The 115,343-nt window shown below is 44.3% G+C and carries 112 protein-coding genes, 1 tRNA gene and 1 pseudogene (2 of these 114 running past the window's edge); 79 read left to right on the top strand and 35 right to left on the bottom strand.

The features are described from left to right. Both feoB and ACQEXS_RS12200 read left to right on the top strand, forming a co-directional pair. Positions 1 to 1,140, top strand: partial view of a Fe(2+) transporter permease subunit FeoB gene (gene feoB, locus ACQEXS_RS12205; protein ID WP_427014002.1) — the 3' portion only. It extends 1,134 nt beyond the left edge of the window; the window shows 1,140 of its 2,274 coding nt (coding positions 1,135-2,274); its start codon lies off the left edge, out of view; its stop codon occupies positions 1,138 to 1,140. Continuing rightward, positions 1,137 to 1,367: a FeoC-like transcriptional regulator gene (locus ACQEXS_RS12200; RefSeq protein WP_427012109.1), complete on the top strand. Its 231-nt coding sequence runs from the start codon at positions 1,137 to 1,139 to the stop codon at positions 1,365 to 1,367. The genes feoB and ACQEXS_RS12200 overlap by 4 nt, the downstream gene beginning before the upstream one ends. 51 nt (positions 1,368 to 1,418) lie before the next feature. On the opposite strand, the gene ACQEXS_RS12195 is transcribed toward ACQEXS_RS12200, so the two are convergent. Beyond that, on the bottom strand, positions 1,419 to 1,847 hold the full coding sequence (locus ACQEXS_RS12195; RefSeq protein WP_367986907.1) for an HIT family protein: 429 nt from the start codon (positions 1,845 to 1,847) through the stop codon (positions 1,419 to 1,421). Positions 1,848 to 1,953: 106 nt separating this feature from the next. Beyond that, positions 1,954 to 3,687: an arginine--tRNA ligase gene (gene argS, locus ACQEXS_RS12190; protein WP_427012107.1), complete on the bottom strand. Its 1,734-nt coding sequence runs from the start codon at positions 3,685 to 3,687 to the stop codon at positions 1,954 to 1,956. A gap of 245 nt (positions 3,688 to 3,932) precedes the next feature. Between argS and ACQEXS_RS12185 the strand changes: the two genes are divergently transcribed. Beyond that, positions 3,933 to 4,529, top strand: coding sequence for a VOC family protein (locus ACQEXS_RS12185; RefSeq protein ID WP_427014001.1), 597 nt, complete (start codon positions 3,933 to 3,935; stop codon positions 4,527 to 4,529). A 4-nt stretch (positions 4,530 to 4,533) separates the two neighbouring features. Here the strand turns inward: ACQEXS_RS12185 and ACQEXS_RS12180 are convergent, their stop codons facing one another. Continuing rightward, complete coding sequence (locus tag ACQEXS_RS12180; RefSeq protein WP_427014000.1) at positions 4,534 to 7,308, bottom strand: insulinase family protein; 2,775 nt, start codon at positions 7,306 to 7,308, stop codon at positions 4,534 to 4,536. A 528-nt stretch (positions 7,309 to 7,836) separates the two neighbouring features. Between ACQEXS_RS12180 and sixA the strand changes: the two genes are divergently transcribed. From sixA to ACQEXS_RS12065, 23 genes are all read left to right on the top strand, one after another. Further along, entirely contained in the window at positions 7,837 to 8,301 is a 465-nt protein-coding gene (gene sixA / locus ACQEXS_RS12175; protein ID WP_367986903.1) for a phosphohistidine phosphatase SixA, read from the top strand. Between the two features lie 116 nt (positions 8,302 to 8,417). After that, the gene (flhA, locus tag ACQEXS_RS12170) at positions 8,418 to 10,511 is read left to right on the top strand and encodes a flagellar biosynthesis protein FlhA (protein ID WP_367986902.1); all 2,094 of its coding nucleotides are present in this window, start codon (positions 8,418 to 8,420) and stop codon (positions 10,509 to 10,511) included. 31 nt (positions 10,512 to 10,542) lie between these two features. Then, positions 10,543 to 12,030, top strand: coding sequence for a flagellar biosynthesis protein FlhF (gene flhF / locus ACQEXS_RS12165; RefSeq protein ID WP_427013999.1), 1,488 nt, complete (start codon positions 10,543 to 10,545; stop codon positions 12,028 to 12,030). A gap of 13 nt (positions 12,031 to 12,043) precedes the next feature. Then, positions 12,044 to 12,931: a MinD/ParA family protein gene (locus ACQEXS_RS12160; RefSeq protein ID WP_367986900.1), complete on the top strand. Its 888-nt coding sequence runs from the start codon at positions 12,044 to 12,046 to the stop codon at positions 12,929 to 12,931. Further along, the gene (locus tag ACQEXS_RS12155; RefSeq protein WP_367986899.1) at positions 12,924 to 13,658 is read left to right on the top strand and encodes an RNA polymerase sigma factor FliA; all 735 of its coding nucleotides are present in this window, start codon (positions 12,924 to 12,926) and stop codon (positions 13,656 to 13,658) included. The genes ACQEXS_RS12160 and ACQEXS_RS12155 overlap by 8 nt, the downstream gene beginning before the upstream one ends. A 43-nt stretch (positions 13,659 to 13,701) precedes the next feature. Beyond that, positions 13,702 to 14,070 carry a chemotaxis response regulator CheY gene (gene cheY, locus ACQEXS_RS12150; RefSeq protein ID WP_006879571.1) on the top strand — a complete coding sequence of 123 codons (369 nt, stop codon included), beginning with the start codon at positions 13,702 to 13,704 and terminating at the stop codon, positions 14,068 to 14,070. Between the two features lie 44 nt (positions 14,071 to 14,114). Beyond that, on the top strand, positions 14,115 to 14,834 hold the full coding sequence (locus ACQEXS_RS12145) for a protein phosphatase CheZ (protein ID WP_367986898.1): 720 nt from the start codon (positions 14,115 to 14,117) through the stop codon (positions 14,832 to 14,834). Between the two features lie 9 nt (positions 14,835 to 14,843). Further along, complete coding sequence (locus ACQEXS_RS12140) at positions 14,844 to 17,042, top strand: chemotaxis protein CheA (protein ID WP_427013998.1); 2,199 nt, start codon at positions 14,844 to 14,846, stop codon at positions 17,040 to 17,042. A 27-nt stretch (positions 17,043 to 17,069) separates the two neighbouring features. Continuing rightward, on the top strand, positions 17,070 to 18,191 hold the full coding sequence (locus tag ACQEXS_RS12135; RefSeq protein WP_427013997.1) for a protein-glutamate methylesterase/protein-glutamine glutaminase: 1,122 nt from the start codon (positions 17,070 to 17,072) through the stop codon (positions 18,189 to 18,191). 10 nt (positions 18,192 to 18,201) lie between these two features. Then, the gene (locus ACQEXS_RS12130) at positions 18,202 to 18,978 is read left to right on the top strand and encodes a ParA family protein (protein WP_427012101.1); all 777 of its coding nucleotides are present in this window, start codon (positions 18,202 to 18,204) and stop codon (positions 18,976 to 18,978) included. Continuing rightward, positions 18,971 to 19,993: a chemotaxis protein CheW gene (locus ACQEXS_RS12125; RefSeq protein ID WP_427013996.1), complete on the top strand. Its 1,023-nt coding sequence runs from the start codon at positions 18,971 to 18,973 to the stop codon at positions 19,991 to 19,993. The genes ACQEXS_RS12130 and ACQEXS_RS12125 overlap by 8 nt, the downstream gene beginning before the upstream one ends. Positions 19,994 to 20,030: 37 nt before the next feature. Continuing rightward, on the top strand, positions 20,031 to 20,525 hold the full coding sequence (locus tag ACQEXS_RS12120; RefSeq protein ID WP_367986893.1) for a chemotaxis protein CheW: 495 nt from the start codon (positions 20,031 to 20,033) through the stop codon (positions 20,523 to 20,525). Then, positions 20,525 to 21,022, top strand: a complete 498-nt coding sequence (locus ACQEXS_RS12115; RefSeq protein ID WP_427013995.1) for a DUF2802 domain-containing protein — start codon at positions 20,525 to 20,527, stop codon at positions 21,020 to 21,022. Before ACQEXS_RS12120 ends, ACQEXS_RS12115 begins: the two co-directional genes overlap by 1 nt. A 186-nt stretch (positions 21,023 to 21,208) precedes the next feature. Next, the gene (gene ccmA / locus ACQEXS_RS12110) at positions 21,209 to 21,829 is read left to right on the top strand and encodes a cytochrome c biogenesis heme-transporting ATPase CcmA (RefSeq protein WP_367986891.1); all 621 of its coding nucleotides are present in this window, start codon (positions 21,209 to 21,211) and stop codon (positions 21,827 to 21,829) included. A 2-nt stretch (positions 21,830 to 21,831) separates the two neighbouring features. Then, positions 21,832 to 22,500 carry a heme exporter protein CcmB gene (ccmB, locus tag ACQEXS_RS12105; RefSeq protein WP_367986890.1) on the top strand — a complete coding sequence of 223 codons (669 nt, stop codon included), beginning with the start codon at positions 21,832 to 21,834 and terminating at the stop codon, positions 22,498 to 22,500. 112 nt (positions 22,501 to 22,612) lie between these two features. After that, positions 22,613 to 23,356 (top strand): heme ABC transporter permease, encoded by a 744-nt coding sequence (locus ACQEXS_RS12100; RefSeq protein ID WP_367986889.1) that lies wholly within the window; start codon positions 22,613 to 22,615, stop codon positions 23,354 to 23,356. A 12-nt stretch (positions 23,357 to 23,368) separates the two neighbouring features. Further along, positions 23,369 to 23,575 carry a heme exporter protein CcmD gene (gene ccmD / locus ACQEXS_RS12095; RefSeq protein ID WP_367986888.1) on the top strand — a complete coding sequence of 69 codons (207 nt, stop codon included), beginning with the start codon at positions 23,369 to 23,371 and terminating at the stop codon, positions 23,573 to 23,575. Continuing rightward, the gene (gene ccmE, locus ACQEXS_RS12090; protein WP_367986887.1) at positions 23,572 to 24,057 is read left to right on the top strand and encodes a cytochrome c maturation protein CcmE; all 486 of its coding nucleotides are present in this window, start codon (positions 23,572 to 23,574) and stop codon (positions 24,055 to 24,057) included. Before ccmD ends, ccmE begins: the two co-directional genes overlap by 4 nt. Further along, positions 24,054 to 26,012: a heme lyase CcmF/NrfE family subunit gene (locus ACQEXS_RS12085; RefSeq protein ID WP_367986886.1), complete on the top strand. Its 1,959-nt coding sequence runs from the start codon at positions 24,054 to 24,056 to the stop codon at positions 26,010 to 26,012. Before ccmE ends, ACQEXS_RS12085 begins: the two co-directional genes overlap by 4 nt. Beyond that, the gene (locus tag ACQEXS_RS12080; protein ID WP_367986885.1) at positions 26,012 to 26,563 is read left to right on the top strand and encodes a DsbE family thiol:disulfide interchange protein; all 552 of its coding nucleotides are present in this window, start codon (positions 26,012 to 26,014) and stop codon (positions 26,561 to 26,563) included. Before ACQEXS_RS12085 ends, ACQEXS_RS12080 begins: the two co-directional genes overlap by 1 nt. Further along, on the top strand, positions 26,563 to 27,045 hold the full coding sequence (locus ACQEXS_RS12075; RefSeq protein WP_367986884.1) for a cytochrome c-type biogenesis protein: 483 nt from the start codon (positions 26,563 to 26,565) through the stop codon (positions 27,043 to 27,045). Before ACQEXS_RS12080 ends, ACQEXS_RS12075 begins: the two co-directional genes overlap by 1 nt. After that, complete coding sequence (gene ccmI / locus ACQEXS_RS12070) at positions 27,045 to 28,262, top strand: c-type cytochrome biogenesis protein CcmI (RefSeq protein ID WP_427013994.1); 1,218 nt, start codon at positions 27,045 to 27,047, stop codon at positions 28,260 to 28,262. Before ACQEXS_RS12075 ends, ccmI begins: the two co-directional genes overlap by 1 nt. A 68-nt stretch (positions 28,263 to 28,330) precedes the next feature. Next, positions 28,331 to 29,083 (top strand): MlaA family lipoprotein, encoded by a 753-nt coding sequence (locus ACQEXS_RS12065; protein ID WP_427009200.1) that lies wholly within the window; start codon positions 28,331 to 28,333, stop codon positions 29,081 to 29,083. 44 nt (positions 29,084 to 29,127) lie between these two features. On the opposite strand, the gene ACQEXS_RS12060 is transcribed toward ACQEXS_RS12065, so the two are convergent. The 4 genes from ACQEXS_RS12060 to ACQEXS_RS12045 all read right to left on the bottom strand — a co-directional run bounded on the left by ACQEXS_RS12060 (position 29,128) and on the right by ACQEXS_RS12045 (position 33,443). Beyond that, complete coding sequence (locus tag ACQEXS_RS12060; protein ID WP_427013993.1) at positions 29,128 to 30,399, bottom strand: outer membrane protein transport protein; 1,272 nt, start codon at positions 30,397 to 30,399, stop codon at positions 29,128 to 29,130. Positions 30,400 to 30,699: 300 nt separating this feature from the next. Then, positions 30,700 to 31,971: an outer membrane protein transport protein gene (locus ACQEXS_RS12055; RefSeq protein ID WP_427013992.1), complete on the bottom strand. Its 1,272-nt coding sequence runs from the start codon at positions 31,969 to 31,971 to the stop codon at positions 30,700 to 30,702. A 244-nt stretch (positions 31,972 to 32,215) separates the two neighbouring features. Further along, positions 32,216 to 32,944 carry a DUF3379 domain-containing protein gene (locus ACQEXS_RS12050; RefSeq protein ID WP_427013991.1) on the bottom strand — a complete coding sequence of 243 codons (729 nt, stop codon included), beginning with the start codon at positions 32,942 to 32,944 and terminating at the stop codon, positions 32,216 to 32,218. After that, a complete protein-coding gene (locus tag ACQEXS_RS12045) occupies positions 32,937 to 33,443 on the bottom strand; it encodes a sigma-70 family RNA polymerase sigma factor (RefSeq protein WP_367989191.1) in 507 nt (168 codons plus the stop codon). The genes ACQEXS_RS12050 and ACQEXS_RS12045 overlap by 8 nt, the downstream gene beginning before the upstream one ends. Before the next feature lie 643 nt (positions 33,444 to 34,086). Between ACQEXS_RS12045 and fadI the strand changes: the two genes are divergently transcribed. The 3 genes from fadI (at position 34,087) to ACQEXS_RS12030 (ending at position 38,201) form a co-directional block, all read left to right on the top strand. Further along, entirely contained in the window at positions 34,087 to 35,394 is a 1,308-nt protein-coding gene (gene fadI / locus ACQEXS_RS12040; RefSeq protein ID WP_427013990.1) for an acetyl-CoA C-acyltransferase FadI, read from the top strand. Beyond that, entirely contained in the window at positions 35,394 to 37,511 is a 2,118-nt protein-coding gene (fadJ, locus tag ACQEXS_RS12035) for a fatty acid oxidation complex subunit alpha FadJ (RefSeq protein ID WP_427013989.1), read from the top strand. The genes fadI and fadJ overlap by 1 nt, the downstream gene beginning before the upstream one ends. 141 nt (positions 37,512 to 37,652) lie before the next feature. After that, complete coding sequence (locus ACQEXS_RS12030; RefSeq protein ID WP_427009205.1) at positions 37,653 to 38,201, top strand: NAD(P)H nitroreductase; 549 nt, start codon at positions 37,653 to 37,655, stop codon at positions 38,199 to 38,201. 47 nt (positions 38,202 to 38,248) lie between these two features. Here ACQEXS_RS12030 and ACQEXS_RS12025 read toward each other — a convergent pair whose 3' ends face one another. Then, the gene (locus tag ACQEXS_RS12025; RefSeq protein ID WP_367986876.1) at positions 38,249 to 39,124 is read right to left on the bottom strand and encodes a LysR family transcriptional regulator; all 876 of its coding nucleotides are present in this window, start codon (positions 39,122 to 39,124) and stop codon (positions 38,249 to 38,251) included. A gap of 237 nt (positions 39,125 to 39,361) precedes the next feature. On the opposite strand from ACQEXS_RS12025, the pseudogene ACQEXS_RS12020 reads away from it, so the two are divergent. The 6 genes and pseudogenes from ACQEXS_RS12020 (at position 39,362) to recR (ending at position 45,068) form a co-directional block, all read left to right on the top strand. After that, positions 39,362 to 40,456: pseudogene (locus ACQEXS_RS12020) on the top strand (response regulator). 401 nt (positions 40,457 to 40,857) lie between these two features. Further along, entirely contained in the window at positions 40,858 to 41,223 is a 366-nt protein-coding gene (locus tag ACQEXS_RS12015; RefSeq protein WP_427014013.1) for a YbaN family protein, read from the top strand. 153 nt (positions 41,224 to 41,376) lie between these two features. Next, entirely contained in the window at positions 41,377 to 41,922 is a 546-nt protein-coding gene (apt, locus tag ACQEXS_RS12010; protein WP_367986874.1) for an adenine phosphoribosyltransferase, read from the top strand. 12 nt (positions 41,923 to 41,934) lie between these two features. Next, a complete protein-coding gene (gene dnaX / locus ACQEXS_RS12005) occupies positions 41,935 to 44,046 on the top strand; it encodes a DNA polymerase III subunit gamma/tau (RefSeq protein ID WP_427013988.1) in 2,112 nt (703 codons plus the stop codon). Positions 44,047 to 44,122: 76 nt separating this feature from the next. After that, positions 44,123 to 44,452, top strand: a complete 330-nt coding sequence (locus ACQEXS_RS12000; RefSeq protein ID WP_006959389.1) for a YbaB/EbfC family nucleoid-associated protein — start codon at positions 44,123 to 44,125, stop codon at positions 44,450 to 44,452. 16 nt (positions 44,453 to 44,468) lie between these two features. Continuing rightward, positions 44,469 to 45,068 carry a recombination mediator RecR gene (gene recR, locus ACQEXS_RS11995; RefSeq protein WP_427013987.1) on the top strand — a complete coding sequence of 200 codons (600 nt, stop codon included), beginning with the start codon at positions 44,469 to 44,471 and terminating at the stop codon, positions 45,066 to 45,068. A gap of 103 nt (positions 45,069 to 45,171) precedes the next feature. On the opposite strand, the gene ACQEXS_RS11990 is transcribed toward recR, so the two are convergent. The 3 genes from ACQEXS_RS11990 to ACQEXS_RS11980 form a co-directional block, all read right to left on the bottom strand. Continuing rightward, a complete protein-coding gene (locus ACQEXS_RS11990) occupies positions 45,172 to 46,164 on the bottom strand; it encodes a DUF2860 domain-containing protein (RefSeq protein ID WP_427013986.1) in 993 nt (330 codons plus the stop codon). Between the two features lie 273 nt (positions 46,165 to 46,437). Beyond that, complete coding sequence (aqpZ, locus tag ACQEXS_RS11985) at positions 46,438 to 47,133, bottom strand: aquaporin Z (RefSeq protein ID WP_427013985.1); 696 nt, start codon at positions 47,131 to 47,133, stop codon at positions 46,438 to 46,440. A gap of 135 nt (positions 47,134 to 47,268) precedes the next feature. Further along, positions 47,269 to 47,517 carry a YkgJ family cysteine cluster protein gene (locus ACQEXS_RS11980; RefSeq protein ID WP_367989189.1) on the bottom strand — a complete coding sequence of 83 codons (249 nt, stop codon included), beginning with the start codon at positions 47,515 to 47,517 and terminating at the stop codon, positions 47,269 to 47,271. Between the two features lie 409 nt (positions 47,518 to 47,926). On the opposite strand from ACQEXS_RS11980, the gene ACQEXS_RS11975 reads away from it, so the two are divergent. Further along, positions 47,927 to 48,367 (top strand): YcgN family cysteine cluster protein, encoded by a 441-nt coding sequence (locus ACQEXS_RS11975; RefSeq protein ID WP_427013984.1) that lies wholly within the window; start codon positions 47,927 to 47,929, stop codon positions 48,365 to 48,367. A gap of 46 nt (positions 48,368 to 48,413) precedes the next feature. Here the strand turns inward: ACQEXS_RS11975 and ACQEXS_RS11970 are convergent, their stop codons facing one another. From ACQEXS_RS11970 to rlmA, 9 genes are all read right to left on the bottom strand, one after another. Then, positions 48,414 to 48,704 (bottom strand): putative quinol monooxygenase, encoded by a 291-nt coding sequence (locus ACQEXS_RS11970; protein ID WP_427009235.1) that lies wholly within the window; start codon positions 48,702 to 48,704, stop codon positions 48,414 to 48,416. Between the two features lie 20 nt (positions 48,705 to 48,724). Beyond that, positions 48,725 to 49,120 carry a VOC family protein gene (locus ACQEXS_RS11965; RefSeq protein ID WP_427013983.1) on the bottom strand — a complete coding sequence of 132 codons (396 nt, stop codon included), beginning with the start codon at positions 49,118 to 49,120 and terminating at the stop codon, positions 48,725 to 48,727. An 86-nt stretch (positions 49,121 to 49,206) separates the two neighbouring features. Continuing rightward, entirely contained in the window at positions 49,207 to 49,506 is a 300-nt protein-coding gene (locus ACQEXS_RS11960) for a ribbon-helix-helix domain-containing protein (protein WP_367986860.1), read from the bottom strand. A 174-nt stretch (positions 49,507 to 49,680) separates the two neighbouring features. Next, positions 49,681 to 51,258 (bottom strand): alkaline phosphatase, encoded by a 1,578-nt coding sequence (locus ACQEXS_RS11955; protein WP_427013982.1) that lies wholly within the window; start codon positions 51,256 to 51,258, stop codon positions 49,681 to 49,683. Positions 51,259 to 51,413: 155 nt separating this feature from the next. Next, complete coding sequence (locus tag ACQEXS_RS11950) at positions 51,414 to 53,306, bottom strand: BCCT family transporter (RefSeq protein ID WP_427013981.1); 1,893 nt, start codon at positions 53,304 to 53,306, stop codon at positions 51,414 to 51,416. 141 nt (positions 53,307 to 53,447) lie between these two features. Further along, positions 53,448 to 53,804: a hypothetical protein gene (locus ACQEXS_RS11945; protein ID WP_427013980.1), complete on the bottom strand. Its 357-nt coding sequence runs from the start codon at positions 53,802 to 53,804 to the stop codon at positions 53,448 to 53,450. A gap of 147 nt (positions 53,805 to 53,951) precedes the next feature. After that, positions 53,952 to 54,899, bottom strand: coding sequence for a ChaN family lipoprotein (locus tag ACQEXS_RS11940; protein WP_427013979.1), 948 nt, complete (start codon positions 54,897 to 54,899; stop codon positions 53,952 to 53,954). 114 nt (positions 54,900 to 55,013) lie between these two features. Then, on the bottom strand, positions 55,014 to 55,700 hold the full coding sequence (locus tag ACQEXS_RS11935; RefSeq protein WP_427013978.1) for an MOSC domain-containing protein: 687 nt from the start codon (positions 55,698 to 55,700) through the stop codon (positions 55,014 to 55,016). A gap of 24 nt (positions 55,701 to 55,724) precedes the next feature. Continuing rightward, on the bottom strand, positions 55,725 to 56,543 hold the full coding sequence (gene rlmA, locus ACQEXS_RS11930) for a 23S rRNA (guanine(745)-N(1))-methyltransferase (protein ID WP_427013977.1): 819 nt from the start codon (positions 56,541 to 56,543) through the stop codon (positions 55,725 to 55,727). 471 nt (positions 56,544 to 57,014) lie between these two features. On the opposite strand from rlmA, the gene ACQEXS_RS11925 reads away from it, so the two are divergent. Further along, positions 57,015 to 58,472, top strand: coding sequence for a GGDEF domain-containing protein (locus ACQEXS_RS11925; RefSeq protein WP_427009241.1), 1,458 nt, complete (start codon positions 57,015 to 57,017; stop codon positions 58,470 to 58,472). 3 nt (positions 58,473 to 58,475) lie between these two features. Here the strand turns inward: ACQEXS_RS11925 and dusC are convergent, their stop codons facing one another. Together dusC and ACQEXS_RS11915 are read right to left on the bottom strand one after the other, a co-directional pair. After that, the gene (gene dusC / locus ACQEXS_RS11920; protein WP_427013976.1) at positions 58,476 to 59,435 is read right to left on the bottom strand and encodes a tRNA dihydrouridine(16) synthase DusC; all 960 of its coding nucleotides are present in this window, start codon (positions 59,433 to 59,435) and stop codon (positions 58,476 to 58,478) included. A gap of 41 nt (positions 59,436 to 59,476) precedes the next feature. Then, positions 59,477 to 60,052 carry a type II secretion system protein gene (locus ACQEXS_RS11915; RefSeq protein ID WP_427013975.1) on the bottom strand — a complete coding sequence of 192 codons (576 nt, stop codon included), beginning with the start codon at positions 60,050 to 60,052 and terminating at the stop codon, positions 59,477 to 59,479. A 152-nt stretch (positions 60,053 to 60,204) separates the two neighbouring features. Here ACQEXS_RS11915 and ACQEXS_RS11910 point away from each other — a divergent pair, with 152 nt between their 5' ends. The 4 genes from ACQEXS_RS11910 (at position 60,205) to serS (ending at position 64,249) form a co-directional block, all read left to right on the top strand. Then, on the top strand, positions 60,205 to 60,819 hold the full coding sequence (locus ACQEXS_RS11910; RefSeq protein WP_427009244.1) for an SEC-C metal-binding domain-containing protein: 615 nt from the start codon (positions 60,205 to 60,207) through the stop codon (positions 60,817 to 60,819). Positions 60,820 to 60,895: 76 nt separating this feature from the next. Next, positions 60,896 to 61,492, top strand: coding sequence for an outer membrane lipoprotein chaperone LolA (lolA, locus tag ACQEXS_RS11905; protein WP_427009245.1), 597 nt, complete (start codon positions 60,896 to 60,898; stop codon positions 61,490 to 61,492). A 6-nt stretch (positions 61,493 to 61,498) separates the two neighbouring features. Beyond that, the gene (locus tag ACQEXS_RS11900; protein ID WP_427013974.1) at positions 61,499 to 62,845 is read left to right on the top strand and encodes a replication-associated recombination protein A; all 1,347 of its coding nucleotides are present in this window, start codon (positions 61,499 to 61,501) and stop codon (positions 62,843 to 62,845) included. Positions 62,846 to 62,941: 96 nt separating this feature from the next. After that, a complete protein-coding gene (serS, locus tag ACQEXS_RS11895; RefSeq protein ID WP_427013973.1) occupies positions 62,942 to 64,249 on the top strand; it encodes a serine--tRNA ligase in 1,308 nt (435 codons plus the stop codon). 143 nt (positions 64,250 to 64,392) lie between these two features. Here serS and ACQEXS_RS11890 read toward each other — a convergent pair whose 3' ends face one another. Genes ACQEXS_RS11890 through ACQEXS_RS11880 form a run of 3 tightly spaced genes read right to left on the bottom strand, consistent with a single transcriptional unit; the run spans position 64,393 to position 66,745 of the window. Continuing rightward, the gene (locus ACQEXS_RS11890) at positions 64,393 to 65,034 is read right to left on the bottom strand and encodes a YdcF family protein (protein ID WP_427013972.1); all 642 of its coding nucleotides are present in this window, start codon (positions 65,032 to 65,034) and stop codon (positions 64,393 to 64,395) included. Positions 65,035 to 65,051: 17 nt separating this feature from the next. After that, complete coding sequence (locus ACQEXS_RS11885) at positions 65,052 to 65,870, bottom strand: NAD-dependent epimerase/dehydratase family protein (RefSeq protein ID WP_427013971.1); 819 nt, start codon at positions 65,868 to 65,870, stop codon at positions 65,052 to 65,054. Continuing rightward, positions 65,867 to 66,745, bottom strand: coding sequence for a LysR family transcriptional regulator (locus tag ACQEXS_RS11880; RefSeq protein ID WP_427013970.1), 879 nt, complete (start codon positions 66,743 to 66,745; stop codon positions 65,867 to 65,869). Before ACQEXS_RS11880 ends, ACQEXS_RS11885 begins: the two co-directional genes overlap by 4 nt. Before the next feature lie 86 nt (positions 66,746 to 66,831). On the opposite strand from ACQEXS_RS11880, the gene ACQEXS_RS11875 reads away from it, so the two are divergent. Then, complete coding sequence (locus ACQEXS_RS11875; protein ID WP_427009250.1) at positions 66,832 to 67,260, top strand: PACE efflux transporter; 429 nt, start codon at positions 66,832 to 66,834, stop codon at positions 67,258 to 67,260. A 42-nt stretch (positions 67,261 to 67,302) separates the two neighbouring features. Here the strand turns inward: ACQEXS_RS11875 and ACQEXS_RS11870 are convergent, their stop codons facing one another. Continuing rightward, positions 67,303 to 67,539, bottom strand: coding sequence for a TIGR02647 family protein (locus ACQEXS_RS11870; RefSeq protein WP_427009251.1), 237 nt, complete (start codon positions 67,537 to 67,539; stop codon positions 67,303 to 67,305). A gap of 427 nt (positions 67,540 to 67,966) precedes the next feature. Between ACQEXS_RS11870 and focA the strand changes: the two genes are divergently transcribed. Then, positions 67,967 to 68,809: a formate transporter FocA gene (gene focA / locus ACQEXS_RS11865; protein WP_367989187.1), complete on the top strand. Its 843-nt coding sequence runs from the start codon at positions 67,967 to 67,969 to the stop codon at positions 68,807 to 68,809. 227 nt (positions 68,810 to 69,036) lie between these two features. Here the strand turns inward: focA and ACQEXS_RS11860 are convergent, their stop codons facing one another. Beyond that, the gene (locus ACQEXS_RS11860; RefSeq protein ID WP_427013969.1) at positions 69,037 to 69,828 is read right to left on the bottom strand and encodes an ABC transporter permease; all 792 of its coding nucleotides are present in this window, start codon (positions 69,826 to 69,828) and stop codon (positions 69,037 to 69,039) included. Between the two features lie 440 nt (positions 69,829 to 70,268). Between ACQEXS_RS11860 and torE the strand changes: the two genes are divergently transcribed. Genes torE through torA form a run of 3 tightly spaced genes read left to right on the top strand, consistent with a single transcriptional unit; the run spans position 70,269 to position 74,168 of the window. Then, the gene (torE, locus tag ACQEXS_RS11855; protein WP_367986841.1) at positions 70,269 to 70,445 is read left to right on the top strand and encodes a trimethylamine N-oxide reductase system protein TorE; all 177 of its coding nucleotides are present in this window, start codon (positions 70,269 to 70,271) and stop codon (positions 70,443 to 70,445) included. Between the two features lie 51 nt (positions 70,446 to 70,496). Next, complete coding sequence (gene torC / locus ACQEXS_RS11850; RefSeq protein WP_427013968.1) at positions 70,497 to 71,681, top strand: pentaheme c-type cytochrome TorC; 1,185 nt, start codon at positions 70,497 to 70,499, stop codon at positions 71,679 to 71,681. A gap of 24 nt (positions 71,682 to 71,705) precedes the next feature. Then, on the top strand, positions 71,706 to 74,168 hold the full coding sequence (gene torA, locus ACQEXS_RS11845; RefSeq protein ID WP_427013967.1) for a trimethylamine-N-oxide reductase TorA: 2,463 nt from the start codon (positions 71,706 to 71,708) through the stop codon (positions 74,166 to 74,168). Between the two features lie 79 nt (positions 74,169 to 74,247). On the opposite strand, the gene ACQEXS_RS11840 is transcribed toward torA, so the two are convergent. Beyond that, on the bottom strand, positions 74,248 to 74,976 hold the full coding sequence (locus ACQEXS_RS11840) for a substrate-binding periplasmic protein (protein ID WP_427013966.1): 729 nt from the start codon (positions 74,974 to 74,976) through the stop codon (positions 74,248 to 74,250). A 373-nt stretch (positions 74,977 to 75,349) separates the two neighbouring features. Here ACQEXS_RS11840 and ACQEXS_RS11835 point away from each other — a divergent pair, with 373 nt between their 5' ends. From ACQEXS_RS11835 to ACQEXS_RS11750, 18 genes are all read left to right on the top strand, one after another. Further along, positions 75,350 to 76,279 carry a porin gene (locus ACQEXS_RS11835; protein ID WP_427013965.1) on the top strand — a complete coding sequence of 310 codons (930 nt, stop codon included), beginning with the start codon at positions 75,350 to 75,352 and terminating at the stop codon, positions 76,277 to 76,279. A 244-nt stretch (positions 76,280 to 76,523) separates the two neighbouring features. Continuing rightward, positions 76,524 to 78,263, top strand: coding sequence for a glycoside hydrolase family 36 protein (locus ACQEXS_RS11830; protein WP_427013964.1), 1,740 nt, complete (start codon positions 76,524 to 76,526; stop codon positions 78,261 to 78,263). An 80-nt stretch (positions 78,264 to 78,343) separates the two neighbouring features. Further along, positions 78,344 to 78,865 (top strand): crossover junction endodeoxyribonuclease RuvC, encoded by a 522-nt coding sequence (ruvC, locus tag ACQEXS_RS11825; protein WP_367986835.1) that lies wholly within the window; start codon positions 78,344 to 78,346, stop codon positions 78,863 to 78,865. 131 nt (positions 78,866 to 78,996) lie between these two features. Then, entirely contained in the window at positions 78,997 to 79,614 is a 618-nt protein-coding gene (gene ruvA, locus ACQEXS_RS11820; protein WP_427009255.1) for a Holliday junction branch migration protein RuvA, read from the top strand. A gap of 39 nt (positions 79,615 to 79,653) precedes the next feature. Next, a complete protein-coding gene (gene ruvB / locus ACQEXS_RS11815; RefSeq protein WP_427013963.1) occupies positions 79,654 to 80,658 on the top strand; it encodes a Holliday junction branch migration DNA helicase RuvB in 1,005 nt (334 codons plus the stop codon). Between the two features lie 463 nt (positions 80,659 to 81,121). Beyond that, a complete protein-coding gene (cydA, locus tag ACQEXS_RS11810) occupies positions 81,122 to 82,708 on the top strand; it encodes a cytochrome ubiquinol oxidase subunit I (RefSeq protein ID WP_367986832.1) in 1,587 nt (528 codons plus the stop codon). A gap of 16 nt (positions 82,709 to 82,724) precedes the next feature. Further along, positions 82,725 to 83,861 (top strand): cytochrome d ubiquinol oxidase subunit II, encoded by a 1,137-nt coding sequence (gene cydB / locus ACQEXS_RS11805; RefSeq protein WP_367986831.1) that lies wholly within the window; start codon positions 82,725 to 82,727, stop codon positions 83,859 to 83,861. 12 nt (positions 83,862 to 83,873) lie between these two features. Continuing rightward, positions 83,874 to 83,981 (top strand): cytochrome bd-I oxidase subunit CydX, encoded by a 108-nt coding sequence (gene cydX, locus ACQEXS_RS11800; protein WP_000270284.1) that lies wholly within the window; start codon positions 83,874 to 83,876, stop codon positions 83,979 to 83,981. Beyond that, positions 83,974 to 84,276, top strand: coding sequence for a cyd operon protein YbgE (ybgE, locus tag ACQEXS_RS11795; RefSeq protein WP_427013962.1), 303 nt, complete (start codon positions 83,974 to 83,976; stop codon positions 84,274 to 84,276). Before cydX ends, ybgE begins: the two co-directional genes overlap by 8 nt. A 163-nt stretch (positions 84,277 to 84,439) precedes the next feature. After that, positions 84,440 to 84,865 (top strand): tol-pal system-associated acyl-CoA thioesterase, encoded by a 426-nt coding sequence (ybgC, locus tag ACQEXS_RS11790; RefSeq protein ID WP_367989186.1) that lies wholly within the window; start codon positions 84,440 to 84,442, stop codon positions 84,863 to 84,865. Further along, the gene (tolQ, locus tag ACQEXS_RS11785; RefSeq protein WP_367986829.1) at positions 84,855 to 85,538 is read left to right on the top strand and encodes a protein TolQ; all 684 of its coding nucleotides are present in this window, start codon (positions 84,855 to 84,857) and stop codon (positions 85,536 to 85,538) included. The genes ybgC and tolQ overlap by 11 nt, the downstream gene beginning before the upstream one ends. Positions 85,539 to 85,541: 3 nt before the next feature. Then, complete coding sequence (gene tolR / locus ACQEXS_RS11780; protein ID WP_367986828.1) at positions 85,542 to 85,985, top strand: protein TolR; 444 nt, start codon at positions 85,542 to 85,544, stop codon at positions 85,983 to 85,985. A gap of 12 nt (positions 85,986 to 85,997) precedes the next feature. Then, on the top strand, positions 85,998 to 87,065 hold the full coding sequence (gene tolA / locus ACQEXS_RS11775) for a cell envelope integrity protein TolA (RefSeq protein ID WP_427013961.1): 1,068 nt from the start codon (positions 85,998 to 86,000) through the stop codon (positions 87,063 to 87,065). Positions 87,066 to 87,075: 10 nt separating this feature from the next. Continuing rightward, positions 87,076 to 88,428 (top strand): Tol-Pal system beta propeller repeat protein TolB, encoded by a 1,353-nt coding sequence (gene tolB, locus ACQEXS_RS11770; RefSeq protein WP_427013960.1) that lies wholly within the window; start codon positions 87,076 to 87,078, stop codon positions 88,426 to 88,428. A gap of 33 nt (positions 88,429 to 88,461) precedes the next feature. Next, entirely contained in the window at positions 88,462 to 89,001 is a 540-nt protein-coding gene (pal, locus tag ACQEXS_RS11765; protein WP_367986825.1) for a peptidoglycan-associated lipoprotein Pal, read from the top strand. A 15-nt stretch (positions 89,002 to 89,016) separates the two neighbouring features. Beyond that, positions 89,017 to 89,802 carry a tol-pal system protein YbgF gene (gene ybgF, locus ACQEXS_RS11760; RefSeq protein ID WP_427013959.1) on the top strand — a complete coding sequence of 262 codons (786 nt, stop codon included), beginning with the start codon at positions 89,017 to 89,019 and terminating at the stop codon, positions 89,800 to 89,802. Positions 89,803 to 89,928: 126 nt separating this feature from the next. Next, positions 89,929 to 90,990, top strand: a complete 1,062-nt coding sequence (nadA, locus tag ACQEXS_RS11755) for a quinolinate synthase NadA (RefSeq protein WP_367986823.1) — start codon at positions 89,929 to 89,931, stop codon at positions 90,988 to 90,990. Between the two features lie 105 nt (positions 90,991 to 91,095). Continuing rightward, a complete protein-coding gene (locus tag ACQEXS_RS11750; protein WP_427013958.1) occupies positions 91,096 to 92,130 on the top strand; it encodes a potassium channel family protein in 1,035 nt (344 codons plus the stop codon). A 57-nt stretch (positions 92,131 to 92,187) separates the two neighbouring features. On the opposite strand, the gene ACQEXS_RS11745 is transcribed toward ACQEXS_RS11750, so the two are convergent. Next, on the bottom strand, positions 92,188 to 92,757 hold the full coding sequence (locus tag ACQEXS_RS11745; protein WP_427013957.1) for a UPF0149 family protein: 570 nt from the start codon (positions 92,755 to 92,757) through the stop codon (positions 92,188 to 92,190). A 129-nt stretch (positions 92,758 to 92,886) separates the two neighbouring features. Between ACQEXS_RS11745 and ACQEXS_RS11740 the strand changes: the two genes are divergently transcribed. From ACQEXS_RS11740 to mtnN, 12 genes are all read left to right on the top strand, one after another. Beyond that, a complete protein-coding gene (locus tag ACQEXS_RS11740) occupies positions 92,887 to 95,310 on the top strand; it encodes an ATP-binding protein (RefSeq protein WP_427013956.1) in 2,424 nt (807 codons plus the stop codon). Between the two features lie 226 nt (positions 95,311 to 95,536). Beyond that, positions 95,537 to 95,986: an L-alanine exporter AlaE gene (locus tag ACQEXS_RS11735; RefSeq protein WP_427013955.1), complete on the top strand. Its 450-nt coding sequence runs from the start codon at positions 95,537 to 95,539 to the stop codon at positions 95,984 to 95,986. A gap of 145 nt (positions 95,987 to 96,131) precedes the next feature. Continuing rightward, positions 96,132 to 96,219 (top strand) — tRNA-Ser (locus tag ACQEXS_RS11730). Positions 96,220 to 96,716: 497 nt separating this feature from the next. Further along, positions 96,717 to 97,619 (top strand): LysR substrate-binding domain-containing protein, encoded by a 903-nt coding sequence (locus ACQEXS_RS11725; RefSeq protein ID WP_427013954.1) that lies wholly within the window; start codon positions 96,717 to 96,719, stop codon positions 97,617 to 97,619. 604 nt (positions 97,620 to 98,223) lie between these two features. Further along, a complete protein-coding gene (locus ACQEXS_RS11720) occupies positions 98,224 to 98,886 on the top strand; it encodes a cysteine hydrolase family protein (protein ID WP_427013953.1) in 663 nt (220 codons plus the stop codon). Positions 98,887 to 98,900: 14 nt separating this feature from the next. After that, on the top strand, positions 98,901 to 99,773 hold the full coding sequence (locus tag ACQEXS_RS11715; protein ID WP_427013952.1) for a DUF2877 domain-containing protein: 873 nt from the start codon (positions 98,901 to 98,903) through the stop codon (positions 99,771 to 99,773). A gap of 62 nt (positions 99,774 to 99,835) precedes the next feature. After that, positions 99,836 to 101,377, top strand: coding sequence for an acyl-CoA synthetase FdrA (fdrA, locus tag ACQEXS_RS11710; RefSeq protein WP_427013951.1), 1,542 nt, complete (start codon positions 99,836 to 99,838; stop codon positions 101,375 to 101,377). A 14-nt stretch (positions 101,378 to 101,391) separates the two neighbouring features. Beyond that, entirely contained in the window at positions 101,392 to 102,819 is a 1,428-nt protein-coding gene (locus ACQEXS_RS11705) for a DUF1116 domain-containing protein (protein WP_427013950.1), read from the top strand. Beyond that, positions 102,816 to 103,766: a carbamate kinase gene (gene arcC, locus ACQEXS_RS11700; protein WP_427013949.1), complete on the top strand. Its 951-nt coding sequence runs from the start codon at positions 102,816 to 102,818 to the stop codon at positions 103,764 to 103,766. Before ACQEXS_RS11705 ends, arcC begins: the two co-directional genes overlap by 4 nt. Positions 103,767 to 103,809: 43 nt before the next feature. Continuing rightward, the gene (locus ACQEXS_RS11695) at positions 103,810 to 104,199 is read left to right on the top strand and encodes an allophanate hydrolase-related protein (protein WP_427013948.1); all 390 of its coding nucleotides are present in this window, start codon (positions 103,810 to 103,812) and stop codon (positions 104,197 to 104,199) included. A 103-nt stretch (positions 104,200 to 104,302) separates the two neighbouring features. Next, entirely contained in the window at positions 104,303 to 105,550 is a 1,248-nt protein-coding gene (locus tag ACQEXS_RS11690; protein WP_427013947.1) for a cytosine permease, read from the top strand. A gap of 431 nt (positions 105,551 to 105,981) precedes the next feature. After that, positions 105,982 to 106,800, top strand: coding sequence for a 5'-methylthioadenosine/S-adenosylhomocysteine nucleosidase (gene mtnN, locus ACQEXS_RS11685; RefSeq protein WP_427013946.1), 819 nt, complete (start codon positions 105,982 to 105,984; stop codon positions 106,798 to 106,800). A 29-nt stretch (positions 106,801 to 106,829) separates the two neighbouring features. On the opposite strand, the gene ACQEXS_RS11680 is transcribed toward mtnN, so the two are convergent. Together ACQEXS_RS11680 and ACQEXS_RS11675 are read right to left on the bottom strand one after the other, a co-directional pair. Further along, positions 106,830 to 107,837, bottom strand: coding sequence for a DUF2955 domain-containing protein (locus tag ACQEXS_RS11680; protein ID WP_427013945.1), 1,008 nt, complete (start codon positions 107,835 to 107,837; stop codon positions 106,830 to 106,832). A gap of 9 nt (positions 107,838 to 107,846) precedes the next feature. Next, entirely contained in the window at positions 107,847 to 108,914 is a 1,068-nt protein-coding gene (locus ACQEXS_RS11675) for an HlyD family secretion protein (RefSeq protein WP_427013944.1), read from the bottom strand. Between the two features lie 102 nt (positions 108,915 to 109,016). Here ACQEXS_RS11675 and ACQEXS_RS11670 point away from each other — a divergent pair, with 102 nt between their 5' ends. The 3 genes from ACQEXS_RS11670 to ACQEXS_RS11660 all read left to right on the top strand — a co-directional run bounded on the left by ACQEXS_RS11670 (position 109,017) and on the right by ACQEXS_RS11660 (position 112,316). After that, on the top strand, positions 109,017 to 109,877 hold the full coding sequence (locus ACQEXS_RS11670) for a LysR family transcriptional regulator (RefSeq protein WP_427013943.1): 861 nt from the start codon (positions 109,017 to 109,019) through the stop codon (positions 109,875 to 109,877). A 75-nt stretch (positions 109,878 to 109,952) separates the two neighbouring features. After that, the gene (locus ACQEXS_RS11665) at positions 109,953 to 111,401 is read left to right on the top strand and encodes an NAD-dependent succinate-semialdehyde dehydrogenase (RefSeq protein ID WP_427013942.1); all 1,449 of its coding nucleotides are present in this window, start codon (positions 109,953 to 109,955) and stop codon (positions 111,399 to 111,401) included. 57 nt (positions 111,402 to 111,458) lie between these two features. Beyond that, positions 111,459 to 112,316, top strand: a complete 858-nt coding sequence (locus tag ACQEXS_RS11660; RefSeq protein ID WP_427013941.1) for a substrate-binding periplasmic protein — start codon at positions 111,459 to 111,461, stop codon at positions 112,314 to 112,316. 13 nt (positions 112,317 to 112,329) lie between these two features. Here ACQEXS_RS11660 and ACQEXS_RS11655 read toward each other — a convergent pair whose 3' ends face one another. The 4 genes from ACQEXS_RS11655 to ACQEXS_RS11640 form a co-directional block, all read right to left on the bottom strand. Further along, positions 112,330 to 112,596: a DUF1496 domain-containing protein gene (locus tag ACQEXS_RS11655; RefSeq protein WP_427013940.1), complete on the bottom strand. Its 267-nt coding sequence runs from the start codon at positions 112,594 to 112,596 to the stop codon at positions 112,330 to 112,332. Then, complete coding sequence (locus ACQEXS_RS11650; RefSeq protein ID WP_427013939.1) at positions 112,593 to 113,528, bottom strand: 1-aminocyclopropane-1-carboxylate deaminase/D-cysteine desulfhydrase; 936 nt, start codon at positions 113,526 to 113,528, stop codon at positions 112,593 to 112,595. Before ACQEXS_RS11650 ends, ACQEXS_RS11655 begins: the two co-directional genes overlap by 4 nt. 63 nt (positions 113,529 to 113,591) lie before the next feature. Then, positions 113,592 to 114,854 (bottom strand): sensor histidine kinase, encoded by a 1,263-nt coding sequence (locus ACQEXS_RS11645; protein ID WP_367986806.1) that lies wholly within the window; start codon positions 114,852 to 114,854, stop codon positions 113,592 to 113,594. Continuing rightward, a protein-coding gene (locus ACQEXS_RS11640) for a response regulator transcription factor (RefSeq protein ID WP_367986805.1) crosses the window boundary here: on the bottom strand, positions 114,854 to 115,343 show its 3' portion. 185 nt of this gene lie beyond the right edge of the window; 490 of the gene's 675 nt are visible here — the last part of the coding sequence; the start codon falls outside the window, past its right edge — the gene reads right to left on this strand; the stop codon is at positions 114,854 to 114,856. The genes ACQEXS_RS11645 and ACQEXS_RS11640 overlap by 1 nt, the downstream gene beginning before the upstream one ends.

Genomic DNA, 115,343 nt, shown 5'->3' with positions numbered 1-115,343 from the left:
AAAGTGATGCAAAAAATAGGGCTGCCTGGTAAAGCGTTTGTTCCTTTAGTTCTTGGTTTTGGTTGTAACGTACCGGCTATTATGGCAACGCGTACGTTGGATCAAGAGCGCGAACGTAAACTAGCAGCGTCAATGGCTCCGTTCATGTCTTGTGGTGCACGCCTTCCTGTGTATGCACTTTTTGCAGCGGCTTTCTTTCCTGAAAGTGGGCAAAATGTCGTATTTGCCTTATACCTTCTAGGGATCGCAGCAGCAGTATTTACTGGCTTAGTTCTAAAAAGTACCCTTTACCCGGGTGCAAGCGACAGTTTAGTGATGGAAATGCCAGATTACGAGTTGCCAACGATGCAAAACGTAATGATCAAAACTTGGCAGAAACTAAAGCGTTTTGTTCTTGGTGCCGGTAAAACAATCGTGGTGGTGGTTACGATTCTTAGCTTCTTGAACTCAGTGGGTATGGATGGTTCTTTTGGCAACGAAGACAGTGAAAATTCCGTGTTATCAAAGGCAGCTCAAGTTGTGACGCCAGTTTTTGAGCCGATTGGTGTAGAAGCTGATAACTGGCCAGCGACGGTAGGTATTATTACTGGTATTTTCGCTAAAGAAGCTGTTGTTGGTACGTTAAACAACTTGTACACCAGCGTAGAAGGGGAAGATGCCGAGTTTGATCTGCTTGCTAGTCTTGAAGAAGCAGTGATGACAATTCCTGAAAACTTATCTGGTTTGAGTTATGGCGATCCTTTGGGTATTGAAGTCGGTGACCTAACTGATGCGAATGGTGTTGCTGAAGAACAAGAAGTCGATGCTTCTATCTTTGGAAATATTAAAGCGCACTTCGCTTCGGGTAACGCTGCATTTGCTTACTTAATCTTTATCTTACTATACACCCCATGTGTTGCAGCGATGGGTGCGTACGTAAGAGAGTTTGGCCAGAAATATGCTCGCTTCATCGCCGTATGGACGATGGGCTTAGCGTATGGTAGTGCGGCGTTATATAACCAAATTACCCATTTTTCAGAGTCGCCTGTGAGTAGCTCGATTTGGATCGTGAGCATTATTGTGGTGAGTTTCATTATTTTCCGCATGTTGAAAGTGGCTGGCAAAAAACAACAAGTCGCTTTTGAGGCAACAACAGCATGATTTTGTCAGAGTTGAAGCAATATATCACTGATCACGGTATGGCTACGCGGGTAGAACTTGCGAAGAAATATGCGTTAAGCGAAGATGGTGTGGATGCGATGCTCGCAATATGGATTCGCAAAAATGTTATCTCGCGTACTGAAGATACGAATGCACAGCAGAAAGTAACCCGAGTACGCTACGCTCTCAACCGAAATGATGCATTGTCACTGAATGTGACTTTATAAGAACATCGTTTTTATTTGGAAAAGCCGCTCATTAGAGCGGCTTTTTTATGATTAAGCTTTGGTAAATAGTGAACTTAATGACAAGACGTTGCCAATGCGAGTCTGCAGTTGATGTTGCTCATCTGCTGTTCTGAATTCACCTTTTGTATTCCCCCATACTGGTCCAGGCCAAGCCACATCGTCTTGGAAGCGGGCGATATGGTGAATGTGAAGCTGTGGAACCATATTACCGAGAGCGCCAAGATTTAGTTTATCTGGCTGGAAGGTCGCTTCTAGAGCTTGGCTTACAGCTTGAGATTCTAACAAGAATTGTTGTTGCTCTTGCATAGGCAAATGATGCAGCTCTTTTAGATTGGCACGCTGAGGGACTAAGATGACCCAAGGCACTGCATTGTCTTTATGCAGCAGTGCTACACACAATGGGAAGTGGCCGATGATGGAAGTATCTTTTGCCAATTGAGGGTGCAGTTCAAAACTCATTATCATTTTCCATTTTGCATTGAATGAAGTCAGTATACGCCATATAAAACAAAAGGTTGACGCTTTCACGCCAACCTTTCTGATTATCTTAAAGCTTGATGCTTAATTACATGCGCTCTAGCGTTTCGATACCTAGCAGAGATAGACCTTGCTTAATCGTCTTCGCAGTCAGTGCTGCAAGTTTCAGGCGACTCTGCTTCACTGATTCATCTTCAGTGTTAAGAATTGGGCACGCTTCGTAGAAGCTTGAGAACTGACCTGCTAGTTCGAATAGGTAGCTACACATGATGTGTGGTTGACCTTCACGAGCAACAGATTGTACCGCTTCTTCAAACTGTAGAAGTTTAGCGATTAGTGCTTTTTCTTTATCTTCAGTCACTTTGATTTCGCCTGCTAGGTTATCCATAGAGATACCCGCTTTAGCGAAGATAGAAGATACACGAGTGTAAGCGTACTGCATGTAAGGCGCTGTGTTGCCTTCGAATGCCAGCATGTTGTCCCAGTCAAACACGTAGTCTGTAGTACGGTGCTTAGAAAGGTCAGCGTACTTAACTGCAGCCATCGCTACTGTGTTCGCGATGTTGGCTTTTTCGTCTGCGTCTAGCTCTGGGTTCTTTGATTCAATCAGTTTGATTGCACGCTCTTGAGCTTCATCAAGAAGATCTGCTAAACGAACCGTACCGCCTGCACGAGTCTTAAATGGACGACCATCTTTACCTAGCATCATGCCGAATGCGTGGTGCTCTAGTGATACTTCTTCTGGCACATAACCTGCTTTACGAACGATAGTCCAAGCTTGCATGAGGTGTTGGTGCTGACGTGAGTCGATGAAGTAAAGTACGCGGTCAGCGCCTAGTGTTTCGTAACGGTACTTAGCACAAGCGATATCCGTAGTGGTGTATAGGAAACCACCATCACGTTTTTGGATGATTACACCCATCGCTTCGCCGTCTTTGTTCTTGTATTCATCTAGAAATACAACTTGCGCGCCGTCATCTTCTTGTGCCAGACCTTGCTGTTTAAGGTCAGCCACGATGCCCGGTAGCATGTCGTTGTACATGCTCTCACCCATAACGTCGTCACGCGTTAGAGAAACGTTTAGGCGATCGTAGTTGCGTTGGTTTTGCACCATAGTAACGTCAACCAGCTTCTTCCACATCTCAGCGCAGTACTCGTCACCACCTTGTAGCTTAACCACGTAGTTACGTGCTTTTACTGCAAACTCTTCGTCTTCATCGTATAGTTTTTTAGATTCACGGTAGAAAGCTTCTAGGTCTGAAAGTTCCATTGAAACTTCGCCAGACTCTTTTTGTACGCGCTCTAGGTTAGCGATCAGCATGCCGAACTGAGTACCCCAATCACCGATGTGGTTAGCACGAATCACTTTGTGACCTAGGAATTCAAGGGTACGCACAACTGCATCACCGATGATAGTTGAACGTAGGTGGCCAACGTGCATCTCTTTAGCAACGTTTGGAGCCGAGTAATCAGCAACAATTGTTTTCTGTTCTTCAGCAGCAACACCTAAGCGTGAATCAGATAGGGCTAGCTCTGCTTGCTTAGCAAGGAACTCTTCACTTAGGAAAATATTGATAAAGCCAGGGCCTGCGATTTCTGTTTTACTCGCAATACCGTCAAGATCTAGAACATCCAATACTTTTTGTGCAAATTCGCGTGGATTCGTGCCTAATTTTTTTGCAACGCCCATCACACCATTTGCTTGGTAATCACCAAACTGTGGTTTTGCAGATTGACGAACTGCCGCAGGACTGCCTGCAGGTGCGCCAGCGGCTTCTAAAGCCTGAGATACTTTGTCGTTAATAAGTGCTTGGATATTCACACGCGCTTCCTTCAATTCTCGGGAATTGGTTGGGTATGCATTCTTAATGTTCCGCTTTGCTGTGGGTATTTACGGAATAATATCCATCTCAACGGAATGAATGCATATCTCGATCTAGTTCATAATTTGGCGCACATAATACCAACTTTATTGCTTGGCTTATAGGGAGTAATTTGGGAAATTTTCTACTTTTCCTGATGATCTTGTTAGTATTGCGGAAAAATCAACGTTTTGGATGGATTAAAATGTCACAAGCACTGTTAGATGCGGAATTAATGCCAGCTCAGATGAAAGGTAAGCTGACTGATTTTATGCATAAAATTCAAGATTTAAGCGAGATTTTGCATATTAATTTGGCAGACTTTCAAGCCGATCATATTGCGCTTCGGATCAACGATGTTGAATTGGCAAAACTGGCACATATGGAGTGGCTAAAGCAAGCAAACGAGCTGTCAAATGCCCAAATAAACGGTCGTCCAATTATTGTCATGGCTTTTAACCAACCATTGGAGACCGATTTTGGTCCGATTGAGTGCTTAGAGCTGCCTTACCCGGCTCCAGGTAAACAATACCCTGAACAGAGTTGGGAACATGTGGAGTTTGTCATCCCTTCAACGGCGTTGACTGCAGAAGCGTATTTGGAAGATATTCAGGCCCATTTCCCTAAGCTAGCTGAAAACTGGGTTAGGTTGAGTGAACAAGGGGTGAAAATAAAGCTCTCCAGCCCAAAAGGGGAAGGAGAGCGATTAAATAATCCGACGGTTGCGTTTAAGTGGCAAGGGGTATGCATTAAGATTCACCCACATTCACTTAAGGCAATTGTGGCATCCGAGCAAGCTTAAGTAGCTAACCGAGCTCAGTGTCTTGGGGTCGAAGTTGAAATTCCTCAATCGATCCAATCTCTAAACCAATACTGAGCTTCTCTTCATCATCATGCGCGTTGCCTTGAGTGTGCATGATGAGGCGATTTGCGGTGCGAGGCTTGAGTTGATTTACCACGAACCGGATCATGTCGCTGCGTGAAAGCGGTTTGAGTTCCTCTAACACCTTTTCACGCTGGTTAAATTCACTGTCTTTGTTACCAATGGCGACCCAAAGGCGCTGTGCTCGTCCTCTCAGCGTTGTATCTGGTGTCGCGATTTGGTTCCATAATCCTCGTTTGCTCGAATGCCATTGGTATTCATTGAGCTCTAATAACACCATATAAAAGGCATTGAGAAATTCATCAATTGAATTGAGCAGTTCACTGGGCGCAGCATTTGGTGATTGCACATATAGAACGATCCCAGGATGTTTGTTGAGCGGCATGTTACCTGTCCCCACCATATATCCAAGTTGCTGTTTGGTGCGGATCTCATGGAAGAAAGTTGCAGACATCAAGTGATTTGCCAGTGAATAGAGGGCAATGTTTCTTGGTGATGTATCTTCACATTGATAGTAAAGCACGATCGCAGAATCTTCTTGATCACAATGAACTTCTTTTTGAAAGGTTCCATTTTCACCGAGCATGATCAACGGTCTGAGGGATTCTTGATAAGTCTGGTTTTTTACTCGTAAGGCGTCTTTTAATGTGCTGCCCAGTTGATAAGCGGCTTGTTTGTCCCAGTCTCCATAGACAAACATTTCAACATGTAATGTTGTTAGTATTTTGTCTACAAATGGTGCTAGTTCTTCAACTTCTATCCCTTCTAAAGCTTCTAGCAAGGCATGATAAGGAGGGTTGTTTGGTTGAAGAATACCTGTCATTGCATTGAAAAGTTGCGATATTGGACGATCTTGTGAAGAGTTACGCCAGTTTCTTAGCAGCTGCGTCTTTATGGTTTCGAAACGTTTAGCATTGAACTCTCGCTGAGCAAAGCGAGCCAAAATCATTTTCATTAGCTCAGGTTGTTTTTGACTAAATCCAGAAATCGTCAGTGTCACGCCGCCTTGGTGTGCATACATGTTATAACCCATGCCTGCTATTTCAGCTTGATAGGTCTCTTTTGCTAACGAATCAAGGAACATCTCAACACATAGGCGTGTCATGACGATGTTTCTTGGATTTTCGACTGCATAAGGGCTATCAATGGCAACATAGACCACGCCTTTAGGTACGCGAAATTCTGTATCTTGCATGTGCCAGAGTTTGAAGCCGGGCAGTTCTTCGATCACATGTGGCGTTGTGATCTGCTCTTCGATCGCTTTAGGTTCTAAATCGTAGCAAATGAATGGGTTTTTATCTGGGAGTGAAAATGACAGCGCACTGCGTTGCTTAAAGTGTTCAATCTGGGTAGTGGTAAAAGGCTTGACGGAATAAGGGGTGAAATACCATTTCGCTTCACGATCGTATGTTTGCCCTTGCGCGACTAAAGTGACACGAACGTTCTCAATGCACAATTGTTCAATAAGCGAACGTAACAAGGTTTCTTGATACTCAACCATCATGTAGTCACCATAAATGGTATGCTCTGGAGCGTAGTGCTGCATATTGACTACGAGGTGACTGACAAGATCCATCGGGCGAGTTGGCTCTTGGAATTGGAAGGCAGACTCAAGTACGGCCTGTTTCTCCAAATAGCGCCATTCATCAAACCCCTCTTTCTTAATGAGTTCAATATAAGCAAAAATTGCCTGAATAATATCGTCAGTATGCGCGATACCTTCCTCTGTTAATGCGCAACTTATGGTGAACTCTCTATAATTGCTGCCGCTAACACCTCCTCCAGCTGAGAGAGATGTTATCCACCCTTGATCTTTGAGTGTAAGCATCAAACTGTTTTCTCCTTCGTACCCCAATAAATGGGCGAAGTAGGAGAGAGGTTTGGTTTGATAATGTTCGTCCATACTCTCTAATGGAAATGCGAGAGTGAGTTTTCGTATTTCCTTGAGAGGTTCGACGCAAACGAAGATACCTGTCGAGTTTTCATCAGCATAGGGAACATGGAGCGATTTCCCTGCTAACTGATGATTTGGAATGGAAGCAAAGTATTTTCTTACGCTCTCTTCTTGCTCATTTAGCGGTTCAGGGCTGATAAGTGAGAGAGTCATAATATCGGCTGAATATTGGTGGTAATGAAAATCGACGATTTCATCGCGAATAGACTGCCCATCCCGATCACCTAATGTTTCGAGGTTGCCAACTGAAAACTTGGCAAAAGGATGCGCGGGATTGATGACCTCTTTGTTTACTTGGTACAAACGTCGGGCATCATCGTTTAACTTTAACTTGTATTCAGATTCAACGGCTTGGCGTTCTTTATCGAGTGCTTCTGAGTTAAATAATGGGGCGGAAAAAAACTGCGCAAATCGTTCCAGAGCATTCTCAAAGGCGCTATTGCTGACATCAAAGAAAAAGCAAGTGTGTTCCGTGCCTGTCCATGCATTATTCGACCCTCCATGTTGGCTAATAAAGCTTTGAAATTCACCAACCTTAGGGTATTTTTCGGTCCCCAAAAACAGCATGTGTTCTAGATAATGTGCCAAACCTTCACGGTCGGAGGGGTCGTCAAAGTGACCGACATTCACCGCGAGGGCAGCGGCAGATTTTTGAGCATTTGTATCTTGAATGAGTAATGCTCGTAAACCGTTACTCAACGTTAGATAGCGGTATTGATTCGTATCATTTGGGCTTAAATGCACAGCATATCTCCATGAGGGGTAATGGTGTTTAGTAACGAAACAGGTGTTGCGTCAGAGTGAGCGAAGTGGTGCTCAGTGTCTTCAAATCGCGACTTTGTAACCAACTTGTTGGTGCGGTTCTGAAAATTGCGTACGGCATCTATAGAATATAAGTATGAACCGGAAACGAGCGGCTGCAAAGCCTCTTAACAAGAAATATGAGTCGATATAAGTTTTTGGGACAATGCATTTTTATCTTTAATGCATGTTGTAAAGTAGCTACTAATAATATTTTTGTTAAAACTAATTGATTTGTGGTTTCGTGGCAGTAAAAACACGAACTCCATTGTGACATCATCATATTAGTAACGACTTTGTTAAGAAAGTCCATGTCTTTAATCGTTCACTTGATATAATTATTGATAGTCAAAGTCTGTTTTACTCATTGAGTGGCTGTCATGACTTTGGGAAGTAGAATAAGAGATCTTGTATCTCAATAAAAAATTCAAGCAGCTTGTGTGCTGCCAATGAAGAAAATGGGAATTATCCATGAAGATTTTTATTATGCGTCATGGAGAGGCGGAGCATTACGCCGCCAGTGACGCAGAGAGAGCCCTGACAGCAAGAGGTCATTCAGCCTCTGCCGCTGTTTCTCGTGCATGTGTAGAACAAGGTTTTAAGCAGTTTGATAAAGTTTTAGTAAGCCCTTACTTACGCGCTCAAGAAACGTGGCAAGTCATTGCGAAACAGTTTTTAGCAAAAGATGTAGAAATTTGTGATGATATTACGCCATATGGTGAATCGGAGCAGGTCTTTGAATACGTGACAGCGTTGATTGAGCATGAGAATCTGACTTCGGTACTTCTCGTCTCTCACCTGCCTTTAGTTGGGTATCTGACTGCCGAATTTGTTCCAGAGATGGTGCCGCCGATGTTTCCCACATCAGGACTTGTTTGCATTGAGTTTGATCCTTCGACACGTCAAGGGGACATGCTCTGGAATATCCAACCATAACCTCTCCAATGGCTATAAAATATGTATTTTTTATAGCCATTTATTTGACATAAATACTGGACTAGAAATTGCATAGATGAGCTAAGTTATTATTTTTTAATATTATTAGCGAGTCTATGAAATTTACCTTGCCGTTCGCGGATAAACTGCCTCCGATCCCACAACGTGCGATGCCAGCCATCGGTGCCCCTGTGATGGTTTTGGCAACCTTGGCCATGGTGGTATTACCTATCCCGGCCTTCTTGCTCGACCTCTTTTTCACATTCAACATAGCCCTCGCGATGGTCGTATTATTGGTGACGGTGTATACCCGTCGCCCATTAGATTTCGCTGCATTTCCGACTGTTCTTTTAATTTCTACACTTTTACGTCTTGCGCTTAACGTAGCTTCCACACGTGTTGTATTACTGTATGGTCATGAAGGCCCTGGTGCGGCTGGTAGTGTCATTGAAGCGTTCGGTAGTGTAGTAATTGGCGGTAACTACGCAGTCGGTCTGGTTGTATTCCTTATCTTGATGATCATTAACTTTATGGTCGTGACCAAAGGTGCGGGGCGTATTTCTGAAGTCAGCGCGCGTTTTACATTGGATGCATTACCGGGTAAGCAGATGGCGATTGATGCGGACCTTAATGCGGGTTTAATCGATCAAGATCAAGCGCGAACGCGTCGTCAAGAAGTGACGAAAGAGGCGGACTTTTACGGTTCGATGGATGGTGCGTCTAAGTTTGTTAAAGGTGATGCAATTGCCGGTATTTTAATCCTGTTCATTAACATCATCGGTGGTTTGTCTATCGGTATGGCGCAATATGGACTTGGGTTTGGCGAAGCGATTGAGATTTATACCCTATTAACCATCGGTGATGGTCTCGTTGCGCAAATCCCGTCGCTGTTACTTTCTATTGGCGCAGCCATCATGGTAACGCGTCAAAATGCGGATGAAGACATGGGACAACAAGTTGTGTTCCAGATGTTTGACAATCCTAAAGCATTAATGATTACTGCCGGCATTCTTGCAGTGATGGGTGTCGTACCCGGCATGCCGCATTTCGCGTTCCTTTTATTAGCTGTGTTGGCAGGCGCTGGAGCGTATTGGATCAAGCGTAAACAGAAAACGGCCGAGAATAAAGAAAACCTTCCAGCAACAGCTGAAGCTGAAGCACCAACACCGAAAGAGCTTTCATGGGATGACGTACAACCAGTCGATATCATTGGTTTGGAAGTGGGTTATCGATTGATCCCGTTGGTCGACCGTGATCAAGGGGGCGAGTTACTTGAACGCGTGAAAGGGGTGCGTAAGAAACTGTCACAAGACTTTGGTTTCCTCATTCCAGCAGTACATATTCGGGATAATCTTGAACTGACACCAAACAGCTATCGAATCACTTTAATGGGGGTCGCGGTAGGTGAAGCTGAAATCAGGCCAGATCAGGAACTGGCCATCAACCCAGGCCAAGTTTACGGCATGATTGATGGTGAAGCGACGGTTGACCCAGCATTTGGTTTAGAAGCGGTATGGATCCGTGAAGAGCAGCGTGAACACGCGCAAGCGTTAGGTTATACGGTGGTCGACTCATCTACTGTGCTGGCGACTCATCTTAGCCAAATGTTGACCAATAATGCCTCCTTATTAATTGGCCATGAAGAAGTGCAGAACTTGCTGGAAATGCTGGGACGTTCAGCGCCTAAACTGGTCGAGAGTTTTGTGCCGGATCAACTTTCTCTTGGCGTAGTCGTAAAAGTACTGCAAAACTTACTCAATGAAGCGGTGCCAATTCGGGACATCAGGACAATTGTTCAAACCTTGTCCGAGTATTCGAGTAAGAGTCAAGAACCCGACATCCTAACAGCGGCTGTTCGTATTTCTCTGAAACGACTAATTGTCCAAGAAATCAATGGGATAGAGCCTGAATTGCCAGTAATTACCTTAATCCCTGAGCTGGAACAGATATTGCATCAGACAATGCAGGCGTCAGGAGGGGAGTCCGCGGGTATTGAACCAGGGCTTGCTGAAAGGCTGCAGGTATCACTAAGTCAGGCGACACAAGAGCAAGAGCTCAAAGGCGAACCCGCCGTACTACTGACTTCTGGGGTATTGCGCTCCACGCTGGCTAAATTCGTGAAAAATACGATTCCATCACTACGGGTTCTTTCATACCAAGAAATCCCAGATGAGAAACAAATACGAATAGTCCAGGCCGTTGGGAACTAATTCTGTTGCAGTTTGAATAACGGATATCAATTTGAAAATTAAACGATTTTTTGCCAAAGACATGCGTACAGCTTTACTTCAAGTGAAAGAGGAACTTGGGGTAGATGCTGTGATTATGTCTAATAAAAAAGTCGCAGGTGGTGTTGAAATCGTAGCGGCGGTGGATGGAGAGTCGGGAAGTGGACAAGCGGGTAACAGCTATAGCTCTAATCCACGTCATACTCCTACTCAGGTGTCGCCTCGTCTAACTGGCTCAGCTTCTTCAAGAGAATTGGATGAAGATCGAGTCAGCCTGCAGTCTAGTGCAAGCTCGGGAGGTTCAATGACCAAGAAGTTTGCCAGTATGCTCAAACAATACAGTCACGGTAGGCCTGAGGCTGAAGAGCGCGTAAAGCCAGAAGACGACTCACTGACTGCGTTATTGAAAAGACAAACTGCAGCGCGTGAGCAACGTAATGGTTCAAGTAATGGAGTGCAGTTGAAAGAGGATTCTCCGTTAGCTCGCCTTATTGCAGAAGACAGAAGAGTTGAAAAGCCACAGCCTAGACTCGACCCAAGCCGATTTGAACGTGCTCGCCAACAGGAAGCCAATGTTGGAAATGAAGAGCTGGAAGAGATGCGTGAAGAAATGACCTCAATTCGGCGTTTACTGGAGCATCAGGTTTCTGGATTGATGTGGCAAGAAGTTGAGCGACGTGAGCCGCTTCGAGCCATGTTAATTAAACGGTTGGAACGAATGGGTGTTTCATCTGAATTAGCGGATCAATTGGCTTGTTATATTCCCGAAGATACCCCACCGACAAAGGCTTGGAAGGCGTTACTTGGCTTAGTGGCTGATCAAGTACCAGTGTCTAAGCAAGATATTCTTAAACGTGGTGGTGTAGTTGCTTTGCTCGGACCGACTGGGGTTGGAAAAACAACTACGATTGCAAAACTAGCAGCGAGAGCAGCCATGGAGTATGGCTCTGACAATGTCGCGTTAGTTACAACAGATACCTACCGAATTGGCGCACATGAGCAGCTCGCCATTTACGGAAGAATTATGGGATGTCCTGTAAAAGTTGCTAAAGATTCCAACGAGTTAGCCGATGTAATATATCAATTGAGAAATCGTCGTCTAATTTTGGTTGATACAGCAGGTATGGGGCAGCGAGATGTACGCTTATCTGAGCAGTTGGATACGTTAATGCAAGAAAGTGGTGAAGTTATTCATAGCTACTTAGTGTTACCGGCAACAGCGCAACGAAAAGTGCTACAAGAAACGATCGATCACTTCAGAAGAATCCCTCTCTCTGGGTGCATCATGACGAAATTGGATGAGTCACTCAGCCTGGGTGAGTTTGTAAGTGTGGTAATTCAAAATGCTCTACCTGTTGCTTATATCGCCAATGGACAACGTGTGCCGGAAGATATAGTGATTGCGCAACCTAAATACATGGTAGCGAAAGCGAACGAATTACTGGAAAAGTCGACAGACAACGAACCTCACTACTGGACTAGCGAAGCGGAAAGGTTCTAGGCGGCGGACGATTATGACTGAAAATATGATACATGACCAAGCAAGCGGCTTACGCCGTTTAACGAAACCATCATTGACCAAAGTAATTTCTGTTACTGGTGGTAAAGGTGGTGTTGGTAAATCAAATGTGGCTTTGGGAATGGCGATCTGTATGGCTCGCCAAGGTAAAAAAGTCATGGTGTTAGACGCTGACCTAGGATTGGCGAATGTTGATGTAATGCTAGGCATTCGACCTAAGCGTAACCTTGGTCACGTACTTGCAGGTGAGTGCGACCTCCAAGATGCGATTGTAGAAGGACCCTACGGAATTAGAATCATTCCAGCGACATCTGGGACCCAATCCATGACGGAGCTTACCCACGCACAGCATGTTGGTTTGATTCGTGCCTTTGGTAGCCTGGAAGAAGAAATGGATGTGCTGATCATCGATACCGCAGCAGGCATTTCTGACATGGTAGTTAGCTTTTCACGTGCCGCTCAAGATGTCGTTGTCGTTGTTTGTGATGAACCTACGTCAATTACTGATGCATATGCTTTAATTAAACTATTGAGTAAAGACCATCAGGTACAAAGGTTTAAAATTGTTGCAAATATGGTCAGAAGCTATCGTGAAGGCAGGGAATTGTTTGCAAAGTTGACTTTGGTCACAGAGCGATTCTTAAATGTGAGCCTTGAGCTGGTAGCCTGCATTCCATTAGATGATAAAGTGCGGCAAGCAGTTAAAAAACAAAAGATTGTTGTTGATGCGTTCCCGAGATCGCCAGCGTCATTAGCATTAGGTTCGTTGGCAAATAAAGCGCTCACTTGGCCAATTCCGAAAACGCCAAGTGGCCATCTCGAGTTTTTTGTAGAACGTTTACTTCATCGTTCGGAGATGTTAGAGGAACCATTTGGTGAATAAAGCGCTGACGTATGACCAGTATGCTAACCAAAATAGCCAGCGAGCATTTCTGGAGAAATATTCGGTACTGGTAAAACGCATAGCACATCATTTGCTTGGGCGTTTACCTCCGAGTGTACAGGTTGAAGACCTGATCCAAGCAGGCATGATTGGCCTTTTGGAAGCGCAAAAGAACTATGACGGTAGTAAAGGGGCGAGTTTTGAAACCTATGCAGGGATCCGGATTCGCGGGGCTATGCTTGATGATATTCGTCGTGGGGATTGGGTGCCGCGTTCTGTTCACAAACATAACCGAGAAATTAGCCAAGCCATTGCTGAACTTGAAGGTGAGTTGAATCGAGATCCAACTGATGCAGAAGTTGCAAAACACCTCAACATGAGTCTTGGTCAATATCATACTGTTTTAACGGATATCAACTGTTCTCGTTTAGTTGGAATAGAAGATCTCGGTGTCTCAGAAGATGTGATTACTCACGGTGATGACAGTGACGAAAACAACCCGTTTAGCGGAGTGGCTGATGAATTTTTCCGCAAAGCATTAATAGAATCAATAAAATCGCTTCCAGAACGTGAAGCTTTGGTACTTTCGCTCTATTATGATGAAGAGTTAAACTTAAAAGAAATCGGCGAGGTAATTGGAGTTAGCGAATCTCGAGTTAGCCAAATACTGAGCCAATCAATGCAGCGTCTACGCACAAAGTTGAGTGCATGGACAAATAATGAATAAATCACTGACATCGAAATCAGTGGAGGCAATTTTGAATAAAAATATGAAGATCCTTATTGTTGATGATTTTTCAACAATGCGCCGTATCGTTAAAAATCTACTTCGTGATTTGGGCTTCAATAACACCCAGGAAGCAGATGATGGCCTAACTGCGTTGCCTATGCTCAAGAAAGGTGAGTTTGACTTTGTGGTAACTGACTGGAACATGCCTGGTATGCAAGGTATTGACCTTTTAAAACATATCCGTGCAGATGATGAACTGAAGCACTTACCAGTGCTGATGATCACGGCAGAAGCAAAACGCGAACAAATTATCGAAGCTGCTCAGGCTGGTGTAAACGGATACATCGTTAAGCCATTCACAGCAGCTACTCTAAAAGAAAAACTAGATAAAATTTTTGAGCGCTTATAGTCATAAAGTTGACTTAATGTTCAGCCGATAAAGGCCAATTCAGGATGATTTCATTAGAACAGGCGAAACAACTTGTTGAGCTGTTAGAAGAAGGTCAGCAAGAAGAAGCAGACCAACTCGTAAAGGGGATCTACGAAAAAGCTTCGAATCCTATGTTACAGGAGATCGGAGAGCTTACTAGAGACCTGCACGACTCTTTGACGCAGTTCCAATTAGATGAACGCATGACGGAAATAGCCAATGACGAAATCCCAGATGCAAGGGATCGCCTTCAATACGTCATTGATAAAACAGAAGTCGCAGCCAACAAAACCATGGATGCTGTCGATCGCTGTATGCCGATTGCCGACAACCTACATGAAGGCTTGCTTCAAGTACGTCCCCAGTGGAACGAATTGATGCATGGCCGTATTGAGTTAGCAGAATTTAAAGCACTGTGCCACCGCATTGACAACTTGTTAGGACAGGTTGAAGGTGACAGCTCAGAGCTTAGAGGTCAACTGACTGAAATTCTCATGGCTCAAGACTTCCAAGACTTAACCGGTCAGATCATTCGTCGAGTCATCACTCTTGTGAGTGAAGTTGAATCTCGTTTGGTCGAAATTCTGACGGCATTTGGTGCAAGTCAGTTGGAAGAAGTCGCAAATAAAAAGAATAAAGATTCAATCGACCCTGAGGGACCAATTCTGAACCCTCACGAGAGGGAAGATGCGGTTTCATCACAAGACGAAGTCGATGACTTACTCTCAAGTCTTGGGTTTTAGAGGTAACGTATGAGCTACGATTTAGACGAAGACATTCTTCAGGACTTTTTAGTTGAAGCAGGAGAAATCCTAGAGCTTCTATCCGAGCAGTTAGTGGAACTGGAGAACAACCCAGAAGATAGAGATCTTCTGAATGCAATTTTCCGTGGGTTCCACACTGTTAAAGGTGGGGCCGGTTTCCTATCTCTGACAGAACTTGTCGACACGTGCCATGGTGCAGAGAATGTGTTTGATATCTTGCGAAATGGTCAGCGTGAAGTTACGGCCAGCTTAATGGATACCATGCTCAAAGCATTAGACACCGTTAATGAACAGTTTCAAGCGGTTCAAGACCGGGACGCCCTGCCACCAGCAGAACAGTCCTTGTTGGATGAGTTACATCGTCTAAGCAAGCCTGCAACTGAAGACGAAGATGTGGCAGAACAGCCTGTTGTTGAAGAGGCTCCAGAAGTTGTTGCAGCTGAACCAGAGCCTGTGGTACAGCCTGAAGCTACGCCAGAAACGTCAGCTAGTTCTATTGATGAGATCACTCAAGATGAGTTTGAAAAGCTACTTGATGAATTGCATGGTCAAGGCGGAGCACCAGGTGCAGATGCCGCCAGCTCGCCAGTGGAATCTAGCCCAGCAGCTGATATGAGTGGTGATATTACAGACGATGAGTTTGAAAAGTTACTCGATGAGCTTCATGGTTCAGGTAAAGGCCCTGGTAAAGAATCAGCACCAGCAGCCCCAACTGCAGCTCCTGCTACGCCATCACCTGCCCAATCAGCGGGCGCGGATGGCGATCTTATGACCGATGAAGAATTCGAAAAACTTCTCGATGACTTACACGGTTCAGGTAAAGGTCCTTCTATCGAAGAACTTGACGCAGCAACAAAGCCTGCGACACCAAAAGCAGAGCCCGTAGCTGCGACTGCTCCTACAGCACCAGAGCCTAAAGCTGCTCCTAAACCTGCAGAAGCCCCGGCAGCTAAACCACCTGCGAAAAAAGATGCAGCGCCACCTGCGACTCAAGCGAAAAAACCACAAGCTGAAGCGACGGTTCGTGTCGATACCTCGACTCTCGATACCATCATGAATATGGTTGGAGAATTGGTGTTAGTTCGTAACCGACTATTAAGCTTAGGTTTAAATAGTAACGACGAGGAAATGTCGAAAGCGGTGGCGAACTTAGATGTCGTTACGGCTGATCTTCAAGGCGCGGTAATGAAAACGCGCATGCAACCAATTAAGAAAGTTTTTGGTCGTTTCCCTCGAGTCGTTCGTGACTTGGCGCGTAGCCTGAATAAAGACATCACGCTTGAAATGCGAGGTGAGGATACGGATTTAGATAAGAACTTAGTTGAGGCACTAGCCGATCCTTTGATTCACTTAGTTCGTAACTCCGTGGACCATGGTATAGAAATGCCAGAAGCTCGAGTGAAAGCAGGTAAACCTAGAACGGGTAAAGTGATTCTATCTGCTGCTCAAGAAGGTGATCATATTGAATTGGCCATCGTTGATGATGGCGGTGGTATGGACCCAGATAAGTTGCGTGGAATCGCTGTCAAACGTGGCATTATGGATGAAGATGCCGCGTCACGTCTGACGGACAAAGAGTGCTTTAACCTTATCTTTATGCCTGGCTTCTCAAGTAAAGAGCAGATTTCAGATATCTCAGGCCGTGGTGTAGGGATGGACGTAGTAAAAACGGCCATCAACACATTAAACGGTTCGATTGATATTGACTCTGAGATGGGCAAGGGCACCAAGATTACAATCAAGGTTCCGTTGACGTTAGCAATCTTACCTACATTAATGGTTGGTGTCGCAAATCACCCGTTTGCTTTGCCTCTAGCGAGTGTTAATGAAATTTTCCATTTAGATCTTAGCCGAACCAATGTCGTTGATGGTCAGTTGACGATTATCGTCCGCGAAAAATCAATTCCTTTGTTCTACTTGCAAAACTGGCTTGCACCACATCTGGGGCAAGTTGAACTGCGCAAAGGTCACGGCCATGTTGTAATTGTTCAAATTGGCAGCCAGCGTGTTGGTTTTGTTGTTGATACATTAATTGGTCAAGAAGAGGTGGTCATCAAGCCTCTTGATAACTTACTTCAAGGCACACCGGGTATGGCAGGTGCAACGATCACTAGTGATGGTCATATCGCACTCATCCTTGATGTACCAGATTTGCTTAAGCAGTATGCGGCTGCTTCTCGAATCTAAGTTGTACATAAGTTAATAAGGAAAACTATGGCAATTAGAGTATTAGTTGTTGATGATTCGAGTTTCTTCCGTCGTCGAGTGAGTGAAATTATTAACTCAGAACCTCGTTTAGAGGTGATTGATGTCGCGACGAATGGCAAAGAAGCGGTCGAAAAAGCATTAAAACTCAAACCTGATGTCATTACGATGGACATCGAAATGCCAGTCATGGACGGTATTACTGCCGTCCGTGAAATCATGGCAAAAAGTCCTACACCAATCTTAATGTTTTCATCTTTGACTCATGATGGTGCGAAAGCAACACTTGATGCACTTGATGCTGGTGCTTTGGACTTTTTACCTAAAAAGTTTGAAGACATTGCAAGAAACCGAGATGAAGCGGTTTCTTTGCTTCAACAAAGAGTCATTCAAATATCTTCGCGTCGCACAATGATGCGTCGTAATGTTGTGAGTAAACCTGTTACAAGCAGCACACCCACGCGTCCTGCGACGAAGCCTGCTGCAGGAGCCCAACCTAAGCGGCCAGCTACACAAGCAGTGTCAGCTGCTGCTCGTTTCAAAGCTACAGGTAAGAAATATCAGTTAACCGCAATTGGTACATCTACTGGCGGTCCTGTTGCATTGCAAAATATTCTGACTAAGTTGCCTGCGAACTATCCTCACCCGATTGTTCTTATTCAGCATATGCCGGCGACGTTTACTTCTGCCTTTGCCAGTCGTTTGAACTCCCTATGTAAGATCCAAGTGAAAGAAGCTGAAGATGGAGATGCGTTACGTCCAGGTGTGGCTTATCTGGCTCCAGGCGGAAAACAAATGATGATTGATGGCCGAGCTGGTTCTGCAAAACTTCGCATCATCGATGGTGGAGAGCGTATGAACTATAAGCCATGTGTGGATGTGACATTTGGTAGCGCTGCAAAGATATATGCAGATAAAGTCCTCTCTATGGTGCTAACAGGTATGGGAGCTGATGGTAGAGAAGGTGCTCGTATGCTCAAAGGTGCGGGTTCGACAATATGGGCTCAAGATGAAGCGAGCTGCGTTGTTTATGGGATGCCACAAGCTGTTGCAAAAGCGGGGTTATCAACGGAAGATCTGCCGTTAGACCGTATTGCGGAACGTATGCTTGTGGAAGTCGGTTTAGCATAGAGGTTTCGCTATGATCGTATGGAGTATTGCAAATCAGAAAGGTGGCGTGGGCAAAACAACGACCACCATTACGTTGGCTGGTTTGCTGAGCAAGCAGGGTAAGCGAGTGCTGCTTGTAGATACGGATCCCCACGCCTCTCTTACAACTTACCTTGGTTATGATTCAGATAGTGTGCCTGCAAGTTTATTCGACCTGTTCCAGTTAAAAGAGTATTCCGTAGATACCGTTATGCCTCTAGTAATGCGTTCAGATATTGAAGGCATTGACTTAATACCTGCACACATGTCGTTAGCTACGCTTGATCGAGTGATGGGCAACCGCAGTGGTATGGGTTTAATTTTAAAGCGAGCGTTGTTGGCACTAAAAGGTAAGTACGATTATGTACTTATTGATTGTCCTCCAATTCTTGGTGTCATGATGGTCAATGCATTGGCTGCAAGTGACAGAATACTCATTCCTGTTCAGACCGAGTTTCTTGCAATGAAAGGATTGGAAAGAATGGTTCGCACTTTGGCTATTATGCAGAAATCGCGAAACAAATCTTTCAAGGTCACCATTGTTCCGACGATGTATGACAAACGTACAAATGCTTCGTTGCAAACGCTACAGCAACTGAAAAAGGACTATCCAAATCAAGTGTGGTCTTCTGCTGTTCCTATTGATACCAAATTCCGTGATGCGAGTTTAAAACATTTGCCAGTGTCTCACTTCGCATCTGGAAGTCGAGGTGTATTCGCGTACAAGCAATTGCTGATCTATTTAGAGAGGTTAGCAATTGATGAGTAACAATACCTTATTGTCTAGTGAACAAGCGCTTGATGACTATTTTTCTGCATTGTTAGAGGAAGAAGTCATAGAGCTTGATTTCGAAGGTATCGAAGACAACATCAATGCAGAGCCAGAGCCAGAGCCAGAGCCAGAGCCAGAGCCAGAGCCAGAGCCAGAGCCAGAGCCAGAGCAGTATAAGTTGGAGCCTATGCTGCAGTCTGTGGATGAAAAAAGTTACTACCATCCTCAGGCTGAAGAGCTTGAACTTCCTAATTTGGATGATGTCGAGCGGCTACTGAAGCAGCTGGAATCGACAAACCCAGTCGCAGAACTCGATCTTGAAGAGGTTATGGAGCAAAACACCGCTCAGATTGCCGTTCAAACTGAAGTTGAAGAGATTCAAGATTGGGAAGTGCCGGAGTTTGTTGAACCAGAAGTATCCTCAGAATCGGTGGTCAAAATTGCGGACGAGCCTGTTGAGCCAGCTGCAGAGCAAGTTGTTATTGAGGATGTTGAGGTAGCTACAGAGTTAGAAACCCAAACTGGTGGACAAGATCTCAGGCAGTGGCACAGCACAGAAAGGAGTGAGTCATTCCAAGTTCTGTACTTTGACGTCAATGGTGTCACATTTGCCGTTCCATTGGATGAGTTGGGTGGTATCCATCAAATGGGAGAACTTAGTCATCTGATTGGACGTCCACCATGGTATTTAGGGCTACAGACGAATCGAGATAACCAGCTTGATGTGGTCGATACTGCCAAGTGGGTCATGTCTGAAAAACTGACCGATGACAGTTATAAAGACGGCTATCAATACATCGTCATGTTAGGCGAAAGTATGTGGGGGCTAGCTAGTTCGGAATTAAAAGGAACCGAGCTTTTAGAAATCGAAAAAGTTCGTTGGCGAGAGAAGGCGGGTAAACGGCCTTGGCTTGCCGGAATGGTTAAAGAAAAAATGTGTGCTTTGATCCATGTCGAAGCTTTGATAGCTATGCTTAATGCAGGGCTTGATGTAAAAGCACTAGAGAAATAATACGTTCATGCCAGAAATGGCTCAGAGAGGAAAAGGTATGTCTCAAACTAATGAAGTCGAAGTAAGAAAAGATCAGTCAAATGACGAAGTACTTCAGTGGGTGACGTTCCAACTGGAAGAAGAAACTTACGGTATTAATGTAATGCAGGTGCGTGAGGTTCTACGTTATACCGAAATTGCCCCTGTGCCTGGTGCACCAGATTATGTTTTAGGCATCATTAACCTTCGAGGCAACGTTGTTACAGTTATCGATACACGTTCTCGTTTTGGTCTAATGGAAGGTGAAATTACTGATAATACTCGTATTATTGTGATTGAGTCAGAGCATCAGGTTATTGGTATCCTTGTAGACAGCGTTGCGGAAGTTGTGTACCTTCGTGCGTCTGAAATTGACACTACACCAAGTGTTGGTACCGATGAGAGTGCTAAGTTCATTCAAGGTGTAAGCAACCGTGACGGTAAGCTGCTAATCTTGGTTGATCTTAATAAGCTTCTTACGGATGAAGAATGGGATGAAATGGCTCACCTATAATGGTTAATGAGTGGATTACCAGCGCTCCAGTAATTGCTGGAGCAGTAGTGCTTGTTGTCCTTGTTATTGCTTTAGCGTTATTTCGTTTAAAGAGAAAACAGACATCGATCTCGGATCATCTAAGGCAACAGAATCGAGCACTGGATAAAGAGTTACAGAAAGCGAACAAACAGATATTGGAAGTTCGTTCTGTTGTTGTTGGTTTGGGACAGCGCGTCAGTGAGCAGCAGGATATTATCCAGCATCTTAATGAGCGCATTACTGAACTTGAACAAGCTGACAGTGATGGTCGATTGTATTCTCGGGCCAGTAAAATGGTTCAACTGGGTGCCGACGTCAATGAGTTAATTCAAGAATGTGAGTTACCAAAAGCTGAAGCTGAGCTCATGATGTCACTGCAAAAGAAAATTGCTGGCAAAGAGAAAATTCCGCCATTAGAAGGTAATCCAGAAAGAGCCACCTCTCAGCCATATCGGCGTAGTGGGATCAGAAAGTAATAATAAGGGATACGCAATGTATCCCTTTTTTGTGCCCTTCGTAACACTTTGTGGTTAATTGCGAAGAAAAGTGATTAATTATTAACAGATTCTTACTTAGTTTCGTGACTCGTAAAGGTCTTATGCTATTTCGAAGCAAATTGGCTGTGTTAAGATAAGAGCTCGAATTTTTCATAGTAGTTCCACATGTTAGAAGTTAATCAGCTTACCGCTATCCGTGATGAAAGAGTTCTGTTTGAATCCCTTTCCTTTTCTATTTCTTCTGGTGAATTAGTTCAAATTGAGGGACGCAATGGTACGGGTAAAACAACACTCTTACGTATCGTTGCCGGCTTGGGTGATCGTGATGAGGGAGAGATAAGCTGGAATGGCGAGAATATCGAATCTAATAGAGATGCTTATCATCAAGATTTGCTGTTCTTAGGTCACCAGACGGGCGTTAAACGAGAACTTACTGCTTATGAAAACCTTCATTTTTATATGAGTGTGCATTCAAAGAGCTTGGTCAGTCGAGATACAATCTATGGTGCATTAACCAAAGTGGGGCTTGCAGGGCGTGAAGATGTTCCTGTTGCAAAGTTGTCAGCAGGGCAACAACGACGTGTTGCCTTGGCAAGGCTATGGCTTAGTGAACAAAAATTGTGGATTCTAGATGAACCCTTGACTGCGATTGATAAGCAAGGTGTTAAAGTGCTTGAGTCGTTGTTTCTTAGTCACGCTGAAAATGATGGCATTGTTGTATTAACAACACACCAAGATATGTTCGCCGACAACCCAAAATTAAGAAAAATAAAACTAGGTGACTAAACATGTTTTCAATTATGAACAGTATTGTTCGCCGTGAGCTGTTAATTGCATTTCGCCGACAAGCCGACGTCCTTAACCCATTGTGGTTCTTTATTATTGTTATCACGCTTTTCCCATTGAGTATTGGCCCAGAGCCGAATTTGTTAGCTCGAATAGCAGCTGGCATCGTATGGGTGGCGGCGTTACTGTCTGCGCTACTTTCACTTGAACGATTATTTCGAGATGACTTTCAAGATGGTGCATTGGAACAAATGATGTTGATGCCTGTCCCACTACCTGTAGTAGTTATCTCCAAAGTCATTGCTCACTGGGTTCTAACTGGGTTACCACTTATTTTAATCAGCCCATTACTCGCAGTGTTGCTATCATTGGACTTTAATACTTGGTTGGCTGTCGTACTTACTCTGGTGGTTGGTACACCAACCTTAAGCTTTATCGGTGCAATTGGAGTTGCCTTAACGGTAGGATTACAAAAAGGTGGGGTGTTGCTAAGTCTGCTTATCCTGCCGCTATATATTCCAATTTTGATTTTTGCTACGTCCGCTATTGATGCCGCTTCACTAGGAATGGCATACAACGGGCAGTTAGCAATTCTAGGGGCGATGTTTATGGGTGCTTTAACATTAACACCGTTTGCAATTAGCGCTGCTCTTCGAGTAAGTGTTAATTAATTGTTTTTGATCAAGCACGAAAAATCCCCTTTTCTATAAATTACAAAACTAAAAATAGTCTCGATACGTTGTCGGAACGTGAGACAAAACGAAGTAAAGAGTGAGAATAATAATGTGGAAATGGCTCCATCCCTATGCCAAACCCGAAGCAACCTACCAGCTCAGCGGTAAGTTGTTACCTTGGTTCTCTATATTGGCCCTTCTCTGTTTATCTGTTGGTACGGTTTGGGGGCTTGCTTTTGCGCCTTCAGATTACCAACAAGGTGACAGTTTCAGAATCATTTACATTCATGTTCCATCGGCAATTTGGTCTATGGGTGTATATATGTCGATGGCCGTCGCCGCTTTTATTGGCTTAGTTTGGCAGGTGAAACTGTCTAATATGGCAGCGGCTGCGATGGCTCCCATTGGCGCAGTTTATACCTTTATTGCTCTCCTTACCGGAGCGATTTGGGGTAAACCAATGTGGGGAACTTGGTGGGTATGGGATGCACGTCTAACATCAGAGCTCATTCTTCTATTCCTTTATCTTGGCGTAATCGCGCTTTATCACGCATTTGACGATCAAAAAACGGCGGCGAAAGCTGCGGGGATTCTTGCGATTGTAGGTGTGGTAAACCTGCCAATTATTCACTTCTCAGTTGAATGGTGGAATACCCTTCATCAAGGTGCAACGATTACTAAATTCGAAAAACCTTCAATCTCAAGCGATATGCTTTGGCCGCTACTGTTGAATATCTTTGGCTTTGCGTTCTTCTTTGGTTCTCTAACCATGGTTCGCTTACGCAATGAAATTATTAGCAAAGAAAGCCACCGCCCTTGGGTTATCGAATTAGCTACTAAGAAATCTCAGTGAAGGAATTAAATTATGCATTTTGAATCTCTGAGTGAGTTTTTCGCGATGGGTGGTTATGCCTCTTATGTTTGGGGTGCGTTTGGTATCACCTTTCTATCAATGTTTATTCTACTTATTGTGAGCGTACGTCGTGGTAAAGCTTTGCTGAATGAAGTTCAGGCGAAAGTCGATCGTCAAGCGCGAATTGAAGCAGCAAAAAATCTGGAGAACACTCTATGAACCCAAGACGTAAAAAGAGGCTCGGTATTGTTCTGGCTATTTTCATTGGTATTAGTGCCACAATTGGTTTGATGCTTTATGCGCTAAATCAAAATATGGACCTGTTCTATACACCAACAGAACTAGTCAATGGTAAGCCAGACGGCACGAAACCAGAGGTTGGTCAGCGTCTACGTATCGGCGGAATGGTCGTTGAAGGTTCAGTGAAGCGTGATGCCGAATCTCTGAGAGTTTCGTTTGACCTGCATGATGTCGGTCCAAAAGTGACGATCGTTTACGACGGTATCCTTCCCGATCTGTTCCGTGAAGGGCAGGGCATTGTAGCCCAAGGTGTGTTAAAAGATGCAACCACTGTTGAAGCATTTGAAGTGCTTGCTAAACACGATGAAGAATACATGCCACCTGAAGTTGCGGAAGCGATGAAGAAAACTCACGAACCGCTTAAATATACAGAACAACAAAAACAAGGAAGCGGTCAATGATTGCTGAAATTGGTCACTTTGCGATGATCGCCTCGTTGGCGATGGCAGTCTTGCTCAGCATACTGCCGCTAATTGGTGCATCTAAAAACAATACAATGCTCATGAATACCGCAAGACCGTTGTCTTGGGGGATGTTCCTACTGTTAGCGTTGTCATTTGGCATCTTATTATGGGCGTTTTATACCAACGATTTTACACTGCAATATGTAGCGAGTAACTCAAATAGCCAGCTCCCTTGGTACTACCGCTTAACCGCGGTTTGGGGGGCTCATGAAGGCTCTTTGCTACTTTGGGTGTTAATTCAAGCTGCATGGACTGTTGCTGTCGCGACCTATAGCCGTGGAATGCCACAAGAATCGGTGGCTCGTGTGCTCGGTGTGATGGGAATGATCAGTGTTGGCTTCCTGCTTTTCATCATTGTTACCTCGAATCCATTCTTACGCACGCTGCCTTTCTTTCCGGTTGATGGGCGAGATCTAAACCCATTGTTGCAAGACCCTGGTTTGATCATTCACCCACCAATGCTGTACATGGGTTATGTTGGTTTCTCAGTGGCTTTCTCATTTGCTATTGCGTCGCTAATGACAGGTCGCCTTGATACCGCATGGGCCCGTTGGTCTCGTCCTTGGACAACCGCTGCATGGCTCTTTTTGACGTTGGGTATCGCACTAGGTTCATGGTGGGCATATTACGAGCTAGGCTGGGGTGGCTGGTGGTTCTGGGATCCAGTTGAAAATGCTTCTTTCATGCCGTGGCTTGCTGGTACTGCTTTAATGCACTCACTTGCCGTGACTGAGAAGCGCGGGACGTTTAAAGCGTGGACAGTGTTGCTGGCTATTTCTGCATTCTCTTTGAGTTTACTTGGTACATTCTTAGTGCGTTCCGGAATTTTAGTTTCGGTTCACGCGTTTGCCTCTGATCCATCCCGAGGTATGTTCATCTTAGGTTTCCTCGTCTTTGTGATTGGTGGATCATTACTGCTGTTTGCTCTAAAAGGTGCGTCGGTACGAGTTCGTGGTAACTTTGAGTTGGTATCTCGTGAAAATGCTCTGCTAGCAAATAACGTTCTTTTGATTGCAGCCCTTGTGGTTGTATTAGTGGGTACTCTACTTCCTTTAGTACACAAGCAGATTGGTCTAGGTTCTGTTTCTATCGGTGCTCCTTTCTTTGACATGCTGTTTGCTTGGTTGATGATCCCGTTCTCGTTCTTACTGGGTATCGGCCCACTTATTCGTTGGAAACGCGACAGCCTTTCTACGTTGCTTAAGCCAATGGCTATCTCAGGTGCGCTTTCATTTGTACTTGCTGGCGTGTTTGTTGCTCTGCTCTCAGCACATTTTACTGCAATGGCATATATCGGTTGGGTGATGGCGATCTGGATCATCACAATGCATGGCTATGAGCTACACCAACGTGCAACTCACCGTCATGACTTTGTGACTGGAGTGAGAAAGCTCCAACGTAGTCACTGGGCGATGATGCTTGGCCACATTGGTTTGGCTGTTACCATTATTGGTATCGCAATGGTTCAAAACTACAGTATTGAGCGAGATGTGCGTTTGGCGCCGGGCGAGCACTTTAAAATTCAAGGCTATGACTTCTACTTTGCCGGCCTTCGAGACAAAGATGGTCCTAACTATGATGGTTATATCGCCGATTTTGAAATCACTCAAAATGGCACTTACGTCAATACTCTTCATGCGGAAAAACGCTTCTATCGTACTGCTCGTTCAATGATGACTGAAGCAGCAATCGATCGCGGTATCACACGTGACTTGTATATTGCGATGGGTGAACGTTTGGACGATAACAAGTCTTGGGCCGTTCGTATTTACTACAAACCATTTGTTCGTTGGATTTGGGCCGGTTCATTGTTAATGGCATTAGGTGGTGCGATTGCGATTAGTGATAAACGCTATCGTTTCCGCAAAACTGCAAAGCAAGGAGAAGCATAATGAATAAGAAGTTACTCTTTATTCCGTTAGGTGCCTTTCTAGTATTGGTGGCGGTTTTTGCAACGCAGTTGGTACGTAATTCTGATGGGGATGACCCGACCAAACTGGAATCCGTACTCATTGGTAAACCTGTTCCTCAGTTCCGTCTAGAAGACTTGGCGGAACCGGGTAAGCTTTATGATCAATCTATCTTCAAGGGTGAGCCATTATTGCTTAATGTTTGGGCAACTTGGTGCCCAACGTGTTATGCCGAGCACCAATACTTGAATGAATTAGCGGGTCAAGGCGTCAAAATCATCGGCATGAACTATAAAGATCAGCGTGACAAGGCAATCCAGTGGCTTAATGAATTGGGCAACCCTTATCTCATTAGCTTATTTGATGGCAACGGTATGTTGGGTCTTGATCTTGGTGTATATGGTGCACCAGAGACGTTCCTAATTGATGCTAATGGTGTTATTCGTTATCGCCATGTCGGTGATGTAAACCCTCGCAATTGGGAAGAAACATTAAAGGCAAAATATGAGCAAATGCTAGCGGAGGCCAAATAATGAAGAAGGTAATTCTAGCATTGTTGGCCATGTTTGCATTTTCAATGACGGCGTCAGCAGCGATCGAAGTGTACGAGTTCGAGAACCTTGAACAAGAGCTTCAGTTTAAAGATCTGGGCAACACATTGCGTTGCCCTAAGTGTCAAAATAATACGATTGCAGATTCCAATGCGGAACTTGCGCAGGATTTACGCCAAAAAGTCTATGAAATGACCAAAGAGGGCAAATCTAAGCAAGAAATCGTGGATTACATGATTGCTCGTTATGGGAATTTTGTGACTTACAATCCACCATTCACTATCGCAACTTCAGTGCTTTGGCTTGGCCCTATTTCAGTCCTGCTGATTGGTTTCGGCTTTATTGTTGTAAGAAGCAGAAAAGGTAAGAAAAAGGCCGTTGAAACGGAAGAAAAGTGGGATGAAGAAAAGGAAGCCCGCCTAAATTCGTTGCTAGATGATAAGAATGATGGAGATAAGCAATAATGACTTTATTTTGGATTTCGTCAGTTCTTATCGTAGTACTGAGCTGTGCATTGATTGCGCTTCCTATTCTCAGAAAGAAGGCAAATAACGACGATGCACTGCGTGACGAATTAAACAAAGCTTTTTATAAAGACCGACTTTCTGAGCTAGAAGAGGAAACTGAAGAAGGTCTAGTTGAGAACCAGCAAGACTTGATAGCAGACCTCAAACAGTCATTACTGGATGATATTCCAGCAGACAATAAGTATGAGAAAGCCCAGTTGGTATCACCGATCGCGGTCTTCGTTCCGTCTATGTTGTTGGTGATTGTTTTATCTTACGGCATGTACATGAAGTTTGGTGCGTCCGATAAAGTGATCGAATGGCAGCAAGTGAGTACAAACTTACCCGCACTGTCTAAGAAGCTGATGTCTCCTGAAGGCGCAGCTTTGACGGACGATGAAATGGCGGATCTAACTTTAGCTTTGCGCACTCGTCTTCATTATCAGCCAGATGATTCGACAGGCTGGTTACTGCTTGGACGTATTGCATTAGCGAACCGAGATGTTGAAACCGCCATTGGTTCGATGAAGAAAGCATACAAGCTTGAGCCAGAAGATGCCGATGTTAAATTGGGCTATGCGCAAGCCTTAATGCTCTCTCAAGATGACATCGACCAAGAGCAGGCGCGTGGCATACTTGGCAAACTTGTTCAAGAAGACTATGTCGATTTACGTGTATTTTCGTTGCTGGCTTTTGATGCATTCGAGCGTAAAGATTTCCCTGCTGCGATCCGTTACTGGAGCATTATGCAACAAATGATCGGTCCAAAAGACAGTCGTTATGAAATGCTTAGCCGAAGTATCGAAAGTGCAAAAAAACAGATGGGTGAGAATATAAATGCTGGAAAGACGGTCTCTGTAACTATCCAGCTTGGAGAGCAAGTAAAAGCAGATCCAAATGCCGCGTTGATCGTTTCAGTTCATCGTGCTGACGGTTCTCCAATGCCAGTTGCGGCTGCGCGTTACCCAGTAGGTACATTTCCTCGAACTGTGGCTTTGGATGATGGTAACAGCATGATGCAGGGCAGTAAGCTCTCCGATTTGGAAGAATTGATGGTTCGCGTACGAATCGACAATGACGGTAACGTCGCAACTCGCGAAGGGGACTGGTTTGGAGAGAGCGAAGCCGTTAAACTTGGGGAACCAGTTGAAGTAATAATTAATAATCGTTATTAATAGATACGATTTATAAATTGTTAGCTAAGGCCGGTGTTTACATCGGCCTTTTTTTATCGGAAATAATAATGACAAAAATGAAATCACGGATGTGGCTCGTTCTATTGGCAATAGTGGCGCTTGGAGGATGTTCAAGTGTGCCAGATGAACAAAATGCAGGGACGAATGATCCCTTAGAAGGATTTAACCGAACGATGTGGACCATCAACTACGACTACTTAGATCCGTATTTGGTGAAGCCTGTATCATTAGCGTATGTTGATTATGTACCGACGCCAATACGTACGGGCGTGGCTAATTTCCTAGGTAACTTAGATGAGCCAGCAAGCATGATCAACAACTTGTTGATGGGCAATGGTGAAAAAGCATTAGATCATTTCAATCGTTTTTGGATTAACTCAACCTTTGGTCTGCTTGGTTTAATCGATATTGCCTCAGAGGCTGGAATTACTGACCATGGTGAAAAAGCATTTGGTGATGCTGTTGGTCACCACGGTGTAGGGAATGGGCCTTACGTGATGGTGCCGGGCTATGGTCCGTGGACAGTGCGTGAAACAGCGGATGTGGTTGATGGTTTGTATGCGCCGCTTTCTTATCTGAATTTTTGGGCAGGTTTAGGCAAATGGGCACTTGAGGGAATGGAAACTCGAGCAGCATTAGTGTCGCAAGAAGCTTTACTCGATAACTCTCCAGATCCGTATGCGTTAACTCGTGATGTTTATATACAAAGGCAAGATTACAAAGCAGAGATTCAAGTTGACGATTATGATGAGGATGAAGAAGCGTTCCTCGATGATTATCTTGATGAAGAATTTGAATAATAAAAAAGGCTTGGGATTACCAAGCCTTTTTTGTACATCGAGTATTAGAATGTGTAATTCGCTTGCAAGCCAATCAGCCACACATTACCAGATGTTGTTCCTGTGAATTGACCACCGATTGCCTGAGCAATATCGTCGGATGGGTAACCACGAGATTCTTTGATGTCAGCATCTTTAGCAAAAATGTAAGTAAAGCCTGCGTCCAGTGAGAACTGTGCTGTGAAATCGTAAGTGGCACCAACACTTAGCCATGTACGATCTGTCTCAGGGATAGTGATCGTGCGGTTTTGATCACTTACTGCTGAAGTGTCGTAGGCTACACCAGTACGAACCGCAAGTTCAGGCAGTACTTGGTAAGTGGCACCCATAGCAAAGCGGTAGTTGTCTTCCCAATTTTCCACTTTTACGGTTTGTGAAGGCAAAGTGTTCAGATCCGCATACAGCTCTTTAAAGCTGCTCCAATCTGTCCAGTTAACGCCAAAATGTACGGCTAAGTCATCGGTCAATTGATGGTAACTAGCGAGTTCTGCTGTAGCTGGTAATTCCAAATCCATCGAACCCGTGTCGTTAAGTACGGACAAGCTATTTTTATCAAACAGTTTTGCTGTGCCTGAAAGGCTAAGCTCTACTTCTGATTTATAGCTCAGGCCGATACGATGATTTTCATTAATTTGCCATGCCGCACCGATTTGCCAGCCCCAGGCTGTATCATCACCTTCCATATATTTTAGGGTGGTGCCCTTTGGAAGTGGCGTTTGTGCTGGAGAAGTCGCGCCAAAATGGCCTTCGCCCGTTACAAAGCGAATACCACCACCAATGCTAATACGTTCATCAACTTTGTATGCAATATTCGTGTTTGCTTCGACGGTTTTTACCATAGCTTCGTTGCCAAAGTGTGTTGCGGCAAAATCGCTTCCTAGTTTGGTTTCCATGCCATAGTTGGTACCAAGTGCAAAGCCAAGTGCCCACTTATCATTTAGTTGGTGGGAAAGGTAAAAGTTTGGAATGACTGCATCATTAGCAAAGTCTGAAGATGAAGTAGGTAGTGCACCGTTGATTTCTCCCTCAACGTCTAGGTTCGGATTCACATAGATTGCACCGACGGAGATCTGTGTACCTCCTAAGTACGTCAGCATTGCAGGGTTACGCCATTGTGCGCTGGCATTATCTGCCATTGCTGCTTCACCAGCATAAGCACGGCCAAGACCGGTTGCTGAATATTCTGCAAGCTGGAAGCCCGCAGCAGTTACTGAAGTAGAAGCAGTAACGAGGCCAAAGGCAACCGCTACGGAAACAAGGGATTTATTTGATTTCATTATTATGTTCGCTGAATGTACTGTTTTGAGTGACGCGATAATAAGGTTAGAGCAAAAGCTTTAAAAATTAAAAACACTGTATTGCTATTTTTTGGAGTTATTATCTAACTAATGAGTTATTTGTAGTTATAAAATCTGAGTTGCTAGGTATGAATGATTTGATTCAGCGTACAGTCGTAGTTTGAAATAAGGCGATTTCAATACAGCTGTACGCTCAGTTAAAAATATTTAGTAAGGTAGAAAACAAAAAAGGGTTGGAAAACCAACCCTTTGTATCGTTCAACAATGTTGCAACAGTGCTTAGAAGCTGCGGCTGTATTGTAAGCCGACTAGAATTGCATCTGCATGCGTTGTCGCTGTTAATGGCGTACCCGAAGATGTTTCAGTTACATTAACATCGTCACCCATTAGGTAGGTGAAACCAAAGTCGATTTCAGACGCTTTATCTAAGTGGTATGTGAAACCAGCAGAGAACCATTGACGATCTGAGTCAGGAACAGAGATAGACGTTACGTCATCTTGTGCACTTGTGTCATACATGTAACCAGCACGTAGTGTCCAATCGCTATTCAAGTAGTATGTACCACCGATTGCGTAGTGCCAGCCATCTTGCCATTGATATTGCTTACCATAAACACCACCGTTTAGTGCTGCTAGTTGTGCTGCAATTGGAGACTGAGTTGCGCTTAGGTTTTCAAAATCGATTTGGTCAAACGCGCTCCAACCAATCCACTGAACGCTGTAGTGAACTGCGAACTGAGTGTCTTCGATTTTGTGGAAGCCTGAAAACTCTGCCATATCTGGCAAAGGAAGAGTGATTTTTTGACCGTAGTCATCTTTCGCTTCAAACTCTGGGCTGTAGCGGTAAGAAAGGCCGAATCGGTTGTTTTCGTCTAGCTCATAAACAGTACCGATGTTAAAGCCAAATGCCCAACCGTCTGCTTTATCTACATCCAAAAGAGCTGTACCTAGTGGAACGCCACCGCCTTGCATGCCAACGCCAGAGTAGCGTTTCATTGTGCCTTGACCATAGATGATATCAAGACCTGCACCAACACTTAGGTGTTCATTAGCGCGGTAAGAAGCGGCAAGACCAAGGTTGAAGCTTTTAACGTCAGTTAAACCACCATATTCTGAAGCAGGGTAGCTATCAGAAAACTCAGTTTTAGTACCGAAGTTAGAGTAAGCGTTCACACCCCAAGCGAATTTATCGCTTACAGGAACAATTAGGTGGATATTAGGTGCGATAGACGTATCACCTACATCATCAGTATCAGAAACAGGTACTGCGCCACCGACGTATTGAACGTCTTTTACTTCAATCATTGAAGTGATGCTTTCAAAACCTAGAGACAGTTCCATTTTGTCAAATAGAGCCATTGCTGCTGGGTTACGAGCCATTACAGACGCGTTGTCTGCAATAACAGCATCACCGGCAAATGCACGGCCAATACCTGTCGCAGATTGAGCGTTGAGCTGGAAGCCTGCAGCGAGAGCGTGCTGAGAGGCTAGTGTTGCGGTTGTGATTGTCACTGCTAAAAGCGACTTTTTAAACAGACGCGAGTTGTTCATTTTGTTTTCCTTTTCTATTTCGCCTCTATGTGGGCGATATATTTGAGCAAATGCTCAGTTGGGGGCTGATCCTAGACGCAAGTATAGAATATAGAAATCCGACCATTGTCTAGTTTGAAGGGAAAATTGCTGAAATGATGTGTATTTGGCAAGAATGTGCTGGAATATGCGCCTTTTTAGAGTTTTGGCTCTATTTTTGTGAATAAAAAATGGGCTAAAGCATGACGCTTCAACCCATTTTGAACTAACCCATAGGTTTGATGATTTTAGCTATTCTTTCGGCAATTTTGGCGACATCTTCACCTTGTTCACCTACGATGATCATGCTGTTATTGCCCACGGGTTCTACAATGCCTGACATGCCTTGTTTTTCAAAATCAAAGGTAGATTTTGATGGTGTCGGGGTTAGAAACAAAGTGACTTTGCCTTCAACGCCTTTAAATACCATATGGACAGCGTGTGAATCTCCAAAACCACAGTGGTTGAGGTAGTACACGTGGTACGGAAAATCGTTATCTAACTCTTTTGCAAATGGTTGCATTTTCGCATTGATTTGAGACGCGTTTACTTGTTCATCTAATGGCGCGATAAAGGCGTTTTCATCCAAAACATGTTGTACTGCCGTATTGGCAAGGCTTGCTTGAGCCGGAGAAACAATGACATTTCCCCAATTGATCTGCCCAACCAATAAGCCAGCAACAAATGCAACAGAGGCAGCCATTGCCATAGCTTTACGTGCAAAGTTAGGCTTAACAACGTTGTTTTCAGGTGCTGATGTTTGGTTGAATAAGATCCTATCTGCCAAATCATCGGGGACATCGACATTCATTGCCTTCGCAATTTGAGCGTCTAGATCCATAATGTCATCGACAAATTTGCTATTTTTTTCACTTGAGCGAATAGCTTCTAGTATGTCGTTATCCCGTTTCTTTGGATCGGACATAATTCGGCGGCGAAACTCTAAATCATCCATTTTGCTGCCCTCTCTGGCCGTTTTCGGAATCCAACATCTCTTTGAGCTGATTGCGAGCTCTAAATAGACGCGTCATTACCGTGTTTTTATTCAGATTGAGTATCTGACCAATTTCTTCTCCACTAAAGCCACCAACGACTTGAAGAAATAACGGTTCGCGATAATCATCTTCCAATTTCATGATTTGGGCTTGAACCCACTCACTACGGTGGTGAGGCTCATCACTGACCTTGGCATCATTGCCAAAATCATCGATATCAACCAAATCAAGTTGTTTTCGTTCGAAGCGGCGGGCATTTTCACGTCTCAATATAGTAATGAGCCAAGATTTAGCGGCCTTTTCATCTTGTAAGCTATCTAGTGATTTCCACGCACGAAGACACGTTTCCTGAACTAAGTCTTCAGCAATGGATTGATCTTTACACAACCAGTATGCGTATCGATATAGATCCCTATGATAGGCTCGAACAAGCGCTTCATATTTTCTTTGTCTGTCCATATCCGAGTTGACCGGAGTGGATGACTTTTTCTTTCCAAAAAAATTTACGATTGACACATGAGCCTCCGACTTGCTCTGTGATTTAATTATTTTTAGTGTGGCTGATTCTCGTAAAAATAGCCTTGTTTGTGTTTGCTAATAGCTAAGTAGGATTTAAGCAAGCGACTAAAAAATAAGCCAATATTGACTTAAATAGCAACAAACTAGTACAGGAAGTTCATATAAAGAGAATTGAAATAGATAAATCAACATAAACTTGATCTATTTCAAAATCTGCTGAGCTCCAGCCGTTATAGTACACCTTGTCATCTAGTTAGTCTTTATGGCTAACATGTTGAGCAAGATGACACTTCCTTTTGAAGGCTGACTTTACTTTCTCCTAATCAGGAAACTGATTATTTCAATTGGCGTAAGTTAATTGCTTTATACATTCCAACCACACAGTTATGTGTGGTTTTTTTTTGCCTCATAAACGCACATTTGCGCTTCATCCATACGTCATCTAGCCACACTGATGCTGATTGCTCATTGATTTACGAGCCGTATTTTCAATCTAAATCACGTTTATCCAAACAGCTGTTTGATTGCGTTAACATCTTTGTTACAATAATTCTGGTCAGACCTCTTATTTTAAGGAGAAACAATGGGCAAGCAGGAAGTCAAAACACGTGGAGGTGAGCGTGTGGCTATCGTTGCTGGGTTACGAACGCCTTTTGCGCGCCAGAGCACCGAGTTTAGTCAGGTACCCGCAGTTGATTTAGGCAAAATGGTGGTGAGTGAACTACTCGCTAGAACCGATATTGACCCTAAATTAATCGAGCAAGTCGTGTTTGGACAGGTGGTGCAAATGCCTGAAGCCCCAAATATTGCACGAGAAATTGTGTTGGGGACAGGAATGCATGTTCATACCGATGCGTACAGTGTAACTCGTGCCTGCGCGACGAGTTTCCAGTCAGCTGTGAATGTCGCGGAAAGTATCATGGCGGGGAGTATCGATGTAGGTATTGCCGGCGGTGCAGATTCTTCCTCAATATTACCAATTGGTGTCTCTAAAAAACTGGCGGCGAATTTATTAGCCTTGAGTAAGACGAAGACGTTAGGTCAAAAACTTAAGCTACTAAAATCTCTCTCGTTAAAAGACTTGATGCCTGTTCCTCCTGCTGTTGCCGAGTATTCAACTGGGCTTTCTATGGGGCAAACCGCTGAACAAATGGCAAAATCACACGGTATTAGCCGTGAAGAGCAAGATGCGCTTGCACATCGTTCACATACCTTAGCTTCTCAGGCTTGGAATGATGGCCACATCGAAGGGGAAGTGATGACGGCTTTTCCTGCGCCTTATAAAAAATGGATTGCACAGGATAATAATATCCGCCACGACTCAACCATTGAAGGATATGCCAAACTACGCCCGGCATTTGATCGCCAGTATGGCAGTGTCACTGCTGCGAACAGCACACCATTAACCGATGGCGCAGCGGCCATCATGTTGATGCGAGAAGGGAAAGCAAAAGAGCTTGGGCTCGAAGTCATGGGATATATCCGCTCATACGCATTTTCAGCGATTGGAGTTGAAAGTGACATGTTGATGGGACCTTCTTATTCGACACCAATTGCGCTTGACCGAGCGGGAATTACATTAAATGACTTAACGTTGATTGATATGCATGAGGCGTTTGCCGCTCAAACGCTTTCAAATGTGAAGATGTTTGGGAGCGAAAAATTTGCACGGGAGCAATTAGGTCGTACGAAAGCCATCGGTGAAATAGATATGGATAAATTCAACGTGCTTGGCGGTTCAATCGCCTATGGCCATCCATTTGCCGCTACGGGCGCTCGGATGATCACGCAAACTTTGCGTGAGCTAAAACGTCGAGGCGGTGGACTTGCATTGAATACCGCTTGTGCTGCTGGTGGTTTGGGTGCTGCAATGATATTGGAGGTCGAATAATGAGTGATGTTAAAGCGTTTTCTTTAAATATTGATGACAACCGTATCGCTTGGCTAGCTATTGATGTTCCCGGCGAAAAAATGAACACCTTACAAGCCGCTTTTGCACAAGAGATGCAATTAATTTTTGAATGCCTAAGTGAACAAAAAGATTCGTTGAAGGGGATGATCATTCATTCTCTTAAGCCGGATAATTTTATCGCTGGTGCAGATGTTCGTATGTTAGATGCATGTCAGTCGGCTTCAGAAGCACAAGCTTTAGCCACACAAGGGCAGCAGATGTTTCAGCAGTTATCGGAACTGCCGTTTCCTGTGGTTGCAGCAATTCATGGCCCCTGTTTAGGGGGAGGGCTTGAACTGGCTTTGGCTTGTGATTATCGGGTGTGCAGTGATTCGGATAAAACGCGGCTCGGTTTACCTGAAGTTCAGCTAGGATTATTGCCGGGATCTGGTGGGACGCAGCGTCTCCCTCGTCTTATAGGATTGCTGCCTTCATTGGATATGATTCTGACAGGTAAACAATTACGAGCGAAAAAAGCGAAAAAGCTTGGTGTGGTAGATGCTTCAGTTTCTGAAACAATTTTGCTCGATGTGGCAAAAAGTATGCTTGAAAAAGGTAAGCGTAAGCTTACCAAACAAAGCTCTGCGAAAGAGAAGCTTGTTGCACAGACTGGGTTAGGGCGCAAAGTCATTTTTGATCAAGCTGTAAAGAAAACCCATGAAAAAACACGAGGAAACTACCCGGCTGCCGATGCCATTTTGGCTGTGATTCGGCATGGCTTAGAAAAAGGGATGACGCAAGGGTTAGCGTTAGAAGCTGAGCGGTTTGGTGAGTTGGTCATTACCGATGAATCAAAAGCATTGCGTTCAATTTTCTTTGCTACGACGGAAATGAAAAAAGAACATGGTAGTGATGCCCCACCTGCACATGTAAGCCGTGTCGGCGTTTTAGGCGGTGGCTTGATGGGGGCGGGTATTAGTCATGTGAGTGTGGCAAAAGCCAAAGTGCCAGTGCGCATCAAAGACGTAACTAATGATGGTGTTCTAAACGCACTGAAATACAACTATAAACTGTTTGAAAAGCAGAAAAAGCGTCGTATTTTGTCAAAAGCGCAACTGGAAGCCAACATGATGCAGTTGTCTGGTGGTACGGATTTCACCAGTTTTCAGCATATGGATGTGGTGATTGAGGCGGTGTTTGAAGATTTGGATCTCAAGCAAAAAATGGTCGCAGACATGGAAGCCAATGCAGGTGAGACCACAATTTTTGCAACCAATACTTCTTCGCTTCCTATCCATCAAATCGCGGCCAAAGCGGAAAGGCCTGAGAATGTGATTGGTCTGCACTATTTCAGCCCAGTGGAAAAAATGCCGCTTGTGGAAGTGATCCCTCATGAAACAACGTCTGATGAGACAATATCCACCGTTGTTGAGTTGGCGAGAAAACAGGGCAAGACACCAATTGTTGTAAAAGACAGTGCAGGCTTTTATGTAAATCGAATTTTAGCGCCATATATGAACGAAGCAGCCCAAGTTTTGATGTCGGGTGAGCCTATCGAACATTTGGACGCCTCTCTGCTCAACTTTGGTTTCCCTGTTGGGCCAATCACATTATTGGACGAGGTCGGCGTCGACATTGGCGCTAAAATCATGCCGATATTAGTGAGTGAGCTAGGCGATCGCTTTAAGGGGCCAGATGTATTCGACACCTTGCTCAATGATGGGCGTAAAGGCCGAAAGAGCGGCAAAGGCTTTTACACCTATAAAGGAAAGAAAAAGGAAGTCGACAAGACGGTATATAAATTACTTGGTTTGACGCCGGAACCTAAAATGTCTGAAGAAGATATCGCTTTGCGTTGTGTTCTTCCGATGCTAAATGAAGCGGTTCGCTGTCTAGATGAAGGGATCATTCGAAGCCCGAGAGACGGTGATATCGGGGCTATTTTTGGTATTGGTTTCCCACCATTCTTAGGGGGGCCATTCCGTTATATGGATCAACTCGGAATAAAAAATTTGGTTGAGACGATGAACCAATTTGCCCAGAAATACGGTGAACGGTTCGCGCCATGTGATGGTTTGTTAACCCGAGCAGGGCTCGAAGAACGCTTCTACAAATAAAACCGATTATTTGATTACACTATAGGCGAACCGAAAGGTTCGCTTTTTTTGGACTGAGCGTTATTATCAAAAGAAAACCAAGGCTTAGTCAGTGCATGGCGCTTAGCTAAGTGGATACCTAGAAGTAAAGAAGGAATTTAAATGGACGCTTTGGATTTACTGTTAAACCGACGTTCTATCGCCAAACTATCAGCACCTGCGCCTGAAGGGGAGGTGTTAGAGAACATTATTCGTGCTGGTCTTAGAGCTCCTGATCACGCCGGTCTAACCCCTTGGCGGTTTGTGATCGCGCAAGGTGAAGGTTTACAAAAGCTGTCAGATCTTCTTGTGAACGCTGCACAAGCAGAAGACAGTGATGAAGCTGTAATAGAAAAGGTTAAGGGAGCCCCTTTTCGTGCGCCGATGGTGATCACGGTTATCGCTAAGGTTACAGAGCACGAGAAAGTGCCAGCGTTAGAACAATATCTATCAGCGGGGTGCGCGGTACAAGCGATGCAAATGGCCGCTGTTGCTCAAGGCTTTCAGGGTTTTTGGCGCTCAGGGAAATGGATGTTCCATAAAGCGGTGCATGAAGCTTTTGGTTTGGAAGGAGAGGATGAGATTGTCGGCTTCTTATACTTAGGGACTCCAGGATGCACCGCCATGAAGGTACCTGAGCGAGATTTGAGTAAATTTGTCGAGTTTCTGTGACATAGAGTTGTGAATGAAAAAGGCTTGGAAATTCCAAGCCTTTTCTTTTAATGAATATTGTATGCAATCACAAAATCGATGAACAGACGTACCTTTTCAGGGAGATGATCTTTGTGGTTATACAACATGTAGATGTCGCGAGGGTTAGCACTCCAATCATTTAATACACGGACCAGACTTCCATCCTCGATGTACTCTCGAATCATCACATCTGGCATTAAGGTAATACCTAAACCCTCTGAACAGGCGCTTCTTACTACATTGAGAGTATTAGACTGAAAACGCCCTTTTTCATTGTTAACCACTGTTTCACCATTGCTATCAGTCAGCTGCCATTTCAGCAGAGGGTGGCCTTTTAATAGGGAGTGGTTGTGTAAATCTTCTGCATGCTTGGGGGCTTGGGTGTTATTGAGGTAGATTGGACTCGCCACCAAAATATCCTTCACCGAACTGATTTTACGAGCGATTAAACTTGAGTCACGCTGTGGTCCAACTCGGAAAATAACATCCCACTCAGTTGGGTCTAGCTGATCCGCATGGTCGCTGGTGGTCAGTTCTATGTTGATGTCTGGGTATTGCATCATAAATGCATTGAACATAGGCATCATCATACGTTTAGTCAGATTCGACGGAGAGGAAATACGTATTTTGCCCGAGGCTCCGCGACATTCATCAGTGATCTCTTCGGCGGTTGAAGATAATCGCTGTAGCAGAGGAGAACATTCGTTAAAAAATCTTTCTCCCGCTTCTGTAAGGGAAAGCTTACGCGCATGACGATTTAACAAACGTAAATTAAGCGAGTCTTCTAATGCCTGAATGCGTCGAGTAATGGTGGCGACAGGTATCATAGTCTTGCGTGAAGTTGCAGTGTAGCTCCCATTTTCGACGACAAGTCTAAATAGGTTGAGATCATCTAATTTCATCGTTTCAGACACATTTTTTTACTGATTTGATTAATTTATATGTATATCAAATGTCAAAGCTTGAGTCACATCAACAAGTGAGACGAAAAGGTGTAACACGTACATCTAGTATGTACAACGGTTGAAGCACGGAAGATTTGTATAAAACCGCTATCGCGACTACCTTTTTAAGGAGTGTTTCAAAACCAATAATAACAGCACACCATGTGGTTCTCTAGTTGTGTGAGGCGAAGGTTTATGCAGAAAACATACGAAACGGCGACTGCACTCTCGGCGAATAAATTACTCGGTAATAAGCTGATTATGGTGGTTGATGACGATCCGGTTTTCCGGAGGATCACCAGCGGCTTCCTTATTGCTCAGGGTTATGACGTCATGGAAGCAGAAAACGGGTTAGAGGCGTTGAAGAAACTTCGAACAGCTGAACCTGACTTGGTGCTTTGTGATTTATCGATGCCCGTTCTTGATGGTATCGAACTCGTTGAAGAAGTTAGCCTAGAATACCCATCTTTACCGCTCATTGTGGTATCGGCGACGGATGAAATGGCCGATGTTGCTCGGGCATTACGCTATGGCATCAAAGACTTTCTCCCGAAACCGATCAGTAATCATGATCATCTCGCCAGTGCAATAGAAAATACACTGGACGACAGCTATGACCATCTTTCTGATCAGCGTGATTTTGCCAGCCAATGGTTCCGTGTTGAAAGTGGTGATATGCCAGAAGAGCAAGAGCTGCACTGGCACCTTGAGTATTTACAAGAGCACCCAAGCGCTGCAAAAGACTTACTTCATGCGCTACTTCCAGAAAAAGACACCTCTCAAGGGGACTGGAAATGTTGTTATCGATTGCTGCAGTCTGCCGACATCATGCCTCTGGTGTTTGATTATGCTTGGCTTATGAATGGGCAGTTTGCTTTCTACTTAGTGGATTCTAATAGTGAAACTGGAGCGGCAACGACGCTATTAATTCGAGCCTTGTTCCATGATTATCTACGTAATTTAAAATGCTTTAATGCGGATCTCAAAGACATTGCCTATATGTTGGAGAAAGGCATGAAGTGTACAGAAGGCGTCAGCCCAGTTAGAGCAATGTTTGGTGTGGCTGATTTGTGTACCAGTAAAATTTCGATATTACCTGCAGGGCTTGAAGGGCAATGGTCGAATGGCTATGCCTCTCATCATATTACAGAAGGGGTGAAGCTCGGAGAGAATTGTGCGAAGAACTTTATCACTTCAGATCTACCGATATAGTCAGCGTGTCAATTATCTCTTAATAGCCTTGGTTCGGTCAGCTTCAGTCTTGATATTTACAAAGGGGGTAGGGCTTGAAATTAGGTTACATCTCATGTCTATAAAGGCAACCGCTAGAGGTTGCCTTTTACTTTTTTGCACGACAGTAAATGATTAAACGCCAACACGTCTTATCAAAATAACCCTTCTTTTACTTGGTTTTTGTGAAATCACCATTACGGTATAGTTGTCGCCAACAATTCGCTAACAGATAAATAACGAATTGTATAACAACAATACAGCGACATTAGAGAAGTGAGCCCATGGCAGACAAAGATTTCAAAGAACCTTATAATGTTTTCTACTTTTTAGGTTTCATTGCAGCCCTATTAATCCCAACATTACCCGCAACCTTAACTTGGATGCGTGTATTTAACGGATACTAAGGCTTATCGAATTAAACGGAGCTTACCATCAGTATTCGTCGATTGGGTTTAAATATTGTTGGTGGGCTTAGTTTGTGCCTTGGCATACTAGGCATCTTCCTTCCTCTTCTACCAACAACCCCATTTTTGTTGCTTGCGAGTGCATGCTTCATGCGCAGCAGTCCAACCTTTCATCGTTGGTTACATCAACACCCTATCTTTGGTCCCATTCTGGATAATTGGCAACAACACAAAGCTGTAACTCGTAAAGTGAAAATACGCGGAGCAGCATTCATCATTTTGAGTTTCAGTTTCTCGATCTGGTTTGCCCCCCATATGTGGTTAAAAATTCTGCTGTTAGCATTGTTTGTTGGAGTGCTTAGCTGGTTTATTCGTTTGCCTGTGATGGAGCGCCTTGCAGAGCGTCGGGGAAACACATAATATTGCAGTGAAGTGTGCCTGCTCTTCGAGTGGGCATTTATTATTTGTGCGCAGTAAAAAGCGAGTACGCTGACTGTGCATCGAGCCAATGCTACGATTTCGTCAACACCTACAATACAAGGACGAGGGGTTAGCTAATCAAAGTACATAATCATGACAACTGAAACAATCTCGCTGATCAAAGCAAGCATCAAAAGCATTCCAGACTACCCAAAACCAGGCATTCTATTTCGTGATGTCACTAGCTTATTGGAAGACGCTCAAGCGTATCAAGCAACCATCAATTTATTGGTCGAAAAGTACAAAGATATGGGCTTTACCAAAGTCGTAGGTACGGAAGCTCGTGGCTTTTTATTCGGTGCGCCATTAGCACTCGAATTGGGTATCGGGTTTGTTCCTGTCCGTAAACCAGGGAAGTTACCGCGCCAAACTGTGGCTCAGTCGTATGAGCTTGAATATGGCGTGGATACATTAGAAATCCATACAGATGCTATTTCTGAAAGCGATAAAGTTTTGGTTGTTGACGACCTACTTGCCACAGGCGGTACGATTGAAGCGACAACAAAGCTTATTCGTCAACTTGGCGGTGAAGTAGAGCATGCCGCGTTTGTTATCAACTTGCCTGAAATTGGCGGTGATAAGCGTTTGGAAGGTCTTGGTCTAAACGTTTACAGCATTTGTGAATTTGAAGGTCACTAATCGGAAGTTTTCATGAGTTATCTTGCCTTAGCGCGAAAATGGCGGCCAAGCCGCTTTACTGAAGTGGTTGGTCAGGGACATGTACTGACAGCATTGGAAAATGCGTTAGCCCAGAATAGATTGCACCACGCGTATCTATTTAGTGGTACTCGAGGAGTTGGTAAAACATCCATCGGCCGCTTATTTGCGAAAGGATTAAACTGTGAGACAGGCATTACAGCGAATCCTTGTGGTACCTGCGATACGTGTAAAGAGATCGAGGAAGGGCGTTTTGTTGACTTGCTCGAAATCGATGCAGCTTCTCGTACTAAGGTAGAGGATACTCGTGAACTACTCGATAACGTTCAATATAAGCCTGCCCGTGGTCGCTTCAAAGTCTACTTGATCGATGAAGTTCACATGCTTTCTCGCCATTCATTCAATGCGTTATTAAAGACGTTGGAAGAGCCGCCTGAGTATGTGAAGTTTTTGCTTGCTACGACTGATCCTCAAAAGCTGCCTGTTACGATTCTATCGCGTTGCCTTCAATTCCATTTGAAGCCAATCAGTGTCGATAATATTCATGAGCAGTTGGATCGGATTTTAGAGCAAGAACATGTTTCTGCTGAGTCTCGTGCTCTTGGTATGATTGCACATGCTGCTGACGGCAGTATGCGTGATGCATTAAGCCTTACCGACCAAGCTATTGCGTTGGGAAATGGCTCAATATTAGCGGACAGTGTTTCTCATATGTTAGGAACACTGGATACAGCTCAAGCTGTTCATCTGCTTGAGGCAATAAGTTCGAAGCAGGCTCAACCAGTGATGGATAGCGTCCAGCAATTGGCACAAAACGGCGTTGAGTGGGATGGATTGTTACAACAGCTCTCCACACAGTTACATCGTATTGCGATGTATCAAGCGCTTCCGTCTACGTTAGATAAGGCGCAGCCAGATGCTGAAAAAATTGAATTATTAAGCCGTGCTCTTACGCCTCAAGATGTGCAGTTGTATTATCAAATTGCATTGAAAGGACGTGATGACCTTTCGCTTGCGCCTTCGGCTCGAATTGGATTAGAGATGGTGCTGCTTCGCATGATGGCATTTAGGCCGGCAGCAGTAACAGCGGCGAATACTATCTCAACTCAAGTTTTAGAGCCTGTACCGTCAGTACAAGCGAAGCCGCAAAAGATTCAGACTTCTTCTCAAGTACCACCAGTGGCAGAAAATGCCCCAGAGCCAGTGCTACCTCAGGCTCCTTCTGAGCCACAAATGCCACCGCAAATGTCCGCTGATGAACCTGTAGCTGGCTACGACATGGTTCCTCTGGAGTATATGCAGGCTCCGCCAAGCTATGAACCAGCTCCGATGGAGGCTCCTGCTCCTCAACCTCAACACCAACCCAGCCAAACTGAGAGTGTGAGTTCGCCTGTGAGCGGGTTACGCCATCAGTTGCGTTCACAACGAAAAGGGCTGTCTCCGACAACTACTAAAGGCAACGATGGAAAAAAGCCTAAAGCGGCATCTGCAAAAACAGAGTCGGTTCTTGATCGTGTAGCACAAAAGCACGGTGGAACTGAGCGGGTGTCGCCATTGTCAAATCCACATGAGGTAATATCTTCTACCAATGGTAAAGATGAGCCTTATCAGTGGAAGCCGTCGGCACCACAAGTTATCGAAACAAAACCTGAGCTGACGCCGACTTTGTTGAAGAAGGCTCTTGAGCACGAAAAAACACCAGAAATGGTTAAAAAATTGGTGAAAGAGTCGCAAGCGCAAAATGAATGGGCAGCATTAATAGACCAATTGCAGACGGCTAAGTTGGTTGAGCAGTTAGCGTTGAATTCGGTTTATGAAAAAAATGGCAGCTCAATTTCGCTCATGTTGCGCTCTTCTCAAGCTCATTTGAATACAGACAAGGCGCAAAGCGAGTTATTAGCAGCGCTAAATAACGTGTTGAATGAAGAATGCCACTTGTCGGTTGAAATTGGCGAAGGGGGTGAAACCCCATTAGAGTTAAGAGACAAGCTCTATCAGAATAAACTTCAGTCAGCATTTACGAGTTTAGAAAGTGACGAAAATGTGCAGTTTTTGGTAAGGCGATTTGCCGGCGAACTAGACTCTGAAAGTGTCAGACCGATTTAATCCAATACGGGGTTGAAAAACACGATTTGAACCCCACTTAGTTACATAACAAGCGAATTAAACCAGAGAGATAAACATGTTTGGTAAAGGCGGTATGGGTAACCTAATGAAGCAAGCCCAGCAAATGCAAGAGCGTATGCAAAAGCTTCAAGAAGAAATCGCAAATATGGAAGTAACAGGCGAGTCAGGTGCTGGCCTTGTAAAAGTGACAATTACTGGTAGTCACAGCGTTCGTCGCGTAGAGATCGATGAAAGCTTGATGGAAGACGACAAAGAGATGCTTGAAGATCTTATCGCAGCAGCATTCAATGATGCTGCCCGTCGTGTTGAAGAAACTCAAAAAGAGAAAATGGCCGGCGTAACTGGCGGTATGCAATTACCACCAGGTATGAAAATGCCATTCTAAGAACGAGTAGGTTTTAATGCGTACCAGTCATATGCTGGAGCATTTGATGGAGGCCTTACGTTGTCTGCCAGGGGTCGGTCCCAAGTCAGCTCAGCGTATGGCCTTTCATTTGTTACAGCGCGACAGAAAAGGTGGCCTGCAACTCGCAGAAGCGTTAAGTCAGGCAATGACAGAGATCGGGCATTGCACCGAATGTCGCACCTTTACTGAAGAAGAAGTGTGCCATATCTGTAATAACCCAAAGCGTCAGGAAAACGGTCAGATCTGCGTGGTGGAAAGCCCGGCAGATATTGCAGCGGTAGAAGCTACAGGACAATACTCTGGTCGTTATTTTGTATTGATGGGACACCTTTCACCCCTTGATGGCATTGGTCCAAGTGACATCGGTTTAGATGTGTTGGATTATCGTCTCCGTCGTGGTGATGTTGGTGAAGTGATTTTAGCGACGAACCCAACAGTAGAGGGTGAAGCAACAGCTCACTATATTGCAGAGTTATGCAAAGCGCATGAAGTGGAAGCAAGCCGAATCGCTCATGGTGTCCCTGTTGGGGGAGAGCTTGAGTTAGTTGATGGCACGACACTGTCTCACTCATTGCTCGGTCGACACAAGTTATAATAAAAAAGCCGCACTTGAATTGTGCGGCTTTTTCATTCCAACCCCTATTAACTCCAATTCCCTACCAACTAAAGCATACGAGAATCAAAGTAGATCTCGTTGTTTAGAATGTGTACGCCAAACCTGTGGACAAAAATAGACTGCTTTCATCATAGAATTCGATATTAGAGTCGGTCTCTTGGTAGCCAGCCATCACATTCCATTTTGTGTCAGGGAGTGCGAAAGGTTTATCAAAACTGTAGATTGAGAAGACTCCCAGCGCATTCGCGTCCTGCTTTTGGTTAAACATAGGGTTATCTTGCTCATAGTCCGCGACACTGGCTCTCATTGTTGTGACGAGACTATGGCGGGAAAAGTTCATCACAATACCAAGCTGTGCCGCATAGTCACTGTAACTGTGTGCTTTTCCATCTGCATCTTTCAATGTGTATTGGAAGGCAGGCGCTAAAATAATATTGCGGCTCAGTGGAAGGTTTGTCTCGATCGTAGCGCGATGATATTGGCTGTCACGTTTTAAAAGGGAGCGTTGCGTGCCATCGAGTAAGCTATTTTGACCGATTTGGTCATGCTCAATATCACTTTGGGCATACGCGTAACGCAGCGTAACAGGGATTGGTGCAAAAAGCTCAAAGGCAACACGACCACCAATGATATCTTGATCGGTTTTACTACGTGATTGCTGGGTGAGGTAAGGATCTTTCCATACCTCAGTCATCCCCGGAATAGTACTAAACATTGCAAATGTAACTAAGGTTTCAGGGGTGAATTGATGAAGAATACCAAGTTCAGATTGGAACTGAGCTTCGGCAATTTGGTCTTGGCTGTTACCAAAGAAAATGGCCGTTTCACCAAATGAGTATTGTAAGCGGCCTAAGGGAAACACCTTGGCATCGGTTACTGATGTTCCGTTGTTATTCAAGTCTGGGGTGATAGCATTGTTATCATCTGTATTTAACTGAGATTGGCCAGAAGAATAGCCTAAGTTAAGGCTTATCCCACCACTAAACCCTTGCTCTAAGCCATGATTTGGATTTGCTATCGCAAGCCCAGAGAACAAAGCACAAAGACTTACAGAGAGTAGACGATAATGGTTCATACTCGCTCCTTGTATAGCCACTGACGGTCATTATTGTTTCTACATGAGTTTTTATAACGTCAATATGCAAATAATGCGCTATCTGCGAAGTTTTGTGGATTATATAAGTCACACTTTGTCAGATTTGTTGAGTGAATCTATGCTAAATGCAGATTTGAGAGTGTTTAGTTAAACCTGAGAACGTCAAAAAAGGGAAAGCTGGCAAAGATAAGAAAGGGAATAACAAAACGGCCTCCGCATAGGGAGGCCGCTAAATCGAATATAGACTTAGGCTTACGCTTCGTCAGAACCGGCAATGATGCGGTAAACGATCGCACCTAGAATAGCACCGAAGATAGGTGCAACCCAGAATAGCCATAGCTGAGACGTTGCCCAGTCACCCACATACATAGCCACAGCAGTACTACGTGCTGGGTTTACTGAAGTGTTGGTTACAGGGATACTGATCAAGTGGATCAGTGTTAGACACAGACCGATAGCGATTGGTGCAAAACCTTGAGGCGCACGTGAATCAGTTGCACCCATGATGACAATAAGGAACATCATCGTCATTACCACTTCAGTGATAAGTGCTGCTGTCATTGAGTACTGGCCAGGAGAATGTTCACCAAAGCCGTTTGACGCAAAGCCAGATGCCGCAACATCAAAGCCAGCTTGACCAGATGCGATGAGGTAAAGAATACCACCTGCTAGTAGGCCACCAATCACTTGAGCAGCGATATAAGGAAGAATGTGTTTTGCATCAAAACGGCCGCCTGCCCATAAACCGATGGTTACTGCTGGGTTCAGGTGACAACCAGAGATATGACCAATAGCGTAAGCCATTGTCAGTACTGTTAGACCAAACGCCAACGATACACCCAGAAGACCAATGCCTACATCAGGAAAACCTGCTGCTAAAACCGCACTACCACAGCCGCCTAACACTAACCAAAACGTACCAAACGTTTCTGCTAAATATTTTTTCATGATTTGTCCTAATCGTTTCGTTATTTTTCAAAGACCCGTGAAAAATAGTCTAGAAATGTCAGGTTTGTGTGAGACAAATAGAGAAATTGAGGAAGATCACGAGTTTACGGATCAAGGTCTCAAATATGAGGCAGGTTAAGTGAGTAATTCCAATTCAGTAATATTGTTCAGCGCTTCTTGATTGCTTTTTCCACAAACGACTGGGCAAGGTTTGAAATCATGGCAAACTTTTGGTCGCTCTGGCTTGCCAAACAGTTTGCAAAGGTTGTCTTCGGTTAACTGAATACAACGGGTACCCGCTGGTTTACCTTTTGGCATTCCAGGTATTGGGGAAGAAATACTTGGTGCAATGCAACATGCACCGCAATATAAACGGCATTCCATCGTTGTTAAGCTACCACCACATGAGTTGTATTGAGGACGGATCAGGGGGCGCACTTTAACAAAGCTTGACGTTTGAAGAAACTAAAAAAATGCGGCTGTAAAATCAGCATTTGAAATCAGCAAGTTGGCTAATGCTTAAGACAAACAGATTATGAGTCAGTCAGCAGTGGCAAGGCATTTTCAGTAGTGAACAAGGGAAATGGCTAAATGTGATGACGTTAAGTGTTATCACAATGGCCAATGTGATGCTAAAGCGATGGATTGGTAACTTAGATTAATTCTCTAAAAAGTTAATATTTTCAATGGGTAAGTGGCGCTAAGGGTATTTCTTTGAATTTCATCCACTTGAACTTTGTGACATGAAGCGGTATAAAACGCTCCCTTTATTGAATATCTAAAGATTAAGTCTATGAGCACACCATTTTGGCAAAGCAAAAAGCTAGAACAAATGAGCGAAGAAGAGTGGGAAGCTCTATGTGATGGCTGTGGTAAATGCTGCTTACATAAGCTCATGGATGAAGACACCGATGAGATCTACTACACCAATGTCGCGTGCAGCTGGTTAAACAGTAAAACGTGTTCGTGTAAAGATTATCCAAATCGATTCTCTTCAGGGGAGGAGTGCACCAAGCTGACTCGTGAAGATATTGATGATTTTACTTGGTTACCTCATACCTGCGCTTATCGACTTCTTGCTGAAGGGGAAACACTTCCCGTGTGGCATCCTTTAATTACGGGAACTAAGTTAGCGATGCACGAAGCGGGTGAAAGCGTCCGGAATAAAGTGGTCTACGAGATTGATGTCGTTGACTGGGAAGACCACATCTTAAACCATCCTAATCGCGCATAAAGTAGAAAATAAAGAAAAAGGCACTCAAATGAGTGCCTTTCGATTTTTACGCTTCTAACTGTTCATAGAAGGTAATTTGAGGCTCTTGTTCTAGAACCCCTTCCAGATTGTCCAGCAAGGCAAGGAAATGGACTTCTTTACAATGGGCGTCGAACGCTGCCTGATCAGCAAATTGCTCCTGAAAGAGAAATTTACGACTGTCTGCTTTGTCCTGAAAAAGACAATAACGAACACACCCAGTTTCATTGCGTGTTGGCACTAACATTGCGGTTAGCAGCTGATGCAAAGTATTTTCCTGTCCGGCTTTAGCATAAAAATGTGCGGTTAAATGGATCATTGTGTTTGCTCTTATGATTATTAGATAAAGCGTCCGGCACGTTGAATAAATTCAATCTTGTAGCCGTCGGGATCCGTAATAAAGAAGAAAGTCGCTAGAGGTTGCCCATTGTGATTGAAGGTTTTTATTTCTGACGCTTCAATCCCCAGATCAGTCAGGCGCTTATGTGCCTCAGCAATCTTCTCTACGCTGACGGCTAAATGACCGTAAGCATTGCCGTGGACATAAGGCTCTGACTGATCGTGGTTATAGGTGAGCTCCAGCTCAAAACCTGTTTCACGATTAGCGAGGTAAGTCAGTGTAAAGTCGCTGAATTCAAATTGATCAGCCACTTCCAGTTCTAGAGCGTTGCGGTAAAAATCGATAGAAGCTTGCAGATCGCTCACTCTTATCATGCTGTGAATCAGTTTTGTCATGGTCTCTCCTCATTAGGAGGGAGTAGCATAATAACAGCGGATTACTCAGTGGTAGTACGTGAGTACGACAGGCGATATTAATTGAATTATGAGTTGATTTGTTCGTTGGCTATCTCAATCGTACTTTGAGGTTGGCGAGCATAAATTAGGCAGGCGCAGCGAAGCAAAGAGGCAAAATTGCTGACTTCGCCGTTATGCTCTAATGCTTCTTTGTACACAGTAGAGATAAAGCGAGGAACCGTTAATCCTTGCTGCTGCGCAATTTCTTCCAGCAATTGCCAAAAGCTGGTTTCAAGTTTTACGCTAGTTGCGTGGCCATCGATACGGATAGAACGGGTGATGAATTGGTAATTTTCTCTTGGCTGATGCGCAAATATCTCACACATGACATTATCTCGATACTTGGAAAGCTATTTATCCTGTCGTTTCTTTTAGCAAGAGTCAAATAAACAGTGATACTTAAAAGCTGATCTTCATGTTGAATATCTGATTTACCATGATATGAGCAACAAAAAAGCGCCCCGAAGAGCGCTGACTCAAAGGGTGAGTAAGCCCGAAACTTATTGCACCTGTTGTTTAATAAATTCACCTAGTTGCGAGTGATGCATGATTTTAGAGACTGGCAAAATGGTTTTTGCAGGTCCCCACGCAAAGACATTTACAGGGGTATGAGTATGTGTGCCTGTTCCCCAAACAATGTTTTGTGCAGTCGCTTGCTCACGCGCCAGTAGATTACCGCGATCGTTATATGGGAAAAAGGCATCAAAATCGTTGATGGCGGGGATATTCTCTTCAGCTAGGTATTTATGCCCCGCTAGACGGTAAGGGTTTGGTTTGCTCTTTAGCACATTTTCAGCCTGCTTTTCGGTGATTGGAAAGGCACTACTGCTATTGACAATATCGGCGAATTTTTTGGCTGTTTGCTGGGATTTTTCAAGCTTTTGAAATTCACTGATCATGCCGTAATAGCTCTGTTTTTGGTTGTATAGCCCGTCGAGGATGTTGAATTGGCCGAAGTTAAAATTAGGAGCGTAATCGCGCTGGCTAAATGCGGGTCCGGAGCGTTTTTCAGGCTTGGGTAGATTGTCGGAAGAGTAACTAAAGCCAAATGAGCCCGTTTCATGGTCGGCAGTGACAATGATTAAGGTGTCATCTCTGCCTTTTGCCCAATCGTAAACAGAACTGATGGTTTCATCGAACTTAATCATCTCATGCAACATGGTACCAGCGTCATTGCTGTGACCAGCCCAGTCGATTTGTCCGCCCTCAACCATTAAGAAAAAGCCGTTTTTGTTTTTTGATAATACATTGAGCGCTTTGACGGTCATCTCTTTTAAGGTTGGCTCAGTGCGGTTTGGGTCGTTTTTGGACTGGCTGTAGGCGATACCATCTTTCATACCCGAGTATGCAAATAGACCAAGAAGCTTGTTTCCTTGTGCTTGCTCTAGCATGGTTTTATTAAATGCTAAGCTGTAGCCATCCTCGCTCGCTTCAGCTAACAAGTTACGCTCATCTTTACGCTTAGACTTAAGGTACACATCGCCTTGCGTTAGCTGCTCAAGCTTATTGTAAGTCTCACCTTTGTCATTTGTAGATTTTGGGATCCAGTGACGCAGGCCACCAGATAGCATGACATCAACACCTGTTGCTAACATATCTTCTGCAATTTTATTCTCAAGCGAGCGATGTGGCTGGTGGGCGGCAAATGCTGCCGGGGTTGCGTGGGTTAGGCGTGTATCTGAGACTAAACCGGTCGCTTTGCCTAAGCGTTTCGCTTTCTCTAGCACCGTTTCAACATTGTTACCTTGAGCATCGATACCAATCACTTCAGATGCGGTGTAAATACCAGTTGCAAGCATGGTGGCAGAGCAGGCGGAGTCAACAACTATCGCATCTTCCGGATGCGTTAAGGAGGAGCCGATAACACCTTGCTCTGCTAATTTAAATAAAGCTGTGGTATCACCTTTGTATATCGAATGTGGAGCATTGTTGGCGTAGGTTTCTAATAAACCAACTTGTTGTGGTCCCATGCCGTCACCAATCATCAAAATGACATTTTTGATTTCGGCAGAAAGCGCATTGAAAGAGAGCGTCGTTGTTGCCACTGCTACAACGAGAGGTTTAATTAACTGCTTCATTGTTATATTCCTTCGTTCAAAAAGCCGCGCCAGTTAATCACCACTCAATGACAGTTTTGTTGCAATCATAAAAGCTTCACGAACTCGAAACGCAAGTGACATAAAAAAAGCCCACCGAGGTGGGCTTTGGTCTTAGGAAGGAGTATGAACAATGGCTAATTTGTCGCAGCAACAGCAACCGCCTGATTGAACTCTTGCCTTGCAAGTTGCGCTTGCTCTGAAGCTGTTAGCTTATTTTCTTGCGCCCTGTTGACGTCATCCAGAGCTTGCTGGAGTGCATCTTGAAGTTCTTGTGGTAAGTGGTGATCTTGGAACGCCTCTTCACCGAAGTGTTCAAGGGCAAAAGCACGGATACGTTTCTTCACTTTCATAACTTGAGAAAGTGCTTCGCGCTCTTGTTCTGCTGCTTCTTGGGCCAGATCACGACTCTTTTCAAACCTTGCCAATGCTATACCTTCTAATGACCAAGGGTCCATTTCTGGTAGTTCTTCGATATTGATGGTTGGTTCGACGTAGTCTTCTTGATGGCGAAGATCGAGAGTAGTGGCTCTGACGGCTGAAATCATCAGCATGACTGAGATGCCAAGCAATGGCAGACCGCCCACAATCGCAGCGGTTTGCAAAGTGCTTAAGCCGCCAAGAAACATGAGCACCGTTGGCAGGAAGGAGAGGGTAAACGCCCAGAACATACGGTTCCAGCGCATCGGTTCTTCTGTCACGTTGTTCTGTACTACAGAAGCAAGAATGTAAGAAATTGAATCAAATGTAGTTGCAGTAAATATGACACAAAGTAGCGTGAAAACAGCGATAACCATTGTGCCCATCGGTAATTCTGCAAGCATTGAAAAGATGGCTTTAGTGGCTCCTTCGGTATTAAGAATATTGACCACGTCAAGCTCACCAGAGAGCTGCAGTGATAGGCCGTAGTTCCCCAAGATCATAAAAAATAGGAAACAACCTAATGAGCCAAAAAAAATTGAGCCAGAGACCATTTGTTTGATGGTGCGACCGCGGGAAATACGTGCAACAAATAAGCCCATGCTAGGGGCAAAAACCAACCACCATGCCCAGTAGAAAATAGTCCAATCTTGTGGGAAATGGGTATTTTCAAATGAACCATAACCACCAAATGGCTCTGCCCAAGTCGCCATAACGAAGAAGTTAGATAACATTCGACCAATGGAGTCTAACCCCGTTTCGAGCATGAAAATGGTAGGGCCAGCGCAAAGAACAAAGGCAAGTAACCCCATCGCACCCCAGAAGTTTATGTTACTCAAGATCTTAATGCCTTTTTCAAGGCCAGCGTATGAGGAGTAAGCAAATATCGCGGTGCAGACAAGCAGCACGGCCACTTGGCTTAACGTACTTTGAGGAATACCGAATAGGAAATTTAGTCCTTCGCCAATAAGTGGAGCTGCCAAGCCTAATGTTGTTGCAGCGCCACCTAGTAAACCAAAAATAAACAGTACATCAACGATCTTACCTGCGACTCCTTTGGTGCGTTCTTCGCCGATAACTGGCATTAACGCACTGGAAACTTTAAGTACGGGCTGCTTGCGCACATAAAAGAAATAGGCAATTGGCAGCGCGGGAATGAGGTAGATCGCCCAAGCAATGGGGCCCCAATGAAAAATACCGTAAGTGGCTGCCCAGCGTACGGCTTCTTCACTGCCGGGTTCGAGCTGAAAAGGTGGTGATTGGTAGTAGTATGCCCACTCAATACAGCCCCAATATAAGATACTGGCTCCAATACCACCGCAAAATAACATCGCGGCCCATGACGCTGTGGCAAACTCCGGCTTTTCGTCAGCATCGCCGAGCTTAATTTGTCCCATGTCGCTGAATACGACATAAATCATAAAAAAGAACGCGCCCAAACCAAGCGCAAGATAAAGAAAACCGAGTTTATCGGTCATAAAAGTTTTGGCGAGTGCTATCCAGTCGGCGCCTTGCTGGGGAAAAAGGATCAACGGAAAAACGATGACCAACAGCAAGCCGATAGCACCAAAAAAGGTAGGTTTATCAATTAACGAGAAAGAACTCTTCACGGTATTCGTCCATAAATGTAGATGCATGGATTATGAAGTGACCGTGAATGAATCAACAAACAGAGTGTCTTATCGTTATCACAAAAATAATTAGCGCAGTCTCTGAAATAGCCTAAGTCTGACCGTGACAAAGTATCACCGTCAGATCAAGGCCAGTAAAATGCCTCCTACAGTTGCCGCAGCGGAAAGGTATTGCCCCGCAGAATAAGAGCCGTCTTCCTCTTCTTCAATTTTATCCGGGTGATCCATTCCTAACGCGCCATGAGCAAAAGACTCCACCTTATCTCCGACAGATTTCTCTTTGCCCTCTGCAATTTTGTTTTCTTTTTCAATATCTTGTAAAGCAGCAAGCAGAGCCTTACCTTCAGCTGAAAGGGTGACTTTGTTTTGCTCTACCTTCAGTGGTGCAGCTCCATTATCTGCAACCGAAGAGTTTGCTTGAGGCTTTACCTGTTGGGCAGGTGTCAGCGAGGCTGGCCCCATTCCTACTGGTGTCATAGTTTTCTCCTTACAACATCCTCAATCACTGTATCGACCAACGAATGAAAAACTTGCGCAATTTATTCGCACTTTGTATTGAATTTATTCAAGCAAAAATTACGCCTGATTTATGTCGGTCAATTCTGACATTGGAAGAAAAAGTTACTATTTGCAGCTAAGGTCATCATTTCTATGACTTAAATTTTGAAAAGCTTTGATCCGATTCTCGTCCTTTATGAAGCGAGCCGGAGGGTCGAGTACCCACAACAAATAATCTTTCGCAATGTTATCGGTGATATTTGCCTCAGCATTTTGCGTGCCAATAGGTGTAATCACAGCAATATTCAAATCTGGGTTGCGCTTCAGCAACGAAGTTTTGAGTCCTAATCCCTGTTGAACATGAAATTTACCGGCAATATGCAAAATGGTTTTGTTTGGGTGCGCCGCTAAATACTGAATCATGCTTTCGGCCATGGTTTCATCCCAGCTCATTTGGGCTGCGAACATGCGTTCGGTTTGGTCACTAATGCCATGATGCATAGAAGACATAAATTGTCGTTTGTAGGCAGAATCTTGTGTATCAATGTTTTGAGCAATGAGCTGACGTTGTGGTTGTGAAAGAGTCTCTATGTAAGGTGTTCCTAGGCGACCAATACAGCGAACAAGATGTTTAGGTGCATTGGCTGCAATCACGTCGAGATTGTTTTGTTTTGCATACTCCATCAACGGGCGATAATCACTTTCATAATTTGGCCAAGCGTTGCCTTCTGTGATTAAGGGTTGCTCTCCAATGTCGCCCGCTAAGTATTGATCAACAATGGGTTGAGCATCACGAGAAAACTGTTCCATGGATAAGGTGACAGGAATGCCTTGTTCATTCAATTGACGCAGTATGTCAGTTTGGAAACGATGTATAGCTGAGTGAGTATGCCACTCGCCAACCAAAATAATGTCGGCAGTGAGAAGCTCAGAAGGTAATTTCGCCAAACTAATGGGGTGACCTTGAGGAGATGTGAAATGATAGTCGTAAAACGTGCTAACGGATGATGCGGTTGTAGTGACACAAGCTGACAATAAAGCGCTTAAAGCGAAGGGAAATAGTATAGGACGCATGAAAGCCTCCTTGGTTGGAGAGTCGGAAGTATGAGGTTGAGAGTAGCAGTTCACGGCGTAAAACGGAAAGTGCAAACCTGATAATGGCCTACAGGTAAGCACTTTCTATTCAGTTTAGGCGTGGCCTAATAGGCGAAAGTTCCAATTTTCGACGTCACCAGTCTCTAACCGTCGTTTGACTTTCTCCATCCAGCTATTTGAAAGGCGTTCTTGTTGCTGTAGCTTGAGCAAGCCTGAGCGTTCAAGTGGTGTTGTGAAAAAGCAATCACAAACTTCACGGATCGTCATCGCATTTTCGACACGCTCAACCAGTATTAATGGGTCGTTCACACTAACTAATCCGGGTTGAATAACACGAAAGAGCCAGCCGCAGCGGCTAATGTCTTGCATATCCACAGAAAACTGTTCAACTCCCCAGCGCTTACTTAGTTTATAGCAGGGAGAACGAGGTTGGCTGACTTCAATGACCGCTTCACCCCATTGGTAACGGTCACCCAAATAAACCGTCTCTTCAGTCATCCTCTCAGTACTGATGTTTTCTCCCATGCCTGGTGCTTGCCAGATATGTTCAGAACGGTACTTTTGTTGCCAATAAGCGTAGTGTTCAACGGGATACTGATGGAGTGCTCGTTCGGGGCCACCATGGTGTTTGTGATCGGCACATTGATCACCTTCTAAGCCAGTCATTGAAAGGTATAGTGCTTGTTCAACCGGACGTTTTGCTATCGCAGTTTCCATACCAAACTGCTGTTTTACTTGCCCAACAAAAACGCCTAATAGTGCTGTCTGATGATTCACCATCTCCCTCCATTTCGTCGTGAGTGGTTATTGCTTGCGGTAGACTCTCAGCATAAAGTCTGTTTCGCACTCAAACAAGTCAGGTCGTTTTAACTGTTCGCGTAACTCATCGGTGGCTTTCCAGGCAAATGGGGTCATTTGCAATAAATCGAACGCATCCCCATCTTTAAGTTGCATGACATAGCTCAGTTTCTCTTCATGTTCTAAAACAAAACCATCAATGGATTCAGGCTGTTCATCGTGTAGACGAACGTCTTGATAAATGTGCTCACGTAACTGATATAGGTGACGGCCAGCAGGCGAAACGGTGATCACCACACCATTGTTTCTAACGCAACGGTGAAGTTCTTCTGCCTTACATGGGGCATAGATGCGTAAGATGGCATCAAGTGATTGATCTTCAAACGGTAAGCGATGACTTGATGCGACGCTAAAGTGGCAAGAAGGGTAACGTTTTGCCGCATAACGAATGGCAACTTTGGAAATATCGAGACCATAGGTCATCGACTGTTCGCTTTTTGTGGTTAATACGCGAGCGACTTCGTCGGTGTAATAACCTTCACCACAACCAATGTCTAACAGTGTGTGTGATGTGCCTTCGAGATATTGAGCGCATATTTGAGCTACGCGCTCTCGCATAGGGTGGTAGTGGTTACGCTCAAGGAATCGACGTCTTGCTTGCATCATTTCTTTATTGTCACCTGGATCTTTTGAACGTTTGTGATGTGCTGGCATCAGGTTGACGTAACCTTCTTTCGCCAAATCAAAATGATGGTTATTGTCACATTGAAACGTTTTGTCTGACTGACGAAGCGCTTGGTGGCAAAGTGGGCACTGGTAACTCATATCGATCTCAGGGTGCAGAAATGGGGGCAAAATTTTAGCAGGAAGATAAGAGTCGATCTATAAGGTTATACTTTATGGAACTCTGGTTGGTATTTTATGCTTACCCAATTGAATTAGCTGCAATATGGTGAATTCATGTTGTTTGGTAAGCGTTGTGTAAATTGAATAAAAAATAGGCAGAAAAAACGCTCATAAGCAAACGATTTGCTATCTTTAGTTATTCTTAAGTGTAACTCCAAAGCATTAATTAATATTAAATAAGGATTAGTAATATTTTAAAAAGTCATCCTTTTCCTACGAGAAGTGGAATCTCTGTCACTATAATTGACGTTTAGCTGACGTTTATGACCCTTGCTTAACACGTCAACATTAAAAAAAGTGATAATAGCATTAAATATTTGCATGTAGTTAGATTTGACCACAACCAGATCAACGACTTTTGGTTCCGTTGGCTTAGATTGAGAGCGCTTAATGAGTGAAAAGAGACACTTTAGTCTTAAATTCGTATTTCTTGTCCCAGCCTTGTTATCTCTTATCGTTTTGGCGTTGACAGTAAAAAACTACTACGATGCTGTAAATCGCGATATTGATGATGAGTACGCACGCATTACTCGATCGCTAGAACGTTCGACCAAAATTCTGACTGCTTTAGATTACAGTTTCAGTAATTATCATAAAGCGGGCTCGGATATGATGTTAGAGCACAATAGCCGAGTGAATAATGATTTATGTCAGATGTGGCCAATTGATGCGCTTCTTTTAAGTGACGGTGCACATCTGGATCTGCCACAAGTCGATCTAAGTTATATGGTGGTTGGCAATGCAAACCTATGTACGCCAGCTAGTGCGCTATATCAGCGTGTAACACAGCAAATATCTTTAGCTCCGATACTTTCCTTTTTGCACGATGTGGATAGCTTTATTTATGGTATTCACTACGTGGATACTGAGGGATATATTATCTCTTCTCCAGATACACTGGCCCGCAACATATCGTTAGAACTACTCAATACAATTAAAGCACGTCCATATTGGCAACAAACGGCTCAACATCGTGATCAAGTCACGATGACAGGTCCCGGAAGAGCGCTCATTGTGGATAAGGTGATCATGAGCCTTTCAATGTCGGTATATCGTGACTCTTTGCTACAAGGCATGATTTCACTCGATTTAGTGTTGCCGAAACTGATTGCGAACGAAGGCAAACTTGCAAACGAGATCCGCTTAATTGACTTGAATGCAGAGTCTATTCCTAAAAATAGTGTTCGATTTGAGCCTATCACCATCGATGGTGTGATGTCGTCTCATGCGCTTTTGTACCAATTAGACTGGGAAAATGAGATCGGAAACTTTTTTGTTTTTGAAAGATACAGTTTAGTGGTTGCAGGGTTTATTTATGTGCTTTCAGTGATTGTATTGGCTTATGTCAATGGTCATGCAGAGCGTGTTTATTTGAAAGACTTGGCTGCCAAGGATCCGATGACGGGGCTTCTCAACCGTCGAGGTATGGAAGAGTTTTTAAGTAATACGATCCATAAAGACAATGTCATGCTTGCTGTTTTTGATATCGATAACTTTAAGTCGATTAACGATACCTATGGCCACGATGTCGGTGATAACGTGATTTGTTACATGGCGGATCAAATCGAATGCAACATTCGCGACTGTGACGCAGCGGCGCGCTTTGGTGGTGAAGAATTTGTGATTTACCTGACATGTAGCAACGTCCAAAAAATGCACCGAATCATCGAACGCATCAAAAATGAAATATGCCAACACTCATATAAAGTTGTGGAAGGTGGGTTTACGGTTTCTGGTGGCGTCGACGTTGTTAAAAACGGTAACTGCGACTTCGAAGGCATGTTCAAAGCCGCAGACAATAAACTCTATCAGGCAAAAGAGACAGGTAAGGACAAGTTAGTCTTTTAACGTCTAATTTGTAGTTTGAAGCAGTTGCGCTTGATAGCGTTGTATATGGTTTACAATCGGCTCTGCCTTGTTAAAGGTACGGATCTCTCTAAATAACTCGGCAGCTTCAGGGTATTGCTGACGAAGGTACGAGAACCATTGTTTGACTCGGTTTGGATAGTAAAGTCCTTTATCACCCTTCATCTCATAACGAGAATACTCAAGTAATAGCTCAACAACCTCGTACCAAGGCATTGGTGCGTGGTTGTGTTTTACCACATTACCTAAGTTCGGCACATTAAAGGCGCCGCGACATACCATGAGCGAGTCGACACCAGTGACCTCACGACATGCTTGGCCATCTTGATAGTTCCAAATCTCACCATTTGCGATCAGCGGAATAGAGAAGCGCTCGCGAATTTGGTTGATGTATTCCCACTTTATTTCACTTGCTTTGTAGCCGCCTTGCTTCGTGCGTGCATGAACCGTGAGTTCATTTGCACCTGCGCTTTGAATAGCATCGACAATCTCAAAACAGTCTTCAGGGTTTTCCCAACCAAGGCGAATTTTAGCTGTCACCGGAATATCTTTTGACACGGCGTCTCGGCACGCTTTTACCACTCGGTAGATCAACTCTGGATGTTGTAATAATGCAGCGCCACCTTTGCTTTTATTGACCAGTTTAGCCGGGCAACCAAAGTTGAGGTCAATACCTTTGGCACCAAGGTTTTCCGCTACAACAGCATTTTCTGCCATCCACTTCGGATCTTGGCCAAGCAATTGAATATGAACAGGTACACCGGACTTCGTTTGTGAGCCTTGATCTAATTCGGGACAAAGACGTTTGAACACGTGCTCTGGTAATACTTGGTCAACTACGCGTACGAACTCCGTCACGCAGAGATCGTAGTCGTTAATATTGGTGAGGATCTCACGCATTAAATGATCAAGTACGCCCTCCATCGGGCCCAAAACAACTCGCATATACAATCGCCTTAAAAAATGAAGGCGAGATTGTATTCGGCTTACTCAGGGAAGGTCAATGGCATTTGTGGTGTAGAGGATGCTCGTGAGCTGGTGATACGTGTTTCACCAGTGAGTGGGGAGTAGTAAAGAATAGGAAGATTTTCATCGGCTGAATAGCCAGTAGTGTAATAGTAGTAGCACTCATTCTGGCTCGTGTACCAACTAACAATGTCAGTAGTAGAAGGTAGTACCGTACCTGTAGTGGTCTGAGAACGAATAGTGATGTCAGTGCTGAGTAATGCTTGCCACAATGCAACGCAGTCAGAGCCACGAATGGCCTGTCCATCGTTAAGAGGAAGCTGATTCACAGAAATGGGAAAACCTTGTGCGGAAGGATAAATATCTTCTTGCCCATAATCGACAATCTGAGTAACTGCGGGCTCACCTTCAACTAACCATTTTGTATGAAATAGGACGGTTGCTGAAGTAAAGTTTAAAAATGCGGTACTTGCACGACTGGCATGGGCATCTCTTTGAAAATTGACGAGTTTAGGCATGCTGAAGGCGGCTAAGATCGCTAAAATGACAATCACAACAACTAATTCTATTAGAGTAAAACCTGATCTCTTATTCATGTTAATAGCGCATTGGTTTAGTTGAAATCATATTATGTTTATTAATATATAAATTCAAAACTAAAAGATAAAATTATGCGTTAGGTAGGCATTCGTATCTTTGCGGGTAACAGGTATAATGCCGATAATTTTAGAAATAACAGAAGTTCACTATGAGTTATCAGATTATCTGCTTACCAGAAGGCCAACATCAGGAGTCTCCTCTATTTATCGAAGGAGTTATCTTAGCGGCAAACTTAGCAACAAAACCTCTTGATCCTGAAAGTTGGCTAAAAGAGATATTTGGTGATGATGCTGAATCTATGAAAGATCTTGTGGTCGAACAGATTAACCTTCAATACAACCAGCTTAAACGAAACGAATACTCAGTTTTGAACTTGGTTGAAGGGAAGCAGCAAACTGAATCACTTGCTGATTTAGCTGAAGGTTTCATGTCTTTGTGGCCTCAAATCGAAGCGCAATGGTTTGAAATACAAGTTGGAGATGGCACCTTGCGGATGTTACAGGCGCTATTAACCACCATGATGCTCGCAATCGATGAACCTCAAACACAGTTACAGATGAAAGAAGCAGGCGTAGAACAGCCCCCTTGCCTTGCAGATATGGTTGAACAGATTGATCTCATGATTAATGAAGTGGCTCATGCAGCAGACGCTGCGCAAATGGGGTTGCAATCTCAAAGTGTCAACCCATATAAAGATGTGGGGCGCAATGATGCTTGTCCTTGTGGTAGCGGCAATAAGTTTAAACAGTGCTGTGGCAAATAGCTGACGTTACGTGAACATAGAATCTTTCTAATCAGTCATCATCGTTACATAAGAGATGGCTAACGGAGTATCCTGAATGAAAAAACTCTTCGCTTTGTTGTTTGTTAGTTTATCTGTGGCCTCAGCGCCAAAAGATGAGCTAAGTGAACGTTTACAACTGACAGAAGGTTTTAGTGCCGACTTTACACAACAAGTTGTCAGCCCTGAAGGTGATGTTGTCATGGAAGGGGAAGGGAAAGTAGAGATTGCTCGCCCAAGCTTATTCCGTTGGACAACCACAATGCCTGATGAAAACGTATTGGTCTCAGATGGTAAAACACTGTGGTATTACAGCCCGTTTATTGAGCAAGTCAGCATTTACTGGCAAGAGCAAGCCACTGAACAGACACCATTTGTTCTTCTCACACGTAACCGTGCAAGCGACTGGAGCAATTACAACGTTGAGCAAAAAGGGGATGTGTTTACGTTAACACCAACAGCAAAAGGCTCGAATCAAGGGCAGTTTAATCTCGAAATTGACAACAAAGGTGCAGTAAAAGGTTTCACCGTTTTGGAACAAGATGGGCAGAAAAGTGCGTTCCATTTTGAAAATATGAAGCTAACAAAACCAAAAGCAGACCGATTTACTTTTGTTATCCCTCAGGGGGTAGAAGTTGATGACCAAAGGAACTAATCCTCAGTGAGCAACTACGTGTTTGATTTTTCAGGGGACGAAGATTTTCGTCCCCTTGCTGCTAGAATGCGCCCAGAAAAACTGGAGCAGTATATTGGGCAGCAACATATTTTGGGCCCAGGTAAGCCACTGCGCCGTGCGTTAGAGGCAGGCCACGTACATTCGATGATTCTCTGGGGACCTCCGGGGACAGGGAAAACCACGCTCGCCGAAGTGGCAGCAAATTATGCCAATGCAGAAGTAGAGCGAGTGTCGGCGGTGACTTCTGGTGTGAAAGAAATCCGTGCGGCTATCGAAAAAGCGCGTGAAAATAAAATGGCAGGTCGCCGGACCATCTTGTTTGTCGATGAGGTGCATCGCTTTAATAAATCCCAACAGGATGCTTTTTTACCCCATATTGAAGACGGGACAGTGACGTTTATTGGGGCGACAACAGAAAACCCATCGTTTGAGCTGAATAACGCTTTGCTGTCACGAGCGCGTGTTTACAAACTTACATCTCTAGCGAAAGACGATATCCAACAAACCTTGAAACAAGCAATAGAAAATGAAGAGCGGGGACTGGGAAATGTTGCCGTGAATTTTGTTGATAACGTATTGGATCGTCTAGCGGAGTTGGTTAACGGTGATGCGCGAATGTCGCTTAACTATCTTGAACTGCTCTACGATATGGCAGAAGAGGATGAGCAGGGCATTAAGCAAATTACCTTACCTCTGCTCGCTGAAGTTGCAGGGGAGAAGGTTTCTCGCTTCGATAACAAAGGGGACATTTGGTACGACTTGATCTCTGCAGTTCACAAGTCTATTCGAGGATCAAATCCTGATGCAGCATTGTATTGGGCGGCGCGAATGATCAGTGCGGGCTGCGATCCACTGTACATCGCGCGTCGATTGCTTGCGATTGCTTCTGAGGATGTGGGCAATGCGGATCCTCGCGCCATGCAAGTTGCATTGTCTGCGTGGGACTGTTTTACCCGCGTTGGCCCAGCAGAAGGCGAGCGAGCGATAGCGCAGGCCATCGTCTATTTAGCGTGTGCTCCGAAGAGCAACGCGGTATATACCGCTTGGAAACAAGCGCTTGTAGATGCACATAACCAACCAGAGTATGAAGTCCCGCCTCATTTGCGTAATGCGCCAACGAACTTGATGAAAGATCTCGGTTATGGTGCGGAGTATCGATACGCTCATGATGAGCCTGGTGCCTATGCGGCAGGTGAGCAATATTTACCGCCAGAAATGGTAGGGACACAATACTACCATCCTACAAATCGTGGACTTGAGAGTAAAATTGCTGAGAAGTTAGATTACTTGGCTAATTTAGACGCAAAAAGCCCACAAAAGCGCTATGAATAACCGCCTTTTTTGGATACATTTATTCGGTTAAAAATTTTAAACGTGCCTGCATGATGCAGGCACGTTCTTTCACCACTAAAAAGCATAGGATTAACAATGCTGGATTCTAAATTACTTCGTACAGAGCTGGATGAAACAGCTGCAAAACTGGCACGTCGTGGCTTTAAGCTAGACGTAGAGACAATCCGTACACTTGAAGAACAACGTAAGTCCATTCAAGTAGAAGTTGAAAATTTACAATCCACGCGTAACTCCATTTCCAAGCAAATTGGCCAGAAAATGGCTGCTGGTGATAAAGAAGGCGCTGAAGAGATCAAGAAGCAAATCGGTACTCTAGGTAGCGATCTTGATGCGAAAAAAGTTGAACTTGATGCGGTAATGGCAAAACTGGAAGAGGTCACGCTTTCTGTACCAAACCTGCCAGCTGATGATGTGCCAGACGGTAAAGACGAAGATGATAACGTAGAGATTTCTCGTTGGGGTGAGCCAAAAACTTACGACTTCGAACTAAAAGATCACGTTGATCTTGGTGAAATGGGTGGCGGTCTTGATTTTGCAAGCGCAACTAAGATCACGGGTGCGCGTTTCATCGTTATGAAAGGCCAATTCGCTCGTCTACACCGCGCAATTGCTCAGTTCATGCTAGACCTTCACACAGAAGAACATGGCTACTCTGAAATGTACGTACCGTACCTAGTGAACTCAGACAGCCTATTTGGTACCGGTCAGCTACCAAAATTTGGTAAAGACCTATTCCACACTGAGCCTCTAGAAGAGAAAGTGAATGACGAAGAGCCGCGTAAACTGTCTCTGATCCCAACGGCAGAAGTACCAGTAACTAACATGGTTCGTGACACGATTTCTGACGAAGCTGATCTACCGCTTAAGATGACAGCGCATACGCCATGTTTCCGTTCTGAAGCGGGTTCTTATGGTCGCGATACTCGTGGTCTAATCCGTATGCACCAGTTCGATAAAGTTGAGTTAGTTCAGATCACTCGTCCTGAAGATTCAATGGATGCGCTAGAAGAGCTAACTGGCCACGCTGAGAAAGTTCTACAACTATTAGAGCTACCTTACCGTAAAGTGGTTCTGTGTACTGGTGACATGGGCTTCGGTGCTCGTAAGACTTACGACCTAGAAGTATGGGTTCCAGCACAAGAGACTTATCGTGAAATCTCATCTTGTTCAAACATGTGGGACTTCCAAGCGCGTCGTATGCAAGCGCGTTTCCGTCGTAAAGGCGAGAAGAAACCTGAGCTTGTACACACGCTAAACGGTTCTGGTCTAGCGGTTGGCCGTACTATGGTTGCAATCCTAGAGAACAACCAAGAAGCTGATGGTCGTATCGCAATCCCAGCAGTACTTCAGAAGTACATGGCTGGCGCAACGCACATCGGTTAATAAAATAAATAACGCATAAACTAAAAGCCGCCCACGTTAAGTGAGCGGCTTTTTTATTTGTCATTTTGTGTTGACTGCGATGAGAGTAAGTCGGTTCTTCACCGCTTTTTAGCTTTTATGCAATAAGTTACTGTATGACGCCGTTACGCTTCACAGGGATAGTTCTGTCGAATGTATTGATATGAAGACTCGACATCATCTGGAACCGTTTGCTCAATTTGATATCCCATTTTGGGATAGCTTTTGATGCGTTCAAAATCACCCAGCATAGCCGTTAACACCATATCTAGGTGCATCTCGTCACTTAAATAATCAAAGAATGGGGCTGTTGGTGAGGTGACCTGTATTTTCGGCTCACCATGTGGCCACTGCTGCTTGAAGGTGGCGTAAGCACGGCGCTCCATAAATGGCTTTTGAATCAGTAGAAAAGAATCAAAGTGAAGTTGCTGCTCTGCGAGTTTTTGAGCTGTAAGTGTAACATTTTCACCCGTATTGGATGACTGAGTCTCAAGGATTATATCGCTGGCTGGTACACCGCAGTCTTTTGCAATGGCTGCGAAGGTTTCTGCTTCTGATTTCTCAAATACTCCCTCTGTGAATCGGCCTAGGCCACCTGAAAAAATGATCTTTTTCCCGAACCCACTGGTGTAAAGTTGGGCTGCGTATTCTGCGACGCGTAAATCATTGCTGCATAAAACAAATAAACAATCAGCGGGGGTGATTTGCTGATGCATTTGAAGGTAGTCCCAAAGGTTTTCAATGTGACGAAAGAGGTACTGACGCATGACTGCTCCTCAAAGGGTTAGATAATCTCCAACACATGTTGGAAATGAAAGCGATAACCTAAGCCGATCAATTTGTCGGCGATGATGCGTTTATCCGGTTTAGAGACAATGCTTGGTAGTGGCTCTGTCGAATCAACGCTCGCTAATGCAGCTTGGTAAAACTCAGCTTTATTCACTGTGTTTGGTGTTGTGGCATTAACGATTTCATTCTTAATTTGTAGGGCTGCAAAACTTACCGCTCCAATCGCATCGGTCAGGTGCAGCATATTGGCGGGCGCTACGTCGCTCACTTGTTTTAATTTGCTGACAAAGTTAGATGGATGGCGATTAGGACCAACAAGCCCACTGCATCGCACGATAGCATATTCAACATCACTTTGAATGACAGAGGCTTCAGCCTCAAGCATTGTTAGTGCATTTTCGCTGAACTGAGAATTATGCCTTGCTGTTTCTAAAGAAGCGCACGGCTCTGCCATGTCGGTGGGTGAGGATGGATAAACCGTGGTGGAACTGACCATCACCAGTTTATTCACCTTTGCTTTCTGCGCTGCTTGGCTAAGTGTTTGCCACTGCGTCGCATATTGTTTTCCGTAACCTTTGCGAAAACCAGGAGGGAAGCAGCCAATTATGATCTCGATGTTTAATTGCTTGAGTTGAGTATCTAGCTCTTTGGCATCATTAAGATCACAAACAAACGCATTGAAGCCGCTTTGAGCTAATGTATCAGCCCCTTTTCTAGTGGTGCTTGTGACCCAGACTTGGTGTCCGATGCTGTCGAGATATTGTGCTAGAGGCTTTCCTAACCATCCTGCACCGATAATGGCGATTGCTTTCATTTCAATAACTCCCTCAATTGTGATCGCAAAGCTGTGTTAATTACGGATGAACTCGATGTTTGGTGTTGAATGACATCGACATTTGCTAACCAAGATAATTGTTCAAACTGTATTGGAAGTCGTATCAGTTGGCCACTTTCTAACATGGGCAATGCGATATGGACAGGTAGCAATGTCCAGCCGATTCCGGCGCTGACTAATTCGAGTAAAACATAGTAGTTATCTGCATGCCATACATCTGGACTTAAAGGGGTCATAAAGCTACTTGTTTTGCCGTTTTTTGAACGCAACAGCAGTTGGCGGTGAAGGCGAAGTTGATCGATATGTTGGGTTTTGACGGCTGCAAGTGGGTGGTGTATACCGATGTAGACGTCAAATTCTACGCTGCCGATAGATTCAAAATCGATCCCTTGTGGTAAGTGGAGTTCACTGAAAATAAGGCCAGTACTGACGCGTTTGGATTCGACCATTTCTATCACATCACTACTGGAGGCGGTAAGGAATTCCAGCTCTACGTTGGGGTAGTGTTGGCAAAAACTGTCCACAACTTTCGCTAAGTTATTAAGCGGCAGACCTTCATCGATGGCAATTGATATCTGATGGTGTCCATTTTCTTCCAGCATCGTAACGCTGTTACAAAATCGTTGATGCTGCGCTAAGGTGGCTTGAGCAAAAGGAAGAAGGTGTTCACCTTGATGAGTTAGCTTAGGGTAGCGCCCTTGCCGATCAAATAGCTCAAACCCACAATCAATTTCAAGGTTGATGACATGTTGACTTATGGCCGATTGAACTTTGCCAAGTTGCCGTGCTGCAGCTGAAAATGATCCCGTTTCTACAGTGACAACAAAAGCTTCAAGCTGTTCTAAATTAAACATATCTCTTATATAGATGGATAGTAACTTTTTATTATCTCTATGTTAGATGAATATGGTTGAAAATCCAGCCACTATTTAGAGATAACATGAAAACGAATGAACGAATTTTCCATGCGATATTGTTTGAAGCACTTGCATTGATGCTGATTGTGCCAATAACGTCCCTCGTCACCGGGACGGAAAGTGGTGATTTAGTCATTGTCGGTGTCGGGCTTAGCGTGTTTACAGTCGCTTGGAACTACGTATATAACCTTGGCTTTGATAGATACATTTCAGCGGAAAGAGAAGGGCGAAGCCTTGCAATGAGAATTGGTCACACTGCAGGGTTCGAAGGAGGGTTAATTTTTATTACGGTGCCCACTATTGCTTGGTTTTTGCAGATCAGCATTGTGAATGCATTAATGCTAGAGGCTGGTTTTTTGATCTTCTTCTTTTTCTATGCGACGGCGTTTAACTGGTGTTACGACAAATATCAGCCGTATAAAAAGTGGGTCAGGTACTCGGAGCTAGGTTGAAATGAAGTGACTTGCTGCCTAGGTCGGCAGCAAGTCTGTTTCTTAACGGCTAGTCAAAACTCGCAAAATCTTGTCGGCATGTTCAGCCACTTCGATACCTTCACTGGTTAAGTAACCCCCATCCGGCAAAGTACATAACCCTTTTTCATACAGCTTCTTAACTGCATCTTGCATATCTTGGGCTGCGTCGTGATGAACTTTGATACCTGTGGCCGCGCTGCTAATGTCGAACTGCAGTATTAGGTTTAATTCGGCTAAATGCTCAGGAAGATATTTCATAGGATGTCCTTCTATTGTCATTAATACTGACGTTAATCTTGATTGCCATAGTACGCAATGCAATAAGTGCAGAAATGTTAGCTGTGTGAGGAATCTATGGTGGGTGGGGAAGAAGACGCAGTGTGTGTTGCACTAATAGCTATTTGTTATATAAATTTAATTGTTTATGAGTAATTAAACTAAAGAAGAGTAATCTTAAATTTACTAAATAAAAACAATGCATAACTTATTGTTTTTATTGGTTTGTTTATGCCTTCTATTGTTGAGTGTTATCTATTTTCATTCAGAGATATTCAGAGCTGGAATAGAGAAAATGTCGCATTAAAAACATTTTTGGTAAACATTGGAAAATGCACTTGAATCTTTAATTGAATAGCGAGATTATCCGCGCCCACTCGATTACATGTTTCTAAATGTTTCCACTATGATGAACTTGAACCAATTTGACTCTCTATTACCGCCGCAAATGGCTGAACGTGCCGCTGAAATCGGTGTGGGTAAAGCAACCAAAGATCCTGTTAAATCCTTTTTGTTAGCCATATCTGCAGGTATTCATATCGGTATTGCTTTCATTTTCTATACAACTGTAACCACAGGCACAGGAGACATGGCTTGGGGTTTGAGTCGATTGATTGGTGGGTTAGCATTTAGCTTAGGCCTTATTTTAGTGGTCGTGACTGGGGGAGAACTGTTTACCAGTTCTGTATTAACTTTGGTTGCGCGTGCCAGTGGTAAAATTACGTGGAAAACACTCGCGAAAAACTGGTTCGTTGTATACATCGGTAACCTAGTTGGTGCTCTATTGCTGGTTGGGTGCATGCTGGTGGCAAAACAGTATATGTTTGACGGTGGTAAAGTTGGCCTTAATGCGATGGCCATTTCGCAGCATAAATTGCACCACGGCTTTTTTCAGGCAGTAGCGCTTGGCATTATGTGTAATGTACTGGTTTGTGTAGCGGTGTGGATGACTTTCAGTGGTCGTACATTAACAGATAAGATCATGGTGATGATCCTTCCTGTTGCTATGTTTGTTTCGGCAGGTTTTGAACACTGTATCGCAAACATGTTCCAAGTACCGATGGCAATTGGGATTAAATATTTTGCACCAGAGTCTTTTTGGCAGATAACCGGAGCAAACATTGCAGATTATGCAGACCTTAACCTGATGAACTTCGTGATGAACAACCTAATTCCGGTAACCTTGGGGAACATCATTGGTGGTGGTTTCTTTGTTGGCGTTTGGTATTGGTTAATCTATCTACGTGACTAATTGCTATTTGAAGGAAAAGGCTCGCATTGCGAGCCTTTTTTGATCGTATTATTCGAAAAACATGGTCTGCGATAAGCCATGAGTTTCATTAGAAGGTATAGACGTATGCTGGGCAAATAATTGCCCAATCATGGTTGCTATCCAATTGTATGCATTTGATTAATAGGGTTATCCACAAAATCTGTGGATAAGATCTTCAATATCATTTGAGTAATTTCACCAGTACATTATTCGCTTTTCAATGACACTAATATCTTTCCGTATGGGTTGATGCAATTTCGAACCGCCAGCGTTAAAGAGATTGTGGTGGAAAGACTCATCATGACAAAGATCGCGATCATGATCATCGCTTGATACTTGATCGCAATAATAGGTGATGCGCCGCCTAAAATTTGACCAGTCATCATGCCGGGCAGTGTTACCAGTCCCATTGTCGACATAGAAGCCAATGTCGGTGCCAAAGACTTTTGGATTGCGCTGCGAATGAATGGTAGACATGCGTAATGAGCTGATGCCCCTAAAGCGATTGCTGCCTCATATTCAGACTTCCGTTCTTGGAAAGAAGTAAACAAATTCTGCAATGCGACGATGTTGCCACTTAAGCTGTTACCAAGCAGCATGCCAGCCAGTGGGATCATGTACTGAGCACTATAGAAAGGTTGAGGCTGAACAATCAGCAAAATAATCGACCCAAGCACGGGTAACAATGAAAGAGAGAGTCCAGCGCTGACAGGTAAGAACAGCCTTGCTTTCGGTAGTGATGCTTTTCCTATCACGGAAGAAACACCCACTAACACCATAAACATCAACCAAGCTAGATTTACCACAAGGCTGTTTAGCGTAAACAAATACTCAAGGTACAAGCCCACTAAGATGAGCTGAACCGTCATACGCACTACGCTGATGATTATGTCTTTTTCAAGCTGTAGTTTGAGGTAACGACTGACGCTAAATGGAACCAAGAGTGCAAGAAAGAAAAATCCTAATAACGTCCATGAAATATCAACTACGCTGTTCATACAGACTCCGGAAAAAGCAGTTCCTAGCATTGTACTTCATCTTGTTATTTTCAGGGATGAACGGTCGAAATTAAGATCGAAAATTTAACATCTCTACTAACCAACAGCATACAACTACCTGATTAATAGCACGTTCATTACGTGTTATATCTGCGGCGGAGTGGATGATTAACATACAAAATGTTGCGTATTTGTGTTTGTTTTAACAGTATTGAAATGTGCTTATTTTTTCATATCTGTTCATATTTAGACACATGAATTGTTATTCCAACACATCTCTGGATGAGCTCAAAAAAGTGTTGAATAACAAGGTTTGAGACAGTGGATTTGATTGAACCTTACTAAGAGTATGGTCTAACATTTTGTATTAGATAACGTTAAAAAAACTTCGCTTGCTTAGCAAGTGACCAAATAACACTAGATACAAAATAGGCAAATGTATGAGTGATGTTAATAAAATTGAGAGTGGTGAAAAACACTCCATGGAGTGGAAGGCTTTCCTCTTCATTACGGTTGTTCTCTTTCCAATCTTGAGTGTTGCGTTCGTCGGTGGCTACGGCTTCATCGTTTGGATGCTTCAGGTGTTCTTCTTCGGTCCTCCTGGCGCACACGGTTGATCAAAAGGTTCGATTCCACACTTTTAGAACAGATTTTTTAGAGAGCAAACCATGAAATCATTAATCATCAAACTTTGGCGTACCATGACGCGCCCGGCTGTGCATATCAGCCTTGGCGTGCTAACGATGGGCGGCTTTATTGCAGGTGTTATTTTCTGGGGTGGTTTTAACACTGCACTAGAAGCGACAAACACTGAAGAATTTTGTGTTAGCTGCCACACAATGCGTGACAACGTATACCAAGAGCTGCAAGAAACTGTCCACTGGTCAAACCGTTCTGGTGTTCGTGCGACCTGTCCGGATTGTCACGTACCACATAACTGGACAGACAAAATTGCACGTAAGATGCAGGCTTCTAAAGAAGTGTTTGCACAAATTTTTGGCAACTATGACGAACCAGGCGCATTTGAAGAGCGCCGTATCGAGCTTGCTAAGCACGAATGGGACCGTTTCTCTGCTAACAAGTCTCTTGAATGTAAAAACTGTCACAATTACGACTCAATGAATTGGGACAAGATGAAGCCAACTGCTCGTATTCAAATGAAGCAAGCGGCTGAGAAAGATCAAAGCTGTATCGATTGTCACAAAGGTATTGCACACCACCTACCTGCAAATATGGACAGCGTTGGTGGCATTGTTGGCGAACTTGAAGCATTAGCGTCAAACACAGATTACGCAATGGGCAGCGATCTTGTGAGCGTACGTCACCTACCTGTTTACTTCGATGCTGAAGGTAAAACAGAAGCTGGCCTGCTAAACCCTGCTTCAACAGTGAAAGTGCTGGATGAGCAAGGCGACATGATGCAAGTCGAAATTGACGGCTGGCGTAAAGCGAAAGGTTTCGGTCGTGTAATCCAAGAAGATTTCGGTATGAACATCGCGGTTGGTTCGCTACTTAAAGAAGCAGCACTAAGTGATGACATCGTAACTAAAGGCGAACAAAAAGTGGATGATCTAACGGGTCTGCCATGGGAAAAAGTGTCTGCGAAAGTGTGGATGAAGAAAGAAGCGATGTTGAACGACATCAATCCTATCTGGGAAAAAGCGGGCGAAGCATATAAAACAAACTGTTCTGTATGTCACACGCAACCAGATGAAGCGCACTTTGATGCCAACACATGGCCAGGTATGTTCAACGGTATGCTTGCATTCGTGAACTTCGATACAGACAGTGAAGCACTTGTATTGAAATACCTACAGAAACACTCTTCAGATTTTGCTGAAGGCCACCACTAATAAGCGTCAGACGGAGTATTTGAAATGGCTATTACACGAAGAAGTTTTCTGAAAGGTGTAGCAACGACCAGCGCAGCGTCGGTAATTGGTCCAAGCTTATTGGCATCAACCTCAGCAAACGCAGCCGAAACAACAGGAACTTGGAAAGTATCAGGTTCTCACTGGGGCGCATTCCGCGCCCACGTGTACGCGGGTAAAGTTCAAGAAATCAAACCGCTTGAAATGGACTCGCATCCAACAGAAATGTTGAATGGTATTAAAGGCATTATCTACAGCCCATCGCGTGTGCGCTACCCAATGGTGCGCCTAGATTGGCTGAAGAAGCATAAATACAGTGCAGAGACTCGTGGTAACAACCGCTTTATCCGTGTGACATGGGATGAAGCACTTGATTTGGTTTACCGTGAACTAGAACGTGTTCAGAAAGATTACGGTCCTTGGGCGTTGTTTGCTGGCCAAACTGGTTGGCGTCAAACTGGTCAGTTCCATAGCTGTACTAGCCACATGCAACGTGCTGTGGGCATGCACGGTAACTTCATCACAAAAGTTGGTGACTACTCAACAGGTGCTGGCCAAACGATTTTGCCATACGTGTTAGGTTCTACTGAGGTTTATGCGCAAGGTACGTCTTGGTCTGAAATCCTTGAGAATTCAGACAACATCGTTCTATGGGCAAACGATCCAGTTAAAAACTTACAGGTCGGTTGGAACTGTGAAACGCACCAGTCATTTCCTTACCTAGAGCAACTGAAAGAGAAAGTGGCGAAAGGTGAGATTAATGTTCTTTCGGTTGACCCAGTGAAGAACAAAACTCAGCGTTACCTAGAGAATGACCACCTGTACATCAACCCGATGACAGACGTAGCATTCATGTTGGCAGTGGCGCATGTTCTTTACAATGAAGACTTGTACGACAAAGAGTTCATCAAAACTTACTGTCTAGGCTTCGATGACTTTGTTAAGTACGTGCAAGGTGAAACCAAAGACAAAGTGGTTAAAACGCCAGAATGGGCAGCAGAGATCTGTGGCATTAATGCTGACAAGATCCGTGAATTTGCGCGCATGCTGGTTAACGGTCGTACACAGATCCTAATGGGCTGGTGTATCCAACGTCAGGAACACGGTGAGCAGCCTTACTGGGCAGCTGCGGTTGTCGCTGCTATGGTTGGTCAAATCGGTTTGCCTGGTGGTGGTATTTCTTACGGTCACCACTATTCTGGTATCGGTGTGCCTTCAACTGGTTTCGCAGCGCCAGGTGGTTTCCCACGTAACCTAGACACAGGTTCTAAGCCTAAGTGGGACAACAATGATTACAACGGCTACAGCAAAACCATTCCTGTTGCGCGTTGGGTAGACTGTCTACTTGAGCCGGGTAAAGAGATCCGTTACAACGGTTCGAAAGTGAAACTGCCGGATTACAAGATGATGGTGATTTCAGGTTGTAACCCTTGGCACCACCACCAAGACCGCAACCGTATGAAGAAAGCGTTCCGCAAACTTCAAACGGTCGTGACGATTGAATTCGCTTGGACAGCAACATGTCGCTTCTCAGACATCGTACTACCAGCATGTACTCAGTGGGAACGTAACGATATCGACGTTTACGGTTCATATTCTGGTCGTGGTCTAGTAGCAATGCAGCGTCTAGTGGATCCAATGTTCCAATCTAAGACTGACTTTGAGATCTGTCGTGAATTGACGCGTCGCTTTGGCCGTCATGAAGAATACTCTCGTGGTATGGATGAGATGGAGTGGGTTCGCTCACTATATGACGATTGCCGCAAAGCAAATGAAGGCAAATTCGAGATGCCTGAGTTTGATGAGTTCTGGAAACAGGGCGTTCTAGATTTTGGTGTTGGCCAACCTTGGGTTCGTCATGCGGACTTCCGTAAAGATCCTGAGATCAACGCACTGGGTACGCCTTCAGGCTTTATCGAAATTACATCACGTAAGATCGGTCGCTACGGCTACGAGCACTGTCAAGAGCACCCAATGTGGTTCGAAAAGACAGAGCGTTCTCATGGTGGTCCTGGTTCAGACAAGTACCCGTACTGGTTACAGTCTTGTCACCCAGATAAGCGTTTACACTCGCAAATGTGTGAGTCGGACGAGTTCCGTGCAACTTACGCAGTTCAAGGTCGTGAACCTGTTTACATCAACCCTGAAGATGCGAAAGCGAAAGGCATCAAAGACGGCGATTTGGTTCGTGTATACAACGACCGTGGCCAACTATTGGCTGGTGCTGTGCTTATGGATAGCTACCCACGTGGTGTTATTCGTATCGAAGAGGGTGCATGGTACGGCCCACTTAACGAGAAAGATGGTGCCATTTGTACCTACGGCGATCCAAACACGCTGACTCTGGATATTGGTACTTCTGAACTGGCTCAAGCAACGTCTGCAAATACGTGTATCGTTGAATTTGAGAAGTTTACCGGTAAAGTTCCACCAGTGACGTCATTTGGTGGTCCAATCGAAGTTGCGTAATCGCATACGTTTCTAATGAAAAATACCAGCTCTCGAGCTGGTATTTTTTTGTCTGTGTGGTAGGTAATTCCGCAAACAGTTAATCAAGGCTGTATTTACGTTTCAGCGATTGAATATCTTCAGCAGTCGTTTCCTTTATTCCTTGATTGATCGCTTTGATGATGGCTTCCGCTTGCGGGTGAGATTTTCTGACTGCAACGTGTAAAGGCGTTGAGGCGATGCTGTTTTCAATAAAAACAAACTCGTGATAGGGGAGTTGCTTGTTTATCAACGTCCACTTAGTCACCAGTTTATCTTCTACAAACATATCTGCTCTTCCTGATAACACCTGTCTAATACTGTTGATGAGATCGGTTGACGGAAAGTGAGTGTAGGCATCACTGGCTAAGAAGTCGGGATCATAAGCATAGTTTTCTATCAGCGCGATAGTTTTCCCACGGAGGCTCTCTGGTGAATGATAAACAAGGTCATCGCCTTTTAAGCCAACAAGGTGAATATCATTGGTCAGGTAGCTTTCACTAAAATGCATCCATTGGGCGCGCTCAGGGCTTTTCCATAGTGCAATGATAAGGTCGATCTTTCCCATACGCAGCTCTTTAAGAGAACGAGTCCATGGCTTAAAAGAAAACTGGATTTGATAACCTTGTTTGGCAAGTGCATTACTCACGATGTCGTAAGCTAAACCACGTCCGTAGGCATCATTCATGATGTAAGGTGGCCATTCATTTTGTGCTGCAATCAAGATATTGGCTTTAGACGAAGCCACAAATAACCACCCACATAGCAGGTACATAACTGGCTTAAACAAGACTTTTCCTTGGGTAAAACGCATTACTTACAGTGTAGTCGACGGTTTATGTTTCAGTTCAAAGCCCAAAAATGAATAGGCGAAAGCCCGTGTATGTTTAAATTTTATGCGTTTGATGAAGTTTTTATTCATTTGATGCATTCTTGTTTTTGATATTTATTTGTGATCTTTATCTCACTGAGGGGTAAATATTGCCGTTTGGTTAATCGATTTTTATTTTCTTTTATTTTTTTGATGAGTTAGCGCTCAATTCATTTAGTTTGTTTTTGATTGTTTTATTTGTGAAATCTTCTTGGCTTGAATAATTTCTGCCCCAGAGCAAATGAGGAACCCTTTTGCTCACATAAATAAAAATTTATAGGAACAAATAAAAATGAAAAAGACAGCAGTGGCACTTGCGCTTGCTCTTAGCACAAGTTCAGCAGTAGCAGTAGAAGCACTATCGGGCGACCAATTTAAAGTTTCTGGTGAATTAGCACTAGGTGGTTACTCTGACTCATCTGAAACAGTTGCAGGTCGTGACGTATACAACGGCGGTGTAACGGGTTTCGATATCTTTGCTGATTACGAAAATGGCAACATCGTAGGTAAATTTGGTGGTGAATTTGATCTAGAAGATGACTACGGTACTTCTGATGCAGAATTCACGATCACAGATACTTGGGTTGGTTACAAAACTAGCTACGGTGTTTTCTCAGTTGGTTATGCAAACGACACAGCATTAGATGCAGTTGACGGCGCAGCAGACCAAACAATTGAATTCCTATGGTCACCATCTGACGCTTCAGATGCACGTCAAGTTGTAAAATTTGAAGGTGCACTTCAAGGTGTGAAATACGGTATTTCTTACTACGGTGACCGTAACTACGATAACGATGAGCGCCAAGGCGGTTACAACGGTTACGTTGGTTACGAAAACGAAATGTTCATGGTTAACTTCGGTTACGAAGATAACGATGGCAAAGGCTCAACAGATACTTTATACCTAACAAACGGTGTAATTAAGCTGGGAGACGCTGCAATCGGTGCGACATTCGCAGAAGAAAAATTCAAAAACGGCGACAAAGTTAAGCTATACAATACGTCTGCTGGCTACACGATGGACGCGCTATACCTAGCGGGTGGTTATGTACTTGTTGAAGATCGTCGTGAAGCAGTGAACTTTGGTGGTTCTTATGCATTTACTGAGAACTTCTCAGCATTAATTGATATCGCTTACCACATCTCTGATGAAGGTAAAGTAGTGAACAAAGTTGAAAAAGGCGATGTTGAATCGTTTGTTAAACTAGCGTACACATTCTAAATTCAATCTTGAATTTATGGCCTACTCGTTGTGAGTGGGCCATTTTTAAGCAGGACGCTTGGCATCATAATCCACTGCCTTTTTCGCCCTCTGGATTGGGGGCGCTTTCCTCCTATTCTGAACAATCCCCTATCTTTCCATTAAAACGTGATACCCCTAACTCTTTGAGTTAAAGACCAAATAGACAACAGCCGCTTCCAGTGCTGTAATTCCAAAGAAAGGGACAGTAGGCAGGAGGGGTAATATGTCTAATATCATTACGCTGGACAACCGACACCAAGTGTTGGTTAGTAACGCAGACTTAGATGTGGTCTCTCAGCAAAATGAACTGCACTTCAGTTACAACGGATTATCAAATGATCCTGTTTCTGGCCGTTATGTACTTTTCCAAATGCCTTTTAACTTTGAATCACAAGCTCGGCTACTTGGAGATGGCTTTCAAATGCTTGCCCAAACATCAGGTACTGCTGATGAGCCGATAGATATCGGACGCTGCCCTGATGATAGTCCAAGCTACCGTATATACTCAGCCAACCATCCCAAACGTTACTACAACTACCTTGTGATTGAAGAGTCTGCGGGCTATACCTTGCTAGGTTTTACCAGCTGTAACCGTTTTGCGGGTTACTTTGATATCGTCACGAGTGGAAAAAAGCGCGTGCTCTACGCGTGTATTGATGGTGAAAATACACATCCACAAGATTGGCCTTCCTTAGCGCTAGAGTCTGTCGTCATATTAAGCGGTGACTCATTGTCGCAGCTATATCAGGCATTTTCGGCGCTCATTGCTAACCATCATCCTCCAAGGCCAAACGTAAAACGAGATTCACCATTAGGTTGGTGTTCCTGGTACGCGTATTATGCTCAGGTAACGGAACAAAATATCCTTGATAACGTTGGTAAAATGCGTGGCGATCTTGAGAAGCTCTCTTACGTATTGCTAGATGATGGTTATCAAGCTTACATGGGGGATTGGTTGACGCCTTCGGTTAAATTCGAACATGGTATTAAACACTTGGTCGAAGAGTTGAAAGCGCAAGGGAAAAAGCCGGGTATTTGGCTGGCTCCTTTTATTGCGCAAGGTGAGTCACGTGTTTTTAAAGAAAACCCGGATTGGTTTGTCCGCCATGCAAATGGCAAGTTTCTTAAAGCAGAAGATGTCACTTATGCGGGCTGGCGTTGCACGCCTTGGTATATTCTTGACACCACAAACCCAGAAGTCCAAGAACACTTAACGGAAGTTGTTCGTACGATGCGGGAAGAGTGGGGGATAGAGCTTTTTAAACTCGATGCGAATTATTGGGGAAGCTTAAAAGGGCAAAGGCTACTTTCTGGCGTCACGGGAGTGGAGGCCTATCGACTGGGGATGGAAGCCATTATTGAAGGTGCCGGAGAAGCGATGATTCTTGGTTGTAATGCCCCCATGTGGCCTTCTTTAGGTTTGGTTGATGCGATGCGAGTGTCTGATGATGTTGAGCGGGATGAGCGACGGTTTGAACAGATCGCGCAAGAAACCTTTTATCGTAGCTGGCAGCATCGGAAAATCTGGCAGATCGATCCCGACTGCGCAACGTTTGTTTCTTTGGCTAATCAAGCAACAGAAAGGCGCTACTATGAATTTCATCGTGATGTATTACTGGCTTGTGGTGGACTACTGTTGTCCGGTGACCCATTACCAGACTTAACCTCTTTTGCCAAAACTAGTCTAAATAAATTAGCTTTACGTCATAAACACACGCAAGAGTCTGCCCGGTTTACTTCATTGGGGCTCAACCATGCTTTTCTGCCTTTGACTGAGCGTAACGATCTGCATTGCGTTTTTAATTATGGTCAAGCCGCAAGAGAGATCACCTTGACTTCGAATTATCCTGTTTATTGGTACGATTACTGGACTGGAGAAAAACTGAACCATGAGGCAACGCAAGTGATTGAAATTAGCTTAGAGGCAGGGTTGTCTAGCCGCGCTGTCATAACTGCGTTGTAATCAACTTTGTGCCTCGCATCGTGCTCACGGCTACTATATGATAGCCACCCCAAAAATTAGCAATCAGATATAGGATAACCATGTCGATCATTTTAGGCATAGACCCAGGCTCCAGAATTACGGGTTATGGTGTCATTCGACAACAAGGGCGTCATTTGCAATATCTCGGTAGTGGTTGTATTCGCACATCTGAAAAAGAGCTACCGGGCCGTTTGAAACAAATTTATGCAGGCGTATCTGAAATTATCACTCAGTTTCAACCTGATGTATTCGCCATTGAGCAAGTTTTTATGGCGAGAAACGCAGACTCAGCACTAAAGCTGGGTCAAGCTCGTGGGAGTGCAATCGTGGCTGCCGTAAACGCTGATCTTCCAGTTTATGAATATGCCGCTAGGCTAATTAAGCAAGCCGTAGTGGGTACTGGTGGAGCGGATAAAGAGCAAGTTCAGCATATGGTTCAGCAAATGCTAAAGTTACCCGCTAAGCCGCAAGCCGATGCGGCCGACGCGCTCGGCGTTGCAATATGTCACGCTAATACCAATAAAACCTTGGTTGCACTTGCAGGTAAGGCTACCGCCGCCCGCAGAGGACGCTACCGATAAGGTGATCTTCACCAGAGCATGCCGATGTGCGGCTCTGGTTCTCAGCCGCTCTCCCGACTTTTTACTGGCTATCCATCCAGTTATTTATTATCATCAACCGCATATCTTTCCCCATAAAACAGGATCTCCCAGTGATTGGACGTCTTCGCGGTACGCTTATCGAAAAACAACCCCCTGAACTGCTTATTGAAGTCAACGGCATTGGTTATGAAGTGCAAATGCCAATGAGCTGTTTCTATGAGCTGCCAAATGTTGGTGAAGAAGCCATTATCTATACTCATTTTGTTGTTCGCGAAGACGCACAGCTACTTTATGGCTTTAATACCGTAAAAGAACGTGCACTTTTCCGTGAAGTGATCAAAGCAAACGGTGTTGGGCCTAAACTTGGCCTAGGAATCCTCTCTGGAATGACGGCGAGTCAGTTTGTTTCTTGCGTTGAACGAGAAGATATTTCGACATTAGTAAAATTACCGGGTGTAGGTAAGAAAACAGCAGAACGTCTTGTTGTCGAAATGAAAGATCGCCTAAAAGGGTGGGGCGCGGGAGATCTCTTTACGCCTCATACGGACGCTGCACCGATTGACTCTACGCCAAGCGATGCGAGTGCAAATGCTGAAGAAGAAGCGATCAGCGCACTTTTAGCATTGGGTTATAAACCAACTCAGGCATCTAAAGTTGTGTCTCAGGTGATGCAAGCTGGCATGACTTCAGAAGAGCTTATTCGCGATGCACTAAAATCCATGGTGTAAGCCACAAGCCGCTAACTTGCTGGAATTGAGATTATATTCATGATTGAAGCAGATCGTTTAATCGCACCGGAGAATCCGGTTTATAAAGAAGAAGACATCATTGATCGCGCGATACGTCCGAAAAAGTTGCAAGACTATCAAGGGCAAGACCATGTGCGTGACCAAATGGAGATCTTCATCAAAGCAGCCCAACTTCGTGAAGAAGCACTCGATCATTTGTTGATATTTGGGCCTCCGGGGCTTGGTAAAACCACATTAGCTAACATCGTCGCCAATGAGATGGGTGTAAACATCCGCACCACATCGGGTCCGGTGCTTGAAAAAGCAGGAGATCTTGCAGCGCTGCTGACTAACTTGGAAGAAAACGATGTGCTGTTTATTGACGAGATCCACCGTTTGAGTCCAATGGTTGAAGAAGTCCTATATCCTGCGATGGAAGACTATCAACTAGATATCATGATTGGTGAAGGCCCAGCGGCTCGCTCAATTAAAATTGACCTGCCTCCTTTCACTCTGATTGGTGCGACGACTCGAGCTGGCTCATTAACCTCACCTTTACGTGACCGTTTTGGTATTACCCAGCGTTTGGAATATTACAAAGTTGAAGACTTGCAGAATATTGTTAAGCGCAGTGCCGATTGCCTGAATCTATCGATGGAGCAAGAAGGGGCATTGGAAGTCGCACGCCGCGCTCGTGGCACGCCACGTATTGCAAACCGCTTACTTCGACGTGTCCGCGATTACGCTGAAGTGAAAGGTAACGGTCATATTTGTGCAGACGTTGCGGATAAAGCCTTAAATATGTTGGATGTCGATGCTCAAGGTTTTGACTACATGGACAGAAAACTACTACTTGCCATTATGGAGAAATTTGGCGGTGGTCCAGTGGGTTTAGATAACATGGCGGCAGCGATAGGGGAGGAGAAAGATACGATTGAAGACGTTCTGGAACCTTACCTTATTCAACAGGGTTACCTGCAAAGAACGCCTAGGGGGCGAATTGCCACCGATCGCGCTTATCTCCATTTCGGAATTGAAAAGTAAGATTGCATTGCCGGAATACCTTCCGGCAATATTTTTCTAAAGTGATCTATGTCACATAAAGTGATGTGCGGTCTCTTCATTGAGAAGTGATCGTTATTTATTGATTGTTAAATCACTGTATCCCCGCAGCCTAATAGGCTGGCTCATCCTTACCTTCCCTTAACAAATCGTATGAAATTCTATTGATCCAAGTCAATGTGATGCTTTTGTGTACAAATTCTTGAAACAAAAGTTGATACAAATCAAAGCAGAATCAAACTATAAACCTTTTGAAACAATCTTATTTTAGCAGTAATATTAGCCTTAGCTATATTAGCTGATGCTTAACAATTAACTAACCGTATCGGTACATATTAGTAACAATAAGCTGCTTTTTAACAACATTCTTTATAATTTTTTAATGAGTGGTTGCTTATTGCAAGATATGTAGAAAGTGTCTTTCAGCCGACACATAGGAGTAATCATGATCGATGTCGTTGATCTGTCGCGATTGCAGTTTGCACTGACCGCGATGTATCACTTCCTATTCGTACCTCTGACTTTAGGTATGGCTTTCTTGCTAGCCATCATGGAGTCACTGTACGTAATGACTGACAAGCAAATCTACAAGGACATGACTAAGTTCTGGGGTAAGCTTTTTGGTATTAACTTCGCACTTGGTGTGGCTACTGGCCTTACCATGGAATTCCAATTTGGTACCAACTGGTCGTACTATTCTCATTACGTCGGGGACATTTTCGGGGCACCTCTGGCTATCGAAGCACTTGTGGCGTTTTTCCTTGAATCAACCTTTGTTGGCTTGTTCTTCTTCGGCTGGGACCGATTGTCGAAACGTCAGCACCTCGTGGTTACTTGGTTGGTGGCACTAGGTTCTAACTTCTCGGCACTTTGGATCCTCGTTGCGAACGGTTGGATGCAAAACCCAGTAGGCGCTGAGTTCAACTTTGAAACCATGCGAATGGAAATGGTGAGCTTTGCTGAGGTTGTTCTAAACCCAGTGGCTCAGGTTAAGTTCGTTCACACTGTGGCATCTGGTTACACAACTGGCGCAATGTTTATTCTAGGCATTAGCTCATACTACCTATTGAAAGGTCGTGACATCGCATTCGCCCGTCGCTCATTTGCTATCGCTGCTTCATTCGGTATGGCTGCTATCTTGTCTGTAATCGTACTCGGTGACGAATCAGGCTACGAGCTAGGTGAAGTTCAGAAAGTAAAACTCGCTGCAGTAGAAGCGGAGTGGCACACTGAGCCAGCACCTGCCGCGTTCACCATGTTTGGTATCCCTAACCAAGAAACTATGGAAACGGATTACGCCATCAAGATTCCTTACGTGATGGGTATCATCGCGACTCGCTCTTTTGATGAGCAAGTGACAGGTCTACGTGATCTGCGTGATGAACACGTTGATCGTATCCGTACAGGTATGTATGCCTATGAGTTACTTGAGAAACTTCGTGCTGGTGACAAATCTGCTGAAAACATGGCTGCATTTGACGAAGTAAAAGGTGACCTAGGTTACGGCCTGTTACTTAAGCGTTATACCGATAAGGTTGTCGACGCGACAGAAGAGCAAATCCAAGCGGCTGCGGATGATTCTATCCCAACAGTATGGCCACTATTCTGGTCGTTCCGCATTATGGTTGGCTGTGGCTTCATCATGCTATTTGTATTTGGTGCTGCGTTCGTTCAAACATGTCGTCAAAAGATCGAGCAAAAACCTTGGATCCTAAAAGCGGCACTGTTCAGCATTCCACTACCTTGGATTGCAATCGAAGCGGGCTGGTTTGTTGCTGAGTATGGTCGTCAGCCATGGGCAGTTGGTGAGATTCTGCCAACACATGTTGCGGCTTCTGCACTGACTATTGGTGAGCTATGGACTTCTCTATTCGCTATCTTGGCACTGTACACGGTGTTCTTAATTGCAGAAGTTTACCTCATGGTGAAATTTGCTCGTAAAGGACCAAGTAGCCTTAAAACAGGCCGTTACCACTTTGAGCAAAACGCTGACTCTGTTGAAGACAAAGTTAGTCGCCAAGTAGAAGCGTAAGGCAAGGAGACAGAAAATGTTTGATTACGAAATCTTACGACTGATCTGGTGGATTCTGATTGGTGTTCTACTGGTTGGCTTCGCTGTAACCGATGGTTTCGATATGGGCGTTGGTGCGCTGGTGCCTGTTATCGGTAAAAATGACACAGAACGTCGTGTGATGATTAATACCATCGCGCCGCACTGGGATGGTAACCAAGTTTGGTTGATCACGGCTGGTGGTGCACTGTTCGCTGCTTGGCCTCTAGTGTATGCAACGTCGTTCTCTGGTTTCTACCTAGCGATGTACGTTACCTTGGCTGCACTTTGGATGCGTCCACTTGGTTTAGATTACCGTTCGAAAATCGAGAACCCTAAATGGCGTAATGCATGGGACGGCGCAATCTGTTTCAGTGGTGCAGTGCCACCGGTGATCTTCGGTGTTGCGTTTGGTAACTTGCTACAAGGTGTGCCATTTGAGCTGAATGACCTGCTCATGTCGCAATACAAAGGTTCATTCTTCGCACTGCTAAACCCATTTGCACTATTGTGTGGTGTGCTAAGCCTAATGCTATTTGTACTTCAAGGTGCAACTTGGCTACAAATGAAAACAACAGAAGCCGTGCATGCTCGTGCACGTAATGTTGCCCAAATTGCAGGTTTAGTAGCAGTTGCTCTGTTTGTCATTGGTGGTTTCTGGGTTCAGTCTATCGATGGTTATGTGATTACTAGCACAATCGATACACTAGCGGACTCAAACCCACTAAATAAAGAAGTGGTTCAACAAGCAGGCGCTTGGATGACGAACTTTGAAACGTACCCAGCAATGTGGGCGGCACCTGTACTAGGCGTGTCTATGCCTTTACTTGCAGTGATTGCATCTCGTTTTGAACGTGGTGGTTTTGCGTTCCTATTCTCAAGCTTGGCAAACGCAGGGGTTATCTTGACAGCAGGTTTCGCAATGTTCCCATTCGTGATGCCTTCAAGCCTTGTACCTAGCCACAGTTTGACGATGTGGGATTCAACCGCAAGTGAATTGACGCTTGGCCTAATGACTGCCGTTGCAGCTGTTATGGTACCTGTGATTCTTGGCTACACGACTTGGACTTACTACAAAATGTTCGGTCGTCTAGATAAGAAACACATCGAAGATAACGACGTTTCAGCTTACTAAGGAGTATTAACTATGTGGTATTTCGCATGGATTCTAGGTGTACTACTTGCTTGTGCATTCGGTATCATCAATGCTCTTTGGCTTGAGCATTCAGAAATGATGGACAAAGACAGTGAGTAATCTCGCTGCGCAGGTAGCGAAGCTACATGCACCATTAGATAAGGCCCTATTTCGGGTCTTATCACTGGTTTTAGGTTTCTACCATGTTGCCATGGTTATGTGGGACCCTGAAGCGTACTCCAACAGCATAGGTGGTTTTAACGCATTGATTTCACCATTATTGATTTGGGCAATATGCTCAAGCATGGTGTTTGGCCTTAGCTTTAAACCCCGCAACTGGTATTGGCAAGTACTGTTCAGCCCGTATTTCTCTTTGACCATTCTCATCTACCTCACGGTGTTGAGATTGTTCTGAAACTGACAATGTCGAACCTTTAGCCAACATTTTCATGAAATAGCGCCACTTATTTAAAGTTGGCGCTATTTTTTTGTTTTAAGGCGTGAATTCTCTTCAATGCGCTTGCATGAAAGTAGTGTTGATGCGTTATAGTATCTGCCTTTACGCTAAATACTTGGGGATGCTTGTGCAACACGATGCTTTACTATTCACTTGGCCTGTAACCGTTTATTACGAAGATACAGACGCCGGTGGCGTGGTTTACCATTCTAACTACCTCAAGTTCTTTGAACGTGCGCGGACAGAGCTGCTTCGTAGTGTTGGCGTATCGCAACATATTCTGTTGGAACAAAACATCGGTTTTGTAGTCCGACACATGGACATCGACTTTTTACAAGGCGCGCGACTCGACGACCAATTGATCGTCAACACCCGCATTTCTGAGCTAAAAAGAGCCACCATTAGCTTCTGTCAGGAAATCGTAAACCCTGAAGGCACCACTTTGTGTCGAGCAATGGTTAAGGTAGCATGTATTGATAATGAGAAAATGAGGCCTAAAGCAATGCCTCAATCAATTGTAATGGAGTTAACTCGTAGTGACCGCTGATATTTCAATTCTTGATCTGTTTTTGCAAGCCAGCTTACTGGTTAAGATGGTTATGCTTATCTTGCTTGGAATGTCTATTGTCTCATGGGCAATGATCATTAAGCGTAGCAAAGTGCTTTCACAAGCAACGAAAGATACCGAGTCTTTTGAAGATAAATTTTGGTCTGGTGCTGACTTATCTGTTCTGTATCAAGATGTAAAAAAACGCAAAGACGATTTAACGGGTGCAGAAGAGATCTTCTACTCAGGCTTTACTGAGTTTGCTCGACTAAGAAAATCAAACGCATCATCACCTGAATTTATTATGGAAGGAACAGGGCGAGCGATGCGCGTTGCTGTTGCCCGTGAAGTGGATGACTTAGAAACCAATCTACCATTCCTAGCCACTGTTGGTTCTATCAGCCCTTATATTGGTCTGTTTGGTACCGTATGGGGCATCATGCATGCGTTCATCGCATTAGGTGAAGTGAAGCAAGCCACGCTTGCGATGGTTGCACCAGGTATCGCGGAAGCGCTTGTTGCGACAGCGATGGGTCTTTTTGCTGCAATCCCTGCGGTAATGGCATACAACCGCCTAAGCAATAAAGTTGGCAAACTTGAACACAATTACGCGACTTTCTCTGAAGAATTCCACAGCATTCTCCACCGTCAAGCAATGGCGGGCAGGGAGTAACGCATGGCGGGGTATCAACCAAAAAAACGTAAGATGACCGCAGAGATCAACGTTGTACCTTATATCGACGTGATGTTAGTGCTGTTGATCATCTTTATGGTGACATCGCCATTCGTAACGCAAGGCGTGGATGTTGAGTTACCCAAAACATCGACGGCACAGCCTGCTTCTGAGCTTGCAGGAGATAGTGATGCGAGCTTTATCATCGTGGAAATTGATCGCGATGGAAATTTAGGCTTAAGCGTGAATGACGAAGAAGTTCAACGCGGTCTTTCATTACAAGATGTGATTGTACGAGTGAAAGCTGAAATCTCACTGAAGCCAGATTCACCGGTGGCCGTAGGTGGTGACGCTGCAACACCTTACGCTGACGTTGTATTAGTATTAGACGAACTAAGCCGGGCAGGGATCCCTAAAGTGGGGCTGCTAACGGATATCAAGGAATAATCCCGGCCGTATATGAAAGAGAAAAAGTCTAATCAAAGCGATTACAAAAAACCGATAGCGATATCGGTGGGGCTTCATGCTGCTTTGGCTATCGCGCTAATTTGGGGCACGGACTTTACCATGTCAGAGCCCGAGCCTACTGGGCAAATTCAAGCGGTTGTGATTGACCCTGCTCTTGTTCAAAAACAGGCGCAGCAGATACGCAGCCAACGTGAAGCCGCCGCAAAGAAAGAACAAGACCGTTTAGATAAGCTCCGCCGCGAAAGTGAGCAACTGGAGAAAAACCGTAAGGCGGAAGAAGAGCGAATTCGTAAGCTAAAAGAGCAGCAAGCGAAAGAAGCAAAAGCCGCTCGTGAAGCAGAGAAGAAACGCCAGCAGAAAGAGAAAGAGCGCAAAGTAGAAGAAGAGCGTGCGCGCAAAGAAAAAGAGCGTGCCGCCAAGCTTGAAACTGAGCGTAAAGCTAAAGAAGCCGCACTGAAAAAAGCAGAGCAGGAGCGTTTAGCGAAAGAAGCTGCAATCGCAAAAGCGGAAGAAGAACGCATTGCGCGTGAAAAGGCTGCGAAAGAAGCAGAAGCGAAAGCAAAACGTGAACGTGAAGTGGCTGAAAAAGCGGAAAAAGAACGTATTGCGAAAGAAAAAGCAGCAAAAGAGGCCGCTGAGAAAGCACGTAAAGAAAAAGAACGCTTAGAGCGTTTGGAACGTGAGCGCAAAGAACAAGAAGCAGCACTTAACGATATCTTTGCTGGCTTAGAGTCTGAATCAGAGCAAAATAGCTCAGCTCGAAATAGTTTTGTAACTTCAGAAGTTTCGCGCTACGGCGCTATTTATACTCAGCTTATCGAGCAAAACTTGTTGTTTGAGGACTCGTTTCGGGGAAAGGAATGCAGAGTTAACCTGCGCTTAATCCCAACAGGAGCGGGTGCAGTCTTAGGCAATCTTACTGTATTGGGTGGGGATAGCCGAGTTTGCGCCGCAACCAAGCGTGCGATTACGCAAGTTAGCTCATTCCCAATGCCTAAAGATCCAAGTGTTGTTGAAGAGTTAAAGAATATTAATTTAACCGTAGTACCTAAGTTATAAGGAATAGCTCGTGTTAAAGCGATTAATTTTAGGATGTTTGCTCGTACTGTCGAGCACCGTTCAGGTAGCAAACGCTGCACTGGAACTTGTTATCACCGATGGTATCGACTCTGCACGACCGATAGCCATTGTGCCTTTTAAGTGGGAGGGAGCAACAAGACTTCCTCAAGACGTCTCTGCTGTGATTGCCTCTGACTTACAGCGTAGTGGCAAGTTTAGCCCAGTCGCAACCAGCAAAATGCCTCAAACACCATACAGTGAAACTGAGGTTGATTTTGATGCGTGGTCTGGTCTTGGCGTGGATGCGCTACTGACGGGCAGCATTACTCAAAATGCGGAAGGGGATTACGTTATCCATTACCAATTGGTTGACGTGGTGCGTGGCCAACTAACTCAAGGTAAAAGCAAAGCGCTTAGTACTGATGGTCAACTGGTGATGTCGAAAGACCACGTTTTATTTAATAAACGTGCGACAGTCCCTGGTAATCGTATGCGTGAATATGCTCACCGCATTTCTGATCTGGTATACAAAGAGTTAACGGGCGAGCGTGGTGCATTTCTTACGCGTATCGCTTACGTGGTTGTCAATGATAAAGACCCATTTCCATATCAAATGCGAGTGGCTGACTACGACGGCTATAACGAACGCCTAGTCCTTCGCTCGAAACAGCCTCTCATGTCACCAGCATGGTCACCAGATGGTAAGAAGCTCGCTTACGTAAGCTTCCAAAATGGTCAAGCTGAAATTTTCATCATGGACATTTATACGGGTAAGCAAGAGAAGATTACTTCATACCCACGTCATAATGGCGCACCAAAATTCTCACCTGATGGCCGTAAACTGGCTTTGGTTTTATCCAAAACCGGGAGCTTGCAAGTCTACACGTTAGACTTAGCGACTCGAAAGCTAACTCAAATAACGCGCGGTAGATCAAACAACACTGAACCTTTCTGGCATCCAGATGGTAAATCCTTGATCTTTACCTCGGATCGGGGTGGTAAACCGCAGATTTATCAAGTAAATTTGGCAGATAACTCGGCCAGCCGAATTACCTGGCAGGGCAGCCAGAACCTTGGTGGCCAGATCACTCCAGATGGGCGATTCCTGATCATGGTAAATCGCAGTAATACTGGTTTTAATCTGGCAAAACAAGATTTGGAAACCGGTGCAGTGCAGATTTTAACTAAGACACTGCTCGACGAATCCCCAAGTATTGCGCCAAATGGTGGCATGGTCATATATAGCTCAATTTTTAATAAAAATAATGTGCTGTCTATGGTCTCTATAGATGGACGCTTTAAAGCACGATTACCAGCAACTAACGGGCGTGTACGTGCCCCTGCTTGGTCACCGTTTTTGTAGCAAGTAAGTATCAAAAAGTAAGGAAATTAAACAATGCAACTGAATAAAGTTCTTAAAGGGCTGCTGATTGCGCTACCTGTTCTTGCAGTGACGGCATGTAGTTCAAGCGATGAAGCTGCGAACGCTTCAGGTTCTGAAACTAACCAGTCAACTTCTGGTTCTGCAAATGGTGTAGATACTACCGTAGTTTCACCAATCGGTGAGAACGGTGCACTAACAGAGCAAGAGCTAAAAGAGCAAGCACTTCGTGAGTCTCAAACTATTTACTTCGCATTCGATAACGCGACTATCGCGGGTGACTACGAAGAAATGCTTGCAGCACACGCAGCGTACCTTGTTAAGAACCCTGCACTTGAAGTGACTATCGAAGGTCACGCCGATGAGCGCGGTACACCTGAGTACAACATCGCTCTAGGTGAGCGTCGTGCACAAGCGGTAGCAAAATACCTACAAGCATTAGGTGTTCAAGCGAACCAAATCGCAATCGTTAGCTACGGTGAAGAAAAGCCACTTCTACTGGGTCAATCAGAAGAAGTTTACGCTAAGAACCGCCGTGCAGTTCTAGTTTACTAATTGAGGACGTCCCTCATGCTCAGTAACTTAAAGCGCGTTTTCACGCTTACGTTACTGGCCAGTGCAGCGAGCCAAGTGCTTGCTGCACCAGCCCCAGTATCTGATTTAAATAGCAGCAGAATTGCTGCCACCTCTTCTGTCATTGCCGCTTCCAATGAAACTGATACCCAGCGTCTTGAGCGCTTGCTGGAAAATCGCAATCGTGTCCAGTTACAAATGCAACAGCAAGTGGACGATATGTCTCTGGAGATCAGTGAACTTCGTGGACAGCTTGAAAAGAACAACTACGATATGCAGCAAATGTTGCAGCGTCAAAAAGAGTTGTTTGTTGAGCTGGACAAACTGCGTGGAGAAGTGAAAAAAGGCGCGACGGTTGCTCCTGTAGATATCGCTGATAATACGGATACCGAAGGTACTTTTAGCACCAATGCGGATGAGCAAAAAGCGTATCAAAATGCAGTTGATCTAGTGTTGAAAAAGCGCGATTTTGCCGGCGCAATTAAAGCGTTTAACCAGTTCCAAAAAGACTTCCCTGATTCTGCTTTCTCACCAAATGCGAGCTACTGGTTAGGTCAGCTCTATTTTGCGAAGAAGCAAGATAAAGAAGCCGTGAAGAATTTTGCTTCGGTATTGACCTATAAAGATTCTAGCAAGCGTGCTGATGCATTAGTAAAACTTGGTGATATTGCTGGGCGTAATAATAACGCTGCTCAAGCAAAAAAATACTATCAACAAGTACTTAATGAATATCCAGACAGTGCTTCTGCTAAGTTAGCCAAAGAAAACTTGAAGAAGCTTTAGTCAGCTCGGTTAGTCATAGAAAGGGTGCGATTCGCATCCTTTTTTTGAATGGGATTCCGTTTTGATTATCAAAGTGAATCCGTTGTACAATACTCGGATTACTGGAAGTTGCACAGAGCAAAAGCAATGAGCCACATATTAGATAAAATTGACACAGTTTACCCATTCCCACCAAAACCAATTCCACTGACAGACGAAGAAAAGCAAAGCTACATTGCCAGCATTAAGTCTTTGCTGATAGAGAAAGATGCCGTTTTGATTGCGCATTACTATACCGATCCTGAAATCCAAGCGTTAGCTGAAGAGACCGGTGGTTTTGTTGGTGATTCCTTGGAAATGGCCAAATTTGGTAATCGTCATCCGGCGAGCACACTCATCATTGCAGGTGTTCGCTTTATGGGCGAATCTGCCAAAATCCTCACACCAGAAAAACGTATTCTGATGCCAACGCTGGAAGCAGAGTGTTCTCTTGATCTTGGCTGCCCAGCAGATAAGTTTACCGAGTTTTGTGATGCCCACCCTGATCACACCGTTGTAGTGTATGCCAACACATCAGCTGCAGTTAAAGCGCGCGCTGACTGGGTTGTGACATCCAGTATTGCTCTGGAAATTGTCGAGCATTTGGATGCCGAAGATAAGCCAATTATCTGGGGGCCAGACAGACACCTTGGTTCTTACATTGCCAATCAAACAGGCGCAGATATGCTGCTATGGCAAGGGGAATGTGTTGTGCATGATGAGTTTTCGGCTGATGCATTGCGTAAAATGAAGTCTGTTTATCCTGATGCTGCGATTTTAGTTCACCCAGAATCTCCTGCGAGTGTTGTAGAGCTGGCAGACGCGGTAGGTTCAACCAGCCAGTTGATCAAGGCAGCAAAAGAATTACCACACTCACAAATGATCGTGGCAACGGATAAAGGCATCTTCTTTAAGATGCAGCAGCTTGTCCCGGAGAAAGAGTTGATTGAAGCACCAACGGCAGGTGCAGGTGCAACATGTCGCAGCTGTGCCCATTGCCCTTGGATGGCGATGAATGGCTTAAAAGCGATTGAAGGGGCTCTTCGCGATGGTGGTGAAGAACACGAAATTTTTGTTGATGAAGCGCTTCGTGTGAAATCTCTTATCCCATTAAACCGTATGTTGGATTTTGCTGAACAACTAAACATGCAAGTGAAGGGTAACGCCTAATAGTGAGATAAACATCACATATATAAGACCAGCCTTTTAGGCTGGTTTTTTTATGTGTCAAATTTTTCTTATATTCATCAGCTTAATTCAACTTGGCGATTAACAATGACGATCTGGCTCGTTTTAAAAAAGTGTTTTAAGTCGCATGTATTTCGGTTAAGCAATCGTAACTTGTTGCTTCTCACGCTTGTCTATATTGCCGCCTCATGGCTGCTACTTAAGGTGGCAGGCGAGAATGCACTGACCGACGATTACTCAACCTTTATCTATTACCTTATGGTAACGGCTTCGACAGTAGGCTATGGGGATTACTCACCAGAAACTGCCGCAGGTAAATGGGTGGTGATTCTGTTTATTATCCCGGGTGGTCTAAGTTTATTTGCATCGATGCTTGGGCGAATTGCGAGCACGGCTATCGAATATTGGCGAGCAGGCATTTTAGGAAAACGGAGAGTTCGAGTGGAAAATCACATCTTACTATTGGGCTGGAATGGGCAACGGACCATGCACCTTATTCGTATGTTACAACACGAAGAAGTTGGGAAGCGTCCTATCGTATTATGTAGTCGCTCAGATATCGAAAACCCGCTACCGGGGGAGATCGCATTTGTCAAAGTCACGAGCTACACCGATGAGCAAGAAATGAAAAATGCCAACATTGCTCAGGCAAATTGTATTGTGGTGGATAACTTAGAAGATGATGTCACGCTTTCTGCCGCTCTATATTGTGCGAACATCAACAGCTCAGCGCATTTACTGGCTTATTTTAAAGATGAAGCGCTGAGTAATTTACTGAGTCAGCACTGTCCTAATGCTGAGTGCATACCCGCTGTGGGGGCTGAGATGCTAGCGAAAGCAGCCGTTGATCCAGGTTCAAGTGCCTTGCACCAAGAGTTATTGGCTTCAACACGCGGTATGACGCAATATTCCACGGTATATTCGCAAGGGTTGCCAGAGACAACGGTTGATGTGTTATTTAACTATATGAAAAGAGAGCATCAGGCCACATTGATTGCATTGGACACAGGGAATGGGATAGAGCTCAACCCTGAACTGACAGTGGTTGTTCCGGCAGAAAGTAAACTGTTCTATATTGCTGATGAACGAATAGAAAATTTCGATTGGCAGAAAATACACTGATAGATCGTGCAAAAATAAGGGGAGCTCATTGAGCTCCCCTTATTTATTCTTTGGTGCTTATTGCTGCTCAGCGAGGGCGACGCCGCGAATCGTTAAGCCGCATAACATTGTTGGCATCGCATTGAAGATCTCTTCAAACTGCTCAAGCCCTTCAATACCTTGCTCAGCCAGTGTTGCTATCGATGTCTCTGGATCGTATAGCATGCTAAGAGAAAGCAAGACACCGCCTAATAGCGCACTGTTTTCACTGTCTTCAGGCATTAGTGTTTCCCAATCATCACGAGCAAGCTGCCAGCCTTGGAGCAGACCTTCACAAAAATCACGTGTGGCCTCGTTAACGATATCTTCTTCATCTAACCGACAGTCCGTTGGCCATTGCCAGTTATTATCAAGTAGAGCAGGGCGGTATTCATTCCACAATTGAATAATGTGGTCGATGTAAACTTCCAGTTGCTCACCGCCTGAAAAAGGAGCAGTTTCTTCGCCTCCCCATAAGAAAGGCAACCACTCATGTGGGGATAGCACATTCGGTGCTGCCGCCATTGCTGTGACAAAGCCATGGGTTTTAGCTTCATTAATCAGTTTGCCTTCCAGCTCTGGCTGTGAGAGAAGTTCATGTAAAGTCAAATCTGTAACCACTCATTCAGAAATAATCTAAGTTGCTGGCTAGTCTATCAGCCAAGTGTGATCAGAAAAAGGTTGTAGATAACGGATCTTCGCTATAATTTTTGTTAAACAACATAATATCAACTGTTTATGAGTATACGTTCTTCGTTAAAAAGAAAGAGTATTATTGCACTTGCTGTTTACCTTGCCCTTGTCATTACTGTCATCGGTACGGTCAGCTATATGGTGGTTGAGCCGCCAATTCGCGATCAGTTAGAACGTAATCTCGATACCCGAAATCAGCTTCTTTCGGAACAAATATCAGAGCCCCTCAATAGCTCACTGGGCATTTTGCAAAGCGTGGTCAGTATCGGTAACACTGGCGAGTCGCAAGCTCATCAAGAGCATATGTTGTTTTCACTCTTTTTAGTATTAGATGGCATTACCGTCAGTGGTGGTTTGTGGCCAATCCCCTATTCGATCGATAAAGAAGTTGCTTATTCAAGCTTGTTTTTCAACCGCGCATCAGATGGAAAAATTGATAAAGTGACTTCGTGGGATAACCCAGAGTCTGGCGGATACGACAAAGAAGATTGGTATACCTCGGTAGTCAACCAACCCATGGGAACGGTGTCTTGGTCGCAAGTGTATATCGATGCCTTTACGCACGTACAAATGATCACTGCTTCATCGCCTTATTATATCAATGGCGAGTTTGCCGGTGTTGCGACGGTAGACCTCTCGTTGGCCGAGTTAGTAGATTTTGTTCGTCGCCATGCGGAACAGAATGAGCTAGGCGTGTTATTACGAGATGCGCACGGAGATGTCATAACAGAGCATAATTTCCAATTAGTGAAAGGGATCTACATTAGTCAGAACAGTTTTGGTGACTTTAATTGGAATGTGGAAGTGGTTAACTCCAAACGGTTAGTGGCAGAGCAGGTATATGATCTGGTGACTAAAGTGGAGACGGGGATTATTCCAATAATGCTTATCTGCGTAATGGCGGGTTATGTGTTAATTAACCGCTCATTGATCCGGCCCATTACTGTGATTGCACAAAAAGTTGATGATTCACGTCGAGGCGGCATCATCGACATGACCTACCGCAGTGACGATGAAATTAAGCATTTGATTGATACCTTCAATCAAAAGACTGTTTATCTTGAAGCCGAAAAGGTAAAGGCTCAAGCTTCTACCAAAGCAAAAAGTGCATTTTTGGCAACCCTATCCCATGAAATTCGAACGCCGATGAATGGGGTGCTCGGGACGGCTCAAATACTATTGAAAACCCAACTGAGCGATGAACAACGCAAGCATCTGAAAACGCTGTATGATTCGGGCGATCATATGATGACGCTACTCAATGAAATTCTCGACTTCTCTAAAATTGAGCAAGGGCATCTAGAGTTAGAGAAAAACGCTTTTCCGTTTGACTCCATTGTCGGCAGTATCAACAGCGTTTACCACACACTCTGTTCAGAGAAAGGGTTGCAGTTTAAAGTCTATTCCGAGATCAGCAATGGTCGCTGGTACCGTTCAGACAAAGCGCGGCTGCGTCAGGTGTTGTTTAACCTTCTCAACAATGCCGTTAAGTTTACCTCTCGTGGCTACGTTGAAGTCTATTTCCGTGAGGTGGAAAAAGATGGCAATAACTACTTGTCAATCAAGGTGCGTGATACGGGGATTGGCATCGCCAAGAGCGCGCATGAAAAAGTTTTTAAGCCGTTCGAGCAAGCGGAATCTTCCACCACAAGGCGTTTTGGTGGCACCGGTCTTGGATTAGCGATTGTTAAACAAATTACGGATTTGATGAATGGCAGTATCGAGCTTTCAAGCGAGCCGGGGATTGGTACCAGTTTTGAAGTTCTGCTGGAAATGGAGATATCAAAAGCAGGCTCAGTTGAAATAAAAGAGCACCATAGATTGGACTACTCAGGTCTAAGAGCGCTGATCGTTGAAGACAATCGCACGAATGCCATCATCCTCACCACCTTTATGAGCAATAAAGGGTTTACCTGTGAATGTGTAGAAAATGGTGAGTTGGCGGTTTACCAAGTCGTAAATAACGAATACGACTTAATTTTAATGGATAACCACATGCCAGTGATGGATGGCGTAGAAGCCATCTCCGCGATTCGTGCATTAAACAACCCACAATCTAAGATCCTTATCTTTGGTTGTACTGCCGATGTATTTAAAGAAACACGAGAGCGAATGCTCGGGTCTGGCGCCGACTACATTGTGGCAAAACCAATCGATGAAGCGGAGCTTGATGATGCCCTGTATCGATATGCTAAAAAACTCTATCAATTCAAACCGCAAGCGAAAGCTGTTGAGCAAGAAAACAACATTGAGCAAACTTTGCTAGAAATGTACTTAGCAGTAGAAAGCCAAGATATACCAAGAGTAACGGTTTGTTTAACTCGTTTAGACAACGCCCTTCCAGAGAACATAGAAGCCTCAATCCAAGACACATTAACCCAATTGAAACAACAGTTGATGGATGATGTCCTACCTTCTCAAACCGAATTAGATGTATTAACCGTTCTTTTAAAAGACTACTGTAGTTAAATTACAGTATTTTGATTAAAAATTAATCGAAGCTGCAAAATCTAGATATAAAAGCTAGTTTTTGTTCAGTTTTTGGTTATATATTCACTTAATTGTTTTCAATAAAGAATTTAAAGCTGAATTATATATGATTTAATAGTCATATAAACTGGTGTTTTGTTGTTAATCCAGTTTTATGTGTTATGAGTGCTCTTTTTATGTAGTGAAATGTTTTAGAGGGAAAGCAATGAAAGTGCGTGGGCCATTTTGTATTCGTCATGCTGCAGCGGATACGTTTGCTATGGTGGTTTTTTGTTTTATTTCAGGAATGATCATCGAGATCTTTATTTCAGGAATGACGTTTGAGCAATCTCTCGCATCACGCTTACTCTCTATCCCAGTGAATATCGCTATTGCATGGCCGTATGGTCTCTTCCGTGATTTTGTTTTAAAGCAGGGGAGAAGGGTTTCTCCAAGCGGCATCATGAAGAATATCTCAGACCTAGTTGCTTATGTGCTGTTCCAATCCCCTGTGTATGCGGCAATTTTATTTACCGTTGGTGCCTCAACCGACCAAATCGTTACAGCAGTAGCGAGTAACGCACTGGTTTCTTGCGGAATGGGTGTGTTATACGGCTACTTTCTCGACTTATGCCGTAAATGGTTTAAGGTTCCGGGTTACTACCAACAAGCTTAAACTGGCTAACAACGCGCCGCATTAGTCAGATAATAAGCAAACGAGGTTGGGATAAGGGATTTTTTAGGATTACCCCTTGACCTTATCCAGTAGAATCATTAAATTAGCGCCTCGTTAGCCAAATGCGCTAACCACAATTTGATTCGGTGAGTTGTCCGAGTGGCTGAAGGAGCACGCCTGGAAAGTGTGTATACGGCAACGTATCGAGAGTTCGAATCTCTCACTCACCGCCACATTCTAAGAGGTCTGATTTATCAGGCCTTTTTTCATATCTGAACTAAAGCAATGTATCTTTGTAGCCATGTCAAACATCGCTCTATCGATAACCTAGTAACTACGGATATTTATATCTTCTGCAGTTATCTTGGAACTGATAACAATTAAACCAAGCCTTCAAGCTAATTATTACTTGTAAGCGATGAAACAGATATCAATGTTAGCTTTTCAAACTTCATTCTTGCACAGCCCAGCAATCGAAGCTGCTAAAGTAATCTATAGTGATTTTCTAAATAGGAAGAAGATCAAAGTACTATTGCTAATGGAGGTCGATATAGTTAGTTTACAGACAATTTATTTTGATTTAAGTCGTTTGATGATTTCCTGCGCTGTGTTTACTTATATCGAGACTAATGGGAATATAATATCACTTCAGAGCATCCACTTACGATAATAGAGCTCTTATTATGTAGCTTGGTATTATGGATGTGATTTCCTAGTTGCGAATATTACTATGCCATTATCAAAAGAATCACTAAAAACTATACATACAATTGCTAGCTCAGCCAATTTTTCCGTTGCTGCAGAAAGATTGAATCGGGTGCCATCTGCGGTGAGCTATACTGTCAAGAAGCTTGAGGAAGAGCTCGGGTTTGATTTGTTCGATCGGTCTGGACGCCAAGTCAAGCTAACCCCCGCTGGGCGCTATTTTATTGAACAAAGTGGTTGGATGTTGGACTCGTTTGAAGAGCTTGTCCGCAATAGTGCCCTTATTAGTAGTGGTGTCGATATTTCGTTTGATATTGCGATTAATAATATCATCAACCGTAATAGTGTCATTGAATTAGTTAGCCAACTTAATCAGCAATTTCCTGCTACACAAATAGCAATTAATACGGAAGTTTATAATGGTTGTTGGGATGCACTCTATTCGCGCCGGGTAGACTTAGTAATAGGTGCACCGCATTCTGCTCCGAAGCTGGAAGGTATTGTTTATCATACTCTTGGCAAAGTAGAATGGGATTTTATTGTTGGACAAAGTCACCCATTAGCGGCACATGTAGACATTTTGACTACTGAAGAATTACGTCGTTATCCGGTCATTGTGGTACGAGATACGTCACAACATATTTCACCACAAGACTCGTGGTCTCTAACTGGGCAGAAAGTGATTTATGCTCCCGAATTAACGACAGCAATTCGTATGATTGAGCATGGCATCGGCATTGGATACATTCCTCATCATCGGATCACAGACCAACTTAATCAAGGTTCAGTGCTGAAAAAAGCGATTGTAGAGCACAAGCAGCCGACACAACTGTTTTATGCATGGCATGCTCAGCGAAAAAGTCCTGTTCTAGAATGGTGCGTTAACTATTTAATTCAAAATGAACACAAGTTCAATTGGCATAATTAGCTGACTTGGAAGTGAGTTTTAGAGTTGTTTCTTTGTTTTCAATCTTAAAACCTCCTACTTCAGTTAGAAGCTATCATTAACTTCGTTTTTGCCTACATTTCAGGACTACCTAATTTTTCTTTGCTCCGATTACATGAAAATCCAAGCTCTATGATTAAACTCCCTAAACAAAATCAATAGTTTTACTTAGTGTAGAATCTTAAAAAATTATACCTAGTGATACTGAGATATTAAGGCCCAGTTCATGTCTATGTTCTTTATTGTTGGCTACTACTAACCTTTTTTAGATGGTGGCGGTTTACTTATTTTTTATCATCTTCATAAGAGCATCCATATCTCAATTTTTACACTTTAATCGTATAAAAATTTGATGCTTTAGTGCAAAAACTTAGCGACATTGTCACTAGATTTTATTATTTACTCTTTTAATAGTAATAAATCGGTTATTGTTGCGATGGTGATCTCATTTCTCCTTCCTTGATTCAAATTCTTTGATGAATGAGGCTTAACTTTCTCACTTTTTTTGTACTTAGTGCGGAACTACACTCCATAACGAACGCATAACAGCGTCAACAAACACTAATAACAAAAAGGTATGATAGTTATGATTAAGTCATTTAATGCTGAACCCTTTGCCCTAGAATTTGATCCTACAACTACTGCGCTGGTTATGATTGATATGCAGCGCGACTTTGTCGAGCCTGGTGGTTTTGGCGAAGCACTTGGTAATGATGTATCACTAGTACGTACTGCTATTGAACCCTGTGTAGCGGTTCTTGAAGCTGCTCGTCAAGCCGGTCTTATGGTGATTCATACACGTGAAGGTCACCGTGGTGATCTGGCTGACTGTCCAGCGGCGAAACTAACTCGCGGCGGAAAAACATTTATTGGTGAGATGGGGCCAAAAGGTCGCATTCTTATCCGTGGTGAAGAAGGCCATGACATCATTCCTGAGTTGTACCCAATTGCAGGTGAACCAGTCATTGATAAACCAGGTAAAGGTGCTTTCTATCAAACAGATCTACATCTAATCCTACAAACTCGTAACATTAATACATTAATAGTGTGTGGCGTGACTACTGAAGTGTGTGTGACTACCACTGTGCGTGAAGCCAATGATCGCGGTTATGAGTGTATTGTGCCTGAAGATTGTGTTGGTTCTTATTTCCCAGAGTTCCAAAAATATGCACTTGAAATGATCAAAGCTCAAGGTGGTATTTTTGGTTGGGTCTCGCATTCAAAAGATATCATCGAAGCGATTAAGTAATCAGGTATTGATCAATGTTGCTTGCGGTAGAGAAAGGATGCCGGTTTCCTGAACAGGCATTTGACGGTCGAATTCACAGCATTTTTAACAATGCAATCAATGTTATCAGCGATGATTCGATAGTGAAAACGTGGGTGTCGCTACTCGATCTTTCTCTACCTAATACACCTTGTGGTCTATCTTTGCCTTTGGTTAAAGAGTCACGCTTTGGGCAATGCCAAATTGGTGACAAGGTGTATTTCCGTGGTGGTATTTTACGCTTTGGATCTGATCCTAAATTGAGCATAGATAGCCGCTCAGCAATTGAATGGCAGTGTCCACCACAAGTAAAAGAATATTCGTTATATCAATTCAAAGAAAATATATCTCATATAGAAAATTATTTTGTTCAATATATAAATAATTATATTCAATCAGAGATATATACTGTTCGTTATAGCGATTATTTAAATCACTTATCGATTGATATTGGCTTTAACTTATTTAATAAGCCTGAAGCTGTGGCTCATAATTTAGGTAAAGGTCAAGGGCTAACACCTTCTGGTGATGATTTTATTTGCGGAGTTCTGGTATTACTCACATATGCGTCTCAATACTCAGGGTTTTATCAAAGCTCTTGTGATACAGCGCGGGCGAGAATAATCAAAGCATGTAGTTTGCAATGGCATACGACGACCGATGTTAGTCGTCATTATTTGCAGCAGGCGTGTGAAGGTGATTTTTCCCAGCCAGTTGCTTGGTTGGTGTATTCAATTTTTAATTCTACTTCTTTAAATGAAGTGGAAGAAAAAATTAACAATGTATTTGAAATAGGTTCGAGTTCCGGAATCGACATTGTTTCCGGAATATTATTTGGTGCTCATTGTTTACAACAAAATATAGATTAGATAACGGATTTAAGTCTCTATTATTTGAAATTTGTAAATAATGCCAAAAAGTGGTTCTAACTATGGCAATAGAATATAAAGCATTTGAAAACTTGTATCAGGATTCTGTGTCTTTGATGCAGTTATCCGCACAACTAAATAAACTTGATGGGATCGAAGAAGCTTCAGTCGCAATGGGGACCGAAGCAAACCTTACACGTATGGCTGATGCGGGTTTTGGCTCAGATATCTGTGCAAAACCTAATGATTTAGTTATTGCGGTGAAAGGGGGAGAGCAAGCGTGTATTCAGGCTATCGCGATGGCTCAAGAGCAATTAATGTCGCGTAAAAATGAAGTGAGTACTACGAGTGATTATGTTCCACCATTAACTAGTTTTGCGTTGGGCTTAGAGCAAAACCCAGATGTTAATTTAGCATTAATTTCCGTGCCAGGTGAATACGCCGCTGCTGAAGCAATTAAAGCGCTGAATCTTGGCCTCAACGTGATGATGTTTAGCGATAACGTACCACTAGAAGATGAACTAGAAATCAAACAATTAGCCCAAGCGAAGCAGCTTATGGTGATGGGACCAGACTGTGGCACCGCAATAGTTAATGGTATTCCGTTAGGGTTTGCCAATGTTGTTCGTCAAGGTGAAATTGGCATTGTGGCGGCATCTGGTACGGGGCTACAAGAGGCGACATGTCGTGTACACCAATTAGGTGCAGGTATATCGCAAGCTTTAGGAACCGGTGGCCACGACTTACACCAAAATATTGGTGGTATTTCGATGCTGACAGGTCTTGAGGCTCTAATTGAAGACGAGCAAACCAAGATTATCGTGTTGATTTCAAAACCACCAGCACAAGAAATTGCAGAGCACATTCTTCAAGTAGCGCAATCAACAGAAAAGCCAGTGGTGGTGCATTTCCTTGGCGCACCGAGTGACAGTATTGAGCGTGAAGGTATTTACCCAGCAGCTAGCTTAGCACATTCAGCCGAAGTCGCTGTTGCGTTGTTGAATCGACAAACAGTTATACCACCTCAAACGATTACCGCTGATATGACACAGTCAATATTAGAACGTGTGAACGCGTTAGCAGACACTCAGAAATTTGTTCGTGGCGTTTTTGCTGGCGGTACATTCTGTTTTGAAGCTCAGCTTATTTGTCATCAAGCAGGTATTACGGGTTACTCCAATACACCAGTTTCGACCTACAGCATGCTGGATAATGTGTGGCAAAGCCAAGGGCATACCATTGTGGACTTAGGAGATGATGCCTTCACTCAAGGTCGTCCTCACCCAATGATTGATCCGACATTGCGTAATCAACGAATTTTACAAGACGCGCGGGATCCCCAAACGGCGGTCATTCTGTTTGATGTCGTACTTGGTTATGGTGCATCTGAACAGCCATTGGCAGAACTTTTAGCGGTGTTGTATGAACTGAAGCAAGAGCAAATCCAATTACCCGTATTTATTGCTCATGTATGTGGTACCGAAAATGACCCTCAATCTCGCACCCTTATCCAGCAAGCACTTACCGCGCAGGGTGTGATCATTGCCGACAGCAATGCACAAGCGGCTGAATTCGCCGCTCTAATCATCAACCAGATAAATTGATAAGGAGCTACAGAGTGAAAGCTTTATTTAGTCAAAAACTGTCAGTTCTAAATGCAGGTTTAGCCAGTTTTGCAACCAATATTGAACGTGCAGGTGGGAGTGCGATCACCATGAATTGGCAGCCGCCAGCCAATGGCGATAAGCAAGGTGGTATCGCACTGGCTGATCTGACTAACCAGTGGGATATCGAGCAAGCGAACCAAATTGCGATGAGTCGCTATTTGGCTGCTCAACCAACGTTAGTTGATGTGATGTTAGCGGGTGAGGCTATCCCTGAACTTGCTGAACGAAAACTCATTTTACATGCGGGTCCTCCGATTGCTTGGGCAAATATGTGTGGCCCAGTACAAGGTGCGATTCTTGGTGCGATCGTATATGAAAAGTGGGCTGAAAGCATTGAACAAGCACAAGTGATGATCGATTGCGGTGAGGTTCAGTTTGAACCCTGTCATCACTACGATGCAGTAGGGCCAATGGCGGGGATTATTAGTCGTTCAATGCCACTATGGGTTGTGGAGAACCAAACTGAGTTTGGTGTTCAACGCGTTTTCTCTAATTTCAACGAAGGCTTAGGTAAGGTTCTGCGTTTTGGTGCTAACAATAGTGAAGTAATTGAACGTTTAGAGTGGATGGGGACTGAGCTGACTCAAGCTATGAAAGCGGCAGTGCGTGAGATAAATGGTTTAGAGCTTAAACCAATCATGGCGCAAGCACTGCATATGGGGGATGAAGTTCATAACCGTAATGCAGCCGCTACTGGTTTATTACTCAAACATTTGATTCCAGCGTTACTTTCTACTCAGTTAGAGCAAGGCCAATTAAAGCGAGTGATCAGTTTTATTACGTGCAACGATCACTTCTTTTTAAACCTTTCTATGGCGGCGTGTAAGAGCATGCTTAAAGCAGCCGAAAGGGTTGAAAATAGCTCTATGGTTACGGTGATGGCGCGCAATGGTGTCAACTTTGGTATTCAGCTATCAGGTACAGGTAAGCAGTGGTTCCAAGCGCCAGCGAATCCTGTCAATGGTTTGTTCTTCCCAGGTTATGGCGTAGAAGACGCGGCCGCTGACCTTGGTGATAGTGCGATTACAGAAACAGCAGGCGTGGGCGGTTTCGCCATGGCCTCTTCTCCAGCGATCGTTAAGTTTGTTGGCGGTACACCAAATGATGCTACTAACAATAGCCGGGCTATGCAGATTATCACGCTAGGAGGCAACCCTGCCTTTACTTTACCAGCATTGAACTTTGCACCAACCGCTGCGGGCATTGATGCGCGTAAGGTGGCCGACAATAGTGTACTTCCAATTATCAATACTGGTATTGCCCATAAACAAGCGGGTGTTGGTCAAATCGGCGCTGGTATTACGACGGCACCTATGCAGTGTTTTGTTGATGCGTTGTGCGCACTTGATGCTCTACGTTTCAGTGAGGTAACCCAATGAATAAACGTCCACTTGCAGTTGTCGCCTTTGGTGGCAACGCATTAATTGATGATAACGACCATTGTTCAATTCGAGATCAATATTACACGGTAGAAAGCAACGTTGGCTACCTAGTGGACCTAATCGAACGCGGTTGGGATTTAGTGATTACTCATGGAAACGGCCCTCAAGTTGGCTTTATTTTACGCCGCTCTGAGTTAGCGGAGCATGAAGTATCGCCGGTCCCGGTGGATTACGCAGTTGGTGATACACAAGGTGCGATTGGTTACATGTTCCAAAAAGCACTAACCAATGAGTTAAATCGAAGAGCGATTGCTCGTCCCGTGGTGTCACTGGTGACACAGACTTGTGTGGATGCAAGCGATGAAGCTTTTGTAAAACCGAATAAACCGATTGGTTCATTTATGACTCAAGAAGTTGCACAGCAATGTGCCAACAGTCTGGGTTGGAGCATCATGGAAGACTCAGGTCGTGGCTGGCGTCGCTGCGTAGCGAGTCCTAAGCCTTTAGAAATCGTCGAATTACCGAGTATTAAACAATTAATCGCTAGCGGTACATTGGTGATTGCCTGTGGTGGTGGTGGTATTCCCGTTGAGCGTGATGAACAAGGCAATCTGGTTGGCGTGGAAGCGGTGATTGATAAAGACGTTGCGTCAGCACTACTTGCGGAGAAGCTTCAGGCTGACATGCTAATTATTCCGACAGGTGTAGAAAAAGTCGCGATTAATTTTGGGCGACCAGATCAGCAATGGCTAGATAACCTTACACCTTCTGAGGCGAAGCGACTTTGCGATGATGGCCAGTTTGGTGAAGGTTCTATGAAACCAAAAGTAGAAGCTTTGCTGCAGTTTATGGCTGCAAACCCAAATGGAGCAGGCTTAATTACTCAAGCAAATACACTGTTACAAGCACTTGATGGCAACACAGGTACTTGGATTCGCAACTGATTTTATTTGGGCCCATTAAGTGGGCCATTATTGGAGATGTTTTATGTCAACTGAGACAACACTACTAGCTGTGAATGGCACATTGATGCGCGGTCTTAAATTGAACCACAACTTAATTAATGTGGGTGCTAAATTTGTACGAGAAGACATGACAGACAAGCACTACCGCTTATGGTCTATCAATGATGATCACCCAGCGATGATTCGTACCATTGAAGAGAGCAACTCAGTTGATCTGGAAATATGGGCTTTGCCAGTGGCTGCGTTTGCTACCGTATTGAGCAATGAGCCTGCAGGCCTTTCAATTGGTAAAGTTAAGCTGGCTGATGGTAGTGAGGTACTTGGTGTGCTTGGCGAACCTTGTTTAGTAGAAGGCCAAAAAGAGATAACTCATACAGGTGGATGGCGTAAATACACCGAAGCATTGATCTAATGTTCTAGATTTTTATTTTCAGCCATCTCATTAGCTTCATTGCTAAACCCTATATTGAGATGGCTGCAAACAATAATAACAATCAAGATAAAGGGTTTGAATTATGTCTAATAATAGAAAAAGCAATGACGTGCCGAATACCGCATCAGGTTTTCAGATTGCCATGATCCTCCTTGGTATTCTGGTTACTCCGGTTCTTTTGGCTTCATCAAGTTTAGGTAGCCAACTGGAATTGGGCAACGCGGCAATGATTATTGCTGTTGGTAGTTCGATTCTAACAGTATTAGCGATAATCAATATTTCAATAGGTGAGCGAGCGCGTCTACCTACCTATGGTATCGTTAAATTCTCCTTTGGTAACCAAGGTGCGATTGCAATCAATGTGATCATGGCGATTAGCCTTTTTGGTTGGATTGCGGTCACCGCAAATATGTTTGGTCACAGCGTTCATGATTTATTATCTGGCTTTGGCTTATCAGTTCCTGTGCCATTGTTAGTAGCGATTGGTTGCGTGATTTTTGTGGTCTCTACTGCTGCGGGTTTCGAGATGTTAGGTAAAGTGTCTAGGATGGCTGTACCAGTGATTGTAATACTCATGTTCGTAGTGCTGTTTCTAGCAACGGATTCTGATATTGTGCCAGCTGAGAATCTGCAACAATTGCCATTTGGGGCAGCCGTTTCATCTGTTGTTGGTACTATTATCGTGCTAGTCACAACCTCACCAGATTTTGGCAGTTTTGTGCGAAATCGTGAACACGCAGCCATCGCTGGCGCATTAACATTTGGCTTAGCATATCCGGTGTTATTTCTTGTTGGTGCAGTGCCGAGTTCACTGACTTCAGAAGGTTCATTGCTTGGAGCTATGGCTTTAATTGGCACTACGCTACCAGCTGCCATTTTATTAGTATTTGCTTGTGTAACGGGAAATGCAGGCAACATGTTCCAAGGAACACTCGCGGTATCGACGTTATTTAGCAGTATTGCTAAGTGGAAGATTACAGTCGTACTTGGTGTACTAGCAATGATTTTAGGTAGCATGGATATCATGGGCTGGTTTATCCCGTTCTTACTGTTCCTAGGTATTGCTACACCACCAATTGCTGGTATTTACATTGCTGATTTCTTTATCAATCGCCGCCAAGGCTATGACCAATCATTGCTAGAAAAAGAAGCTGCGGTAAAACCGATGACATTTGTGGCTTGGGGTATTGGCTCCTTGGTCGGTTTTGCGACTGTAAATGGTGTGTTTACGTTAACGGGGATATCTTCTATTGACTCAATTTTCGTTGCGTCAGTAGGTTATATGTTGTTGTGTCGTACTAAACCTCTAGTAGAGGCTAAGAACAAATAAACCGTACTTAGGTTGTAATATTTAAGCCACCGTCCCTGACGGTGGTGACTGCTTGGGATAATTAATCTAAGAGTCATTTACTTATCATGATGGCGCTTTTTACTTGCGAAGAATTTAGCTCGGTCAATCGATGGTTTCCTTTAGGGTAATATTATACTGAGTTTGATTTTTCATGGTTTATCACACAGTACTACTCAATGTAATGCTTTTATTATGTGATATTGAATCAATGCATATAATCTCATCCCGCAGCTTCATCATTTTGTCTCGTATATAGTCTGTTCGAATTGACGTCAATTTTTCAGTTTACCTTCCAACTATCCACCATCCTTATAACGTTGAGCGCTCACTATTTTCATTTCTAATATTCATTGACGCAAACGGTTGCTGTGTCTATGTTGTGCGCGTTTTGATTGTTTTGTAAGTAAGTGATGATGTTATTTCGTAGATTATTTGTTTTATTTGCGGCAATTTGCTCTTTTGCCGTGGCTGCCAAACCGCAGCCAATTTTGATTCAGGGCGCAATGGATATTGAAACCAGTACGTTAGTTTCGGTATTGAAAAAATCCAGTAAGACCATGGTGGGTTCTTGGACCTTTTGGGAAGGGGAGATTGAAGGTTATCCGGTCGTGATTGCGCGTACTGAGGTTGGTATTGCCAATGCGGCTGCATCAACCGCGTTAGCGATTGAGCGCTTTAAGCCAAAGTACATTATTAACCAAGGTACGTCAGGTGGACATGATCCGGCGCTGAAACGAGGTGATATTGTGGTGGGTGAAGCCAGCTTTAATATGGGGGCATACCAATCGGAGTTCACACCGAAAGAGGGTGGGATTCACCCAACTAAATGGGCAAATTTTGATGTGACGATGCGCCTTCGAGATCACGGTGAACTAGTGGAGCATAAGCAGTTTAAAGCGGATGAGAAGCTGGTTGAGTTAGCTTTGTCTCAGGCGAAAGAATATCAACACGGGAAAGTTGTGAAAGGTGTGATTGGTACTGCCGATGAGTGGAACCGCGAAGTTGATAGAATTAACTGGCTCCACAAAACCTATGGGACATCAGTTGAAGAGATGGAAACCTCCTCAGCTGCATTGGTGGCGAAGGCGCATGAAATCCCATTTGTTGGTATTCGTATTCTGTCCAATACGGATTTGCACAAACAGGATTTTGATCCGCAAACCGCGATAGATTGCCAGGTGTATGTACTGAATGTGGTCAAGGCATTAGCCGCGTTGGAAAAGCAATAATGAAAAAGGCGCTCTTGAGAGCGCCTTTTTTATCCGTGTTTGGCTTGTTTTAATAAGCTCACCCGAATGCCGTGATGTACAACCCACATTACCATAGCTGTAAGCGTGACGGCGACAAAGATAGAGCTGAAGCGGTATAGAATCGAGAAGAACGCGTCTTTTTGCTCTGGCACCAACGAGGTGGTTAAAGGAACCGCCAACGCCGACATTGCCGAGAAGGCAATCGCCGCTTTTATTTGGCCTTTTGTTAGCCAGAGGCAGAAAGGGCCTGCGGCAATGGTAAAGGCAAGCCAAAATAGAATCCCCTCACTAAACCAACGGCCAAGCAGCAGTTGGATCAGCATACCCGCAAGGCAGCCGAGAAATGTACCAATAATGCGGATTTTTGCCATTGCCATAGAACCCGCTAATGTCATGGGCGTAAGTACAATCAAGATTGAAGCCTGCGCAGACAGTGAGTCATACAAGTCTGCTACCTGAAAAAGCAGAAATGCAGCCATCGCAACCACCCAACCCATGGCAACTTGGCTAATGTAGTCGATATCACTTTTAACCGGAGTGCTGGGTTGTTCTTCTACATTCGTTTTTGAAGGCGGTTCAGGGAAGACCCAGTAAGCGAGTGCACAAACACCCACATTCGCCAATACAATTACCCAAAGGTTGACGTTGAACTCTTCAATATCGATAAAATTGTAGCTGGCAAAGTTCAGTACAATCGAGCCAACGAGTAGGCCCATGTAACCAAATAGATAGCTTTGCGGACGCATCATCGCAATGCATTTCAATAGCATCATAATGCCAACAGCAACCGTCATTAGGGTTGGATGAAACTGCAAATACTCCACGATAAAGGTGGCTTGAAGCGTGGTCCAAATTGCAGAAACCACCACCATTATTAGCATTGGTAGATGAAAGTGATCCGCTCGGCTTAAGATGAACAGCGGCACCATGACAGCAAAGAAGCCGTAAGACCAACCGAAGATCATACTCAGTGCCAACCCAAGCGAGCAGCCGAACCAGATTCGCATCGTTCTCATGGTCACACCTTAGTAAATGTAGTGGAACCAGCTTGCCACATGGATTTGTAGCTTAGCCAGCCACTGCCACAATGCACTGTTGTCTGGGTAAAGCACCACGGTAGCGCGGGAGCCAACAAACAGAGCTGGTGGCATGGCTTCTTCTGCTGCAAGGTTCACTCGTGTGCGCTGGGCATCACGTACCCAACGGTTGTTTATTTCCACTTTGGTCAATGCGCCGTTTGGTGTTTGCTGCGCTGCTGCCACACCGTAATCTCGGCTTGAAAGTGTAAATGGGTAAACATCGCCAGGCATGGCATCAAAGGCCACTAACGCATGGTAATCTTGGTTTACGTTCGCAACTGACTTTTCTCGAAAGTCTGCGGCGACCCAAAGTGAGCCCGTTGGCACGAAAGTGACTAAAGGCATATTACTGTTTGCCATAGTTCCCACGTCCACTTGCAAGTTGGTTACCACACCATCTTTAGGGGCCAACACTTGAGTGTTGCTCAAGTCTAACTGTGCTTTCTCTAAGGTATTTTTAGCCACCTGAACGGGCGTACTTTGGCCTTTGCCATTACCAAGTTGCGCTTCAATTACGTTTAAGTTTTGTTTTTCTGCTTTGAGTGCTGCGCGGGTCACTTGATATTGAGCAAGGGCGTTATCTAACGCTGACTTTGACGTTAGGTTTTGCTTTGAAAGCTTTTGTTGGCGCTGGTATTCCCGGTGGGCGTTGTTGTAGGTCGCTGATGCACGGGTAATGTTGGCTAAAGCGGCTTCTCTTTGTGCGTATAGCGTCTGTTCTTTCTCGTATGCTGAATCTAGCGAGAGCTCGGCTTGTTTCAGCGCAAGGCGGTATTTACGATCGTCAATTTTGAATAAGACTTCGCCGGCGCTAACGTGTTGGTTATTGCCTACAGCGACTTCAGTCACTTTGCCAGAGACTTCGGGGGCAATTTGCACCACATAGCCTTGAACTCGGCTTTCTGTAGTGAGTGGTGCTTGGCGGTCAGCAATTACAATGTAAGCAAATAGTATTACAAATAGGACAATTAATGTGCGCATCCATAAGCGAAATTTGTGGTCGGCTGTCGGCATAATGTTGAGCTAATTCTTATTGAACAAGGCGAGGATTATAGAGAATGTGTTTGTGTTCGAGTAGAATGCAAGAATGAACATTTGTGAGCTATTTATAGGACAATGAACGCAAGCTACGACGATCTCTATCTCTTCACTCAAACCGTTCTTCATGGCGGGATCAGTGCTGCTGCGACGGCGAACAATATGCAACGTTCTAAAGTGAGCCGCCGCTTACAAGAACTAGAGCTGGCGATAGGGTGTCAGCTGTTGATCCGAACCACCAGAACCATTGAGCTGACGGAAAATGGAAAACGTCTGTTTGAGCTGGTAAATCAACCGATAGAGCATATTCAGCAAGGCTTAACCATTGTTGAAGAGTATCAAAAAGAGTTGGCAGGAACGGTTAGGCTTGCGATTCCTTCGGCGTTGATGACCTCAAGCGCCTTTAATAGCATCATCTCCGATTATACGGCGCGCTTTCCTGATATTTGTGTTGAAATTGAAAACCATCAAGAGAGCGTAGATCTCAAGCGTCAAGCCTTTGATTTACAGCTGCTGCCTAGCGCCGTAAAAGTCACAGACGATAGTTATGTTCAGTTTAGTTTGCTGCATTATCGCAGTCACTTTGTTGCATCCAAGGCTTATCTTCAATCTCACCCCGAGATCACTCAACTTGAAGATTTGGCGCATCATCGGCTGCTGACCAATCGCTATAATGCAGAGCTTATCGCAGATGACATTAAAATCTCGTTAAAGTCTGATGACCTGAATTTATTGCGCTCTATGGCAATTTCTGGCGGTGGTATTGCGCTGCTACCACAAGTGCATTCCAAACCCGCTTTGGAGTCGGGGGATTTGGTGGAAGTGCTACCTCACTTACAACACCCACAGCAACACCTAACCTTGATTTACCCATCAGCAGCGTTTTTACCACAAAAGGTGCGGGTGTTGATTGACCTCTTCCGAGAGAAGTTCCGATAATTTCACAAAACGTACAATATGACGGGTGTATGCTACTTTCCTCTTTTCGTGTCACCCACAACTAAGGTTGATTCAATGAAACTTACACATCCCTCCTTACTTAAACAGCAGTGCTATGTCGATGGCTTGTGGATTGACAGTGATAACTTAGCGAAAACGGAAGTTCGTAATCCTTTTGATGGCAAGTTATTGGGCCACGTACCGAATTTGACTTGCGCGCAGGTTGAACAGGCCATTGTTGGAGCAGAAAAAGCGTTTGGGCTGTGGAAGCAGACTCTGGCTGCAGAAAAATCGCACGTGTTGCAACGCTGGTATCAGTTGATCATGGAAAATGCGGACGATCTGGCCATGATCTTAACTTGCGAGCAGGGCAAACCACTGAAAGAAGCACTGGGTGAAATTCACTATGCCGCAAGTTTTGTTCAGTGGTATGCCGAGGAAGCGAAGCGAGTGTATGGCGAAATCATTCCTTCTCATGTCGGTGGTGCTAAAGTGATGGTCAACAAAGAGCCTGTCGGTGTGGTCGCTGCCATTACGCCATGGAATTTTCCAGCAGCGATGATCACCCGAAAATGCGCGCCGGCTTTTGCCGCTGGATGCGCGGTGGTCTTAAAGCCAGCGCCAGATACGCCCTTTACGGCATTAGCGCTAGCAGAATTAGCGCATCAAGCAGGATTACCTGCCGGGTTATTGCAAGTGGTAACGGGCGATGCACCACGGATCGGCGAACGGCTTGCTCGTGACAAGCGCATTCGAAAACTCTCCTTTACGGGTTCGACTCGGGTAGGGAAACTGTTGATGGCACAATGTGCCGACAACATCAAAAAGCTGTCGTTAGAACTTGGCGGTAATGCACCATTTATTGTGTTTGACGATGCAGATCTGACGGCTGCGGTTGATGGTTTACTTGTGGCGAAATTTCGCAATGCGGGTCAAACCTGTGTTTGTGCCAACCGCATTTATGTCCACGATGCGGTTTATGACAAGTTCACCAACTTGCTGGTTGATAAGCTGCGTAAAATGAAGATAGGAAATGGGCTTGAACAGAGCGACTTAGGGCCATTAATCAACCAAGCTGCTGTGAATAAAGTGCAGAGTCATATTGAAGATGCGTTGCAAAAAGGAGCACAGTTGAGCTCTGGGGAGGCGCACTTTTCGGAAGGGTTACTTGTTGCGCCTATTGTGTTGACGGAAGTGAGTGATGAGATGCTTTGTACTGCTGAAGAAACCTTTGGGCCGTTAGCACCGCTCTACCGTTTTCATGATGAAGAGGAAGTGATAGAGCGGGCTAATCAGACAGAAGTGGGTTTGGCGAGTTATGTTTATACACAAGATCTAGCTCGGGCATTTAGGATGAGTGAAGCGTTGGAATCTGGCATGGTTGGTGTCAACCAAGGGCTGATTTCAACCGCAAGTGCCCCATTTGGTGGTGTTAAAGAAAGCGGGTTAGGGCGTGAAGGTGGCAGAGCAGGAATCGAGGAATACCTAGAGCAAAAATATGTGTTAATGGGCGGGCTAAAGTAACGCGAATTTCAGAACATTATCTATACTTTTAGCATTTGCATAAGTTAGGAATAGATAATGGGATTGAAAGCCATCGGTTTGATTGTGTTCTTGTTTATATGCAACAACGCCTTTGCGAAAGAAAGTGCCATTAAAGTATGTGGGGAGCCTTGGGCTCCCTATTTTTATAGCTTGTCGAGTGATGAAAAACTAGAAGATAAAACGCCTCAAGGTGTTAATGTTGACCTGTTTAAAGCGATTTCTGACATCATCGATATTGAGTTTGAACCTCAGCTAATCCCTTGGTCTCGATGCCTTAAAAATACCGAAAATTATAAGTCGATTGGGAAGCATGAGGTGGCATCGGATGCCACATTTAACGACAGTCGCGCTGAGCATTACTATTTTGTGGGGCCACTTTATTCCGCGCCATCGAGCCTCTTTTTCTCGTACTCCGAATATCCAAATGGTGTCGTAAACCCGGTGACACAAAAGCTAGTCACATCCATGGACGAGCTGAAGCATTTCAAGATTTGCGGTATGCAAGGCTGGAATTATGAAATATATACCTCAGCGTATGGCATTCCTCAGGAAAACATTATCTATTCCACCCATAATAATATCGACAGTTTACTTCAGCTGTTAGCACATGGCCGATGCAATGTATTTGAAACCCAAGCATCTTTAATAGCTGGTGGGCTAGCAATGGGGAAGGTGACTCATTTTGAAGAGGTGGGTTGCCAGAAATTAGATATGGCACCCGTCAATTTTTACTTAATGGTTTCAAAGCAGTCGCCAAGGGCGGAGAAATTGGTCACATTAATCAATCAGGCGATTATTTCTCTTAAGCAATCAGGACGTCACCAAGAGATTGTTGAAGCGCATATCTCAAGTGTATTAGGCGGGAAGGAGCAGTCGTTGATCGCGTGTATGTAACGCGTAAAGTGCGCTAGTATGTGATTTTAGCTGAGGACTCTTTTAACGGCTCCCACTTTAATGCTCCATTGGTTTCGAATTTGTTGGCTTCAGTGCAAATTAAATAGTGCTCACCCACTTGTAAAACAGCGCCGAGTGAGTACGCCTGATCTTGATAGTAACAAACACGCTTGGCAAGCTCACTTCCATCGACGGCAACGATAGGTTTCGATGGTGTCGAAATCACTTTGGCACTTGTGATACCAGAGAACATCAAAAGCAGCAGTAACCCATATTTCATATTACTTCCTTCTCGTCGCTGCATGCGCCTGCTAGGCCATATTGCCGCTCATATCTTGGTAACATGCTCTCGTTGCCAAGCAATCCTCCCTGATGAATATAGATCAGGGTTTTATCACTGTTTTGCTGATGCCATTGACTTAAACATTGCCACATCATCGGGTCGTACAAGAGTTCAAACTCGATATTGGTCTGTTCAAGCAACGACTGCCAGATCAGATAATCTTCATAATAAAGTTTACCGAAATGATGCTTTTTCTCCAGTTCAAGGATCATTGGGTGAGATGTTTCTCCCAGCTCTTCAAATTGTTGAACTAAATAATCTTTGCCACCGACACAAGGGCACGTGATCACATCGATGCTGTGGGGGGCAAGGTGCTTGTGTAAATACAGTGCCGTAGTCCCTGTACCTGAAGGTAGGGCAACCACAAATTCCTTACTGCCCTCAAAGCGTGTCCAAGATAGGATCTCCATCGCCAATTGTTTTACCCCATACTCGGCCAGTTGGCATCGTCCCCCTTCAGGAACCACAAGGTATTGCTCTCCAACGTAGTTTGCTTTGATAAAGTCAGAAGGGTGGAGGTGTGCAGTTTCGATGCTATCTTTCATTGCTACAATATTGGCGCCCAGTTCCAAAGCTCCACGATAGTTACCTCGCGGGTTATCTTTTAGCCATGAAGGAATATGGTCAACACAGAAATCAAGTTGCCAGCCTTTAATAGAAGCTAACGCGGCAAGGGAATAGAGAGAATTAGCTTGTGGGCTACCATAGCCAACCAATGTGGTGACTTGAGGAGAGTCCATTTCTAACAGCTGCATGAACTTACGTGCTTTGTTCCCAGTAAAGTGACTATGTAACTGATCATCACGCTTAAGGTAAAAGTCGATACCATTAAAGTGGTGTTGGGTTATTGGGCTATCGCTCAGTTTCATACTTGATGCTAGTTAGAGATTTAAGGGGCGCTATCTTACCTAAAATAGCGTCCGTTGGGCAGCTTAGAAACGGATGGTAGCGATGCAACCTCGCTGTGGGTGCTCATTAAGCGTGAACTGCCAGCCATATCGAAGACATAGATCTTCAACAATCATCAGTCCAAGTCCATGGCCTTGCGGGTCGGCCTGAGTTACCAAACCGTGCCCATCATCGATCACCGTGAGTTCTTGGGCATTGATGTGCAAATCCACAATACCGTTCTGGGCGGCAGCAACAGCATTTCGTAATAAGTTGCCAATCACCATACTGAGAACCGCTGGAGTTGCGAATAATTTTGGCGCTTGTTCAAAATGCATCACTATTTGAATCCCTTTGTCTTGTGCTTGTGGTGCATTGCTGTCTACGATTGCCTGTATCTCAGAGAGAGAGACGCTTCTCAAAGGTTGCTCACTGACATTTCGCTCATAACGTACGATGGCAAGCAGCGCATCGACCATGGCGATCATATTATCGGTGGAGTCGTTAATCCGTTTAACTTGTCGCGTTTGAAATTCACTGATGTCATCACGCGTAATGAGTTTGGTGGCACCTTTAACAACGGTGAGTGGCGTACGAAGTTCGTGGCTCGCATACCGCGCAAATGCCTGCTCTCGTTTGAGGGCTTGGTTGAGATCTTGGCGATATTGATTGAGGCGCTGAGTCAAGAGCTGAAATTCATGCGCGGCTTGAGGCTGGATAACAAATGGACTGGATGTATCTGCTGTCTGGGTTTCTAGCTGAGCCGCTAACTCGTTAATGGGTTCAATTAAACGCTTAGATAACCGATACAACAGTGCACCGAAAATGAACATCAGCAGGACAACAAAGAGAATAACGATACTTGCAGACACCAGCATTTCTTGAACGTGGAATTCCACTTGATCGATTTCCGAGAGCAGGACGATGTCTTTCTTTTGTCCGTTTTCAAAATAATGACCTTTGTAGATCATATGAGATTCAGGACTCTGGGTGAGTCCTACTTCACCCAAAAATGAATCATGTTTTTGCAGGTATTGATTGTATGGCTCTGGCAGGAGCGATAAATCGTTGTAAGCGTCAGTGAGTGTATCGAGGGAGATTTTACCTTCAGCACCACTAAGGAATGCGTTCACGGCTTCATTGCGGTCAATCAGAATTCGTCGTTCGCCGACCCGATCTTCAGACCATTGCAACGCAAGGAAAAAGATCAGGAAAGCGACTAAGCCGACGACGCAGGAAACACCACCAAAAAAGAGTGCCAATCTACCGGTTAGTGTTTGTGTGCTGCTTAAGAAATTTTTCAGCATCACTTCGCCTCCAAACGGTAACCGACTTTTGGGATCGTCAGTAGCATCGGCTTCGCGAATGGTTTATCCAATTGGTTACGAAGTTGGTAGATATGGCTGCGCAAAACATCATTATTAGGTTCGTATTCTTGCCATAATTTGCTGGCTAACTCTTGTCTTGTCACCACCTCGGGGGCTTTGAAGCAAAGCAGTTCAAGAATGGTGTAAGTTGTTGGGTTAAGAGCTAGGCGCTTATCTAGGCGGTAAGCTTGCCGGGTTTTTTGATCGATACTCAACTCACCAAACGTGAGTTTGCTGTGCGCCACTTCACCACGATAGCGTCGGATTAAGGCTCGCATGCGTGCTTCCAAAATATCGAGATCAAAAGGTTTGGTCAGGTAATCATCTGCTCCATGAGCGAAGCCACGCAACATATCCTCACGGTTATCGAGTGCCGTTAGCATCAATATAGGGGTGTTGTTTCCTGCTTCTCTTAATCGGTTACAAACC

Origin of the sequence: Vibrio sp. TRT 17S01 (assembly GCF_050113695.1) — a bacterium.
Classification (GTDB): domain Bacteria; phylum Pseudomonadota; class Gammaproteobacteria; order Enterobacterales; family Vibrionaceae; genus Vibrio.
This window is presented reverse-complemented; position numbering and strand designations above follow the sequence as displayed.

Bases quoted from the DNA above. Each gene is read 5' to 3' on its own strand.
- ACQEXS_RS12100 (WP_367986889.1), top strand. From the start codon at position 22,613: ATGTGGAAATGGCTCCATCCCTATGCCAAACCCGAAGCAACCTACCAG.
- ACQEXS_RS11990 (WP_427013986.1), bottom strand. From the start codon at position 46,164: ATGAACCATTATCGTCTACTCTCTGTAAGTCTTTGTGCTTTGTTCTCT.
- ybgF (WP_427013959.1), top strand. From the start codon at position 89,017: ATGCTCAGTAACTTAAAGCGCGTTTTCACGCTTACGTTACTGGCCAGT.
- ACQEXS_RS12195 (WP_367986907.1), bottom strand. From the start codon at position 1,847: ATGAGTTTTGAACTGCACCCTCAATTGGCAAAAGATACTTCCATCATC.
- ACQEXS_RS12135 (WP_427013997.1), top strand. From the start codon at position 17,070: ATGGCAATTAGAGTATTAGTTGTTGATGATTCGAGTTTCTTCCGTCGT.
- cydX (WP_000270284.1), top strand. From the start codon at position 83,874: ATGTGGTATTTCGCATGGATTCTAGGTGTACTACTTGCTTGTGCATTC.
- ACQEXS_RS11925 (WP_427009241.1), top strand. From the start codon at position 57,015: ATGAGTGAAAAGAGACACTTTAGTCTTAAATTCGTATTTCTTGTCCCA.
- ACQEXS_RS11675 (WP_427013944.1), bottom strand. From the start codon at position 108,914: ATGCCGACAGCCGACCACAAATTTCGCTTATGGATGCGCACATTAATT.
- fadJ (WP_427013989.1), top strand. From the start codon at position 35,394: ATGAGTGATGTTAAAGCGTTTTCTTTAAATATTGATGACAACCGTATC.
- ACQEXS_RS11695 (WP_427013948.1), top strand. From the start codon at position 103,810: ATGTCAACTGAGACAACACTACTAGCTGTGAATGGCACATTGATGCGC.
- ACQEXS_RS12185 (WP_427014001.1), top strand. From the start codon at position 3,933: ATGTCACAAGCACTGTTAGATGCGGAATTAATGCCAGCTCAGATGAAA.
- torA (WP_427013967.1), top strand. From the start codon at position 71,706: ATGGCTATTACACGAAGAAGTTTTCTGAAAGGTGTAGCAACGACCAGC.
- ACQEXS_RS12145 (WP_367986898.1), top strand. From the start codon at position 14,115: ATGATTTCATTAGAACAGGCGAAACAACTTGTTGAGCTGTTAGAAGAA.
- ACQEXS_RS12160 (WP_367986900.1), top strand. From the start codon at position 12,044: ATGACTGAAAATATGATACATGACCAAGCAAGCGGCTTACGCCGTTTA.
- ybgC (WP_367989186.1), top strand. From the start codon at position 84,440: ATGCTTGTGCAACACGATGCTTTACTATTCACTTGGCCTGTAACCGTT.
- ccmE (WP_367986887.1), top strand. From the start codon at position 23,572: ATGAACCCAAGACGTAAAAAGAGGCTCGGTATTGTTCTGGCTATTTTC.
- dnaX (WP_427013988.1), top strand. From the start codon at position 41,935: ATGAGTTATCTTGCCTTAGCGCGAAAATGGCGGCCAAGCCGCTTTACT.
- ruvB (WP_427013963.1), top strand. From the start codon at position 79,654: ATGATTGAAGCAGATCGTTTAATCGCACCGGAGAATCCGGTTTATAAA.
- rlmA (WP_427013977.1), bottom strand. From the start codon at position 56,543: ATGAGTTACCAGTGCCCACTTTGCCACCAAGCGCTTCGTCAGTCAGAC.
- pal (WP_367986825.1), top strand. From the start codon at position 88,462: ATGCAACTGAATAAAGTTCTTAAAGGGCTGCTGATTGCGCTACCTGTT.
- ACQEXS_RS11965 (WP_427013983.1), bottom strand. From the start codon at position 49,120: ATGACAAAACTGATTCACAGCATGATAAGAGTGAGCGATCTGCAAGCT.
- ACQEXS_RS12025 (WP_367986876.1), bottom strand. From the start codon at position 39,124: ATGAAATTAGATGATCTCAACCTATTTAGACTTGTCGTCGAAAATGGG.
- ACQEXS_RS12125 (WP_427013996.1), top strand. From the start codon at position 18,971: ATGAGTAACAATACCTTATTGTCTAGTGAACAAGCGCTTGATGACTAT.
- ACQEXS_RS11875 (WP_427009250.1), top strand. From the start codon at position 66,832: ATGAAAACGAATGAACGAATTTTCCATGCGATATTGTTTGAAGCACTT.
- ACQEXS_RS11655 (WP_427013940.1), bottom strand. From the start codon at position 112,596: ATGAAATATGGGTTACTGCTGCTTTTGATGTTCTCTGGTATCACAAGT.
- torE (WP_367986841.1), top strand. From the start codon at position 70,269: ATGAGTGATGTTAATAAAATTGAGAGTGGTGAAAAACACTCCATGGAG.
- ACQEXS_RS11735 (WP_427013955.1), top strand. From the start codon at position 95,537: ATGAAAGTGCGTGGGCCATTTTGTATTCGTCATGCTGCAGCGGATACG.
- mtnN (WP_427013946.1), top strand. From the start codon at position 105,982: ATGATGTTATTTCGTAGATTATTTGTTTTATTTGCGGCAATTTGCTCT.
- ACQEXS_RS11955 (WP_427013982.1), bottom strand. From the start codon at position 51,258: ATGAAGCAGTTAATTAAACCTCTCGTTGTAGCAGTGGCAACAACGACG.
- ACQEXS_RS11725 (WP_427013954.1), top strand. From the start codon at position 96,717: ATGCCATTATCAAAAGAATCACTAAAAACTATACATACAATTGCTAGC.
- cydB (WP_367986831.1), top strand. From the start codon at position 82,725: ATGTTTGATTACGAAATCTTACGACTGATCTGGTGGATTCTGATTGGT.
- ACQEXS_RS11935 (WP_427013978.1), bottom strand. From the start codon at position 55,700: ATGGTGAATCATCAGACAGCACTATTAGGCGTTTTTGTTGGGCAAGTA.
- dusC (WP_427013976.1), bottom strand. From the start codon at position 59,435: ATGCGAGTTGTTTTGGGCCCGATGGAGGGCGTACTTGATCATTTAATG.
- ACQEXS_RS11860 (WP_427013969.1), bottom strand. From the start codon at position 69,828: ATGAACAGCGTAGTTGATATTTCATGGACGTTATTAGGATTTTTCTTT.
- ACQEXS_RS12030 (WP_427009205.1), top strand. From the start codon at position 37,653: ATGGACGCTTTGGATTTACTGTTAAACCGACGTTCTATCGCCAAACTA.
- ACQEXS_RS11680 (WP_427013945.1), bottom strand. From the start codon at position 107,837: ATGAGAACGATGCGAATCTGGTTCGGCTGCTCGCTTGGGTTGGCACTG.
- fdrA (WP_427013951.1), top strand. From the start codon at position 99,836: ATGGCAATAGAATATAAAGCATTTGAAAACTTGTATCAGGATTCTGTG.
- sixA (WP_367986903.1), top strand. From the start codon at position 7,837: ATGAAGATTTTTATTATGCGTCATGGAGAGGCGGAGCATTACGCCGCC.
- torC (WP_427013968.1), top strand. From the start codon at position 70,497: ATGAAATCATTAATCATCAAACTTTGGCGTACCATGACGCGCCCGGCT.
- ACQEXS_RS12085 (WP_367986886.1), top strand. From the start codon at position 24,054: ATGATTGCTGAAATTGGTCACTTTGCGATGATCGCCTCGTTGGCGATG.
- ACQEXS_RS11750 (WP_427013958.1), top strand. From the start codon at position 91,096: ATGACGATCTGGCTCGTTTTAAAAAAGTGTTTTAAGTCGCATGTATTT.
- cheY (WP_006879571.1), top strand. From the start codon at position 13,702: ATGAAGATCCTTATTGTTGATGATTTTTCAACAATGCGCCGTATCGTT.
- focA (WP_367989187.1), top strand. From the start codon at position 67,967: ATGAACTTGAACCAATTTGACTCTCTATTACCGCCGCAAATGGCTGAA.
- ACQEXS_RS11835 (WP_427013965.1), top strand. From the start codon at position 75,350: ATGAAAAAGACAGCAGTGGCACTTGCGCTTGCTCTTAGCACAAGTTCA.
- ccmA (WP_367986891.1), top strand. From the start codon at position 21,209: ATGTTAGAAGTTAATCAGCTTACCGCTATCCGTGATGAAAGAGTTCTG.
- ccmD (WP_367986888.1), top strand. From the start codon at position 23,369: ATGCATTTTGAATCTCTGAGTGAGTTTTTCGCGATGGGTGGTTATGCC.
- ACQEXS_RS11945 (WP_427013980.1), bottom strand. From the start codon at position 53,804: ATGACACCAGTAGGAATGGGGCCAGCCTCGCTGACACCTGCCCAACAG.
- serS (WP_427013973.1), top strand. From the start codon at position 62,942: ATGCTGGATTCTAAATTACTTCGTACAGAGCTGGATGAAACAGCTGCA.
- ACQEXS_RS12140 (WP_427013998.1), top strand. From the start codon at position 14,844: ATGAGCTACGATTTAGACGAAGACATTCTTCAGGACTTTTTAGTTGAA.
- lolA (WP_427009245.1), top strand. From the start codon at position 60,896: ATGAAAAAACTCTTCGCTTTGTTGTTTGTTAGTTTATCTGTGGCCTCA.
- fadI (WP_427013990.1), top strand. From the start codon at position 34,087: ATGGGCAAGCAGGAAGTCAAAACACGTGGAGGTGAGCGTGTGGCTATC.
- ACQEXS_RS12055 (WP_427013992.1), bottom strand. From the start codon at position 31,971: ATGAACAACTCGCGTCTGTTTAAAAAGTCGCTTTTAGCAGTGACAATC.
- ACQEXS_RS11980 (WP_367989189.1), bottom strand. From the start codon at position 47,517: ATGGAATGCCGTTTATATTGCGGTGCATGTTGCATTGCACCAAGTATT.
- ACQEXS_RS12130 (WP_427012101.1), top strand. From the start codon at position 18,202: ATGATCGTATGGAGTATTGCAAATCAGAAAGGTGGCGTGGGCAAAACA.
- tolA (WP_427013961.1), top strand. From the start codon at position 85,998: ATGAAAGAGAAAAAGTCTAATCAAAGCGATTACAAAAAACCGATAGCG.
- ACQEXS_RS12115 (WP_427013995.1), top strand. From the start codon at position 20,525: ATGGTTAATGAGTGGATTACCAGCGCTCCAGTAATTGCTGGAGCAGTA.
- ACQEXS_RS11670 (WP_427013943.1), top strand. From the start codon at position 109,017: ATGAACGCAAGCTACGACGATCTCTATCTCTTCACTCAAACCGTTCTT.
- ACQEXS_RS11890 (WP_427013972.1), bottom strand. From the start codon at position 65,034: ATGCGTCAGTACCTCTTTCGTCACATTGAAAACCTTTGGGACTACCTT.
- apt (WP_367986874.1), top strand. From the start codon at position 41,377: ATGACAACTGAAACAATCTCGCTGATCAAAGCAAGCATCAAAAGCATT.
- ACQEXS_RS11715 (WP_427013952.1), top strand. From the start codon at position 98,901: ATGTTGCTTGCGGTAGAGAAAGGATGCCGGTTTCCTGAACAGGCATTT.
- ACQEXS_RS11830 (WP_427013964.1), top strand. From the start codon at position 76,524: ATGTCTAATATCATTACGCTGGACAACCGACACCAAGTGTTGGTTAGT.
- ACQEXS_RS12000 (WP_006959389.1), top strand. From the start codon at position 44,123: ATGTTTGGTAAAGGCGGTATGGGTAACCTAATGAAGCAAGCCCAGCAA.
- ACQEXS_RS11960 (WP_367986860.1), bottom strand. From the start codon at position 49,506: ATGTGTGAGATATTTGCGCATCAGCCAAGAGAAAATTACCAATTCATC.
- ACQEXS_RS11885 (WP_427013971.1), bottom strand. From the start codon at position 65,870: ATGAAAGCAATCGCCATTATCGGTGCAGGATGGTTAGGAAAGCCTCTA.
- ACQEXS_RS11880 (WP_427013970.1), bottom strand. From the start codon at position 66,745: ATGTTTAATTTAGAACAGCTTGAAGCTTTTGTTGTCACTGTAGAAACG.
- ACQEXS_RS11650 (WP_427013939.1), bottom strand. From the start codon at position 113,528: ATGAAACTGAGCGATAGCCCAATAACCCAACACCACTTTAATGGTATC.
- ACQEXS_RS12200 (WP_427012109.1), top strand. From the start codon at position 1,137: ATGATTTTGTCAGAGTTGAAGCAATATATCACTGATCACGGTATGGCT.
- ACQEXS_RS11915 (WP_427013975.1), bottom strand. From the start codon at position 60,052: ATGAATAAGAGATCAGGTTTTACTCTAATAGAATTAGTTGTTGTGATT.
- cydA (WP_367986832.1), top strand. From the start codon at position 81,122: ATGATCGATGTCGTTGATCTGTCGCGATTGCAGTTTGCACTGACCGCG.
- ACQEXS_RS12075 (WP_367986884.1), top strand. From the start codon at position 26,563: ATGAAGAAGGTAATTCTAGCATTGTTGGCCATGTTTGCATTTTCAATG.
- ACQEXS_RS11910 (WP_427009244.1), top strand. From the start codon at position 60,205: ATGAGTTATCAGATTATCTGCTTACCAGAAGGCCAACATCAGGAGTCT.
- ACQEXS_RS12045 (WP_367989191.1), bottom strand. From the start codon at position 33,443: ATGGACAGACAAAGAAAATATGAAGCGCTTGTTCGAGCCTATCATAGG.
- ACQEXS_RS11720 (WP_427013953.1), top strand. From the start codon at position 98,224: ATGATTAAGTCATTTAATGCTGAACCCTTTGCCCTAGAATTTGATCCT.
- flhA (WP_367986902.1), top strand. From the start codon at position 8,418: ATGAAATTTACCTTGCCGTTCGCGGATAAACTGCCTCCGATCCCACAA.
- ACQEXS_RS12060 (WP_427013993.1), bottom strand. From the start codon at position 30,399: ATGAAATCAAATAAATCCCTTGTTTCCGTAGCGGTTGCCTTTGGCCTC.
- ACQEXS_RS12065 (WP_427009200.1), top strand. From the start codon at position 28,331: ATGACAAAAATGAAATCACGGATGTGGCTCGTTCTATTGGCAATAGTG.
- ACQEXS_RS12050 (WP_427013991.1), bottom strand. From the start codon at position 32,944: ATGGATGATTTAGAGTTTCGCCGCCGAATTATGTCCGATCCAAAGAAA.
- ccmB (WP_367986890.1), top strand. From the start codon at position 21,832: ATGTTTTCAATTATGAACAGTATTGTTCGCCGTGAGCTGTTAATTGCA.
- ACQEXS_RS12080 (WP_367986885.1), top strand. From the start codon at position 26,012: ATGAATAAGAAGTTACTCTTTATTCCGTTAGGTGCCTTTCTAGTATTG.
- ACQEXS_RS11740 (WP_427013956.1), top strand. From the start codon at position 92,887: ATGAGTATACGTTCTTCGTTAAAAAGAAAGAGTATTATTGCACTTGCT.
- ACQEXS_RS11940 (WP_427013979.1), bottom strand. From the start codon at position 54,899: ATGCGTCCTATACTATTTCCCTTCGCTTTAAGCGCTTTATTGTCAGCT.
- ACQEXS_RS11975 (WP_427013984.1), top strand. From the start codon at position 47,927: ATGAGCACACCATTTTGGCAAAGCAAAAAGCTAGAACAAATGAGCGAA.
- ACQEXS_RS11970 (WP_427009235.1), bottom strand. From the start codon at position 48,704: ATGATCCATTTAACCGCACATTTTTATGCTAAAGCCGGACAGGAAAAT.
- ccmI (WP_427013994.1), top strand. From the start codon at position 27,045: ATGACTTTATTTTGGATTTCGTCAGTTCTTATCGTAGTACTGAGCTGT.
- ACQEXS_RS11665 (WP_427013942.1), top strand. From the start codon at position 109,953: ATGAAACTTACACATCCCTCCTTACTTAAACAGCAGTGCTATGTCGAT.
- ACQEXS_RS11660 (WP_427013941.1), top strand. From the start codon at position 111,459: ATGGGATTGAAAGCCATCGGTTTGATTGTGTTCTTGTTTATATGCAAC.
- recR (WP_427013987.1), top strand. From the start codon at position 44,469: ATGCGTACCAGTCATATGCTGGAGCATTTGATGGAGGCCTTACGTTGT.
- nadA (WP_367986823.1), top strand. From the start codon at position 89,929: ATGAGCCACATATTAGATAAAATTGACACAGTTTACCCATTCCCACCA.
- aqpZ (WP_427013985.1), bottom strand. From the start codon at position 47,133: ATGAAAAAATATTTAGCAGAAACGTTTGGTACGTTTTGGTTAGTGTTA.
- ACQEXS_RS11690 (WP_427013947.1), top strand. From the start codon at position 104,303: ATGTCTAATAATAGAAAAAGCAATGACGTGCCGAATACCGCATCAGGT.
- ACQEXS_RS12120 (WP_367986893.1), top strand. From the start codon at position 20,031: ATGTCTCAAACTAATGAAGTCGAAGTAAGAAAAGATCAGTCAAATGAC.
- arcC (WP_427013949.1), top strand. From the start codon at position 102,816: ATGAATAAACGTCCACTTGCAGTTGTCGCCTTTGGTGGCAACGCATTA.
- tolR (WP_367986828.1), top strand. From the start codon at position 85,542: ATGGCGGGGTATCAACCAAAAAAACGTAAGATGACCGCAGAGATCAAC.
- ACQEXS_RS11870 (WP_427009251.1), bottom strand. From the start codon at position 67,539: ATGAAATATCTTCCTGAGCATTTAGCCGAATTAAACCTAATACTGCAG.
- ACQEXS_RS11645 (WP_367986806.1), bottom strand. From the start codon at position 114,854: ATGCTGAAAAATTTCTTAAGCAGCACACAAACACTAACCGGTAGATTG.
- ruvC (WP_367986835.1), top strand. From the start codon at position 78,344: ATGTCGATCATTTTAGGCATAGACCCAGGCTCCAGAATTACGGGTTAT.